The organism is Pseudomonas sp. Eqa60 (genome assembly GCF_018326405.1).
In the GTDB taxonomy this organism is placed as follows: domain Bacteria; phylum Pseudomonadota; class Gammaproteobacteria; order Pseudomonadales; family Pseudomonadaceae; genus Aquipseudomonas; species Aquipseudomonas protegens.
In genome coordinates this window covers 1,142,867-1,257,237 of the sequence record NZ_AP024342.1, presented here as the reverse complement: position 1 = coordinate 1,257,237, position 114,371 = coordinate 1,142,867, and the positions used below count along the sequence as shown (strand labels likewise).

The 114,371-nt window shown below is 63.8% G+C and carries 102 protein-coding genes and 3 pseudogenes (2 of these 105 running past the window's edge); 54 read left to right on the top strand and 51 right to left on the bottom strand.

Annotated elements, in window-relative coordinates:
• The 4 genes from KI242_RS05555 to KI242_RS05540 form a co-directional block, all read right to left on the bottom strand.
• On the bottom strand, positions 1-612 hold the 5' portion of the coding sequence (locus KI242_RS05555; RefSeq protein ID WP_011059402.1) for an amino acid ABC transporter ATP-binding protein. It extends 153 nt beyond the left edge of the window; 612 of the gene's 765 nt are visible here — the first part of the coding sequence; the start codon lies at positions 610-612; the stop codon falls past the left edge of the window.
• 10 nt (positions 613-622) lie between these two features.
• On the bottom strand, positions 623-1,720 hold the full coding sequence (locus KI242_RS05550; protein ID WP_011059401.1) for an amino acid ABC transporter permease: 1,098 nt from the start codon (positions 1,718-1,720) through the stop codon (positions 623-625).
• A gap of 10 nt (positions 1,721-1,730) precedes the next feature.
• Complete coding sequence (locus tag KI242_RS05545) at positions 1,731-2,912, bottom strand: amino acid ABC transporter permease (protein ID WP_011059400.1); 1,182 nt, start codon at positions 2,910-2,912, stop codon at positions 1,731-1,733.
• 65 nt (positions 2,913-2,977) lie between these two features.
• On the bottom strand, positions 2,978-4,006 hold the full coding sequence (locus KI242_RS05540) for an amino acid ABC transporter substrate-binding protein (RefSeq protein ID WP_011059399.1): 1,029 nt from the start codon (positions 4,004-4,006) through the stop codon (positions 2,978-2,980).
• 476 nt (positions 4,007-4,482) lie between these two features.
• On the opposite strand from KI242_RS05540, the gene KI242_RS05535 reads away from it, so the two are divergent.
• The 5 genes from KI242_RS05535 to KI242_RS05515 all read left to right on the top strand — a co-directional run bounded on the left by KI242_RS05535 (position 4,483) and on the right by KI242_RS05515 (position 9,703).
• Positions 4,483-5,139, top strand: a complete 657-nt coding sequence (locus KI242_RS05535; RefSeq protein ID WP_011059398.1) for an alpha/beta hydrolase — start codon at positions 4,483-4,485, stop codon at positions 5,137-5,139.
• Positions 5,140-5,236: 97 nt separating this feature from the next.
• Positions 5,237-6,733, top strand: coding sequence for an ATP-dependent RNA helicase RhlB (gene rhlB, locus KI242_RS05530; RefSeq protein WP_015634252.1), 1,497 nt, complete (start codon positions 5,237-5,239; stop codon positions 6,731-6,733).
• Between the two features lie 140 nt (positions 6,734-6,873).
• Complete coding sequence (locus tag KI242_RS05525) at positions 6,874-7,827, top strand: ornithine cyclodeaminase family protein (protein ID WP_212805979.1); 954 nt, start codon at positions 6,874-6,876, stop codon at positions 7,825-7,827.
• A gap of 33 nt (positions 7,828-7,860) precedes the next feature.
• A complete protein-coding gene (locus KI242_RS05520) occupies positions 7,861-9,000 on the top strand; it encodes an FAD-binding oxidoreductase (RefSeq protein WP_041116085.1) in 1,140 nt (379 codons plus the stop codon).
• Positions 9,001-9,073: 73 nt separating this feature from the next.
• On the top strand, positions 9,074-9,703 hold the full coding sequence (locus tag KI242_RS05515) for a transcriptional regulator (RefSeq protein WP_011059395.1): 630 nt from the start codon (positions 9,074-9,076) through the stop codon (positions 9,701-9,703).
• Positions 9,704-9,797: 94 nt separating this feature from the next.
• On the opposite strand, the gene KI242_RS05510 is transcribed toward KI242_RS05515, so the two are convergent.
• From KI242_RS05510 to moaC, 4 genes are all read right to left on the bottom strand, one after another.
• Positions 9,798-10,574, bottom strand: coding sequence for an ABC transporter substrate-binding protein (locus KI242_RS05510; RefSeq protein ID WP_015634249.1), 777 nt, complete (start codon positions 10,572-10,574; stop codon positions 9,798-9,800).
• Between the two features lie 218 nt (positions 10,575-10,792).
• A complete protein-coding gene (gene moaE / locus KI242_RS05505; protein WP_015634248.1) occupies positions 10,793-11,245 on the bottom strand; it encodes a molybdopterin synthase catalytic subunit MoaE in 453 nt (150 codons plus the stop codon).
• 1 nt (position 11,246) lies between these two features.
• Positions 11,247-11,489, bottom strand: a complete 243-nt coding sequence (locus KI242_RS05500) for a MoaD/ThiS family protein (protein ID WP_011059392.1) — start codon at positions 11,487-11,489, stop codon at positions 11,247-11,249.
• On the bottom strand, positions 11,486-11,959 hold the full coding sequence (gene moaC / locus KI242_RS05495; RefSeq protein WP_011059391.1) for a cyclic pyranopterin monophosphate synthase MoaC: 474 nt from the start codon (positions 11,957-11,959) through the stop codon (positions 11,486-11,488). Before moaC ends, KI242_RS05500 begins: the two co-directional genes overlap by 4 nt.
• A gap of 230 nt (positions 11,960-12,189) precedes the next feature.
• Between moaC and KI242_RS05490 the strand changes: the two genes are divergently transcribed.
• The 6 genes from KI242_RS05490 to ribD all read left to right on the top strand — a co-directional run bounded on the left by KI242_RS05490 (position 12,190) and on the right by ribD (position 18,080).
• Positions 12,190-12,636: a DMT family transporter gene (locus KI242_RS05490; protein ID WP_011059390.1), complete on the top strand. Its 447-nt coding sequence runs from the start codon at positions 12,190-12,192 to the stop codon at positions 12,634-12,636.
• A gap of 101 nt (positions 12,637-12,737) precedes the next feature.
• Positions 12,738-13,478, top strand: coding sequence for a class I SAM-dependent methyltransferase (locus KI242_RS05485; protein ID WP_015634246.1), 741 nt, complete (start codon positions 12,738-12,740; stop codon positions 13,476-13,478).
• 41 nt (positions 13,479-13,519) lie between these two features.
• Positions 13,520-14,527 carry an SUMF1/EgtB/PvdO family nonheme iron enzyme gene (locus tag KI242_RS05480; RefSeq protein ID WP_183001362.1) on the top strand — a complete coding sequence of 336 codons (1,008 nt, stop codon included), beginning with the start codon at positions 13,520-13,522 and terminating at the stop codon, positions 14,525-14,527.
• A gap of 66 nt (positions 14,528-14,593) precedes the next feature.
• On the top strand, positions 14,594-15,193 hold the full coding sequence (ribA, locus tag KI242_RS05475) for a GTP cyclohydrolase II (RefSeq protein ID WP_011059387.1): 600 nt from the start codon (positions 14,594-14,596) through the stop codon (positions 15,191-15,193).
• A gap of 80 nt (positions 15,194-15,273) precedes the next feature.
• Positions 15,274-16,977 carry a WD40 repeat domain-containing protein gene (locus KI242_RS05470; RefSeq protein ID WP_015634244.1) on the top strand — a complete coding sequence of 568 codons (1,704 nt, stop codon included), beginning with the start codon at positions 15,274-15,276 and terminating at the stop codon, positions 16,975-16,977.
• The gene (ribD, locus tag KI242_RS05465) at positions 16,974-18,080 is read left to right on the top strand and encodes a bifunctional diaminohydroxyphosphoribosylaminopyrimidine deaminase/5-amino-6-(5-phosphoribosylamino)uracil reductase RibD (protein ID WP_011059385.1); all 1,107 of its coding nucleotides are present in this window, start codon (positions 16,974-16,976) and stop codon (positions 18,078-18,080) included. Before KI242_RS05470 ends, ribD begins: the two co-directional genes overlap by 4 nt.
• On the opposite strand, the gene KI242_RS05460 is transcribed toward ribD, so the two are convergent.
• Entirely contained in the window at positions 18,059-18,985 is a 927-nt protein-coding gene (locus tag KI242_RS05460) for a LysR family transcriptional regulator (protein WP_011059384.1), read from the bottom strand. The two genes, ribD and KI242_RS05460, sit on opposite strands and share 22 nt — an antisense overlap.
• Before the next feature lie 46 nt (positions 18,986-19,031).
• On the opposite strand from KI242_RS05460, the gene KI242_RS05455 reads away from it, so the two are divergent.
• The 3 genes from KI242_RS05455 to KI242_RS05445 are packed head-to-tail and all read left to right on the top strand — an operon-like array spanning position 19,032 to position 23,686.
• The gene (locus KI242_RS05455; protein ID WP_212805978.1) at positions 19,032-19,445 is read left to right on the top strand and encodes a VOC family protein; all 414 of its coding nucleotides are present in this window, start codon (positions 19,032-19,034) and stop codon (positions 19,443-19,445) included.
• 30 nt (positions 19,446-19,475) lie between these two features.
• A complete protein-coding gene (locus KI242_RS05450) occupies positions 19,476-20,627 on the top strand; it encodes an efflux RND transporter periplasmic adaptor subunit (RefSeq protein ID WP_015634242.1) in 1,152 nt (383 codons plus the stop codon).
• Positions 20,624-23,686 carry a MexW/MexI family multidrug efflux RND transporter permease subunit gene (locus tag KI242_RS05445; RefSeq protein WP_212805977.1) on the top strand — a complete coding sequence of 1,021 codons (3,063 nt, stop codon included), beginning with the start codon at positions 20,624-20,626 and terminating at the stop codon, positions 23,684-23,686. Before KI242_RS05450 ends, KI242_RS05445 begins: the two co-directional genes overlap by 4 nt.
• A gap of 59 nt (positions 23,687-23,745) precedes the next feature.
• Here KI242_RS05445 and KI242_RS05440 read toward each other — a convergent pair whose 3' ends face one another.
• Entirely contained in the window at positions 23,746-25,140 is a 1,395-nt protein-coding gene (locus KI242_RS05440) for a PhoH family protein (protein ID WP_011059380.1), read from the bottom strand.
• A gap of 346 nt (positions 25,141-25,486) precedes the next feature.
• Complete coding sequence (locus KI242_RS05435; RefSeq protein ID WP_015634240.1) at positions 25,487-26,611, bottom strand: polysaccharide deacetylase family protein; 1,125 nt, start codon at positions 26,609-26,611, stop codon at positions 25,487-25,489.
• A 211-nt stretch (positions 26,612-26,822) separates the two neighbouring features.
• Between KI242_RS05435 and yaaA the strand changes: the two genes are divergently transcribed.
• From yaaA to KI242_RS05370, 13 genes are all read left to right on the top strand, one after another.
• Positions 26,823-27,602 (top strand): peroxide stress protein YaaA, encoded by a 780-nt coding sequence (gene yaaA, locus KI242_RS05430; RefSeq protein ID WP_015634239.1) that lies wholly within the window; start codon positions 26,823-26,825, stop codon positions 27,600-27,602.
• Positions 27,603-28,415: 813 nt separating this feature from the next.
• The gene (locus KI242_RS05425) at positions 28,416-29,732 is read left to right on the top strand and encodes a nucleotide sugar dehydrogenase (protein ID WP_011059377.1); all 1,317 of its coding nucleotides are present in this window, start codon (positions 28,416-28,418) and stop codon (positions 29,730-29,732) included.
• Between the two features lie 139 nt (positions 29,733-29,871).
• The gene (alg8, locus tag KI242_RS05420) at positions 29,872-31,356 is read left to right on the top strand and encodes a mannuronan synthase (protein ID WP_162865005.1); all 1,485 of its coding nucleotides are present in this window, start codon (positions 29,872-29,874) and stop codon (positions 31,354-31,356) included.
• A gap of 35 nt (positions 31,357-31,391) precedes the next feature.
• Positions 31,392-32,561, top strand: a complete 1,170-nt coding sequence (locus tag KI242_RS05415) for an alginate biosynthesis protein Alg44 (RefSeq protein WP_011059375.1) — start codon at positions 31,392-31,394, stop codon at positions 32,559-32,561.
• A gap of 9 nt (positions 32,562-32,570) precedes the next feature.
• Complete coding sequence (gene algK / locus KI242_RS05410) at positions 32,571-34,076, top strand: alginate biosynthesis TPR repeat lipoprotein AlgK (RefSeq protein WP_212805976.1); 1,506 nt, start codon at positions 32,571-32,573, stop codon at positions 34,074-34,076.
• A 161-nt stretch (positions 34,077-34,237) separates the two neighbouring features.
• The gene (locus KI242_RS05405; RefSeq protein ID WP_174824015.1) at positions 34,238-35,695 is read left to right on the top strand and encodes an alginate export family protein; all 1,458 of its coding nucleotides are present in this window, start codon (positions 34,238-34,240) and stop codon (positions 35,693-35,695) included.
• A 26-nt stretch (positions 35,696-35,721) separates the two neighbouring features.
• Positions 35,722-37,311, top strand: coding sequence for a mannuronan 5-epimerase AlgG (algG, locus tag KI242_RS05400; protein WP_212805975.1), 1,590 nt, complete (start codon positions 35,722-35,724; stop codon positions 37,309-37,311).
• A gap of 11 nt (positions 37,312-37,322) precedes the next feature.
• Positions 37,323-38,783, top strand: a complete 1,461-nt coding sequence (locus KI242_RS05395) for an alginate O-acetyltransferase (protein ID WP_011059371.1) — start codon at positions 37,323-37,325, stop codon at positions 38,781-38,783.
• Between the two features lie 8 nt (positions 38,784-38,791).
• On the top strand, positions 38,792-39,907 hold the full coding sequence (locus KI242_RS05390) for a mannuronate-specific alginate lyase (RefSeq protein ID WP_011059370.1): 1,116 nt from the start codon (positions 38,792-38,794) through the stop codon (positions 39,905-39,907).
• A gap of 185 nt (positions 39,908-40,092) precedes the next feature.
• Entirely contained in the window at positions 40,093-41,658 is a 1,566-nt protein-coding gene (locus KI242_RS05385) for an MBOAT family protein (protein WP_212805974.1), read from the top strand.
• 11 nt (positions 41,659-41,669) lie between these two features.
• The gene (locus tag KI242_RS05380) at positions 41,670-42,845 is read left to right on the top strand and encodes an alginate O-acetyltransferase (RefSeq protein ID WP_169892759.1); all 1,176 of its coding nucleotides are present in this window, start codon (positions 41,670-41,672) and stop codon (positions 42,843-42,845) included.
• Between the two features lie 15 nt (positions 42,846-42,860).
• Positions 42,861-43,529: an alginate O-acetyltransferase AlgF gene (locus tag KI242_RS05375; protein WP_072451224.1), complete on the top strand. Its 669-nt coding sequence runs from the start codon at positions 42,861-42,863 to the stop codon at positions 43,527-43,529.
• Between the two features lie 192 nt (positions 43,530-43,721).
• Positions 43,722-45,173, top strand: coding sequence for a mannose-1-phosphate guanylyltransferase/mannose-6-phosphate isomerase (locus tag KI242_RS05370; RefSeq protein ID WP_015634232.1), 1,452 nt, complete (start codon positions 43,722-43,724; stop codon positions 45,171-45,173).
• 280 nt (positions 45,174-45,453) lie between these two features.
• Here the strand turns inward: KI242_RS05370 and KI242_RS05365 are convergent, their stop codons facing one another.
• Together KI242_RS05365 and KI242_RS05360 are read right to left on the bottom strand one after the other, a co-directional pair.
• Complete coding sequence (locus KI242_RS05365) at positions 45,454-46,719, bottom strand: type II toxin-antitoxin system HipA family toxin (protein ID WP_212805973.1); 1,266 nt, start codon at positions 46,717-46,719, stop codon at positions 45,454-45,456.
• Positions 46,716-47,012 carry a helix-turn-helix transcriptional regulator gene (locus KI242_RS05360; RefSeq protein WP_123430092.1) on the bottom strand — a complete coding sequence of 99 codons (297 nt, stop codon included), beginning with the start codon at positions 47,010-47,012 and terminating at the stop codon, positions 46,716-46,718. The genes KI242_RS05365 and KI242_RS05360 overlap by 4 nt, the downstream gene beginning before the upstream one ends.
• Before the next feature lie 215 nt (positions 47,013-47,227).
• On the opposite strand from KI242_RS05360, the gene KI242_RS05355 reads away from it, so the two are divergent.
• The 4 genes and pseudogenes from KI242_RS05355 to KI242_RS05340 all read left to right on the top strand — a co-directional run bounded on the left by KI242_RS05355 (position 47,228) and on the right by KI242_RS05340 (position 51,047).
• The gene (locus tag KI242_RS05355; RefSeq protein ID WP_015634229.1) at positions 47,228-47,692 is read left to right on the top strand and encodes a hypothetical protein; all 465 of its coding nucleotides are present in this window, start codon (positions 47,228-47,230) and stop codon (positions 47,690-47,692) included.
• 36 nt (positions 47,693-47,728) lie between these two features.
• On the top strand, positions 47,729-48,553 hold the full coding sequence (locus KI242_RS05350; RefSeq protein WP_015634228.1) for an SDR family oxidoreductase: 825 nt from the start codon (positions 47,729-47,731) through the stop codon (positions 48,551-48,553).
• Positions 48,554-48,729: 176 nt separating this feature from the next.
• Positions 48,730-49,757: pseudogene (locus tag KI242_RS05345) on the top strand (sel1 repeat family protein).
• Between the two features lie 264 nt (positions 49,758-50,021).
• Positions 50,022-51,047 (top strand): sel1 repeat family protein, encoded by a 1,026-nt coding sequence (locus KI242_RS05340; RefSeq protein WP_230493586.1) that lies wholly within the window; start codon positions 50,022-50,024, stop codon positions 51,045-51,047.
• Between the two features lie 185 nt (positions 51,048-51,232).
• On the opposite strand, the gene KI242_RS05335 is transcribed toward KI242_RS05340, so the two are convergent.
• Genes KI242_RS05335 through KI242_RS05320 form a run of 4 tightly spaced genes read right to left on the bottom strand, consistent with a single transcriptional unit; the run spans position 51,233 to position 56,024 of the window.
• Positions 51,233-52,093: an HlyD family secretion protein gene (locus tag KI242_RS05335; protein ID WP_011059359.1), complete on the bottom strand. Its 861-nt coding sequence runs from the start codon at positions 52,091-52,093 to the stop codon at positions 51,233-51,235.
• A 10-nt stretch (positions 52,094-52,103) separates the two neighbouring features.
• Positions 52,104-52,304, bottom strand: a complete 201-nt coding sequence (locus tag KI242_RS05330; RefSeq protein WP_007930063.1) for a DUF1656 domain-containing protein — start codon at positions 52,302-52,304, stop codon at positions 52,104-52,106.
• On the bottom strand, positions 52,294-54,501 hold the full coding sequence (locus tag KI242_RS05325) for an FUSC family protein (RefSeq protein ID WP_210482597.1): 2,208 nt from the start codon (positions 54,499-54,501) through the stop codon (positions 52,294-52,296). Before KI242_RS05325 ends, KI242_RS05330 begins: the two co-directional genes overlap by 11 nt.
• 11 nt (positions 54,502-54,512) lie before the next feature.
• Positions 54,513-56,024, bottom strand: a complete 1,512-nt coding sequence (locus KI242_RS05320) for an efflux transporter outer membrane subunit (RefSeq protein ID WP_123473902.1) — start codon at positions 56,022-56,024, stop codon at positions 54,513-54,515.
• Positions 56,025-56,298: 274 nt separating this feature from the next.
• Here KI242_RS05320 and KI242_RS05315 point away from each other — a divergent pair, with 274 nt between their 5' ends.
• Positions 56,299-57,267, top strand: a complete 969-nt coding sequence (locus KI242_RS05315) for a LysR family transcriptional regulator (RefSeq protein ID WP_011059356.1) — start codon at positions 56,299-56,301, stop codon at positions 57,265-57,267.
• Between the two features lie 206 nt (positions 57,268-57,473).
• Positions 57,474-58,448, top strand: coding sequence for a D-glycerate dehydrogenase (locus tag KI242_RS05310; protein ID WP_015634222.1), 975 nt, complete (start codon positions 57,474-57,476; stop codon positions 58,446-58,448).
• A gap of 89 nt (positions 58,449-58,537) precedes the next feature.
• Here the strand turns inward: KI242_RS05310 and KI242_RS05305 are convergent, their stop codons facing one another.
• Positions 58,538-59,485 (bottom strand): DMT family transporter, encoded by a 948-nt coding sequence (locus KI242_RS05305; RefSeq protein ID WP_077933374.1) that lies wholly within the window; start codon positions 59,483-59,485, stop codon positions 58,538-58,540.
• Between the two features lie 154 nt (positions 59,486-59,639).
• Between KI242_RS05305 and KI242_RS05300 the strand changes: the two genes are divergently transcribed.
• From KI242_RS05300 to KI242_RS05290, 3 genes are all read left to right on the top strand, one after another.
• Positions 59,640-60,515: an AraC family transcriptional regulator gene (locus KI242_RS05300; protein ID WP_011059353.1), complete on the top strand. Its 876-nt coding sequence runs from the start codon at positions 59,640-59,642 to the stop codon at positions 60,513-60,515.
• 497 nt (positions 60,516-61,012) lie between these two features.
• Complete coding sequence (locus KI242_RS05295; protein WP_212805972.1) at positions 61,013-62,287, top strand: OprD family porin; 1,275 nt, start codon at positions 61,013-61,015, stop codon at positions 62,285-62,287.
• A gap of 51 nt (positions 62,288-62,338) precedes the next feature.
• The gene (locus KI242_RS05290; protein ID WP_011059351.1) at positions 62,339-63,166 is read left to right on the top strand and encodes a phosphatase PAP2 family protein; all 828 of its coding nucleotides are present in this window, start codon (positions 62,339-62,341) and stop codon (positions 63,164-63,166) included.
• On the opposite strand, the gene KI242_RS05285 is transcribed toward KI242_RS05290, so the two are convergent.
• From KI242_RS05285 to KI242_RS05230, 12 genes and pseudogenes are all read right to left on the bottom strand, one after another.
• Positions 63,163-64,086 carry a hypothetical protein gene (locus tag KI242_RS05285; RefSeq protein WP_212805971.1) on the bottom strand — a complete coding sequence of 308 codons (924 nt, stop codon included), beginning with the start codon at positions 64,084-64,086 and terminating at the stop codon, positions 63,163-63,165. The two genes, KI242_RS05290 and KI242_RS05285, sit on opposite strands and share 4 nt — an antisense overlap.
• A complete protein-coding gene (locus KI242_RS05280) occupies positions 64,086-66,521 on the bottom strand; it encodes a TonB-dependent receptor (protein ID WP_212805970.1) in 2,436 nt (811 codons plus the stop codon). Before KI242_RS05280 ends, KI242_RS05285 begins: the two co-directional genes overlap by 1 nt.
• A gap of 300 nt (positions 66,522-66,821) precedes the next feature.
• Positions 66,822-68,525 (bottom strand): bifunctional metallophosphatase/5'-nucleotidase, encoded by a 1,704-nt coding sequence (locus KI242_RS05275; protein WP_011059348.1) that lies wholly within the window; start codon positions 68,523-68,525, stop codon positions 66,822-66,824.
• Between the two features lie 136 nt (positions 68,526-68,661).
• A complete protein-coding gene (locus KI242_RS05270) occupies positions 68,662-69,306 on the bottom strand; it encodes a MotA/TolQ/ExbB proton channel family protein (RefSeq protein ID WP_011059347.1) in 645 nt (214 codons plus the stop codon).
• 28 nt (positions 69,307-69,334) lie between these two features.
• Entirely contained in the window at positions 69,335-71,575 is a 2,241-nt protein-coding gene (locus tag KI242_RS05265; protein ID WP_019093373.1) for a TonB-dependent receptor, read from the bottom strand.
• Between the two features lie 43 nt (positions 71,576-71,618).
• The gene (locus KI242_RS05260; protein WP_011059345.1) at positions 71,619-72,386 is read right to left on the bottom strand and encodes an energy transducer TonB; all 768 of its coding nucleotides are present in this window, start codon (positions 72,384-72,386) and stop codon (positions 71,619-71,621) included.
• A 4-nt stretch (positions 72,387-72,390) separates the two neighbouring features.
• Positions 72,391-72,798: a biopolymer transporter ExbD gene (locus KI242_RS05255; protein WP_011059344.1), complete on the bottom strand. Its 408-nt coding sequence runs from the start codon at positions 72,796-72,798 to the stop codon at positions 72,391-72,393.
• 168 nt (positions 72,799-72,966) lie between these two features.
• Positions 72,967-73,956, bottom strand: coding sequence for a FecR family protein (locus KI242_RS05250; protein ID WP_015634214.1), 990 nt, complete (start codon positions 73,954-73,956; stop codon positions 72,967-72,969).
• The gene (locus KI242_RS05245; protein WP_011059342.1) at positions 73,953-74,531 is read right to left on the bottom strand and encodes an RNA polymerase sigma factor; all 579 of its coding nucleotides are present in this window, start codon (positions 74,529-74,531) and stop codon (positions 73,953-73,955) included. The genes KI242_RS05250 and KI242_RS05245 overlap by 4 nt, the downstream gene beginning before the upstream one ends.
• Before the next feature lie 11 nt (positions 74,532-74,542).
• Positions 74,543-74,869, bottom strand: a complete 327-nt coding sequence (locus KI242_RS05240) for a DUF3325 domain-containing protein (RefSeq protein ID WP_047283981.1) — start codon at positions 74,867-74,869, stop codon at positions 74,543-74,545.
• Positions 74,870-76,428, bottom strand: a pseudogene (locus KI242_RS05235) (PepSY-associated TM helix domain-containing protein). It lies immediately after the preceding gene.
• A gap of 20 nt (positions 76,429-76,448) precedes the next feature.
• Positions 76,449-76,754: a DUF3649 domain-containing protein gene (locus tag KI242_RS05230; RefSeq protein WP_210693763.1), complete on the bottom strand. Its 306-nt coding sequence runs from the start codon at positions 76,752-76,754 to the stop codon at positions 76,449-76,451.
• A gap of 219 nt (positions 76,755-76,973) precedes the next feature.
• On the opposite strand from KI242_RS05230, the gene KI242_RS05225 reads away from it, so the two are divergent.
• The 3 genes from KI242_RS05225 (at position 76,974) to fecA (ending at position 80,999) form a co-directional block, all read left to right on the top strand.
• Entirely contained in the window at positions 76,974-77,462 is a 489-nt protein-coding gene (locus tag KI242_RS05225; protein WP_019093370.1) for a sigma-70 family RNA polymerase sigma factor, read from the top strand.
• 8 nt (positions 77,463-77,470) lie between these two features.
• Positions 77,471-78,436, top strand: a complete 966-nt coding sequence (locus KI242_RS05220) for a FecR family protein (RefSeq protein WP_072451248.1) — start codon at positions 77,471-77,473, stop codon at positions 78,434-78,436.
• Positions 78,437-78,638: 202 nt separating this feature from the next.
• Complete coding sequence (gene fecA, locus KI242_RS05215; RefSeq protein ID WP_212805969.1) at positions 78,639-80,999, top strand: TonB-dependent Fe(3+) dicitrate receptor FecA; 2,361 nt, start codon at positions 78,639-78,641, stop codon at positions 80,997-80,999.
• A gap of 67 nt (positions 81,000-81,066) precedes the next feature.
• Here fecA and KI242_RS05210 read toward each other — a convergent pair whose 3' ends face one another.
• Together KI242_RS05210 and KI242_RS05205 are read right to left on the bottom strand one after the other, a co-directional pair.
• On the bottom strand, positions 81,067-81,474 hold the full coding sequence (locus KI242_RS05210; RefSeq protein WP_123727515.1) for an HPF/RaiA family ribosome-associated protein: 408 nt from the start codon (positions 81,472-81,474) through the stop codon (positions 81,067-81,069).
• A 213-nt stretch (positions 81,475-81,687) separates the two neighbouring features.
• A complete protein-coding gene (locus tag KI242_RS05205) occupies positions 81,688-82,635 on the bottom strand; it encodes a LysR substrate-binding domain-containing protein (RefSeq protein WP_212805968.1) in 948 nt (315 codons plus the stop codon).
• Between the two features lie 135 nt (positions 82,636-82,770).
• Between KI242_RS05205 and KI242_RS05200 the strand changes: the two genes are divergently transcribed.
• The 3 genes from KI242_RS05200 (at position 82,771) to KI242_RS05190 (ending at position 86,043) form a co-directional block, all read left to right on the top strand.
• Positions 82,771-84,147 carry an L-serine ammonia-lyase gene (locus KI242_RS05200; RefSeq protein WP_212805967.1) on the top strand — a complete coding sequence of 459 codons (1,377 nt, stop codon included), beginning with the start codon at positions 82,771-82,773 and terminating at the stop codon, positions 84,145-84,147.
• Between the two features lie 63 nt (positions 84,148-84,210).
• Positions 84,211-85,506, top strand: coding sequence for a serine/threonine transporter (locus tag KI242_RS05195; RefSeq protein ID WP_123473909.1), 1,296 nt, complete (start codon positions 84,211-84,213; stop codon positions 85,504-85,506).
• 219 nt (positions 85,507-85,725) lie between these two features.
• Positions 85,726-86,043 (top strand): DUF3509 domain-containing protein, encoded by a 318-nt coding sequence (locus tag KI242_RS05190; protein WP_011059331.1) that lies wholly within the window; start codon positions 85,726-85,728, stop codon positions 86,041-86,043.
• Here the strand turns inward: KI242_RS05190 and KI242_RS05185 are convergent.
• Positions 86,040-86,540 carry a phosphate-starvation-inducible PsiE family protein gene (locus KI242_RS05185; protein ID WP_047283972.1) on the bottom strand — a complete coding sequence of 167 codons (501 nt, stop codon included), beginning with the start codon at positions 86,538-86,540 and terminating at the stop codon, positions 86,040-86,042. The two genes, KI242_RS05190 and KI242_RS05185, sit on opposite strands and share 4 nt — an antisense overlap.
• A gap of 266 nt (positions 86,541-86,806) precedes the next feature.
• On the opposite strand from KI242_RS05185, the pseudogene KI242_RS05180 reads away from it, so the two are divergent.
• Positions 86,807-87,046, top strand: a pseudogene (locus KI242_RS05180) (YebG family protein); the annotation flags it as partial.
• A 150-nt stretch (positions 87,047-87,196) separates the two neighbouring features.
• Here KI242_RS05180 and KI242_RS05175 read toward each other — a convergent pair.
• The 3 genes from KI242_RS05175 to KI242_RS05165 all read right to left on the bottom strand — a co-directional run bounded on the left by KI242_RS05175 (position 87,197) and on the right by KI242_RS05165 (position 89,014).
• On the bottom strand, positions 87,197-87,664 hold the full coding sequence (locus KI242_RS05175; RefSeq protein WP_244868166.1) for a hypothetical protein: 468 nt from the start codon (positions 87,662-87,664) through the stop codon (positions 87,197-87,199).
• Complete coding sequence (locus KI242_RS05170; RefSeq protein ID WP_041774068.1) at positions 87,661-87,915, bottom strand: hypothetical protein; 255 nt, start codon at positions 87,913-87,915, stop codon at positions 87,661-87,663. Before KI242_RS05170 ends, KI242_RS05175 begins: the two co-directional genes overlap by 4 nt.
• Positions 87,916-87,994: 79 nt before the next feature.
• Positions 87,995-89,014, bottom strand: a complete 1,020-nt coding sequence (locus KI242_RS05165) for a Glu/Leu/Phe/Val dehydrogenase dimerization domain-containing protein (RefSeq protein ID WP_011059327.1) — start codon at positions 89,012-89,014, stop codon at positions 87,995-87,997.
• Between the two features lie 182 nt (positions 89,015-89,196).
• Between KI242_RS05165 and KI242_RS05160 the strand changes: the two genes are divergently transcribed.
• From KI242_RS05160 to KI242_RS05150, 3 genes are all read left to right on the top strand, one after another.
• Positions 89,197-90,000: a transglutaminase family protein gene (locus tag KI242_RS05160; protein ID WP_011059326.1), complete on the top strand. Its 804-nt coding sequence runs from the start codon at positions 89,197-89,199 to the stop codon at positions 89,998-90,000.
• Between the two features lie 72 nt (positions 90,001-90,072).
• Positions 90,073-90,885, top strand: a complete 813-nt coding sequence (locus KI242_RS05155) for a class I SAM-dependent methyltransferase (RefSeq protein ID WP_053149049.1) — start codon at positions 90,073-90,075, stop codon at positions 90,883-90,885.
• A 56-nt stretch (positions 90,886-90,941) separates the two neighbouring features.
• Positions 90,942-91,409, top strand: coding sequence for a GNAT family N-acetyltransferase (locus KI242_RS05150; RefSeq protein ID WP_015634198.1), 468 nt, complete (start codon positions 90,942-90,944; stop codon positions 91,407-91,409).
• Between the two features lie 13 nt (positions 91,410-91,422).
• On the opposite strand, the gene KI242_RS05145 is transcribed toward KI242_RS05150, so the two are convergent.
• The 4 genes from KI242_RS05145 to hmgA all read right to left on the bottom strand — a co-directional run bounded on the left by KI242_RS05145 (position 91,423) and on the right by hmgA (position 96,192).
• Positions 91,423-92,790: an aromatic acid/H+ symport family MFS transporter gene (locus KI242_RS05145; RefSeq protein WP_212805966.1), complete on the bottom strand. Its 1,368-nt coding sequence runs from the start codon at positions 92,788-92,790 to the stop codon at positions 91,423-91,425.
• Between the two features lie 138 nt (positions 92,791-92,928).
• The gene (maiA, locus tag KI242_RS05140; protein WP_015634196.1) at positions 92,929-93,567 is read right to left on the bottom strand and encodes a maleylacetoacetate isomerase; all 639 of its coding nucleotides are present in this window, start codon (positions 93,565-93,567) and stop codon (positions 92,929-92,931) included.
• 12 nt (positions 93,568-93,579) lie between these two features.
• Entirely contained in the window at positions 93,580-94,884 is a 1,305-nt protein-coding gene (gene fahA, locus KI242_RS05135) for a fumarylacetoacetase (RefSeq protein ID WP_123473911.1), read from the bottom strand.
• 3 nt (positions 94,885-94,887) lie between these two features.
• Positions 94,888-96,192, bottom strand: coding sequence for a homogentisate 1,2-dioxygenase (hmgA, locus tag KI242_RS05130; RefSeq protein ID WP_011059321.1), 1,305 nt, complete (start codon positions 96,190-96,192; stop codon positions 94,888-94,890).
• A gap of 167 nt (positions 96,193-96,359) precedes the next feature.
• Between hmgA and KI242_RS05125 the strand changes: the two genes are divergently transcribed.
• Positions 96,360-97,154, top strand: coding sequence for an IclR family transcriptional regulator (locus KI242_RS05125; protein WP_011059320.1), 795 nt, complete (start codon positions 96,360-96,362; stop codon positions 97,152-97,154).
• Between the two features lie 10 nt (positions 97,155-97,164).
• Here KI242_RS05125 and KI242_RS05120 read toward each other — a convergent pair whose 3' ends face one another.
• From KI242_RS05120 to KI242_RS05080, 9 genes are all read right to left on the bottom strand, one after another.
• Entirely contained in the window at positions 97,165-99,720 is a 2,556-nt protein-coding gene (locus KI242_RS05120; RefSeq protein WP_053156405.1) for a LuxR C-terminal-related transcriptional regulator, read from the bottom strand.
• A 261-nt stretch (positions 99,721-99,981) separates the two neighbouring features.
• On the bottom strand, positions 99,982-101,349 hold the full coding sequence (locus KI242_RS05115) for a DUF1329 domain-containing protein (RefSeq protein ID WP_015634191.1): 1,368 nt from the start codon (positions 101,347-101,349) through the stop codon (positions 99,982-99,984).
• Positions 101,350-101,373: 24 nt separating this feature from the next.
• Complete coding sequence (locus KI242_RS05110; RefSeq protein WP_015634190.1) at positions 101,374-103,164, bottom strand: DUF1302 domain-containing protein; 1,791 nt, start codon at positions 103,162-103,164, stop codon at positions 101,374-101,376.
• Between the two features lie 497 nt (positions 103,165-103,661).
• The gene (locus tag KI242_RS05105; RefSeq protein ID WP_019093356.1) at positions 103,662-104,021 is read right to left on the bottom strand and encodes a hypothetical protein; all 360 of its coding nucleotides are present in this window, start codon (positions 104,019-104,021) and stop codon (positions 103,662-103,664) included.
• Between the two features lie 183 nt (positions 104,022-104,204).
• Entirely contained in the window at positions 104,205-105,116 is a 912-nt protein-coding gene (locus tag KI242_RS05100) for an SDR family oxidoreductase (RefSeq protein WP_011059315.1), read from the bottom strand.
• Between the two features lie 138 nt (positions 105,117-105,254).
• Positions 105,255-106,157 carry an alpha/beta hydrolase gene (locus KI242_RS05095; RefSeq protein WP_019096053.1) on the bottom strand — a complete coding sequence of 301 codons (903 nt, stop codon included), beginning with the start codon at positions 106,155-106,157 and terminating at the stop codon, positions 105,255-105,257.
• A complete protein-coding gene (locus tag KI242_RS05090) occupies positions 106,157-106,939 on the bottom strand; it encodes a class II aldolase/adducin family protein (protein WP_011059313.1) in 783 nt (260 codons plus the stop codon). Before KI242_RS05090 ends, KI242_RS05095 begins: the two co-directional genes overlap by 1 nt.
• Before the next feature lie 143 nt (positions 106,940-107,082).
• Entirely contained in the window at positions 107,083-107,769 is a 687-nt protein-coding gene (locus tag KI242_RS05085) for an LrgB family protein (RefSeq protein WP_212805965.1), read from the bottom strand.
• Positions 107,759-108,145, bottom strand: coding sequence for a CidA/LrgA family protein (locus tag KI242_RS05080; RefSeq protein WP_011059311.1), 387 nt, complete (start codon positions 108,143-108,145; stop codon positions 107,759-107,761). The genes KI242_RS05085 and KI242_RS05080 overlap by 11 nt, the downstream gene beginning before the upstream one ends.
• A gap of 98 nt (positions 108,146-108,243) precedes the next feature.
• On the opposite strand from KI242_RS05080, the gene KI242_RS05075 reads away from it, so the two are divergent.
• Positions 108,244-109,140 carry a LysR family transcriptional regulator gene (locus KI242_RS05075; protein ID WP_011059310.1) on the top strand — a complete coding sequence of 299 codons (897 nt, stop codon included), beginning with the start codon at positions 108,244-108,246 and terminating at the stop codon, positions 109,138-109,140.
• Here the strand turns inward: KI242_RS05075 and KI242_RS05070 are convergent.
• Positions 109,121-109,576: a flavodoxin gene (locus tag KI242_RS05070; RefSeq protein ID WP_123430079.1), complete on the bottom strand. Its 456-nt coding sequence runs from the start codon at positions 109,574-109,576 to the stop codon at positions 109,121-109,123. The genes KI242_RS05075 and KI242_RS05070 overlap by 20 nt on opposite strands.
• Positions 109,577-109,730: 154 nt before the next feature.
• Here KI242_RS05070 and KI242_RS05065 point away from each other — a divergent pair, with 154 nt between their 5' ends.
• On the top strand, positions 109,731-110,189 hold the full coding sequence (locus KI242_RS05065) for a PAS domain-containing protein (protein ID WP_212805964.1): 459 nt from the start codon (positions 109,731-109,733) through the stop codon (positions 110,187-110,189).
• A gap of 68 nt (positions 110,190-110,257) precedes the next feature.
• On the top strand, positions 110,258-110,863 hold the full coding sequence (locus tag KI242_RS05060) for a hypothetical protein (protein ID WP_011059307.1): 606 nt from the start codon (positions 110,258-110,260) through the stop codon (positions 110,861-110,863).
• Between the two features lie 11 nt (positions 110,864-110,874).
• Here the strand turns inward: KI242_RS05060 and KI242_RS05055 are convergent, their stop codons facing one another.
• Entirely contained in the window at positions 110,875-111,816 is a 942-nt protein-coding gene (locus tag KI242_RS05055) for a MerR family transcriptional regulator (RefSeq protein ID WP_212805963.1), read from the bottom strand.
• Positions 111,817-112,027: 211 nt separating this feature from the next.
• On the opposite strand from KI242_RS05055, the gene KI242_RS05050 reads away from it, so the two are divergent.
• The 4 genes from KI242_RS05050 to folX form a co-directional block, all read left to right on the top strand.
• Entirely contained in the window at positions 112,028-112,597 is a 570-nt protein-coding gene (locus KI242_RS05050; RefSeq protein ID WP_011059305.1) for an antibiotic biosynthesis monooxygenase, read from the top strand.
• Between the two features lie 176 nt (positions 112,598-112,773).
• The gene (folM, locus tag KI242_RS05045) at positions 112,774-113,484 is read left to right on the top strand and encodes a dihydromonapterin reductase (RefSeq protein WP_041115997.1); all 711 of its coding nucleotides are present in this window, start codon (positions 112,774-112,776) and stop codon (positions 113,482-113,484) included.
• Positions 113,485-113,507: 23 nt separating this feature from the next.
• Positions 113,508-114,068, top strand: a complete 561-nt coding sequence (gene folE / locus KI242_RS05040; protein WP_011059303.1) for a GTP cyclohydrolase I FolE — start codon at positions 113,508-113,510, stop codon at positions 114,066-114,068.
• Between the two features lie 2 nt (positions 114,069-114,070).
• Positions 114,071-114,371: the 5' portion of a dihydroneopterin triphosphate 2'-epimerase gene (gene folX, locus KI242_RS05035; protein ID WP_011059302.1), read on the top strand. 80 nt of this gene lie beyond the right edge of the window; the window shows 301 of its 381 coding nt (coding positions 1-301); it begins with the start codon at positions 114,071-114,073; its stop codon lies beyond the right edge, outside the window.

Genomic DNA, 114,371 nt, shown 5'->3' with positions numbered 1-114,371 from the left:
GCAGAGCATGGTCATGCCGTCTTCGGCCAGGCCGATCATGGTGTCCAGCACCTCCTTGACCATCTCCGGGTCGAGGGCCGAGGTGGGCTCGTCAAAGAGCATGATCTTGGGCTTCATGCACAACGCCCGGGCAATCGCCACCCGTTGCTGCTGGCCACCGGAGAGCTGGCCAGGGTACTTGTTGGCCTGCTCCGGAATGCGCACTCGCTCCAGGTAATGCATGGCGATTTCCTCGGCCTTGCGCTTGGGCATCTTGCGTACCCACATCGGCGCCAACGTGCAGTTCTGCAAAATGGTCAGGTGCGGGAACAGGTTGAAGTGCTGGAACACCATGCCCACTTCCCGGCGAATGGCCTCGATCTGCTTGAGGTCGTTGGTCAGCTCCACGCCGTCCACCACGATGCGCCCCTGCTGGTGCTCTTCCAGGCGGTTGAGGCAACGGATGGTGGTGGATTTGCCCGAACCCGAAGGCCCGCACAGGACAATGCGCTCGCCTTGGCGGACGTTGAGGTTGATGTCCTTCAACACGTGGAACTGGCCGTACCACTTGTTCACACCCTGCATCTGAATAATGCCTTCAGGGCCCACAGGCTTTTTGCTCGCTTGACTCATGGAGATACTCCTAACGCTTGTGGCCTGTGTCCAACTTACGCTCCAGGTGCATGGAGTAGCGGGACATACCAAAACAGAAAATCCAGAACACCAGGGCCGCGAAGACATAGCCTTCGGTGGCCATGCCCAGCCATTTGGGGTCGGCGGCGGCTTGCTTGACGCTGTTGAGCAGGTCGAACAGGCCGATGATGATCACCAGGCTGGTGTCCTTGAACAGGGCGATGAAGGTGTTGACGATGCCGGGAATCACCAGCTTCAGGGCCTGCGGCAGAATCACCAGCCCCATGGCACGCCAGTAGCCCAGGCCCATGGCCGCAGCCGCTTCGTACTGGCCCTTGGGAATGGCCTGCAAGCCACCCCGCACCACCTCGGCCACATAGGCCGACTGGAACAGGATCACCCCGATCAGCGCACGCAACAGCTTGTCGAAGTTCATGCCTTCGGGCAGGAACAGCGGCAGCATCACCGAGGACATGAACAGCACGGTGATCAGCGGCACGCCGCGCCAGAACTCGATGAAGGTCACGCAGACCACGCGGATCGCCGGCAGGTTGGAGCGCCTTCCCAATGCCAGCAGGATTCCCAGCGGCAGTGCCCCGGCGATGCCCACGGTGGCAATCACCAGGGTCAGCATCAGGCCACCCCACTGGCTGGTGGCCACCGTGCTCAGGCCCAGGTAACCGCCGTGCAACAGGCTGTAGGCAATGATCGGGTAACCCACCAGGAAGCACAGCCCGTATATCGCCTTGCGCGGGAAGCGCGAGATGAACAACGGTGCGGCACCGATCACCGCCAGCCACACGCTCAGGTCCACTCGCCAGCGCAGTTCCACCGGGTAGTAGCCGTACATGAACTGGCCGAAGCGCTGCTGGATGAACACCCAGCAGGCGCCGCCCCTGGTGCAGTCGGCGCGAGAGGTACCGACCCAGTTGGCGTCGAGAATCGCCCAATGCAGCAGCGGCGGCACCACCAGGTAGATCAGGTAGAAGGCAAACAGGGTCAACAGGGTATTGAGCCAGTTGGAGAACATGTTGGCGCGCATCCACGCCAGCACGCCGATACTGCGGCTGGGCGGCGGCATATCGGGCTTGAAGGTATGAGTCGTCATGGGCGCTTCCTCACCGCTCGATCAGCGCAATGCGCTTGTTGTACCAGTTCATCAGCAGGGAAATGCTGATGCTGATCGCCAGGTACACGCTCATGGTGATGGCAATGACTTCAATGGCCTGGCCGGTCTGGTTGAGCACCGTGCCGGCGAACAGCGAAACCATTTCCGGGTAGCCGATACCCGCGGCCAGGGAAGAGTTCTTCGCCAGGTTCAGGTATTGGCTGGTCAGCGGCGGAATGATCACCCGCAGGGCCTGGGGAATGATCACCTTGCGCAGGGTCGGGCCGTTGCGCAGCCCCAGGGAGCGGGCCGCCTCGGTCTGGCCGTGGCTCACCGACTTGATCCCGGACCGCACGATCTCGGCGATGAACGCCGCGGTGTAGACAGTCAGGGCCAGGGTCAGGGCCAGCAGCTCGGGAATCAGTACCCAGCCGCCGACGAAATTGAACCCCGCCAGCTTCGGCATCTCCCAGTGCACCGGCGAGCCGAAGATCAGCGTGCACAACGCGGGAATCACCAACAGCAGGCCCAGGCCGCTCCAGAACTTGTGAAAAGGCACGCCGGTGGCCTCAAAGCGCCGGTTGGCCCAGCGGCACATCAGCGCGATGGCGCCGATGGCCAGGACCAGGCTTGCGACAAACGCCCAGAAACCGGGGGCCATCTGCGCCGCCGGCATGTTCAGGCCGCGGCTGCTGACAAAGAACATATCGCCAAAGTTGTGGCTGTTGCGCGGCCCCGGCATGGTCAGGAATACCGCGAAGTACCAGAACAGGATCTGCAGCAGCGGCGGAATGTTGCGGAACACTTCCACATACACCGTCGCCAGCTTGCTGATGATCCAGTTCGGCGATAGCCGCGCCACACCGATGATGAACCCCAGCAGGGTCGCGAGGATCACCCCGATAAAGGTCACCAGCAGGGTGTTGAGCAGGCCGATGACGAACACCCGGGCATAACTGTCCGCTTCGGTGTAGGCAATCAGGTGTTGCGCGATGCCGAACCCGGCGCTGCGCTCGAGAAAGTCGAAACCCGAGGTGATCCCTCGGTGCTGGAGGTTGGTTTGCGTGTTGTCGAACAGAAACCAGCCCAGCGAAACCACCGCCACCAGGGTGATGATCTGGAACAGCCAGGCGCGCACACGCGGGTCGCTGAGGCTAAGCCTCTGCTTGGGTGCGCCGATTGTATTTTGCATGAAGTGCCCCAGGAATAATGGAACAGAACATCACCCGGCGGTTGGCCCGCCGGGTGATAGAACCATCAGCGCACAGGTGGTGCGTATTGGATGCCGCCGTTGTTCCACAGCGCGTTCAGGCCGCGGTCGATGGCCAGTGGCGTGCTCTTGCCGAGGTTTTTCTCGAACACTTCACCGTAGTTACCTACTTGCTTGACGATCTGCACCACCCAGTCCTTCGGCAGCTTCAGGTCTTTGCCGTATTCACCGTCCGCGCCCAGCAGACGTGCAACATCAGGGTTCTTGGTGGATTTGGCTTCAGCCTCGACGTTCTTCGAGGTGACGCCCGCCTCTTCGGCGTTGAGCATGGCGAACAGGGTCCACTTGACGATGCTGAACCACTCTTCGTCGCCCTTGCGCACCACCGGGCCCAGGGGCTCCTTGGAGATGGTTTCCGGCAGAACGACATAGTCGGTAGGGGTTGCCAGCTTGCTGCGCTGTGCGTAGAGCTGGGATTTGTCGGAGGTCAGTACGTCGCAACGCCCGGACTCCAGGGACTTGGCGCTTTCGTCAGAGGTATCGAAAGTGATCGGGGTGTATTTCAGACCATTGCCGCGGAAGTAGTCCGACACGTTCAGTTCGGTAGTAGTACCGGCTTGAATACAGATAGTCGCACCGTCCAGCTCTTTGGCGCTTTTTACGCCCAGTTTTTTGTTCACCAGGAAACCGATCCCGTCGTAATAGGTGACGCCGGCGAACACCAGGCCCATGCCCGCATCGCGGGAACTGGTCCAGGTGGTGTTGCGCGACAGCACGTCGATCTCGCCGGACTGCAGCGCAGTGAAGCGCTCCTTGGCGTTCAACTGGCTGAACTTGACCTTGGTCGCATCGCCGAACACCGCAGCCGCCACCGCGCGGCAAACGTCGGCATCGATGCCGAGGATCTTGCCGGTGGCATCCGGTACCGAGAAGCCCGGCAAACCGTCACTGACGCCGCATTGCACGAATCCTTTCTTCTGTACTGCATCGAGGGTCGCACCCGCCTGTGCGAAACCGCTCATACCCAGCACCGTTGCTGCCGTGACGGCAGCCAGGGTGGATTTCAACATCTTCATTCAAACCTCCAATTTTGCTCTTGTTGTGTCGGAGCTTGAGTCCTGCCGCACCCTCATGAGGCGCTGTTGACCCGTGTCGGCTTTTTTATGGGGTCAAGCGGCGTAAGACCTTAGCTATGAGTCTAGTAGGAGAAATCCACGTAATAGGGGGCCTACATCTCACCAATCGGCCGAACGGGCTGTAGCCCTTCGCAGTTCGCAAAGCCCGTAGCGGCCAGTGGCGAACCTTCATCAGAGGAGGCTGGCTATCCCATCGCCTGCGGTAGCCTGTTAGTGTTACCGCCGGCGGACAGGGCTTTCACCTGGACTCCTCTTTCTGAGCCATAGCAAAGCCCGTACCACAGTCCCGGCTAAAGCGTTTCAGCCAGTGGTCAACAGTAAAACGTTCAACCGTGCGACATCTTCTTCACCGATCAACCGGGCGCGCCCTTCACTCACGCACTCAATCAGCGCGCACGCACACAAATGGAGCAGCCATGACCGAGCCCTTGATTCTTCAGCCCAGCAAGCCCGCAGATGCCTGTGTGATCTGGCTTCACGGCCTGGGAGCGGACCGTTACGACTTCCTGCCGGTAGCCGAGATGCTGCAGGAAACCCTGCTGAGCACGCGCTTCGTATTGCCCCAGGCGCCGACCCGGGCAGTGACCATCAATGGCGGATATGCCATGCCCAGCTGGTACGACATTCTGGCCATGAACCCGGCCCGCGCCATCAGCCGTGAACAGCTCGAGGAATCGTCTGATGAGGTCATCAGACTGATCGAAGAACAACGCACCAGCGGAATAGACGCATCGCGAATTTTCCTCGCCGGTTTCTCCCAGGGTGGCGCCGTTGTACTGCACACCGCCTTCCTCAAATGGCAGGGTCCATTGGGTGGCGTACTTGCCCTGTCCACCTATGCCCCGACCTTCAGCGATGAACTGCAACTATCGGCCAGCCAACAGCGGATTCCGGTGCTTTGCCTGCACGGCCAGTACGACGAAGTGGTGCAGAACGCCATGGGCCGTACCGCTTATGAGTACCTGAAGCAGCATGGTGTCACCGTGACATGGCAGGAATACCCAATGGAACACGAGGTGTTACCAGAGGAAATCCGCGACATCGGCACCTGGCTGAGCGAGCGTTTGCGCTAGAAAATCCGCGCGCCGTGCCCCCGGCGAGCAACAGACTACGCCGCGCCCGCTTCTTGCATTACACTGGCCGGCGTACATTCCTTAACCAATTGATGAGATGACCGTGCTCAAAGCACTCAAGAAAATCTTCGGTAAAAGCGAGGCTGAGCCGCTCGCGCCAAGCCCCAGTGCCCCCTCCCCCAGTTCCAGCAGCCGTCATGACGGCCGTCAGCCGGAACGGAGCGCACCCGCTACCGCAGCTAAAAAAGAACCGGTGAACACACCGGCTACCCCTTCCGCTCCCAAAGCCCCACGCCAAGAGAAGCCCAAGGCCGAGCAACCCAAAGCTGAGCAGCCGCGTCGCCCGCGCGCGCCGAAACCGCCGGTCAGCACCTGGAAACTCGAAGACTTCGTGGTCGAACCCCAGGAAGGCAAGACCCGCTTCCACGACTTCAAGCTCGCTCCGGAACTGATGCACGCCATCCAGGACCTGGGCTTTCCCTATTGCACGCCAATCCAGGCCCAGGTGCTGGGCTATACCCTGGCGGGCAAGGACGCCATCGGCCGGGCCCAGACCGGTACCGGCAAGACCGCCGCATTCCTGGTGTCGATCATCACCCAGCTGCTGCAGACCCCGCCGCCCAAGGAGCGCTACATGGGCGAACCACGGGCGCTGATCATCGCTCCGACCCGGGAGCTGGTGGTACAGATCGCCAAGGATGCCGCGGCGCTGACCAAGTACACCGGCCTCAACGTCATGACCTTCGTTGGCGGCATGGATTTCGACAAGCAGCTCAAGCACCTGGAAGCGCGCCACTGCGACATCCTGGTCGCCACCCCGGGCCGCCTGCTGGACTTCAACCAGCGCGGCGACGTGCACCTGGACATGGTCGAAGTCATGGTGCTGGACGAAGCCGACCGCATGCTCGACATGGGCTTCATCCCGCAGGTACGGCAGATCATTCGCCAGACACCTCCCAAGAGCGAGCGCCAGACCCTGCTGTTCTCCGCCACTTTCACCGAAGACGTGATGAACCTGGCCAAGCAATGGACCACCGACCCGGCCATCGTCGAGATCGAAGCCGAGAACGTCGCCAACGCCAACGTCGAACAGCACATCTATGCCGTGGCCGGCGCCGACAAGTACAAGCTGCTGTACAACCTGGTCACCGACAACGGCTGGGAACGGGTGATGGTCTTCGCCAACCGCAAGGATGAAGTGCGACGCATCGAGGAACGCCTGGTACGCGATGGGGTGAACGCCGCCCAGCTGTCCGGCGACGTGCCGCAGCACAAGCGGATCAAGACCCTGGAAGGCTTCCGCGAAGGCAAGATCCGGGTCCTGGTGGCCACCGACGTGGCCGGCCGCGGCATCCACATCGACGGCATCAGCCACGTGATCAACTTCACCCTGCCGGAAGTGCCGGACGACTACGTGCACCGCATCGGCCGGACCGGTCGCGCCGGTGCCGACGGCGTATCCATCAGCTTCGCCGGCGAAGACGACTCCTACCAGCTGCCATCGATCGAAGCCCTGCTGGGCCGCAAGATCAGCTGCGAGATGCCGCCCGCCGAACTGCTGCGCCCGGTGGAGCGCAAGCGCCCGCAAGCCTGACGGCCGGCGCTCCCGCAGCGCCCCGGCAACCTGGAGAAACGCAGCCCGACCACAGGCTGCGTTTTTTTTCGCCTGGATATTGCCCGCCAAAACTAAAAGTCCATAATAGACAAATTAGTTTAAATCCTGGGAACCCTTGCATGTCCAGCACGCCTTACATGATTGCCCGCCCCGAGGCCCGTCAATTGCTCGAACGCATCGACGTACCGCAGATCCTGCGCAAACTGTTCCGCGACCTGGCTGCCGGGCTCGCCGTGCAACCGGCGCAGCAACTGGTGGAGTTTCCCCAGGGGGCCGGCGACTTCATCAATTACCTGGGGGTGCTGGCCGAAGACCGGGTGTACGGGGTCAAGACCTCGCCCTACATCGTCCGTACCCAAGGCGCGCTGGTCACCGCCTGGACGTTACTGATGTCCATGGACAGCGGCCAGCCGTTACTGCTGTGCGACGCCGCCGAACTGACCACCGCCCGTACCGCGGCCACCACAGCGGTCGCGGTCGACGCCCTGGCGCCCCCCACAACCCGGCACCTGGCGATCATCGGTAGCGGCGCAGTGGCCCAGGCGCACTTGCGCTATGTGCAGAACCTGCGCCCCTGGCAGAGCATCCGCCTCTACTCCCCGAGCCTGGCGAACAAGCCCGCCGCGGAGCTTGCCCGCCTGCAAGCCCTCGACCCGCGCTTGCAACTGGTGGCCCGGCTTGAGGACGCCACCGAGGGCGCCGACGTGATCATGCTCTGCACCTCGTCCGCCGGCCCCGTGCTGGATCCGAGCAGCCTCGGCAAGCCGGCGCTGATCACCTCCATCAGCACCAATGCGCCACGGGCCCACGAAGTGCCACCCGCGGCCCTGGCACAGATGCAGGTCTACTGCGACTACCGGCGCACCACACCGGGCTGCGCCGGTGAAATGCTGATCGCCGGCGAACAGCACGGCTGGGACAGTGCGGCGATTCTCGGCGACCTGCCGGAGTTGCTCAGCGAACAGGCCCCGCTCCCGGATGCCGAACGCCCGGTGTTCTTCCGTTCCATCGGCCTGGGCCTGGAAGACATCGCCCTGGCCAATGCCCTGTACCACCTGCGGCGCCCGCAGTAACCACTGCTGCTCGCCCCTATTGCGGAGCTTCGAATGATCCAGGCAGATTTCATCATCATTGGCGGCGGTATCGCCGGAGCGTCCACCGGCTACTGGCTGTCGCTCCATGGCCGGGTGGTTGTGCTGGAGCGTGAATCCCATCCCGCCTATCACTCCACCGGCCGCTCCGCGGCGCTCTATACCGCCGCCTACGGCACCGCCCAGGTGCGCGCCCTGACCCTGGCCAGCCGGGCCTTCTTCGACCACCCGCCGCAGGGTTTCTGCGAGCACCCGCTGCTGACCCCGCGGGGTGAAATGACCGTGGACTTCAACGGTGATCCGGCCGAGCTGAACAACCAGTACCTGAGCGCCAGGGCCACGGTGCCGGAGATGCAACTGCTGAGCGCCGACGAAGCCTGCGCGCGCCTGCCGATCCTGCGCCGGGAAAAGGTCCATGGCGCGCTCTACGACCCCAGCGCCAGCGATATCGACACCGACGCCCTGCACCAGGGCTACCTGCGGGGCATCCGCCGCAACCAGGGCCAGGTCTGCACCGACCATGAAGTGCTGGGGATCGAGCGCGACAGCCAAGGGCAGTGGCAGGTGCGAACGGCCGCTCAGGCGTTCAGTGCGCCGGTGTTGATCAATGCCGCCGGGGCCTGGGCCGACCACATCGGCACAATGGCCGGAGCCCGCGCCCTGGGCCTGCAGCCCAAGCGCCGCGCGGCTTTCATCTTCGCCGCCGCCGAAGGCCTGGACTTTCACCACTGGCCAATGCTGGTGAGCCTGGATGAATCCTTCTACATGAAGCCCGACGCCGGCATGTTCCTCGGCTCACCGGCCAATGCCGATCCGGTTGAACCCCACGATGTGCAACCCGAAGAACTGGACATTGCCCTGGGTATCCACCAGATCGAAGAAGCCACCACCCTGAGCATCCGTCGTCCGACCCGGACCTGGGCCGGGCTGCGCAGCTTTGTCAGCGACGGCGATCTGCTGGCCGGTTTCGACCTGCAGGTTCCGGGGCTGTTCTGGGTTGCAGGCCAGGGCGGCTACGGTATCCAGACCTCGCCGGCCATGGGCCAGGCCAGCGCCGCCCTGGTGCGAGGTGCCCCCTTGCCGGAACACCTGACCCGCTTCGGCCTCACGCCTGCCATGCTCTCCCCGGCCCGCCTCGACCGAACCACCGGTTGAGGCGCCCCCAACGATTGCGGCACACTCCCAGCGCCCGCTGCCGGCGGGCGCTGAAGCTGCCTGGAGTACGACCATGACCTCACCTGCAAAGGACCCTGCCCTGGACAATTTCCGGGCGATTGCCGATGCCATTGCCACCCTGTTCTTCCCCCATGCCGAGGTGGTGCTCCACGACCTGCGTACACAGAAGATCGACTACATCGCCAACAACCTGTCCAAACGCGAAGTGGGCGACGACGCAGCCCTGGAAGACCTGCTCAGCGGCGACCGCGACGAACGCAACATCGGCCCCTATGAAAAACTCAACTGGGACGGACAGAAGATCCGCAGCCTCAGCAGCGTGCTGCGCGACAGCCAAGGCCAGCCCCAGGCGGTGCTGTGCATCAACCTGAACATCTCGCTGTTCGAAAACGCCAAGGCGGCGCTGGACCTGTTTCTGTCGCCGAGCAAACTGATTCCCCAGCCCGACTCGCTGTTTCGCGATGACTGGCAGGAGCGGATCAACACCTTCCTGCACAACTGGCTGCGCGAGCGCCAGCTGGGGCTGAACCTGCTGACCCGCGATCACAAGCGCGAACTGGTGCTGGCGCTGCACGCCGAGGGCGCCTTCAAGGGCAAGAGCGCCTCCAACTACGTGGCCAACGTGCTGAACATGGGCCGGGCGACGGTGTACAAGCACCTGAAGGAATTGAAGGGACAATAAAGGTTCACGAGCAAGCTCGCTCCTACGCGGAATTGCACAACACCTGTAGGAGCGAGCTCGCTCGCGAAGGCGTCCTCAAGAACGCCACAATGTCTCAATCCCCATAGATATCCGACTTGAAGTACTTGGCCTGGATCTTCTGATATTCACCATTGGCCCGAATATCATCGATGGCCCTGTTCAACTCGCCCACCAGTTCACTGTTGCCCTTGCGCACGGCAATCCCGGCGCCCTCGCCGACGTACTTCGGATCTTTGAGCTCAGGCCCGACAAAGGCGTAGTCGGCCCCCCGGGGCATCGACAGAAAGTCGGCCAGCGGAATGCTGTCGGCAAAGATCGCGTCCAGGCGCCCGGCCGCCAGGTCCATGTAGATCTCTTCGTTGTTGCTGTAGCGCACCACCTTGATGCCCTTGGGCTCGAACACCTCCGTGGCATAGCGGTCGGTGGTGGTGGAGCGCTGCACGCCCACGGTCTTGCCCTTGAGGCTGGCGTACTGGTCGTCCACCTCGGCGCCCTTCTTCATCACCAGGCGCGACGACGTGAAGTAGTACTTGTGGGTGAAATCCACGGATTTGCGGCGCTCGGCGGTAATGGTCATGGAGGACAGCGCAGCGTCGATCTTCTTCACCTTCAGCGAAGGAATCAGGCCGTCGAACTCGCCCTCGATCCACTCGCACTTGACCTGCATCTGCGCGCATAGGGCATTGCCGATGTCGTAGTCGAAACCACCGATCTTGCCCTCGGCGGTCTTGAAGGCAAATGGCGGGTACGCCGCCTCGATGCCCAGGCGCAGGGTCTTTTCGGCCGCGAACAGGCTGCTGCACGCCAACAGGCTCAAGGCCAGGCCACTGATCAGGGGGAGTTTTTTCATGTTCGTTCTCTCGCGGGTTGTTGTTGGTTTGGCAAGACAGAAAGAAGAGGAGAAACAGGCGACGCTTTATTTGTACTTGTTAATCCATACTGGACTTTTACGTACATATCGTCAACGACGCGCGCAACGACTTATCCCCAGCGGTCGGCGGGAACAGTCGCAGTCGATTGCAGGTTGGATTGCGGCGGGCTCAGGCGCCGCCGGCAAGTATCAGGGGATCAGTCTTTCCAGCGCGCGGCCGCCGCGTGATCACTGTCGCGGCCTTCCACCCAGCGCGGGCCGTCGGCGGTGTTTTCCTTTTTCCAGAACGGCGCCCGGGTCTTGAGGTAGTCCATGACAAAGGCACAGGCATCGAACGCAGCCTGGCGATGGGCACTGGCCGCGCCGACAAACACAATGGGCTCGCCCGGCTCCAGGGCGCCGATGCGGTGCAGGACTTCCAGTTGCAACAGCGGCCAGCGCTGCTCGGCTTCGGCGGCGATCTTGCCCAGGGCCTTTTCGGTCATGCCCGGGTAGTGCTCAAGAAACATGCCGTGGACATCCTGCCCATCGTTGAAATCGCGCACGTAGCCGACAAAGCTGACCACCGCACCCACCCCGGTATCCGCGGCGTGCATGGCGTTGACTTCAGCCCCGGGATCGAACGCTGCTGACTGCACTCGAATCGCCATCTCAACCTCCGGTCACCGTGGGAAAAAACGCCACTTCGTCGCCGTCTTCCAGGGGTTCGTCCAGCTGGCACAGCTCTTCATTGCGGGCGCACATCAGGTTCTGCTCGGCCAATACCTCGGCCCCGTCCCGGGACAGCAACGCCTGGCGCACATCCTCGACCTGCTGGAACACGCCTTCGATCTCCAGCCCGTCAATGCCCAGGGCCTCGCGGTAGCGAGCGAAAAACTTCACCGAGATCTTCATGCCTGATCCGCCTGGTAATGGCCGCTCTTGCCGCCGAGCTTCTCCAGCACCCGAACGCTGTCGATGGTCATGCCCCGGTCCACCGCCTTGCACATGTCATAGATGGTCAGCGCGGCGACGCTGGCGGCGGTCAGCGCCTCCATTTCCACCCCGGTCTGCCCCGATAGCTTGCAACGCGCAACGATGTGCACGCAGTCCTCGCCTTCGGCACTGAGCTCGACCTTGACACTGGTAAGCATCAACGGATGGCACAGGGGGATCAGGTCACTGGTTTTCTTTGCCGCCTGGATCCCGGCGATGCGCGCCACGGCGAATACATCGCCCTTGGGGTGACCGCCGCTGACGATCATCTGCAGGGTTTGCGGGAGCATGCGCACCCGCGCTTCGGCCACCGCCTCGCGAAAGGTCACGGCCTTGTCGGTGACGTCGACCATATTGGCGCGCCCCTGGGAATCGAGATGAGTCAGCACGGCGTTACTCCTGATCTGGTGGCGGCGATTGTAAACCCGCGGGTCAGTTTTCCGCACCCTGCAGCCCCGCCCCCCGGGGGAAAACAATCCTGCCCGAGATGGTCAGCCGGCCTGTCTGGCCCAGGGTCCCAGAGGACGATCAGCGTGGCGAATACCCAGCATAAGAACAAAGAATTGGCGCCATTATATTAATAAAAGTACAACTTCCCGGAAAAAGGAAACGAAAAAACATGGCATTTCTAATATCAATCCTCCTAAGCCTCCTGGCCGGTTTCGCAGTACCACTACAAGCAGGAACCAATTCAAGACTTGGACACCTATTAGGCCATCCACTATGGGCCACCGGGGTATCACTACTTGTCAGCCTACTGGCACTTATTGCTGTAATAATCTTTATTAAAGTTCCTCGCCCCAACTTCGCAGCCGCTCAGGAAGGCCCCTGGTGGATCTGGATGGGCGGGATTGCCGGTGTGTTCTACATCACCGTCGCCCTACTGATGGCGCCACGCCTAGGGGCCCTCAACTTCATCATGACAGTGATTGTCGGACAACTGATCATTTCCTTGCTCATCGACTATTTCGGTTTGGTCGGTCTTCCACGCCAAACAATAAGCATGCAAAAACTCATTGGCGTATTAGTCGTCATTGGTGGATTCATCATTACCACTCGCGGCTAGCCATAAGAACAACGCAACAACCGATAACAACCAGAAACAACCTGCCCAACTATTTCCTCATCGGAAAGTTAATAACACTCAGCCGACCAGATAGGTGAACAATGACCAGTCAAGCTGCAACTTATGACTCCATCGGTGAACGCTTTGAAGACTTTACCGACACCGCCTCGCAACGCTCGGTAGAAACCGAAACCTTCTTCCATATGGTGGGAGCCATCCAAGGCAAATCCGTCCTGGACCTGGCCTGCGGCTTCGGCTACTTCGGCCGCGAGCTTTACCACCAGGGCGCCAGCAAGGTGGTCGGGGTAGATATTTCCTCATCGATGATCGAACTGGCACGCAAGGAATCGGCGCGCAACCAGGAGGCCATCGAGTATCACGTCGCCAACGTCTGCGACATGGGCGTACTGGGGCACTTCGACCGCGTCACTGCGGCCTGGCTGTTCAATTACGCGCAATCGCCACAAGAGCTGGAAAAGATGTTCAAGGTCGTGGCCAGGAACATGGTCCCCGGCGGCAAACTCATCGCCTACACCGTGGACCCGGGCTTCGAGTTGCAACGCGGCAACTTCACCAAGTACGGCGTCCACGTACTCAGCGAAGAAGCCCATGCCGGTGGCTTCCGCCATCACGCCGAGTTCGTTACCCAACCGCCCAGCGCCTTCACCTTCCACCGCTGGAGCCGCGACACCTACGAGCACGCCATCCTCAAGGCCGGCTTCTCCAAGCTGCAGTGGCAGAAGCCAATCATCTCCGTCGCCAATCGTGCCAAGCATCCCGTCGGCTACTGGGACGATTTCGAGCGCAACTGCCTGCAAACCGGGCTGATCTGCACCCTGTGACCGCCCCTCTCCCCTCAACCAGATGCAGGACAAGAAGTACTATGAATTCCAAGGGTTTTGCTCACTGGCCAGTGTTCGACGGCCCCCTGACAGCCGAAATGACCGACAGGCAATTGATGGGCCTCGCGGAACACTTTCAGCCAGGCATCGAGCTTTCGCTGCCCCTGGCAGTCTGGCGGCAGTTGTCCGACAAATCGGCGGAGCAGTTGGCCCTGGGGGTGGAAAACCCTGACGCTCCCCTGTCATGGCGCCTGGCCTCGGCACGGCTGCTGGCACAGACCATGGACCCACGCCTGGATGTACTCAACCCGCCGATGATCACCATCGAAGGCGGCCAGGTCGAGATCGGCCTGGAGGAGTCGGCCATCGACCAGGTGCTGCAGCGCATGCAGGGCCTGGGGCTGGACCGCAGCTGGATCGAGAAGGAGGCCCCGCGCCACCAGGTGGAGCTCAAGCCCTACGCCATTGGCAAGTACCCGGTAACCAACCTGGAATACCGGGCATTCCTGGAGGATTCGCAGTACCCCGCCATCCCCGGCAACTGGCTTTTCGGCCAGTTCCCCAGCGAACGCGCCAACCATCCGGTCTATGGCCTGAGCGCCGGCGATGCCGACGTCTACTGCCAGTGGCTGGCGGCCCGTACCGGTCGCTCGTTCCGCCTGCCCAGCGAAGCGGAATGGGAGTTTGCCGCCGCCGGCCATGAAAACCTCGAATACCCCTGGGGCGACCAGTTTCTGCCCCTGCACGCCAACACCGCGGAAATGGGCCTGTTCGCCACCACCCCGGTAGGTGCCCTGCCCGAGGGCGCATCGCCCTTCGGCTGCATGGACATGGCCGGAAACGTCGAAGAATACGTGGCCGATGACTACGCCCCCTACCCCGGCGGCAACGCCGTCATCGACGACCTGGTGACCGTGGTCGGCACCCACCGGATTGCCCGCGGCGGCAGCTTCACGCGCTTTCGCGACTTGACCCGCAACTGCCGTCGACACGGCAAATACCCCAGGGAGATCTACGTGATGGGCTTCAGGCTCGCCGAGAGCCTCTGACCCGGCATTTCTACTTTTGCAACCAAACAATTACACGTTCAACGTCAAAGAACGGAAGGGATTTCCATGAACACACTCAGCATCAGAAACCAGGTCGACATCCCCCTGAACGACTCGCCCACCCCCGGCACTTTCTACAGTTTCAGCGGCCTGGAGGCGGCCCATGAACACATCCTGATCAAGCTGGGCCCCGCCAGCGAACACAGCCCCCTGGTGCGCATTCATTCCGAATGCCTGACCGGCGATGTCTTCAACTCCCAGCGCTGCGATTGCGGCCCGCAACTGAGCGAGTCCATCTCGCGCATGCAGGAAGAAGGCGGCTACCTCATCTACCTGCGCCAGGAAGGCCGGGGCATCGGCCTGTACGCCAAGCTGGATGCCTACCGCCTGCAAGACGGCGGCATGGACACCTTCGAAGCCAACAGCCACTTGAACTTCCCCGAGGACGGCCGGGACTTCTCCATGGCCGCCAGGATGCTCAAGGCCCTGGGCGTGCAGCACTGCCGCCTGATCACCAACAACCCGGACAAGGTCCAGGCCCTGAAGGACAACGGCATCATCGTGGACAGCACCATCCCCACCGGGGTCTTCCTCACCCGGCACAACAGCCACTACCTGCAAGCCAAGAAAGACAAGAAGCACCACCTCATCGATCTCATCAAATAGAAGAGCCTGCCTCCCCCGGAGCCCGCGGGCCGGGGGACGGCTGCCCGTCATCCGCCAACGCATTATTAAGGACAATAATCATGAGACATTTCGGGCCCATCAGCGGCATCGCCACGTTCAAGGACACCTACGTCGCCACCGCCGGCTACGACAACCAGGTGATCCTCTGGGATGCCAGGACCCGGACCCCGATCCAGCGGGTCCTTCACGATCACCTGGCCAACCAGTGCGCATTCAACGCCGCCGGCACGCTGCTGGTAAGCGCCAGCAGCGACTACACCGCGCGGGTCTGGGAAGTGCCGTCCCTGCGCCTGAAGACCGTGCTCATCGGCCATGACGACGACATCGAGATGGCCGCCTTCTCCCCGGACGGCCAGACCATCGCCACCTGCTCCCGGGACCACAGCATCCGCCTGTTCAACCTCAGCGGCCAGACCCTGCGGATCCTCCACGGCCACACCGCCGACGTGATCTCGGTGTGCTGGTCGGCCGATGGCCAGACCCTGGTGTCGAGCAGCGATGACGGTTCGATCCGGCGCTGGGATGCCAATACCGGGCAACAGCTGGAAACCATCGACCTGGGCGGCGTGGAAACCGACACCGTGGCCCTGTCCCGCGAGGGCATCATTTTCGCCGGCGACGACGAAGGCAAGATATCCATCATCAGCCCCCGCGGCACCCTGCTGCAGCCCGCCCACAGCGCCGGGATCAAGCGCATCATCTGGGACGACAGCCAGCGCCTGCTGATCAGCCTCAGCTACGACCGCTCGGTCATGCTCTGGCACCTCAAGCAGGACGGCACCCTGGTCAAGACCGCGGAAACCTCCCTGCCGAGCATCATCTGGCCACGCAGTTGCGCGCTGCTGGGCAGCCATCGCATCGCCTTCGTCACCTTCGGCTCACGCTATGCCACCTGGGATTTCGCCACCCAGACCTGGGACCTCAGCGGCATCGAACCGGCGGTCAGCCTCAACGCCGTGGCGGTGGTCGGCGAAGACGTCTACAGCATCGGCGACGCCGGCATCCTGCACATCAACGGCCAACCCAGCATCAAGGCCGGCAGCCTGTGCAACTTCCTCCTGCCCTTTGGCGACAGTGTGTTGACCGGCGGCCAGATGGGCACGGTGTTCGACGCCCGCACCGGCGCCACCCTGTACCAGCACCGCTCGCCCCTGAACTGCGGCACCACCTTCATCAAGGACGGTGCCTTGCACGCAGCTATCGGCACCTACACCGGCGAAGCGCTGATCTTCTGCCTGGACCAGCAGCAGCCGCGCTTCGTCACCCAGGTGCGCATGCATGAGAACGCCATCAAAGGCATCGCCGCCGATGAAACCTACATTTTCAGCGTGTGCGCCACCGCAGCCGCGGCCTTCTTCCGGATTGCCGACTTCGGCCTGGAAACCTACCTGGACAAGGCCCACGAGCGGATCTCCAACGGCTGCACGCAGATCCAGGGCGGCTTCGCCAGCATCGGTCGCGACCTGAAACTGCGCCTGTGGCGCGATGGCGCCAGCGAGGTGTTCGACACGCCCCACAGCCACTCGATCAAGTGCATCGCCATCTCCCGCGACCGCTCGATGATCGCCACCGGCAGCTACGGCGGCACCGTGGCCGTCTTCGATCTGAAAAAGCGCGTCTGGGCCAGCGTGGAGAAACCCACCGCCAGCGGCATTTCCTGCCTGATCCATGACGCCAGCGGCGAAGGTTTCCTGGCCAGCGCCTACGACGGCCGGATCTACCCGATCACGCCCCCGGCCGCTGTCCAGTCGGCGCGCCCATGACCTACTTCAGCGAAGTCGACTTCCAGCACATGCAGCACGCCCTGTCCCTGGCAGAACGGGGCAGCCACTCCACCTGGCCCAATCCGCGGGTGGGTTGCGTGATCGCCCATGGCTCGCAAGTGGTCGGCGAAGGCTGGCATCGGCGGGCCGGCGGGCCCCACGCCGAGGTGTTCGCCCTGCGCCAGGCCGGTGGCCTGGCGCGGGGGGCCACCGCCTACGTGACCATGGAACCCTGCAGCCATGTCGGACGCACCGGTGCCTGCCATCAGGCCCTGATCGACAGCGGCGTGCACAGCGTGGTGGTGGCCCATCAGGACCCGTTCGAACAGGTCAACGGCCAGGGCATCGCCCAACTGCGCAACGCCGGAATCGAGGTGCGGGTCGGCCTGCTGGAATCGGCGGCCCAGGAGTTGAACCGCGGCTTTCTGTCCACGGTGCGGCGCCAGCGGCCCTGGGTGCAACTGAAAATGGGCATGAGCCTGGACGGGCGCACGGCCCTGGACAATGGGCGCTCGAAGTGGATCACCAGCACCCGGGCCCGGGCCGACGTGCAGTATTGGCGGGCCCGCAGCTCGGCGATCCTCACCGGCAGCGGTACCGTCCTGGCGGACGACCCACTGCTCACGGTACGCCAGCTGTCCTCCCCGGAGGCCCTGGCGCCAGTACGTGTGGTGCTCGACAGCCAGGGCCGGGTGCCCGCCACGGCGCGGGTGTTCAACGACCAGGCGCCGAGCCTGCACGTGGTGCACCGGGAGTGCCCGCTGGCCAGCAGCGACAGCGAGCAGGTCATGGCGCTGCCCGGGGACGACCAGGGCCTGCACCTTGAGCAGTTGCTGCACAACCTCAGCCAGCGCGGCCTGCACGACCTGCTGGTGGAAGCCGGCCCGACACTGGCCGGCAACCTGCTCAAGGCGCATCTGGTGGATGAGTTGCTGTTGTACGTGGCTCCGCGCCTGCTGGGGGATCTGGCCCGGCCGCTGGTGCACCTGCCGTGCTTCGACCGCCTGGAGGAGGCCCTGGACTTTGCCCTGTATGACGTCAGCCAGCTGGGGCCGGACCTGCGTCTGCGCCTGCGGCCGGCTCAGCCGCCGAGCGCGCTATGAGCGACCACCTGCTTGACCTGTTCGCGCAACCAGACATGGGCCGGTTCATTGTCGAAACGCTGATGCCAGATCTGCACGAAGGGAAACGGCGGAATCGGCAACGGCGGTCGCAGCTGGATCAGGTCCTGGTTAAGCAGCGCTTCGTCCAGGGTGCGAGTGGCCACCGTGAGAATCAGGTCGGTGTTGTGAATCATGCTGGGGGCAGTGCGCCAATGGGGCACGCTCACGGCTATCCGCCGCTGCAGCCCTTCGTCGCGCAGCAGGCTGTCCACCTCGCCGTTGGCGCTGCCATCCATCGACACCAGGATGTGTGGCCGGGCCAGGTAGCTGTCCAGGTCCAGCGTGCCGTCGGCCGGCAATGTGCGTCGATCGAGGAGGCAGGAGAAGGTTTCCTCGAACAGTACCTCGGTGGAAATGTCGCCGGACAGGTTGGGAAACACCCCCAGGGCCAGGTCGATCTTGCCCTGGGAAACCTGCTCGAACATTCCGTGCCGGGTGTCCTGGGTCACCACCAAGGTGGTGTTCGGCGCATCGCGGCGCAAACGCACCATCAGGTTGGGCAGTACCAACGCGGCGCCGTAGTCGGACATCGCCAGGGTGAAGATGCGCTGGGAACTGGCGGGGTCGAAGTCGATGGACTTGCCGAACAGGGTTTCGATCTGGCCGAGGATTTCCCGCAGCGGCTGCTGGATGTTCTGGGCCAGGGAACTGAGCACCAGTTCGCTGCCCCGGCGAATCAGGATCGGGTCATCCAGCAACCCGCGCAACTTGCTCAACGAGTGGCTGATGGCCGGCTGGCTCAAGTGCAGGCGCAAGGCCGTGCGGGTGACATGTTTTTCTGTCAGCAGGGCATCAAGCACCACCAGCAGGTTCAAATCGATATTGCGCAGTAAGACCGTGACCATCCTGTCATTTCCAACTCAGGGAGCAAGGTCCCAAAAGGAGCAACACATGCTGCAACTCAAACGAATTATTGAAACAGCCCTTTATGTGAACGATCTCGACATCGCGAAAGAATTCTACGCAAAAACCTTCCAGCTGGAAGTCATGGTCGAGAGTGATGTCCTCGTGGCGCTGAACATCGGCGGCCAGAATACCCTGTTGCTGTTCAAGCGGGGCGCCTCGCTGCACACCAAATACCTCAGCGGCGGCGAGATCCCGCCCCACGATGCCAACGGGCGGATCCATGTGTGCTTTGCCATCGACAAGCAGGACCTGCCCGGCTGGAAGGAACGCCTGGCCCGCTCCGGCATTCCCCTGGAAGGTCGTACCGAATGGCCCAAGGGCGGCTCCAGCATCTATTTCCGCGACCCGGATGAAAACCTCGTCGAGCTGCTCACCCCCGGTTGCTGGCCGATCTACTGAAACTGCAACTGACGTCAAGGAGTGAATGTCATGGTGTCCGTCGGTGTAACCAAGCCCCCCTCCCTGCGCGCATGGCTGGCGCTGATCGCGGCGCTGCTGACCGTCGGCCTGCTGGCCGGGTGGCTGTGGCACGGGGCCCGGCCCGGCCCCCAGGCCTATGCACAGGCACCGGTCAAGGTCGCCGTGGCCACGGCCAGTACCCTGCCCTTCCCCAACTACCTGGAAGCCATCGGCGAACTGGAGGCGATCCAGCAAGTCAGCGTGCCGGCGGAAATCGGCGGGCGCATCGTCAACCTGCCGATCCAGTCAGGGCAGCGGGTCGAACGCGGCCAGGTCCTGGTCCAGCTCAACGACGCGCCCCAGCGCGGCAACCTGGTGCGCCTGCAAGGGGAAATGGAAAACGCCCGGATCCGCCTCGAACGCTCGCGGCGCCTGGTGTCGGTCAACGCCACCTCCAGGGAAGCCTTCGACAATGCCCAGACCGAGCTGTCCACCGCCAAGGGCGCCTTGCAGGCGCTGACCGCGGAAATCGAGCAGCGCACCATTCGCGCGCCCTTTGCCGGCACCCTGGGCATTCGCAAGGTGCACCTGGGGCAATACGTGAACCCCGGGGACGTACTGATCAACCTGATTGGCGACAAGGGCCTGTACGTCAACTTCAGCGTGCCCGAGCAGGCGCTGGCCCAGGTCACGCCAGGGGCGACCCTGGAAGTGCTTCTCGACGCCCTGCCCGGGCAGGTGCTCAGCGCCAAAGTGAGCGCTGTCGATCCGTTTCTCGATCGCACCCGCACCCTGAGCATCCAGGCGCGCCTGCAAGACCCGCCAGCCAGCGCCCTGCCCCATATGTTCGCCCGTGTGCGGCTGGCCCAGCCGCTGCCCAGCGGCACCTTGAGCGTGCCGGAAACCGCGGTGACCTATAACGCCTACGGCGAAGAGTTGTTCGTGGTCCAGCCGGCCAAGGATGCCCAGGGCGCGCCGACGGTGCAGCGGGTATCGGTGAAAACCGGCGCGCGGCATGCCGGCCGGGTGGTGATCGACAGCGGCCTGGCGCCGGGCGCGCAAGTGGTGACGTCCGGGCAGATCAAGCTCAGTGACGGCGCCCCGATCGAACCGCAGCAGCACAGCGTGCTCAGCGATGCCGGCGGCAGTGCGACGACCCTGGCCGCGGGAGAAGAGCCGTGAAGTTCACCGATCTGTTTGTCCGCCGCCCGGTGCTGGCGCTGGTGGTCAGCCTGCTGATCCTGCTGGCGGGGCTCAAGGCCTACAGCAACCTGCCGGTGCGCCAGTACCCGTTGCTGGAAAGCTCGGTGATCAGCGTCACCACCGACTACCCCGGGGCGCCGGCTGAGCTGATGCAGGGCTTTGTCACCCAGCCGATCAACCAGTCCCTGGCCTCGGTGGAGGGGGTGGACTACGTCAGCTCGTCCTCGGTCCAGGGGCGCAGCCTGATCACCCTGCGCATGGCCCTCAACCAGGATTCGTCGAAGACCCTGAGCGAGGTGATCGCCAAGGTCAACCAGGTCAAGTACCGCCTGCCCGAGCAGGCCTACGACCCGGTGATCGAGCGTTCCGCCGGGGACGCCACCGCCGTGGCCTATGTCGGTTTCGCCAGCCGCTCGCTGTCCGCCTCGGCGCTGAGCGACTACCTCAGCCGGGTGGTACAGCCGCTGTTTTCCAGCATCGAGGGCGTGGCCAAGGTCGAGACCTTCGGCGGCCAGCGCCTGGCCATGCGCCTGTGGCTGGACCCGCAGCGCATGGCCGGCCACGGCGTCAGCGCGGCCCAGGTGGAACAGGCGATCCGCGCCAACAACTTCCAGGCCGCCCCCGGGCAGATCAAGGGCCAGTACGTGATCTCGTCGATCCAGGTCAACACCGACCTGAGCAACCTCGACGAGTTTCGCGACATGGTCATCAGCAACCGTGGCGACCACCTGCTGCGCCTGCGGGACATCGCCCGGGTCGAGCTGGGCTCGGCGTCCTATGAAACCAGTGCGCTGATGGACGGCAAGCCGGCGGTGCACCTGGGCCTGTATGCCACGCCCAAGGGCAACCCGCTGCTGATCGTCGCCGACATCAAGCGCCTGCTGCCGGAGATCCAGAAGACCCTGCCGCCGGGAGTGGAGGTGGCCCTGGCGTTCGAGACCGCCCACTTCATCCAGGCCTCGATCATCGAGGTCATCGAAACCCTGATCGAAGCCATCCTGATCGTGGTGGCGATCATCTACCTGTGCCTGGGCTCGGCCCGCAGCGTGCTGATCCCGGTGGTCAGCATTCCGCTGTCGATGGTCGGCGCACTGGCGCTGATGCACCTGTTCGGCTTCAGCATCAACCTGCTGACTCTGCTGTCCATGGTCCTGGCCATCGGCCTGGTGGTGGACGATGCCATCGTGGTCATGGAGAACATCCACCGCCACCTCAAGGAGGGTCGCACGCCGTTGCAGGCGGCCTTTGTCGGGGCCCGCGAAATCGCCTCGCCGGTGATCGCCATGACCATCACCCTGGCTGCGGTGTACATGCCCATCGGCCTGATGAGCGGGCTGACCGGCGCGCTGTTCAAGGAGTTCGCCCTGACCCTGGCCGGCGCGGTGCTGATCTCCGGGGTAGTGGCCCTGACCCTGACCCCGGTGATGTGCGCCACGCTGCTGCCGGCGGGGCAGCAGGAAGGCCGCATGAGCCGCTGGGCCGAGCAGTTCTTCCACTGGCTGGCACGTCTCTACCAGCACGGCCTGGTGCGTTCCCTGCGCTGGCGCGGCGCGGTCCTGGCGTTTGCCGCCCTGGTGCTGCTCAGCCTGCCGTGGCTCTACGGCCACGCCAGCAAGGAGCTGGCGCCCAACGAAGACCAGGGCAACCTGCTGCTGGCGATCAAGTCGCCGCAGCACGCCAACCTGGACTATGTCGAGCGCTATGCCTACCAGCTGGACGCGATCCTCCAGGGCCTGCCGGAAACCGTCAGCACCTGGATCATCAATGGCAGCGACGGCGTGGCCGCCAGTTTCGCCGGGGTCAACTTCAGCGAGTGGTCGCAACGCCAGCGCAGCGCGGCCAGCATCCAGCAGCAGTTGCAGCAGGAGGTCGATGCGGTCGAGGGCAACTCGATCTTCGTCTTCCAGTTGCCGCCGCTGCCGGCCTCCACCGGCGGCCTGCCGGTGCAACTGGTGATCCGCAGCACCGAGGACTACCGCTCGCTGTTCCAGGCCATGGAAGAGATCAAGCAGCAGGCCCGGGCCAGCGGCCTGTTCGCGGTGGTGGACAGCGACCTGGAGTTCAACAACCCGGTGACCGAGGTGCGCATCGATCGCAGCAAGGCCAACAGCCTGGGCATCCGCATGCAGGACATCGGCACCACCCTGGCGGTGCTGATCGGCGAGAACTACACCAACCGCTTCGCCCTGCAAGGCCGCTCCTACGACGTGATTCCCCAGAGCGCCGCGGCCCAGCGCCTGACGCCCCAGGCCCTCAACGGCTTCTATGTGGAGACCGACAGCGGCACCCAGGTGCCGTTGTCCACCGTGGTCAGCCTGCATGACAGCATCCAGCCCAACAAGCTCAAGCAGTTCAACCAGCAGAATGCCGCGACCTTCCAGGGCATCCCCGCCCCGGGGGTCAGCCTGGGCCAGGCGGTGGCCTTCCTGCAGCAGCAAAGCCAGGCCCTGCCCGCCAGTTTCAGCCATGACTGGCAGGCCGATTCGCGGCAGTTCATCCACGAAGGCAATGCCCTGCTGCTGACTTTCCTGTTCGCCCTCATCGTGATCTACATGGTGCTGGCCGCGCAGTACGAAAGCCTGAGCGACCCGCTGATCATCCTGATCACCGTGCCGCTGTCGATCTGTGGCGCGCTGATTCCCCTGGCGCTGGGGCTGGCGACCATCAATATCTACACGCAGATCGGCCTGGTGACCCTGATCGGCCTCATCAGCAAGCACGGCATCCTGATGGTGGAGTTCGCCAATGAACTGCGCGCGTCCCTGGGCTGCACTGCGGCCCAGGCGATTATCCGCGCGGCACGGATCCGCCTGCGGCCGATCCTCATGACCACCGCCGCCATGGTGGTGGGGCTGGTGCCGCTGCTGTTTTCTTCCGGCGCCGGCGCCAGCAGCCGTTTCGGCCTGGGGCTGGTGATCGTCATCGGCATGCTGGTGGGCACCCTGTTCACCCTGTTCGTGCTGCCGTCGATCTACAGCCTGATGGCACGCACCCACAGTCGCTCCAGCGAGCTGGAGGAACTGCAGCAACTGGCCTGAGCCTGCGCCAGAAGTGCAACGGGCGGCCCAAGGGCCGCCCGTTGTGTTCCAGGGTGAGGTTACAAATGGCTTTCGGCGTATTCCGCCAGGATCGAGCGCGGTACCCCTTGCAGGGTGATGTGCACGCCGTTGGGGAAGTCCTTGAAACGTTCGGTGAGGTAGGTCAGGCCAGAACTGGTGGCCGACAGGTAGGGGGTATCGATCTGTGCCAGGTTGCCCAGGCACACCACTTTGGAACCGGCGCCGGCACGGGTGATGATGGTCTTCATCTGGTGCGGGGTAAGGTTCTGGCATTCGTCGATCAGGATCAGGCTCTGCTGGAAGCTGCGGCCGCGGATGTAGTTCAGGGATTTGAACTGCAACGGCACCTTGCTGAGGATGTAGTCGACGCTGCCGTGGGTGTTCTCGTCATCCATGTGCAGGGCTTCGAGGTTGTCGGTGATGGCGCCCAGCCAGGGTTCCATCTTCTCCGCCTCGGTGCCGGGCAGGAAGCCGATCTCCTGGTCCAGCCCCTGCACGCTGCGGGTGGCGATGATGCGCCGGTAGCGCTTGCTGACCATGGTCTGCTCGATAGCGGCGGCCAGGGCCAGGATGGTCTTGCCCGAGCCCGCGGCGCCGGACAGGTTGACCAGGTGGATATCCGGATCGAGCAGCGCGTACAGCGCCAGGCCCTGGTAGATGTCCCGCGGTTTCAGGCCCCAGGCCTCCTGGTGCAACAGGGGCTCCTGATGCAGGTCGAGGATCAGCAGCACATCGGCGCGGATTTCCTTGATCCAGCCGACAAAGCCCTGTTCGTCGATGATGAATTCATTGATGTGCACCGCCGGCAGGTTGTCGATCAACTGCACCTGGTGCCAGGTACGGCCATGGTCCTGGCGGGTTTCCACCTTGCTTACGCGGTCCCAGAACGAGCCGCTCATGTTGTGGAAACCATTGGGCAGCAGGGAAACATCGTCCACCAGCTGGTCGGTGCTGTAGTCCTCGGCGGCGATCCCGCAGGCCCGCGCCTTGAGGCGCATGTTGATGTCTTTGGTCACCAGCACCACGGGCAGGTCCTTGTTGCGCGCGTGCAGGTCGATCAGCTGGTTGATGATGATGTTGTCGTTGAGGTTGTCCGGCAACAGGCTGGTGGGCTCGTTGCGCTTGCTCATGAGGATCGACAGCAAGCCCTTGGGCCCGCTCTTGCCACGCTGGATCGGTACGCCCAGCTCGACGTCCTCGGGTGAGGCTTCACCCAGGGTCTTGTCGATCAGGCGGATGGCCTGGCGGCATTCGGCGGCCACGCTGTGATGCCCGCTCTTGAGCTTGTCCAGCTCTTCGAGGACGGTCATGGGGATGGCGACGTGGTGTTCTTCGAAATTCAGTAAGGCGTTTGGATCGTGAATCAATACATTGGTATCGAGTACATAAAGGATTGGCTGGTTGGAAGAAGAGCTACGTCCGTGGTCATCCATACTCGGTCACCTTATGTGGGAGCCAGTCGACGCAATACCATGGGGTATCGCGCCTCGAAGGGCCACCGAATTCACCCGCGGGGGTTCAGGTGACCTGCACACACAAGGAGTCTTGGGAGACGCCACCTGTGTCGCAGGTTTCGGCGGTCTGAGTTCGTAATACTCCAAAAGCCGTGACAGGAAAAAGCACTTTGACGCTTTTTTGATGTTTATTTTGCAGAGTGACGAATAGCCCTTGGCGAGTGGCCCGGGCACCGTTAAAGTCGGAAGTCCGCCTGCCTCGAAATCCCGCTATTTTTCCCCTCTTCAGCCGCCATTTCTCCCTGTTTGCGCAGGCTGTTTCGTTTCAGCGAAATGCATCCTGGCAGTCTTCCCAACCGATGCCGCTCTGCGCGGTCTGGGCCAGCAACCAGGGCAGGCTGCTCTTGACCCCATCCTGCTTGGCATTGAAGGCGATCACCCCGCGTCGCCACAGCAGCATCAAGGTCAACACTCTTTGCCCGCTGTCCTCGGCCTTGAGCTTGCCGGCGCCATCCTGGGCGTCGATGTCCCATAGCGCCACCTGCATGCCCTGGGCATTGAAGAAGCCCTGGGCGTCGGCGCGACGCTGGCCATAGGGCGGGCGGAACAGCGGCACGTAGTTTTCCGGCAGCTTGCTTTTCACCAGGTCGGCGCTGCGCTGGATCGAGTACTGCCAGTCCTGCCAATGGCTGTGGGAACGGAATTCCCACCCCTGGACCCCAACGCACTGCCGGGAATACAGGGATTGCAGGCTGGCCACCGAAGCCTTGTCGAGACGGTTCTGGATATCGTTGCCAAGAACGAAGAAGGTGCCGCTGAGGTTGGCCTTGCGCAGGTAGTTGGTGAGCCAGGGCGTGTTGTCCGGCGCCAGGTTGGCGGCGCTGTCGAAGGTCAGCAGAAACAGCCGGTCATTGAGCTCGTCGCCATTGCGCTCGTAGTCGCCAAAGCGCAGCACTTCGCTGCTGGTCTGCGGTGACAGCGCGGCCTTGCGCAGCAATTCGTCCAGGTACTGCTCGTGGAAGGTCCGGCTCGGCTCGCCCCAGCGCGCGTAGTAGGAGTCCTGCGCCAGATGGAACTTGCCGGCCTGCTTGCGCAACTGCTGCATGTTTTCCACCAGGTAACAGAAGGACGCGTCCTGGTCGCAGCTCTGCTGGGCGAAGTTGTAGTTATCCAGCAGGCGCTGCCACAGATGCTCGCGCAGCTCAAAGATCGCCTCCATATTGATCATCCGCAGGCCCAGGCGCTGCTTCATCGAGGCTTCGTCCCAGGCTTCGCTGATCAGCAAGGCGCGAGCGAAGGAGAGGATCTCGGCCCGCGAGGCGACGTCGAACAGGGTCGGATTGTCGAGCTTTTCCGGCCAGGTGCTGCGGTCCAGGGTCGCCACATCATTGGGCGCTGCCAGCACGCTGAAACTCAGAAGCCAGGCCGAGAAGAGAAACGCGATACGCAAAAGGGATGCCTCCAGAACAAAACCCGCGCCGCACTATAGCCGATCTGTGCCAGGAATCAGGGCCCCTTCGCCGGCAAGCCGGCTCCTACAGGCTCGTGCGGGAGCCGGCTTGCCGGCGAACCGCGATCAGCGGTCATGACTATCGCCATCATAGGTGGAGTCCGGGCGCCCGAGCCCCTAGAATCCCCCGACGCCAAAAGGAGACGACCCCATGCTGATGGTGATTTCACCCGCCAAGACCCTCGATTACGAAACACCGCCGGTTACCCAGCGCTTCACCCAGCCGCAATACCTCGACCACTCCCAGGAACTGATCCAGCAACTGCGGGAACTGACCCCGGCGCAGATCAGCGAGCTGATGCACGTATCCGACAAGATCGGCGGGCTCAACGCCGCGCGCTTCGGTAGCTGGACCCCGGCCTTCACTCCAGACAACGCCAAGCAGGCGCTGCTGGCGTTCAAGGGCGACGTCTATACCGGGCTCAACGCCGAAACCCTCAGCGAGGCGGATTTCGACTACGCCCAGCAACACCTGCGCATGCTTTCCGGCCTGTACGGCCTGCTGCGCCCCCTGGACCTGATGCAGCCCTATCGCCTGGAAATGGGCACCAAGCTGGCCAACGCCCGGGGCAAGGACCTGTACGCCTTCTGGGGCACCCGCATCAGCGAATGGCTCAACGAGGCTCTGGCCGAGCAAGGTGACGACCTGCTGCTGAACCTGGCTTCCAACGAGTACTTCTCGGCGGTCAAGCGCACGGCCCTGAACGCGCGGATCATCAATACCGAGTTCAAGGACCTGAAGAACGGCCAGTACAAGATCATCAGTTTCTATGCCAAGAAAGCCCGTGGCCTGATGAGCCGCTTCGTCATCCAGGAGCGCATCAACGACCCCGCTCAGCTCAAGCAATTCGACGTCCAGGGCTACCGCTTCAGCGCGGAGCAGTCCAAAGCCGACACCCTGGTATTCCTGCGCGACCACGCACCGGAATAAAGCGTTCCCCTGCCGCGCTCCCTTCCAACCGGCGAGCGCGCCAGAATGTGATCATCCGCACATTCCCCGCCTTTAATAAGCCAATTTTCTGGCGCCATAGAACTTTCAGCGTTTTGCCTAACTTTTATTTCACTCGACAGCCCTGATTTTTTTCAGTAGTGGCACCACTTTTTTTATTCGGTAGTGGCACAAAAATATCCCCTCGCTTCAACTCCCCATAACTAAAGGCTCAAACCGTTAGTGCTATCAGTTTGAGAGCAGTGCCATCTTTCTCAATATTTCAAGAAATTTCGAAAAACAGGATGAGCGGGCAGGAACTATGCCTTCAGACACCGCTCATACCACCGGTAACGATTCTCAACGAGGTTGTAGGAGATGACTTACACGGACTCACGAGGAACTAATCAAGTTGCAACATTGATTTGACCAACGAGTCACAAACTTGAACTAAAGGGTAAACAAACGGAGATAAGGCACCTCAACTATCCCCTAACGAGCCAAGGAACAGCTGGCCTTCAAGGCCCCCGAAAACAACTGGAGAGCCCGTACTACGTGGCATCCAGCCATCCACAGGAACGCGGATGGTTTTTCTCGAGGGACCTGCAGCAGGAGCCGCCGGCAACATTCAAGGGCAAGTCAAAACAACATGGATCGGTTGCGCACAACTTGAGTGCATTTATTTAGTCACTCGGAACTTAGTCTGCCTGCACACGGTACTACAGCGTACTTCGCTGGACTTCCGAGTGCGCAACAACAGCTGGCAAACATTAACTCCGGCCATCTAATGGCGTGAATAACACAGAGGTAAATGCGATGCGCATCAGCATATTTGGTTTGGGTTACGTCGGTGCAGTATGTGCCGGTTGCCTGTCCGCACGGGGCCATGAAGTGGTTGGCGTAGATATCTCCAAAGACAAGATCGACCTGATCAACGCCGGCAAGTCGCCGATCGTCGAACCGGGCCTGGGCGAACTTCTGGCGCAAGGAATCCAGACCGCTCGTCTGCGTGGCACCACCAACTTCGCCGAGGCCATTCGCGATACCGACCTGTCGATGATCTGCGTCGGTACCCCGAGCAAGAAGAACGGCGACCTGGAACTGGACTACATCGAATCGGTGTGCCGCGAGATCGGTTTCGTCCTGCGCGACAAGGCCACCCGCCACACCATCGTGGTGCGCAGCACCGTGCTGCCGGGCACCGTGAAGAACGTGGTGATCCCGATCCTCGAAGACTGCTCGGGCAAGAAGGCCGGGGTGGATTTCGGCGTCGCGGTGAACCCCGAGTTCCTGCGTGAAAGCACCGCGATCAAGGACTACGACTTCCCGCCCATGACCGTGATCGGCCAGTTCGACCAGGCCTCCGGTGATGTGCTGCAAGCGCTGTACGAAGAGCTCGATGCACCGATCATCCGCAAGGACATCGAAGTCGCCGAGATGATCAAGTACACCTGCAACGTCTGGCACGCCACCAAGGTCACCTTTGCCAACGAGATCGGCAACATCGCCAAGGCGGTGGGCGTGGACGGCCGTGAAGTGATGGACGTGGTCTGCCAGGACAAGACCCTCAACCTGTCCCAGTACTACATGCGCCCGGGCTTCGCCTTCGGCGGCTCGTGCCTGCCCAAGGACGTGCGCGCCCTGACCTACCGCGCCGGCTCCCTGGACATTGAGGCGCCCCTTCTCAACTCGCTGATGCGCAGCAATGAATCCCAGGTGCAGAACGCCTTCGACATCGTTTCCAGCCATGACAAGCGCAAGGTCGCCCTGCTGGGCCTGAGCTTCAAGGCCGGCACCGACGACCTGCGCGAGAGCCCGCTGGTGGAACTGGCGGAAATGCTCATCGGCAAGGGCTTCGACCTGAGCATCTACGACAGCAACGTCGAGTACGCCCGGGTTCACGGCGCCAACAAGGACTACATCGAGTCGAAGATCCCCCACGTTTCGTCCCTGCTCAACTCGGACTTCGACGCGGTAATCGGCAACTCCGACGTGATCATTCTCGGCAACCGCGACGAGAAGTTCCGCGCCCTGGCCGAAGACGTGCCCCACGGCAAGCAGGTCATCGACCTGGTGGGCTTCATGTCCAAGGCTACCTGCAGCAAAGGCCGTACCGAAGGGATCTGCTGGTAAGGGTTCGCCAGCCAGCCGGCTCCTACCCCATCCCCGTAGGAGCTGGCTGGCCAGCGATCTGGCCCTCCCAGATCTCCATGCCTGCCTTAACCCCCCTCGGGCCACCCCACAGGCTCGCCCGAGACCTTGATGGACGCAGATTATGCACAGGCTAAAGCACGGCCTGCTTCAGGCCGCCGGTTGGCTGTTCTACTCGAGTTTGCTGATGGGCATGGCCTTGTTGCTGCCCGCCTCGACCTTCGACTCACAGTCCAAGGACTTCATTTTCCTGATTGGCGCCGTGGGCATCTGGCGCTACTCGATGGGTGCCACGCACTTCGTGCGCGGCATGCTGTTTCTCTACGTGGTCTACCCGCACCTGCGGCGCAAGGTGCGCAAGCTCGGCAGCGCGGCGGACCCGTCCCATGTGTACCTGATGGTCACCAGCTTCCGGATAGACGCGCTGACCACCGCCCAGGTCTACGGCTCGGTCATCCGTGAAGCCATCGACTGCGGCTTCCCCACCACCGTGGTCTGCTCGATCGTGGAAATGTCCGACGAGCTGCTGGTGAAAAGCCTGTGGGCGCGGATGAACCCGCCGGAGCGGGTCAAGCTGGACTTCGTGCGCATCCCCGGCACCGGCAAGCGTGATGGCCTGGCCTTCGGCTTTCGTGCCATCTCCCGCCACCTGCCGGACAGCCGCGCCGTGGTAGCGGTGATCGACGGTGACACCGTGCTCGGCGAAGGCGTGGTACGCAAGACCGTGCCCTGGTTCCAGCTGTTCGGCAATGTCGGCGGCCTGACCACCAACGAATTCTGCGAAGTGCGCGGCGGCTACATCATGAGCGAATGGCACAAGCTGCGCTTCGCCCAGCGCCACATCAACATGTGCTCCATGGCCCTGTCCAAGCGCGTGCTGACCATGACCGGGCGCATGTCGGTGTTCCGCGCCACCGTGGTCACCGACCCGGACTTCATCGCCGACGTGGAAAGCGACTCCCTGCAGCACTGGCGCCTGGGCCGCTTCAAGTTCCTTACCGGCGACGACAAGTCCAGCTGGTTCAGCCTGATGCGCCTGGGCTACGACACCTTCTACGTGCCTGACGCGGCAATCAACACCGTGGAGCACCCGCCGGAGAAGAGCTTCATCAAGGCCAGCCGCAAGCTGATGTTCCGCTGGTACGGCAACAACCTGCGGCAGAACTCCCGGGCCCTCGGCCTGGGCATGAAACGCCTGGGGCTGTTCACCAGCGTGGTGCTGTTCGACCAGCGCGTGTCGATGTGGACCTCGCTGCTGGGCCTGACCGTGGCGATCATCGCCAGCTTCAAGTACGGCACCGCCTTCATCCTGGCCTACCTGCTGTGGATCGGCATTACCCGCCTGATCCTGACCCTGCTGCTGTCCTGCTCGGGGCACCGCATCGGCCCGGCCTACCCCTTGATTCTCTATTACAACCAGATCGTCGGCGCGCTGGTGAAGATCTACGTGTTCTTCCGCCTCGACCAGCAATCCTGGACCCGCCAGGACACCAAGCTGACCCGCGACCTGGCCAGTTTTCAACGTTGGTTCAACACCTGGTCGTCTCGGACCATGACCTTCTCGGCCGGCAGCGTGTTCGTCGCTGTCCTGCTGCTGATGGTCTGAACCGCCTTGCCTGAATTAACTAGGAAATCGACTCTATGAACACCGCCGTGAACGTCAATGTAGTGCATGAATCCGAAGCCCAACGCCAGCACGCCCGGGTCAAGATCCCGGCCAAGCTGCGCTTCTTCGGAACCGAGGCCAAGCCTCTTGAAGTGCGGGTCCACGACCTCTCCGCCGGCGGCCTGAGCTTCAACGCCGGGCAGCAGATGCTGACCGTGGGCGAAGTGCACAAGGGCCGCCTGCAATTTGTCATCGACAACCTCGGCCTGGCCATGGACGTCGAGCTGCAGGTCCGCTCCTTCGATCGCCAGAGCGGCCGGGTCGGTTGCCAGTTCCAAAACCTCGAACCCCAAGACATCTCCACCCTGCGCCACCTGATCACCTCGCACCTGGCCGGCGACATCGTCAGCATGGGCGACGTGCTCGCCACCCTGCAGCGGGACAACTTCACCAAGGCGCGCAAGAACAAGGACAGCGGCAGCGGCATGACTCCGCTGGGGCGCCTGCGGGCGGTGACCTTCAGCGCCGGGATCTTCATCGTCGGCCTTGCCGCCTTCGGTTTCATCCTCAAGTCGGTGTACGGCATGTACTTCGTCAGCCACGCCGAGGCCGGCCTGGTCAACGTTCCGGGGATGAACGTCACCATGCCGCGCGACGGCACCGTGCAGAGCCTGGTGCAGACCGATGGCAGCGTCGCCAAAGGCGCGCCCCTGGCCAGCTTCAGCACCAGCATGCTGGACGTGCTCAAGGGCCACCTGGACGAAAACCAGCTGCAACCGGCCAAGGTCGAGGAACTGTTCGGCAAGCAGATGACCGGCACCCTGACCTCCCCCTGCGACTGCACCGTGGCCCAGCAACTGGTGGCCGACGGGCAGTACGCCAGCAAGGGCGACGTGATCTTCCAGCTGGTGCCGCGCAATAGCCTGGCCAATGTCGAGGCGCGGTTCTCCTACCGCCAGTTCGGCGACGTGCGCCCGGGCACCAAGGTCAACTTCCAGATCGCCGGCGAGGATGAAGTGCGCACCGGCACCATCGTCAGCAGCGCCAGCCTCAACAGCAACGACCTGTCCTCCGACATCCGCGTACAGATCAAGCCCGACGCGCCCCTGAGCAGCGCCTTCGCCGGCCGCCCGGTGGAAGTCAGCAGCGACCGCGGCCCGTCGATGAACTGGCTGATCGACAAAGCCATGGCCGCCGGTCTCTAAGCGGAGGACATGCCTGTGACTAGCCTTTTCATTGGCGAGTGCTGCGCACTCGATCGCGAGCAAGCTCGCTCCTACCAGAACACCGCCGCCTCCGGTAGGAGCGAGCTTGCTCGCGAAAGCGCTCAAGGCCGCCGCCATCTGGCCCTGTGCGCCCTGGCGCTGGCCGTGAGCCTGGCCGGTTGCGCCGGCCTGCCGGACCAGCGCCTGGCCAACGAGGCCCTGAAGCGCGGCGACACCGCCCTGGCCCAGCAGAACTACCGCCAACTGGCAGACCTGGGCTACAGCGAAGCGCAAGTGGGCCTGGCCGACATTCAGGTGGAAAGCCGCGACCCGGCGCAGATCAAGCAGGCCGAGGCCACCTACCGCGCCGCGGCCGACACCTCGCCCCGTGCCCAGGCGCGCCTGGGGCGCCTGCTGGTGGCCAAGCCCGGCTCCAGCGAGGCCGAGCAGCACGAAGCCGAAGGCCTGCTGAAGAAAGCCTTTGCCAATGGCGAAGGCAACACCCTGATCCCCCTGGCGATGCTGTACCTGCAATACCCCCACAGCTTCCCCAACGTCGACGCCCAGCAGCAGATCAGCCAATGGCGCACCGCCGGCTACCCGGAAGCCGGTCTGGCCCAGGTCCTGCTGTACCGCACCCAGGGCACCTACGACCAGCACCTGGACCAGGTGGAAAGCATCTGCAAGGCCGCCCTCGACAGCACCGACATCTGCTACGTCGAGCTGGCCACCGTCTACCAGAAACGCGGCCAGCCAGAACAGCAGGCCGAGCTGATCAAGCGACTGCAGGCCGGCTACAACCGTGGCAGCGTCAGTGCCCAGCGGGTCGACAGCGTGGCCCGGGTACTGGGCGATGCCAGCCTGGGCAAGCCGGACGAAAAGACCGCCCAGGCCCTGCTGGAACAGGTCGCCCCCGGCTACCCGGCCTCCTGGGTCAGCCTGGCGCAACTGCTCTACGACTTCCCCGAGCTGGGTGACGTCGACAAGATGATGGAATACCTGGAGAACGGCCGCGCCGCCGACCAGCCCCGGGCCGAACTGCTGCTGGGCAAGCTCTACTACGAAGGCAAGTGGGTGCCGGCGGACGCCAAGGTGGCCGAGGCGCACTTCCAGAAAGCCGTGGGCCGCGAAGTCGCCGCCGACTACTACCTGGGGCAGATCTACCGCCGTGGCTATCTGGGCCAGGTGTACCCGCAAAAAGCCCTGGACCACCTGCTGACGGCTGCCCGCAACGGCCAGAACAGCGCCGACTTCGCCATTGCCCAGCTGTTTTCCCAGGGCCGCGGCACCGCGCCCAACCCGGTCAACGCCTACGTCTTCAGCCAGTTGGCCAAGGCCCAGGACACCCCACAGGCCAACGAACTGGCCCAGCAGCTGGATCAACAACTGCCCCCCGGCCAGCGCGCCGAAGCCCAGCGCCTGCTGCAACAGGAGCAGGCGGCGCGCGGTGCCCTGACCCAGAACACGCTGCAACTGCACGCGCTGCAGGAAGAAGACGGCGAGGAATCCCTATGAAGTCCATCCCATTCAACACCGCCCCTGTAGCCGCTGCCGCAGGCTGCGACCAAGCGCGAAGCGCTCGCCACGCCTGCCCTCGCGAATCGCGGCCGCTGCGCGAACGGGCACACCCCGCCTTCACCACCACAGGCAAGCGCTTGTGCCTGTCGAAACTGGGCATGGCCCTGGGTTTTGCCATGATCTGGTCCAACCCGACCCTGGCGGCCATCACCGACACCAAGAACTTCGGCCTGGAAGTGAAGATCACCGGCCAGTCCGAGGACGATCGCGACCTGGGCACCCAGGGCGGTGGCGACGTCAACGGCATCGGCCTCGACCTGCGGCCATGGCTCTATGGCGAAAGCGGCAACTGGAGCGCCTACGCCATGGGCCAGGCAGTGACCGCAAGCGACGTGATCGAAACCGACACCCTGCAACAGTCCGGCGACGACGCCAGCCAGCAGTCCAGCAACGATGACCGCAAGACCAAGAAGAACTACCTGGCCATGCGCGAGTTCTGGGTCGGCTACAGCGGCTTCACCGCCTACCCCGGCGAGCAGCTGAAGTTCGGCCGCCAGCGCCTGCGCAACGATGACGGGCAATGGCGCGACACCAACATCGAGGCGCTGAACTGGACCTTCGACACCACCCTGCTGCGGGCCAACCTGGGGGCCGCCGAGCGCTTCAGTGAATACCGCACCGACCTCAAGGAGCTGGCGCCCAAGGACAAGGACCGCCTGCACCTGTACGCCGACGCCGCCTACCAGTGGACGCCCGGCCAGTGGGTGGGCATCCGCGCCCACCATACCCACGACGACGGCAAGCTCGACTATGCCCAGCCCGGCGTGGCCAGCGACCCGCTGGACAAGAAGGAAAACGGCGACCTGACCTGGCTCGGCCTGGAAGCCAACAGCGACGCCTTTAACTGGCGCAACACCAATACCGTCAACTACTGGGCCAGCCTCACCGGCATGCGCGGCGACCGCGATACGGTCAACCCGCTGAACGCCGATGGCAGCCGCCCGACCCAAGCCAAGCGCGGGGACAACCTCAACGGCTGGGCCACCGACCTGGGCGTGCGCCTGCGCCTTGACCCGAACTGGCAAGTGGGCGCGGCCTATGCCCGGGCCAGCGCCGAGTACGAACAGAACGGCCTGCAAAGCAACCGCTCCAACTACACCGGTACTCGCTCCCGGGTGCACCGCTTCGGCGAAGCCTTCCGGGGCGAAATGAACAACACCCAGAGCGCCACCCTGTTCGGTTCCTGGCAACTGCGCGAGGACTACGACGCCAGCCTGGTCTACCACAAGTTCTGGCGTGTGGACGGCAACAAACCGGTGGGCAGCAACGGCATCAACGCAGTGGACAACAACTACGACGACACCACCGGCGCCTTGCTCAGCAGCACCTCGCTGCCGCTCATGGATGGCAAGAAGGACCTCGGCCAGGAGATGGACCTAGTGGTCACCAAGTACTTCAAGCAAGGCCTGTTGCCCGCGGCCCTGAGCCAGTCGATCGATGAACCTTCGGCCCTGGTGCGTTTGCGCGGTGGCGTGTTCAAGCCCGGCGACGCCTACGGCAAAGAGGTCGACTCCTACATGCACCGCGCCTTTATCGACGTGATCTGGCGCTTCTGATGCAAGCCGCTAAAGGAGTGCCCGACATGCCTAATCAAACTCTCCAGAGCCCGTTGTCCAGAGGCTCCCTGAGCCTCCTGGCCGGCGCCCTGCTGCTGGCCAGCAGCAGCGCCTTCGCCACTGCCGAGACGGCCAAGGCGCCGATCATCGCCAAGGAGCTGCAACAGGCCAAGACCTACACCGTCAGCAGTGCTCCCACCGAGCCCCTGGCCCTGGCCAAGCCGACCCTGCCCGACCTCTCCGGCTACACCGCCGAGGCGGCCGCGGCGAAGATCGTGCGCAGCAAGCCGGGCAAGATCAGCGTGCGCCGGATGATGCAGGAAGACGCCCTGAAGGACTTTATCGGCGGTGACAACAAGATGGCCGAATGGGTGGTGCGCCAGCACGGCATACCCCAGGCGATCTTCATCGACGACGGCTACGTCAACCTCAAGGAACTGGTGGGCAAGCTGCCCAAGCAGTACATCAGCGAAACCGCGCCCGGGGTCTACCTGGCCCGCCTGCCCATCGTAGTCGGCCGCCACGGCATCCTGGAAATCGACAAACAGACCCAGGAGCTGCGCCTGTCCCAGGAAAGCGGCTCGTTCCTGGTCAACGATGGCCAGCTGTTCGTGCGTGACACCAAAGTCACGGGCTGGCGCGAAAAGGACAACGGCCCGGCGACCTTCCGCTCGCCCAAGGAATTCCGCCCGTTCCTGCTGGCCTGGGGCGGCACCGAGACTTACATCGTCAACAGCACGATGGCCAGCTTCGGCTACGCCAACTCCAAGTCCTACGGGGTGAGTATTTCCCAGTACACGCCGAACATGGCCAAGGTGCTCAAGCGCCCCGAGCCCACCGGCTGGATCGTCGGCTCGACGTTCTCGGACATGTGGTACGGCTTCTACTGCTACGAGACCCGGGACTTCGTGCTCAAGGGCAACACCTACAAGGACAACATCGTCTACGGCATCGACCCCCACGACCGCTCCCATGGCCTGATCATTGCCGACAACACCGTCCACGGCACCAAGAAGAAGCACGGCATCATCATTTCCCGGGAAGTGAACGACAGCTTCATCTTCAACAACCGCAGCTACGACAACCACCTCTCCGGGCTGGTGATCGACCGTAACAGCGTCAACAACCTGATCGCCTACAACGAGATCTACCGCAACCACACCGACGGCATCACCCTCTACGAGAGTGCCGACAACCTGATCTACGGCAACAAGGTGATCAGCAACCGCCGCCACGGCATCCGCATTCGCAACAGCGTGAACATCCGTCTGTACGAAAACATCGCCATGGCCAACGGCCTGACCGGGGTCTACGGCCACATCAAGGACCTTTCCGACACCGACCGCGACATCAAGCTCGACCCGTTCGACGCCCAGGTCTCGCTGATCGTGGTCGGCGGCGAGCTGGCCGCCAACGGCAGCGGGCCGATGTCCATCGACTCCCCCTTGAGCGTGGAGCTGTACCGGGTCTCCATGCTGGCGCCGACCAAAAGCAGCGGCATCAGCTTCTCCGGGGTCCTGGGCGACCGCCAGGATGAAATTCTCGACCTGCTGGTGCGCCAGCAGAAAGCCGTGTTGATCGACCCCGTCGAACGCCAGACCGAATTGCGGGATTGAGGATGACTTTCATGCACCCACACTGGATCAAACTCCTGGGCCTGTCGGCCCTGACCGCGGGGATTCTCGCCGCCAGCGCCGGCGCCCGTGCCGACGAAACCAGCGCCACAAGCGCCGCGCCGAACTTCAAGGCCGAGCCGTGCTGCAACCTGTGCCCGGCCGCCCACGACGCAAAGAACTACGTGACCCGCTACCAGCAGAACTTCACCACCCTGGTGCAAGCCCAGGGCGACTGGCTGTTCCGTACCCAGGAAGATTTGCGCACCGAGTTCAACACCACTCCCGAAGGCTACCGCCGCCTCAAGCAGTTGCACGAAGCCTTCAAGAGCAAGGGCGTGGAACTGGTGGTGGTCTATCAGCCGACCCGCGGCCTGGTGAACCGCAACAAGCTCAACCCGGCGGAGAAAGCCCGTTTCGACTATGACAAGGCGCTGAGCAACTACAAGGCCATGCTCGGACGCTTCGCGCAGATGGGCTACGTGGTGCCGGATCTCTCGCCGCTGACCAACGAACAACTGCCCGATACCCTGCCGGCCCACGACTTCTACTTCCGCGGCGACCAGCACTGGACCCCTTATGGCGCCCAGCGCACGGCGAAGATCGTCGCCGACAAGGTCAAGCAGTTGCCGGCCTTTGCCGACATTCCACGGCGTGAATTCGAAACCCACAAGTCCGGGCGCATGGGCAAGACCGGCACCCTGCACAACATGGCCGGCCAGTTGTGCGGCACCAGCTACGCCATCCAGTACATGGACCAGTTCACCACCGAGCCCAAGGGCGAGGCTGGCGACGGCGACCTGTTCGGCGACTCCGGCAACCCGCAGATCACCCTCGTGGGCACCAGCCACAGTGGCAAGAACTACAACTTCGCCGGCTTCCTGGAAGAGGCCATCGGTGCCGACATCCTCAACGTCGCCTTCCCCGGCGGCGGCCTGGAAGGCTCGATGCTGCAGTACCTGGGCAGCGACGAGTTCCAGAAGAGCCCGCCGAAGATCCTCATCTGGGAATTCTCGCCGCTGTACCGCCTGGACCAGGAAACCATCTACCGGCAGATGATGGCCCTGCTGGACAACGGCTGCGAGGGCAAGGACGCGCAGATGACCGGCAGCACCACCCTCAAGCCCGGCAAGAACGAATTGCTGGTCAACAGCAAGAACATGGACCTGCGCAACAGCGGTCATCAGGTCGACATCCGCTTCGCCGACACCTCGGTGAAAACCCTGCAAGCCACCCTCTGGTACATGAACGGGCGCCACGAGGACATCAAGATCGAAAAACCGGAAACGTCCGACACCGACGGGCGCTTCGCCTTCGAACTGCGCACCGACGAAGACTGGGCCTCGCAGAACCTGCTGGCGGTCGAGATCCAGGGCCCGGAAGCGGGCACTGCGGGGCAGAAGGTCGAAGCGAAAATTTGCAAACGCAACGTATTCCCGAGCGCCGAGCAACGCACCGCGCAGATCGGGCAATGAGGTTACCTATGCAAAGCACAGACTTGAAACGCTTGTTGATACCCAGCCTGCTGGGGCTGGCCATCGTCACCGGCAGCGCCCAGGCCGCCGCGCCGCTGCGCCCGCCCCAGGGCTATTACGCCCCGGTGGACAAGTTCAAGAGCGGCGACAACAGCGAGGGCTGCGACGCCATGCCGGCGCCCTACACCGGCGCCCTGCAGTTTCGCAGCAAGTACGAAGGCTCGGACAAGGCCCGGGCGACCCTCAACGTGCAGTCCGAACAGGCCTTTCGTGACACCACCGCGGACATCACCAAGATCGAGCGCGGTACCAGCAAGCGGGTCATGCAGTTCATGCGCGACGGCCGCCCTGAACAGCTGGACTGCACCCTCGCCTGGCTCAGCGCCTGGGCCCAGGCCGATGCGCTGATGTCCAAGGACTTCAACCACACCGGCAAGTCCATGCGCAAATGGGCCCTGGGCAGCATGGCCTCGGCCTACCTGCGGCTGAAGTTCTCCGACTCCCACCCCCTGGCCACCCACCAGGAACAGGCACAGAAGATCGAGGCCTGGTTCAGCAAGATGGCCGACCAGGTGGTCAGTGACTGGGACAACCTGCCCCTGGACAAGACCAACAACCACTCCTACTGGGCCGCCTGGTCGGTGATGGCCACCGCCGTGGCCACCAACCGCCGCGACCTGTTCGACTGGGCGGTCAAGGAATACAAGGTCGGCGCCAACCAGGTCGATGCCGACGGCTTCTTGCCCAACGAACTCAAGCGCCAGCAGCGGGCCCTGGCCTACCACAACTACGCCCTGCCGCCGCTGGCAATGATCGCCAGCTTCGCACAGGTCAACGGCGTCGACCTGCGCCAGGAAAACCACGAAGCACTCAAGCGCCTGGGCGAGCGGGTGCTGGCCGGGGTCAAGGACCCGGACACCTTCGAGAAGAAGAACGGCAAGCAGCAGGACATGACCGACCTCAAGGTCGACTCGAAATTCGCCTGGCTGGAACCCTACTGCAGCCTCTACACCTGCGCTCCGGAAACATTGGAGCGCAAGCACAAGATGCAGCCGTTCAAGACTTTCCGCCTGGGTGGCGACCTGACCAAGGTCTACGACCCGGCCCATGAAAAGGGCTCCTGATTCGAATCGTTGGAACGTCCCCCTGTAGGAGCTGGCTGCCAGCGAAGAGGCCCTCAAGAGCGCCTTCGCCGGCAAGCCGGCTCCTACAGGGGGCGCGCTGCACGCAGTACCGCTTCCCCGGTTTTTCACGGGGGGTTTGGGGGGGCTCCGGCCTCTGACTATTGGTTAAACATGGAGAGATCGGGATGGTTTTCTCATCCAATGTGTTCCTGTTCCTGTTCCTGCCGATCTTTCTCGGCTTGTACTACTTGAGCGGGCAACGCTATCGCAACTTGCTGCTGCTGATCGCCAGCTATGTGTTCTATGCCTGGTGGCGCGTGGACTTCCTGGCGCTGTTCGCCGGGGTCACCCTGTGGAACTACTGGATCGGCCTGAAAGTCGGCGCCGCCGGTGTCAGGACCAAACCCGCCCAGCGCTGGCTGCTGCTGGGGGTGGCGGTGGACCTGTGCATCCTCGGCTACTTCAAGTACGCCAACTTCGGCGTCGACAGCATCAACGCCATCATGACCTCCATGGGGCTTGAGCCGTTCATCCTGACCCACGTGCTGCTGCCGATCGGCATCTCGTTCTACATCTTCGAGTCCATCAGCTACATCATCGACGTCTACCGCGGCGACACCCCGGCCACCCGCAACCTGATCGACTTCGCGGCGTTCGTGGCGATCTTCCCGCACCTGATCGCCGGTCCCGTGCTGCGCTTTCGTGACCTGGCGGACCAGTTCAACAACCGCACCCACACCCTGGACAAGTTCTCCGAAGGCTGCACGCGGTTCATGCAGGGCTTCATCAAGAAAGTGTTCATCGCCGACACCCTGGCGGTGGTCGCCGACCATTGCTTCGCCCTGCACAACCCCACCACGGGCGATGCCTGGCTCGGCGCCCTGGCCTACACCGCGCAGCTGTACTTCGACTTCTCCGGCTACAGCGACATGGCCATCGGCCTGGGCTTGATGATGGGTTTTCGCTTCATGGAAAACTTCAAGCAGCCCTACATCAGCCAGTCGATCACCGAGTTCTGGCGGCGCTGGCACATCAGCCTCTCTACCTGGCTGCGCGACTACCTGTACATCACCCTGGGCGGCAACCGCAAAGGCACCCTGATCACCTACCGCAACCTGTTCCTGACCATGCTCCTGGGCGGCCTGTGGCACGGCGCCAACTTTACCTACATCGTCTGGGGCGCCTGGCACGGCATGTGGCTGGCCATCGAAAAGGCCCTGGGCATCAACACCACGCCGCGCAGCCTGAACCCGGTGCGCTGGGCCCTGACCTTCCTGCTGGTGGTGATGGGCTGGGTGATCTTCCGCGCCGAGAACCTGCACGTAGCAGGCCGCATGTACGGCGCGATGTTCAGCTTTGGCGACTGGTCGCTGTCGGAACTCAACCGCGCCAGCCTCACCGGCCTGCAAGTGGCGACCCTGATCCTGGCCTACGCCACCCTGGCGTTCTTCGGCCTGCGTGACCTGTACCGCAACCCGGCGCCGGTCAAGGCCAAGCCCGAGGTCACTACCGCCGCCGACGGCCCGGCCAGCGCCCAGCCCGGCCTGATCAAGGCGGTGCCCGGGGACAAGCCCGGCAGCATTCACCAGCCGGGCTACATCGTCGGCACCGAGGCCCAGGTACAGCCGGCCTACTGGACTGCCGACTGGTCGCGCTACGCCATGCGCGCCCTGGTGCTGCTGCTGTTCATTGCCTCGATTCTCAAACTCTCGGCGCAAAGCTTCTCGCCGTTCCTTTACTTCCAGTTCTGAGGGATCTGCCCATGACCCGCTCATTACGTGTGTTCTACATCGCCCTGTTCCTGCTGACCCTGCTGGTGCTGGGGTTGTGGTCGGCGCGCAGCTTCTTCGGTTTCAGTACCAACAACGACGCCACCGTGCTCAACGGGCGCTGGGCCAAGGCGGTGGAAACCCACTACGACGACCAGTTCCCGATCAAGCGCCTGGGCACCAACCTCTGGGCCGCCCTGGACTTCAAGCTGTTCAACGAAGGGCGCCCGGGGGTGGTGCTGGGCCGTGACCAGTGGCTGTACAGCGATGAAGAGTTCAACCCCGTGGTCAACGAGGAGCTCAACCTGCAGGGCAACTACGCCCTGGTGGAAGGCGTGCGCCAGACCCTCAAGGAGCACGGGGTGAAACTGGTGATGGCGATCGTTCCGGCCAAGGTGCGCCTGTACCCGGAACACATGGACGAAGTGCGCCCGGCGCGCATCCACGCCAACCTCTACCAGGACTTCCACGCCCGGGTCGCTGCCGACAAGATCCTTGCCCCCGACCTGCTTGGCCCCCTGCAACAGGCCAAGCAACAGGGCCAGCAAGTGTTCCTGCGCACCGACACCCACTGGACCCCCGCCGGCGCCGAGATCGTCGCCCGGCAACTGGCCCTGACCATCGCCGCCAAGACCCCGCTCAGCGGTCAGCCACAGCGCTTCGTCACCGAGACCCAAGAGACCGTGGAACACAAGGGCGACCTGCGCCGCTTCCTGCCCCTGGACCCGCTGTTCGAAAACCTGATGCCGGCCGAAGAGCCCCTGCAAAAGCGCGTGACCCGGGCCAGCGAAGAGCAGCCGGCCGCCGACGACGCGCTGTTTGCCGACCGCGAAGTGCCGGTGACCCTGGTGGGCACCAGCTACAGCGCCAACCCCAGCTGGAACTTCGTCGGCGCCCTGAAACAGGCCCTGCACAGCGACGTGCTGAGCTACGCCGAAGACGGCCACGGCCCGATCCTGCCGATGCTCAGCTACCTGAAAAGCGACGACTTCAAGAACAACCCGCCCCAGGTGCTGATCTGGGAATTCCCTGAACGCTATCTGCCTGTGAACAACGAAATCGGCGACGCCGACCCGCAGTGGGTCGCAGAGCTCAAGCAAGCCGGTGCTCGCCAACAGAACGTAGCTGCACTCAACAAATCCGAGACGCCCGACCGGGCGCAAAACTGAAAAGAGGTAACACTCATGACTTTCACTACTACTCCTCGTCGTCTCGCTGCCAAATCCCTGAAAGCTGCCGTATTGGCTGCGGGCCTGGGCCTGCTATCAGCTCCGGTATTCGCCGGTGGCGATGCCGCCCTGTACGGCCCCACCGCGCCCAAGGGCTCGACCTTCGTACGCCTGTACAACGCCAGCAACAGCGAAGTCAGCGCCACGGTGGGTAGCACCAACGTCAATGACGTCGCGCCCCTGGCCAGCAGCGACTTCAGCTTCATGCCCGGCGGCGACTACACCGCCAAGGTGGGCAGCCAGAGCGTGCCGGTGAAACTGGCCGCCGATCACTATTACACCCTGGTCAACAACGCCAGCGGCCAGCCGCAACTGATCGAAGAACCACCGTTCAAGAACAAGCAGAAATCCCTGGTGCGGGTGCAGAACCTCAGCGACCAGGCCCTGACCCTGAAGACCGCCGACGGCAAGACCGACGTGGTCAAGGCCGTGGCCGCCAAAGGCCGCGGCGAGCGCGAAATCAACCCGGTGAAGGTCAGCTTCGCCCTCTATGACGGCGAGAAAAAAGTCAGCGACCTCAAGCCCGTGGCCTTGGAGCGCGGCGAAGCGGCGGTGCTCTACGTCACCGGCAACGGCAGCAGCCTGTCGCCGGTCTGGGTCAAGCGCCCGGTTTCCACCCGCTAATGAATTTCCGGAAGGCTGCTCCCCGCCTCTCGTAGGAGCTGGCTTGCCAGCGAAAGCGTCCTCACGGGCCCCTTCGCCGGCAAGCCGGCTCCTACAGAAGGTGGGCAGCGCATCCGGGCACGCAACAAAAACAAGAGTGAAACGACAGAACGCAGTAGCTCTAACCCATACGATGTTTGAAGGAGTAACAACATGATTCCGGTGATCTTGTCAGGTGGTAGCGGCTCACGTCTTTGGCCGCTTTCGCGCAAGCAATTCCCCAAGCAGTTCCTCGCCCTGACCGGCGAACACACTTTGTTCCAGCAGACCCTGGAGCGCCTGGTGTTCGAAGGCATGGATACCCCCATCGTGGTCTGCAACAAGGACCACCGCTTTATCGTCAACGAGCAACTGGCGGCCCGTAAGCTCGAATCCCAGCGCATCCTCATGGAGCCCTTCGGCCGCAACACCGCCCCGGCCGTGGCCCTGACCGCGATGATGCTGGTCAACGAAGGCCGCGACGAGCTGATGCTGGTACTGCCCGCCGACCACGTCCTGGACGACCAGAAAGCCCTGCAACGCGCCCTGGCCCTGGCCACCGTGGCCGCCGAGCGTGGCGAAATGGTGCTGTTCGGGGTCCCGGCCACCAAACCGGAAACCGGCTACGGCTACATCAAGTCCACCAACGATGCGCTGCTCCCGGAGGGGGTCAGCCGGGTCTCGCACTTCGTCGAAAAGCCCGACGAAAAACGCGCCACCGAGTTTGTCCAGGCCGGCGGCTATTTCTGGAACAGCGGCATGTTCCTGTTCCGCGCCAGCCGCTTCCTCGAAGAGCTGAAGAAACACGACCCGGACATCTACGACACCTGCCTCTTGACCCTGGAGCGCAGCCAGCAGGACCCGGACACCGTGACCATCGACGAAGCCACCTTCGCCTGCTGCCCGGACAACTCCATCGACTACGCGGTGATGGAGAAGACCCAGCGCGCCTGCGTGGTGCCCCTGACCGCTGGCTGGAGCGATGTCGGCTGCTGGTCGTCGCTGTGGGACGTGCATGAAAAAGACGCCAACGGCAACGTCAGCAAGGGCGATGTGGTGATCCAGGACAGCCGCAACTGCATGATCCACGGCAACGGCAAGCTGGTATCGGTGATCGGCCTTGAAAACATCGTCGTGGTGGAAACCAAGGACGCCATGATGATCGCCCACAAGGACAAGGTCCAAGGGGTGAAACAGATGGTCAACACCCTCAACGAACAGGGCCGCAGCGAGACCCAGAACCACTGCGAGGTCTACCGTCCGTGGGGCTCCTACGACTCGGTGGACATGGGCGGGCGTTTCCAGGTCAAGCACATCTCGGTCAAGCCGGGGGCCTGCCTGTCCCTGCAGATGCACCACCACCGCGCCGAACACTGGATCGTGGTCAGCGGTACCGCCGAAGTCACCTGTGACGAGAACGTGTTCCTGCTCACCGAGAACCAGTCCACCTACATCCCGATTGCCTCGGTGCACCGCCTGCGCAACCCGGGCAAGATCCCGCTGGAGATCATCGAAGTGCAATCGGGCAGTTATTTGGGCGAGGACGATATTGAGCGGTTTGAGGATATCTACGGCCGCTCGACGCCGGTGGAACGTGGCGTCTCGGTGAAGACCATCGCCCAGTAACAGCGACAGGCTTCAAGCGGCAAGCTGCGAGCAAAGGCAGAGCGCCGTTATCAGCGAGTCCTTTCACCCCCCTTCCAGGCGCCTGCGTCCCCTATCCGCAGGCGCTTGGACAGGGGGATTTTTTTGTAGCCGCTGCCGCAGGCTGCGAAAAGGGCCGAAGGACCTTCAGCGGTCTTGAGCCCCCTGCGCCCGCTGCGCGGTCGTTCGCAGCCTGCGGCAGCGGCTACAAGGAGCTGACCTGTGTATCGTTGCTAGATCCATTTCAGCCCTGGTCGCGGCGCTAAAGATTGGCATGAACATCTTCAAGCGTTTCAAAGATCTCCTGCCCATCGGCCTGCAGAATACCCAGTTCGGCAAACAGCGTTTTCCAATTGCCCAGCGCCTCCAGCGTCTGGTCGATGTAGTCATCCGGTTTGAGAAACTTGTAGTCCGCGCACAAGCGCCTGATTGCCTTGCGGGACGGACGCCCCTGGCCGTCGAACGCGGTGGTGTGCTCGCCCATGCCGGTGGAGAAGGTCAGGTCATAGGCGGGTGCGAGAACCCACTGCCCCTCCAGGCCGCCCTGCCCCTCTTCGTAGAGAAAAGCGAAGTTCTTCGCGTGATCGTCGTAGTTGTGCGCCAGGCCGTTGAACACCATGAGCCGGGCCATTTTCTCCACTTCCTTGGCGCTCTTGGTCAGCGCAAAGGTCAGGCGCAGCAAGTCCTTGTAGTCCAGGCCTGGAACTCTGAAGTCCGCATGCAGAATCCCGGCAGCGGTCATCATGTGGACTTTCTCGTTGTGCTGGCGATCAAAGCGCCGGGAGGCAAAGAAGCGCTCGTTCCATCCCTGCTCCGAGGGCACGGTGATCAGCTCGCAATGGGCCATATCGACCCCGGCGGCACGGGCCATGCGGGCGTAGGCATATTCAATCGCGCCCATGGACCAGGGTTCCTGCAGGGCCCTGAATTTCACGATCCAGTGCGCGTAGCCCTCCGGCAAGGGTTCAAAGGCCGAAACCACATGGGACAGGTCCGGCGAAAGGGCAACGGCTGCCTTGGGCCTGGCGCCACCTGGCGAGCCACCGGCAATCCGCAGTGCCTTCAGGACTTCAACCGTTTCCCCCACCTGGACCTGGACCGAAGCCTGGTACAGCAGTGAAAGGCTGATGGGTTCGCGCTCCACTTTTTCCGCCATGGGGTAGTACTCCAAGGCGCCCATCCCACGGTTGCCAATGTAGGCAAGCCGATCGAGTTGAGTCAGGCCATTGGCGACCCGCGCCCCATACTCCGCCGTGAAAAAACGCTTCATCAGCAGCAAGCCCCAACCATCGGGAAGGGAATCGGCGAAGGCTCCATGAATGCCCAGGAACACTTGGCTATCGGGTTGCTGCGGCTTCTCGTCGAAGGTCAGTTGCGGCGACAGATTGAAGCCCCGTCTCAACCAGTCCCTGGCGTAGGTGAAGTAGCAGCCCTGGCGATTCCAGCTCAGCACCCCCACCTGCCGCCCATGCATGAAGACGCCCAACTCCTCGATCGGCTGGTATTTCCTCGTGCCTCGTCCAGTCATCGGGTGCCCCTCTGGCGTTTTGAGTTTTGCAGCTCAAACAGCGTGTTTGGCGCAGGTGGCTTGAACAACCTGAGCAGCGGATCGAGTTCATCCAAAGCCGCCGCAATCAGCACCATCGACTCAAGGGAGATGGCCCCCTGCAGCTCGAAACGCTTGATGGTCGAGGCAGGCACCCCGGATTTTTCGGCCAGGGTTTTGCGCGACAGGTTTTTTGACAACCTGAGGGCCTGTGCGTTTTTTCCGATCTCGGCCGTGATCTCGGACGGGGTGTACATGAAACGAGTAAGGGACATGACGCTGCGTCTGCCTCCGGCCTGTTGATTACTTCGTCAAACTATGGACAACATAGGGTCCATTATAGTTAAAAAATGCCAATAACAGACCTTATATTGCCCACAATAATTTTGCGTCCAGAACATTGGGCCAAAACACGCCCTGGACACCCTCCATCGCCAACCCCACCTACGCTTAGGTAGGATGTCCCCTCCTTTTCCCCGAGGCTCGCGTCATGTTCATCGGCGTTCTGCTGGTCATCACCTGGCTGATCCTGCTTCTGCGCTACCCCGCCAAAGCCCTTCCCGTGTCCCTGGCTGCCGCGTTCGGCCTGGCCCTGGTGGCCTGCTGGGTGGTCTGGCTGGACAACCGCGAAGCCCAGCAACTGGCGCGCCTGGAGCTGCGCCTGAGCTACGCGCCGGAGCACTGCCCCGCCGACCGTCCATTGCAGGTCAAGCTGAACAACGGCAACAAGGTGCCCCTGGTGGAGTTGCGCTGGCGGGTCGCCGCCTATGCGCCGGGGGATACGGTCAACCTCGCCGACAACCAGTACAGCGCCCCGCGCTACCGTGGCCCCGGCGAGTTGCAGGCCGGCGCCAACTGGCAGGACTGCCTGCCCCTGCCGCCGCTGCGCCCCGGCTATCGCCCGCAAACCCTGGAGTTTCGCGCCGAGCGTTTACAGGGTAGTTTCTCCGACTGATTCACCCCCTCCCTCACCCAGCACAAGGACCGCGCCATGCCCGTAGCGTTGATCACCGGTTGTTCCAGCGGCATCGGCCGCGCCCTGGCGGACACCTTCAAGGGCGCCGGTTTCACCGTGCTCGCCACCGCCCGCAAGGCCGAGGACGTCTCTGCCCTGCAAGCGGCCGGTTTCAAGGCCGTGCAACTGGACGTCAATGACGGCCCGGCCCTGGGCGCCCTGGGCGAGGAGATCAACCAGCAGTACGGCGGCCTGGATGTGCTGATCAACAACGCCGGCTACGGCGCCATGGGCCCGCTGCTCGATGGCGGCGTGGAAGCGATGCAACGCCAGTTCGAAACCAATGTGTTCTCGGTGGTCGGGGTGACTCGGGCGATGTTCCCGGTGCTGCGCCGCAGCCGCGGCCTGGTGGTGAACATCGGCAGTGTGTCCGGGGTGCTGGTGACGCCTTTTGCCGGTGCCTACTGCGCCTCAAAAGCCGCAGTGCACGCCTTGAGCGATGCCCTGCGCATGGAACTGTCGCCGTTCGGCATCCGCGTCATGGAAGTGCAGCCCGGGGCCATTGCTTCGAGCTTCGCCAAGAATGCCGGGCATGAAGCCGAACAGCTGCTCAACGAACAATCGCCCTGGTGGCCGCTGCGCGAGGGCATCCGCTCCCGGGCCAAGGCCTCCCAGGACAAGCCGACCCCGGCCAGCGAATTCGCCGCCGGCTTGCTCAAGGCGGTGCAGCAGGACAATCCGCCACGCCTGGTACGGCTGGGCAATGGCAGCCGCGCCCTGCCGCTGCTGGCCAACCTGCTGCCCAAGGGTCTGCTGGAGAAGGGACTGATGAAGCGCTTCGGCCTGAGCGCCAGGCTCTGACCCCTACGCACGCAAGCCATCTAGGGTGTACCGCGTGCCTCCCGTAGGAGCCGGCTTGCCGGCGAAGAGGCCCGCGAGCCGAGTGCAAATCTTGCGACCACCTTCGCTGGCAAGCCAGCTCCTACCGCGGTGGCGCAGTGCGCCTTTGTTCATTCGCCAATCAAGGATCTGCCCCATTGAAATATCGTAGTGCGCTGACGTTGACCCTGTTCGCCTTGCTGCTGGGCTGCCATGCCTCGTCACCGGACGAAAAACTCAATGCCACCCTGCCGGAGCTGAGCCTGGAACAGATCCTGCCCAAGGTCGAGGCCAACCCGTACTGCTCGCCGGAGATGGACAGCGAACGGCTGGTCGGCCTCGGCATCCGCCTGATGAATGAGGACGAGGTGCTGCATGGCGCAAGCCGTACCTTGCTGGCGAGCAAGGCCATACAAATGGCCCGCGGCTGCCTGATCATGGCCGCCCCCGCGATACCATGAGCCTTTGCATCCTGGGCGGGATTGTCGGCTCCAGGCAGAAGGACTATGACAAAAGCGAAGCCTTCAACTACATCGCCTACGCCGCCCAGCACAATGAATCCTGCGCGGAAGCGGGCCTGTACGACATCTACAACCTTGGCAAGCTGGACCAGCCGGCGAACAAGGCATTGGCCATGGCCTGGCTGGAACGCGCCGCTCGGCACGGCGACGAGGACTCGCAACAGGAGATGCTGCGCAGCAGCGAACAGGACAATTTCCCGCTGGCCTACGCCTGGGCCCGAACCCTCGATGACGCCCAAAGGCTCGAAGCGCTGAAACGCAAGATGAGCCCTCAGCAGATGGCCGAAGGCGAGCAGCACTACACCCGGCTGCTCAGCCAGCTCCCCTCCAAACAGGATCTTGAGCAGGCGCTGCGCCAGAACGTCATCCTCCTGGGCACAGGGGATATCTACTACGACTACCCGGAGGTGTTCGCGGGCATGTCGCCTGAGCAACAGCATGCTTTCGTCGCCCAATTGGTGGACATGCAGGACCGCTACCCGAAGTTCCACACCCGCGGCCAGCTGGTGGCCTACGCCTTGATTTCCCGCCTGGTGCAAAGCACCGGGCCGGCCGTGGACCTGTGGCAAGACCCGGCGCTGCAGGCCGTGCTGGAGGACGATGACCTGAGCGTGGAAGACAGCGTGGCCAAGGCCAAAATCCTCCTGGCCAAGCGCACGCCATAGCAGCGGCTGGCGCTACTGCTGTCCGAGGTGTCACCGGTGCAGGGCCCCGGGGCCCTTTGCCGCAGCCCAACAGGTGCGGCGGTTTCGGTTGTATGCCCTCTCAATCCCAGTAAAATGCGCGACCTTGAGCCCCTGCGCTCATGCAGCATGGAATCGCTGGCGTCGACACCCAAGCACGGATTTGCTCAAGCTCCACCCTCTCCCGTCCTGTCCTTGCCTGATTTCATGCGCGTCTTTTTTCATTCGCCGATCAGGGAATATCCATTGAAATTGTTCAACGCGCTGCCACTGGCATTGGCTGTCTTGCTGGCGGCTTGCGCCTCCACGCCTGCGCAAAACACCGAACCGAAACGCCCCGAACTCAATGACACCCTGCCCAAGCTGACGCTGGACAGCGTCTTGCCCAAGGTCAGCGCCAACGAGTACTGCAACCCGGCCATGGACGCGGATGTGCTGTACGGCGCCGGTTACAAGCTGAACGAGATCGAGGACTACGCGAACGCCAAGAGCTGCTTCGCCATGGCCGCGCCGCACTACACCCGGGCCTTCTGCTATCTGTCCACCACCACCGATCAGGAAACGGACAAGCCCAAGGCTGAGCGCGACCGCGAGTCCTTCAACTACATCGCCTACTCGGCGTCACAGAACGATTGGTGCGCCGAGTACGGCATGTACGCCACCTACTGGTTCGGCGACAAGGACATTCCCAAGGACCGGGACCTGGCCCTGCGCTGGCTGGAACGCTCGGCACTGCACGGCAACCCGGAACCGCAGCAGAGCCTGGCCGACGCCGCCGAAGAGTCCGGCGACCTGGTGAAGGCCTACGCCTGGCTGAAGGTTATCGACAACACCGAGGACACCAGCCAGCTGGATGCCCTTAAAGGCAAGATGAGCCCAGAGCAACTGGCCGCAGGCGAACAGCACTTTGGCGAGCTGAAGGCGCGGGTGACCAGCAAGCAGGTGATGTACGACGAGGCGCGGGATGAAGAAGTGGCGATTTTCTCGGCCGAGATCCATTTCGATCTCCCCGACCTGTTCAAGGGCATGACCACGGCCGAGCGCCAGGCCTTCGTCAAGGCGGCCATCGCCAAGGCCCGGGACAGCGGCCAGTTCAAGCTGCATTACGCAGTGACCCAGTACATCATCGTCTCGCGCCTGGCCCAGCAGCGTTACCCCGGTGTCGACGTGCTGCAGAACCCGAAGCTGGTGGCCACCATCAACAACGTCAACGACGGCCTGGAAGCTGCGGCGAAGAAGTCCCAGGCGATCATGGACAAAAGCTACAAATAACCGCCCCCTGTAGGAGCCGGCTTGCCGGCGAAGAGGCCCGCGAGCCTTGCATCGCCCATGCCGGCGCTTTCGCTGGCAAGCCAGCTCCTACAACCAATGCCTCCCTCGTAGGAGCCGGCTTGCCGGCGAAGAGGCCCGCGAGCCTTGCATCGCCCCTGCCGACGCCTTCGCTGGCAAGCCAGCTCCTACAAAGGCTCGGGGTTGACGATGACGGTGCAGGTGATGCCGGCCGCCAGCAGGACGCCTTCGGGCACTTCATCGATGTGGATGCGCACCGGTACGCGCTGGGCCAGGCGCACCCAGTTGAAGGTCGGGTTGACGTCGGCGATCAGTTCGCGGCTTTCCGGGTTGTCGCGGTCGTAGATGCCCCGGGAAATGCTTTCCACATGGCCCTTGAGCACTTCGCCGCTCATCAGTTGCATGTCGGCCTTATCCCCGACGCGCACGTGGGGCAGCTTGGTTTCCTCGAAGAAGCCGTAGACCCAGAACGAGTTCATGTCGACCACCGCCATCTTCGCCTCGCCGATGCGTGCGTAGTCGCCACGGTGCACGTTGAGGTTGGTGACATAGCCATCCACAGCCGCCCGCACCTGGGTGCGTGCAAGGTTGAGTTGCGCCGCTTCCAGCTGGGCCTGGGCGTGCTGGTAGTCGGCCAGGGCCGAGTCGGCGATGTTGCCGGCGTCGTCGCGGTTTTCCTTGGAGATCACCAGGTTGTCCATGTCGGCGCGGCGCCGGGCGTTGACCTTGCGCATCTCCCAGGTGGCCTTCTTCGACGCCACCAGCGCTTGCGCCTGCTTGACCGCGATCTGGTAGTGCTCGGGGTCGATCTGCATCAGCAGATCGCCCTTGCGCACCAGCTGGTTGTCCTTGACCGGCACGTCCACCACTTCGCCGGTGACATCGGCGGCGACGTTGATGATGTCCGCGCGCACCCGGCCGTCACGGGTCCAGGGGGTGTACATGTAGTGCTCCCACAGGGTACGGCCGATCCACAGGGCCAGGGCCAGCACGAGCAGGGTGGCGAGCAGGCTGAAAAACTTTTTCATTGCGGGGGTCTCAACGGTAGACAGTGAGCGCCATGGCGCCGAACAGACAGCAGAACAGGCTCAGGCGCAGCAGCGCCGGGTGCCAGAAGAAGCGATACAGGTCATAGCCGGAAATGAACCGGTCCAGGGCCCAGGCCAGGGCCGCGGCGATGAAGAACATCAGGGTCATGGTGGGCATGTAAACGCCGTGGAAGGCGATTTCACGAGGCATGGTCAAGTCCTTGGGGTGCAGGCGCCGTTGGCTTGGCCACGGCATAGGCCGCCAGCGGCGATTGCGGGTCGAGCAGTGAAGTACGGATGAAGTGCAGGTAGCTCTTGACCCGGCGCAGGGCCGAGGTGTCGAAGTGCGGGGCAAAGGGCTCGTCGGTGGCCTGGACCCGGCTGATGGCGTGGTCCACGGCGATCAGGCCGCGCTCCAGGTTGCTCTGGCTGGGCTGCAGGAACAGCCGCACCAGGGAGCGGCCCATGACCCGGATCGCCTGGCGCCAGGGCTGGGATTCGGCATAGGCCGGGTGCACCGGGAGGATCGCCTGCTCCTTGCGCAGCTCGATGATGGCGTGGCCGACTTCCAGCACCACGAACATCCAGCGCAGCAGCTCGCTCTGCACCTTGGGCTGGCCCACCGCCAGGCCATAGGCCTGGTGCAGCAGGTCGCGGGTACGGCTCTCGAAGCTCGACGCCAGGCCCTTGAGCTTGCCGCTGATGGCGTACACCACCTGGCCGCGCAGGTCCTGCTCCAGGCGCCGCCACAGCCAGCGGCTGTTGGGCGGCAGGATGATCGCCCCGGCCGCGGCGCAGACCAGCATGCCCATGACCATGGCGATGTAGTCATTGATGAAGGTGTAGGGGTTGTAGATGGTCAGGTTGTCCGGCACCGAACCGGTGCTGAAGAAGATCAGCAAGCCCAGGCCGACCCCGGCGTACTTGGGCCTGGACGCGAGGAACGAACCGAGCACGATCACCGGCGCCAGCATCAGGCACAGCAGCGGGAAGCCGTCGATCCTGGGGAACACGAAGAACATTTCGACGAAGCCCACCAGGGCACCGATGAAAGTCCCGCAGGCCATCTGGAACGCCATGCGCTTGGGGTTCGGCGTAGCCGCCGAGAGGCCGATGGTGGCGGCGGCGATCAGGGTCATGGTGGCGCCGCTGGGCCAGGCCGTGGCCACCCAGTAGCTGCCCAGCACCACCAGCACGAAGGCCGCGCGGATGCCCGAGGCGGCGCAGGCCAGCCAGTTGGTCTGCGGGGTGTAGGGCTCGTCCCAGCGCTCGCGCTCGTGGCTGTGGTCGGCCAGGGACGCGTGGGTCTGGGCGTAGCTGTGCATCTCGTCGACAAAGCGGTAGAGCAGCTCGTAGGCGGTGTGGAAATCCAGCTGCTCGGCGTCGCTCGGGCCGCTCTCCTGGAAGGCCGTGCGCAGGCTGCGCACCCGCGCCGGCAGTTCGGCCTTGTAGGCCGCCAGGGCCGTGGCCAGGCGCGCCGCATCGGGGCTGGTCAGGGCACGGCCGGAGAAGCCGTCCAGCAGTTCCGCCAGGTCCTGCAGGCCGGGCTTGATCGCCGCCACCACGTGATCGGCGCCGCTGCTGCGCAGGCGTTCGAGCAACTGGTGCAGGGCGTTGAAGCGCGTGGTGATGCCCATGAACTCGCTGTTCAGGCGGCTCAGGCGGCCGTTGCGCCGACGCATGTGCGGGTCTTCGAACACGGTGACGCTGCGCAGCCCTTCCAGGCCCACGGCCTCGGCGATGAAGCGCACGTTGCTGCTTTCGAAGCTGTCGCGCTGGCTGCGCCCGCGCAGGCCGTCGGTAACGAACAGGGCGAACACCCCGAAGCGCTGGTACAGGGCGTTGCGCATGGCGGCGCTGGCGGTCTGTGGCAGGATCGCGGCGCTCACCAGGGTGGAGCAGAGAATCCCCAGGGAGATCTCCAGTACCCGCCACACCGCGGCCATGAAGGCCCCTTCCGGATGGGCCAGGGCCGGCAGGCCGACCATGGCCGCGGTGTAGCCGGCGAGGACGAAACCGTAGGCGCGAAAGTTGCGGTAGCGCGCCGCGCCGGCCGAGCAGATGCCGACCCAGATCGCCAGCGAGCCGAGGAACAGCTCGGTGTTCTGGGCGAACAGGGCGATCAGCGCCACCATCACCGCCGAGCCGGCCAGGGTGCCGAGAAAGCGGTAGAAGCTCTTGGCGAACACCTGGCCGCTCTGCGGCTGCATGACGATGAACACGGTGATCATCGCCGTGCGCGGTTGCGGCAACTCCAGGCGCATGGCCAGCCACAGGGTGAGGAACGCGGCGGCCAGGACCTTGAAGATATAGACCCAGGTCACGCCGTCGCTGCGCGCCCAGTCGAAGAAACCCCGGCGCCATTCAAGGGAGTACAGCCAGCGCAAAGGTGCGGGCAAGGAAGTCATGGGTGCCTGCTTCAATGATCGAACACGGCCAGGGCCGCGGGGGTCTTGGGTGCCTCAAGGCGGTCTTGCGCGGGAACGTCGCGGCCGGCTTCAAGCCCGCCGCCCAGGGCCGTGACCAGGTCCGCCTGGACCGTCAGGCGTGCGGCCTGCACCTGCTGCTGCACCTGTTGCTGATGGAACAGCAGGCTCTGGGCGTTGAGCACATTCAGGTAGTCGGTCAGGCCGCGCTGGAAGGCCACGGTGGCGATGTCGTAGGTCTTCTGCGCAGCGGCCACCGACTCGGCGGCGAAGGCTTGCTGCTTGTCCATGGACTCGCGGCGGATCAACTGGTCGGAGATGCTTTTCAGTGCATCCACCAGGGTCTGGTTGTACCTGGCCACGGCCATGTCGTAGCCGGCCGAGGCTTCACCCAGTTCCGAGCGCAGGCGCCCGCCGTCGAAGATCGGCAGGCTGATGGCCGGGCCGACGTTGTAGTTGAGCTTCTTGCCGGTGAGGAACTCCAGGGCCCCACCGCCGGTGGCCATGAAGCCGATGCTGCCCACCAGGTCGACGTTGGGGTAGAAGCCGGCGTGAGCCACATCGATACCGCGAGCCTGGGCCGCCACTTGCCAGCGGCTGGCGACCACGTCCGGGCGCTGCCCCAGCAGTTCGGCGGGCAGGGCCGAGGGCAGTTTCAGCGCGGCGCCCAGGGACAGGCTTGGCCGCTGCAGTTGCGCCCCCTCCCCCGGGCCCTTGCCGGCCAGGGCCGCCAATTGGTTGCGGGTCAGGGCGATTTCTTCGTCCAGGGCGTCCAGCTGGCGATGGGTTTCCGGCAGCGGCGCCTCGGCCTGGCTGACTTCGAAATGGGTGCCGATGCCGCCGTCCAGGCGCCGTTGCGCCAGTTCGAGGATCTGTTGCTGCTGCTTGAGGGTGGCCGCGACGATATCGCGCTGGGCGAAGTGCAGGGACAGCTGGATATAGCTGCGCACCACATTGTTCACCAGTTCCAGCTGGGCCTGACGGGCTTCGGCCACGCTCATGTGGGCCAGGTCCACGGCACGCTCGGTGCTGTTGCTTTCCCGGCCCCAGAGGTCCAGGGCATAACTCAAGCCCAGGGCGGCGTTGTTGTCCCAGGTGGTGCTGTTGGACAGGGCGCCGGGGCCGTAGAACTGATCGGTGGGCCAGTTGTGGCGCTTGAGGGTGGCGTCACCCTTGATCTGCAGCGACTCGGCCGACTCGGCGATGCCGGCCAGGGCCTTGGCCTGGCGGACCCGGGCGGCGGCCATGGCCAGGCTCGGGCTGCCTTGCAGCGCAAGGCTGATCCAGCGGTCCAGTTGCGGGTCGCCATAGGCCTGCCACCACTGGGCGCTGGGCCAGTGGGCGTCCTGCGCGGCGCTCTTTATCGCCTCATCCGTGGCCAATGTATTAGCGGGAAGTGTCTTGCCCTGTGGGGCAATGCCTCCGGTTCCGATGCAGCCGCTGATTGCTAACGATAAAGCCCAAACACTGAGGGTCTTGAACCCTCTGCTGATGCGACGCGGCACTGCTGCGAATTCCTGAGATCGGGGGGGAGTATTTCTCTCGTAGGAGCTGGCTTGCCGGCGCAGCGATACGCCTGCTACACCGCGTTGCGCGGATCGCCGGCCTGCCGGCTCCTAGGGATCGGCGCAATTCTAGGGGGCGGTCGTTGCGGCGATAAGCTGGGATTCCTGTGAATCTTTGTTACCGTAAACGCGATAATCCCTTGGTCGTATCCCTGTACGCCTGTAAAAACAGAAACTTCGTGTCACAATTTGCAATCTCCCTTGAGAGCACCCCATGGACACCTTGCAAAACATGCGCGCCTTCAGTTGTGTTGCCGAAGCCGGTAGTTTCACGGCCGCCGCGGTGCAGCTGGACACCACCACCGCCAACGTCTCGCGCGCCGTCTCCAATCTAGAGGCGCACCTGCAAACCCGCCTGCTCAACCGCACGACTCGCCGCATCGCCCTGACCGAGGCCGGCAAGCGCTACCTGCTGCGCTGCGAGCAGATCCTGGCCTATGTCGAAGAAGCCGAGGCCGAGGCCAGCGACGCCCACGCCCGCCCCGCCGGGCAGTTGAAAGTGCACACCATGACCGGCATCGGCCAGCACTTCGTGATCGACGCCATCGCCCGCTACCGCAAGACCCACCCGGACGTGACCTTCGACCTGACCATGGCCAACCGTGTCCCGGACCTCCTGGACGAGGGCTACGACGTGTCCATCGTCCTGGCCCGAGAGCTGCCGGATTCGGGGTTCGTCTCCCAGCGCCTGGGGATGACCTACAGCATCGTCTGCGCCTCGCCGGCCTATGTGAAAGCCAACGGCTGCCCGCAAAAGCCCAGCGATCTGCTGAACCATGCCTGCCTGCGCCTGGTGAGCCCGGTGATTCCCCTGGAGAAGTGGACCTTCGACGGCCCGGAAGGCCAGGAAATGGTCACCATCAACAGCTCGCCGTTCCTGGTGAACTCCGCCGATGCCATGAAGACTGCGATCATCAGCGGCATGGGGGTCGGGGTGTTGCCGGTATACGCGGCTATAGAGGGTTTGCGCACCGGCACCCTGGTACGGGTGATGCCCAAGTACCGCTCCCAGGAGCTGAACCTGTACGCCATCTACCCGTCGCGCCAGTACCTGGACGCCAAGATCAAGACCTGGGTCGAATACCTGCGCGGCTCTCTGCCGGAGATCCTCACCGCGCACCAGACGGAACTGGCGGCCTATGAACTGAGCGGCAGCCTGACCGGCGCACGCCTGGCCACCTGACCGCGGGGCGCCCCGCCCAGACCACCGTCCCACCTGTAGGAGCCGGCTTGCCGGCGAAGAAGCCCGCACGTCCTGTGCAAACCTGGATGCCGCCTTCGCTGGCAAGCCAGCTCCTACACATGCAGGCTCGTGGCGGGGTGCTTTGGTGGCGGCGGCAAAAATGTTAGCTTGCTTGGCATTCTCCCCGCCTGACGAGCCTTCGCGCGATGAAAAAGACTGTACTTGCCTTCAGCCGCATCACCCCCGAGATGACCGAACGCCTGCAACAGGATTTCGAGGTCATAGTGCCCAACCCCAAGCACGGGGACGTCGCCGCGCAATTCAATGAAGCCCTGCCCCAGGCCCACGGCCTGATCGGTGTCGGCCGCAAGCTGGGCCGTGCGCAGTTGGAAAACGCCGCGCGCCTGGAAGTGGTATCGAGCATCTCGGTGGGCTACGACAACTATGACCTGGCCTACTTCAACGAACGCGGGCTGATGCTCACCAACACCCCGGACGTGCTCACCGAAAGCACCGCCGACCTGGCCTTCGCCCTGCTCATGAGCAGCGCCCGCCGAGTGGCCGAGCTGGACGCCTGGACCAAGGCCGGGCAATGGCAGGCCAGCGTCGGCCCGGCGCTGTTCGGCTGCGACGTGCACGGCAAGACCCTGGGCATCGTCGGCATGGGCAACATTGGCGCGGCCATCGCCCGCCGTGGGCGCCTGGGCTTCGGCATGCCGATCCTCTACAGCGGCAACAGCCGCAAGGCGGCCCTGGAGCAGGAGCTGGGGGCGCAGTTTCGCAGCCTGGAGCAACTGCTGGCGGAGGCGGATTTCGTCTGCCTGGTGGTGCCGTTGAGCGAAAAGACCAAGCACCTGATCAGCCACCGCGAACTGGCGCTGATGAAGCCCAGTGCAATCCTGGTGAACATTTCCCGCGGGCCGGTGGTGGATGAACCGGCGCTGATCGAAGCCTTGCAGAAGGGCCAGATCCGTGGCGCCGGCCTGGATGTGTACGAGAAGGAACCGCTGGCGGAGTCGCCGCTGTTCCAGCTGAAGAACGCAGTGACCTTGCCGCACATTGGCTCGGCCACCCATGAAACCCGCGACGCCATGGCCGCGCGCGCCATGAGCAACCTGCGCAGTGCCCTGCTGGGTGAGCGGCCGCAGGACCTGGTCAACCCGCAGGTGTGGAAGGGCTGACCACCCACGGCCTATCCCCCCTGTAGCCGCTGCCAAGCCTGCGAGGCTGCGAAAAGGTCCGCAGGACCTTCAGCGATAGCCCGGCAGAATCAGGTCGCCCGGTTTTGCGACGGCTGCGCCGCCGTTCGCAGCCTCGCAAGCTCGGCAGCGGCTACAGAGGCAGGCACAGCCTTGGGTTTACGGAACACCAGGACGTTGCCCAGCATCACCAGCACCAGCCCGGCCAGCGCCGGGGCGGTCCATTGGTAGCCTTCGACAAAGGCCGAGACGTTCAACGCCACTACCGGGAACAGCACGGTGCAGTAAGCCGCGCGCTCCGGGCCCATGCGCCCCACCAGGGTCAGGTAGGCGGTAAAGCCGATGACCGAGCCCGGAATCACCAGGTACAGCAGTGAGCCGATGTAGCGGGTGCTCCATTCCACATTGAAGGCGATGCCCTGGAACAGGCAATACACCGCCAGCATCGTCGCGCCGTAGGCCATGCCCCAGGCATTGGTGGTCAACGGCTTGAGCCCGGCTTTTTGCTGCAGGCTGGACAGCATGTTGCCCGCCGAGAAGCACAAGGTGCCCAGCAGGGCCAAGCCCAGGCCCAGCAGGGTTTGCGGGCTGGCACTGTGGCCCACCAGCTCCGGCCAGAACAGCAGCCCCAGCCCCAGCAGCCCCAGGCCGCCGCCCAGCAGCACGTTGCGAGCGATCTTCTGGCCGAAGAACACTCGCGCATTGAGGGCGTTCCACAGGGTCGCGGTGGAAAACACCACCGCTACCAGGCCACTGGGAATCCACTGGCTGGCGTGCAAAAAGCACATGAAGTTGATGCAGAACAGGCACAGGCCCTGGGCCAGGCAGATCAGGTGACCACGACGGTTCATCGGCTGCAGCTTGCGGCTGAGCAGCAACAGGACGAACAGCACCAGGGCCGCCAGGGCGAAGCGATAGACGATGGACACCGGAATCGCCACCACCCCCAGTTGCAGTTTCAGGGCGATCCAGGTGGTGCCCCAGATCAGCACGGTCAACAGGTACAGCGATAGGTTCATGGCGCGACTCCTTTGTCAGGAGTGCAGTGTCACGCCCCGCCGGCCTTGCGCGCTTGCACAAACTTGCGCTTTTTATCCGCCCGGGGCTGGCAGCACACGGGCTACGGAGTAGCATGCAGAACACCGGCAGCCGCACCCATGTTGACGCCCCACCATGCACGCACTGGATACCCTGCAAGTCTTCCAAGCCCTGAACCGCTCGCCCAATGCTCGCCTGGAGCACAGCGCCGAGCTCGGTGACGGCTTGTCCGCAGCCTTGTGGAGCAACCATCACGACGCCCAGGAGTACGAGGCCCCCAGCCATCACACCCTGTCCTGCTACCTGGCCGGCGGCACCGGGACCTTCCGCCGCGACCAGCCGGGCAGCAAGGGCGGCCCGGGCAAGTTGTGCATCCTGCCCGCCGAGCACCAGTCGGCCTGGGTGATCAACGGTGATATTCGCCTGGCCCATCTGTACTTCAGCCCGGAGCAGTTCGCCCTGGGCTGCGTCACCCTGCTGGATCGCGAGCCCCGGGAACTGCAACTGCGCGAAAGCACCTTTCTCGACGACCCCGAGCAGACCCAGCGCTTTGCGCAGTTGGTCCGCCTGAACTGGGACGAACCCGGCGAGCGCCTGCTGACCAGCAGCCTGGCCCACGAGATGCTCAGCCATGCCCTGCTCAATCAAGTGGGCCAGCGCCAGGGGGCCCGGCTCAAGGGCGGGCTGGCCGCACACCAGCGACGGCTGCTGGTGGACTACATCGACAGCCAGTTGGACGCGCCCCTGAGCCTGGGCCAGCTGGCGGGGTTGTGCGCCCTCTCCGAATACCACTTCGCCCGCATGTTCCGTGCAAGCTTCGGCCTGCCGCCCCACCAATACCTGCTAGCCCGACGCCTGAGCCGGGCCCGGCACCTGCTGCGCACCACCGCCCAGCCCCTGGGCGAGATTGCACTGGCCTGTGGTTTTGCCAGTGCCAGCCACTTCAGCAATCGCTTCCGGCACGCCCTGGGGGGCACGCCGGGAGACTACCGCCTGGCGTTCCTGCGCTGAGGCCAGGGTTACCCAAAACCCGCCTCTGCATGCTCCTTCTTATGCCAAAGCCCAGGCTGACACGCCTGAGTCAGTGAACGGTTAAAGTTCCTTACTTAAATAAGACAATTCTTACAAGCCAATTAAAAACCCCCCTACATATCTCTCTCAGAAAGATCACGCCCGGCAAGTTCTTATATGACACTCAAGAACATAATCAGGTAATTATTTTAATATTTTATTTACCACTTCATTCATGGAGCTGATGGTTATTGTTTAAGCCCAGTTTCAACTTAGTCTTCGAACCCTGAGTGCCAGGCATTCCATAAATATCCACCCCCCTCACAGGAGCCAATTACCTGAAATACCCGGCAGACTCTTGCCCACAACAATTGACACACAACTTTCACCACACCCCTGAGGCAATCCAACCTTCGACCATTGGTCGTTGAACAAACCAGCAACAACTAAGCCGTTAATCGCCTTACTCCAAAACAACAAAAACAGAGGACGATGAAATGCTTTCACAAAGTTTGCCACGGCAATGGGTCAGACACTCGCCCCTGCTGTGTGCCTCGATACTGGCCATTCCGGTAAAAGCCGAACTGCTCGAGGACAGCAGCGCACGCCTGGAACTGCGCAACTACTACTTCAATCGGGACTACCGCGAAGGCACTGCCCCTACCCGTGAAGAATGGGCGCAAGGTTTCCTCTTGCGCCTGGATTCGGGGTTCACCGAAGGCCGCCTCGGCGTCGGTGCCGACGCCATCGGCATGCTCGGGATCAAGCTGGATTCCGCTCCTGGCCGGACCGGCACCGGGCTGTTGAAGGTGGCACGCAATGGCCGGGCAGAGGATGACTATTCGAAACTGGCCCTGGCCGGCAAGCTCAAGACCAGCAAGACCCTGTTCAAGTTCGGAACCCTGGTACCGCCGGTACTGCCGACACTGAGACCCAATGACGGCCGCCTGTTTGCGCAGATGTTCGAAGGCGGGCTGCTGACCTCCAATGAAATCGAAGACCTGGAGTTTACCGCCGGGCGTCTGAGCCGGGTCCTGCAGCGCAACGCCACGCAGTACACACCGCTGACCCTGAGCCCCTTGAACCGGCGCTTCGAGAAGCTGGGGGCCACCGCGGAACACTTCGACATGGCGGGCCTCGACTATCGGTTCCACAAGCAATGGCTGGCTCGCGTGCATGTCGCCCAGCTGCAGGATATCTACCGCCAGCAGGTCTTCACCCTGGTCAACAAGAGCCCCTGGGGAGCGGGGACGTTCAGCAGCGATCTGCGCTTGAGCCTGATGAACGACTATGGCAATGCCAAAGGCGGCAAGATCGACAACCGCGCCCTGCAGGGGTTGCTCGGCTATGCCTATAAAGGCCACAGCCTTGGCCTGACTTATCAGCGAATGTTGGGGGATACCGGTTATGCCAACATCCTGGGTACCGATGCCAACTTGATCAACTTGTCCGTACTGGGTGACTTCGCCAATGCCAAGGAGCGCTCCTGGGCACTTCGTTATGGCTATGACTTTGCCAACCTGGGCTGGCCGGGCCTGACTATCAATAGCCGCTATATATCCGGCAGCCATGCCGAGATAACCGGCAGCCAAAGAATTGGCAAGTCATGGGAGCTGGATAATGAATTGCGTTATGTCGTGCAACAAGGCCCGCTGAAGAACTTAAGTGTACGCCTGCGCAGTGCGCTCTATCGCTCCAACTACGCCAAGAACTTCATTCGCGACACTGATGATACGCGACTGATGTTCAACTACACCTGGAATATCAAGTAAGCAGACCACCAGAACCGATGTAACGGATCAAATGCCTAGAGGACTATCTCCATGCAACGTCTATTATCGAAAAGTTTGGCCAGCCTGTTGTTTTTAAGCCTGTTCAACCCGGTCGCGGCGAAACAGCCCCTGCAAGCGCAAAGTGTCCCGGAGTTCCGACCGGGTTACTTGATCGGTTATCTGAAACAGCAGGATCTGCCCGACAGTCTGTCGCTGTTGCCGCCCCCTCCTGCGGTGGGGACCCCAGCCTTCGCTCTGGACCAGAGCATGGCCGAGAAAAACCAGGCCTTGCGGGGCAGCAAACGCTGGGAGTTGGCCGTCAGCGATGCCAACCTGAAGTTCCCTGCCGCCGCGCAGACATTCTCCTGTGCCCTGAATGCCCCGATCAGCGAACAGCTGACACCTACGCTGTACAGAGTCCTGCGGCGGACCCTGGCCGACGCCGGGCTGGCCACCTACAGCGCAAAGAAGCGCTACCAGCGCACCCGGCCCTTCGTCTACAACCAGCAACCCAGCTGCACCCCGGAAGACGAGGCGAAACTGGCCGCAGATGGTTCCTACCCATCGGGCCACAGCGCAATCGGCTGGGCCTGGGCGCTGTTGCTGAGCGAACTGTCCCCCGAGCACGGCAATGCGCTCTGGGCCCGCGGCCGGGCCTATTCGCAAAGCCGCATGGTGTGCAACGTGCACTGGTACAGCGATATCCGTGAAGGCCGTGAAATAGGCGCGACCACCGTGGCACGCTTGCACGCCGACCCGACCTTCCAGGCCGATTTCGCCGTCGCCCGGCAAGAGTTGCTGGCCGTTCGGGCCCAGGGCCTGACCGCCGGCCCTGACTGTGCAGCGCAAGCGCAGGCCCTGGCACTTGACGCCGACTAGGGTGCCAGGGTGAGGACCTTGAAGGTATTGGCATGAAACAGCGGGTCCGGCTTGGGTTCGGCCGGGCTCGCGGCCGGTTGGGTGAAGTCCATTGCCGCCAGGTAGACCCGCCGGGTACGCGGGTCGAACGCCATGTTGTAGGCCATGGGCTGGGTGCTGACGCTACCCAGGAGCTGGTAGCGGTCGGCATCGAGCTGGGCGACGACGCTGAGGTTGGCGTCCACCCCGCTGGCGATCAGCAAGCGCTGGGCCTGCGGGTCGTAGGCCAGGGCGTTGACGTCCCGGGTGATCGGCAGGCTGGCCTTCAGCGCGCCGTTGTCGCGGTCGAGCACCAGCAGCACTGGTCGCTCACCACGGCAAGCGACGAACAACCGCCCCCGTTGTTCATCCTGGGCCAGGGCACTGGGCCGCGGGCAGTCGGGATACTGCCAGCGGTCCAGGACCTTGAAACTGCTGGAGGACAACCGCGCGACGATGCCCTCATCGCGCATCGGCAGAAAGAAACTGCCATCGCCCTTGAGCAGCAACGGGTCGATCTTCTTCACCGCCAGCTCATGGGCGGCGGTGATGCGCTTGAGCGGCTTGAATGTGGATAACTCCACAACCCCCAGGCTGCCGTCGGTGTTGAGCACCAGCAGGCGGTCCAGCTCCGGTACCAACACCACACCATTGGCGCCCCGGGACTGTTCGAGGGTGCGCACCGGGCGCTGCTTGTCCACATCGAACACGCTCAGGCCGTTTTCCCGACGGGCCAGGAACAGGTAGGGCCGGGTCGGGTCCAGGGCGATGAAGCCCCAACTGCTGCCGGAGCCCGGCAGCTGCACTTGCTGTTCACGGTGGTACAGGCGCTCATCCGCCGGCGCAGCCGCCTGGGCCACGCCACAGAACGCCAGGAGCACACTCAGGGCCAGGGCTTTCATCAGAACTCCAGGGTGCTGGAGAGCGACACTTGGCGAGCATCCCCCAGGGACACGAAGTACTTGCTCACCGAGGAGGTGTAGTAGGTCTTGTCGAACAGGTTCTTCACGTTGAGCTGAAACTTGACCTTCTGCCCTTCGACCTTGGTGTCGTAGGTGGCGAAGGCATCGGCCACGGTGTAGCCCGGCAGGTCGAAGCTGTTGGGCGCATCCCCGGCGCGCTCACCGACATAACGGGCACCGGCGCCGACCCGCAGGCGGTCGCCGCCGATCAGGCTGCCGAAGTCGTAGACCGCCGACAGCGAGCCGGTGTTCTTGGCCACGTTCTGCAGTTGCTTGCCCTTGTACTGGGTGTCCTTGGTCACTTCGGCGTCGGTGTAGGCGTAGCTGCCGATCAGGCTCCACTGGTCGGTGAGCTGCCCGGTCAGGTCCAGCTCCAGGCCCTGGGAATGCACTTCACCGGCCACGCTGGTGACAGTCTCGGAGGCCGTGGCGGTGGTCACCAGCACGTTGCGCTTGGTGATGTCGAACAACGCCGCACTGGCGGTGATGCGCCCTGGAATGTCGAGCTTGGCCCCCAGTTCCCAGGACTTGGCTTCTTCCGGTGCGATGGAGCCGTCCAGCACCACGCTGCCGCCGGCCAGCTGGGCAATGCTGGAGTTGGGTTTGAACGACTCGGTGTAGCTGCCGTAGAACGACAGCTGGTCGGTGTAGCGGTACACCAGGCCGGCGCGGGGCACGAACTTCTGCCCGTTGCTGTCGGTATTGGCGTGGAACGGCCGGCCCTTGCCCGCGTACTGGTCGTACTCCTGGAAACGCCCGCCGCCCACCAGGATCCACTGGTCGGTGAGGTGGATGGCATCCTGGAAGAACAGCGAGTCACTGCGCAGCAGGTCGGTCTGGTCGCTGTCCGGGGCGCTGACGTTGGTTCCCGCCACTTGCTGGCCATACACCGGGTTGAGGTAGTTGAAACTGGTGTTCTTGCCGCGGATCAGGTCGGCACGGTAGATCTTGCGGTACTCGTCGTCCAGGCCGAACACCAGGTCGTGCTGCATGCCGCCCAGTTGCACCTTGCCTTCCAGGCTGACGGTGGCATAGCGGTCGGTGGTCAGGGCATTCTTGGTGCCGTCCATGGTCCGGGTCAGGGTGCCGTTGGCGTTCACCGCGGTCAGGCGCACCTGGCTGGCGTCGTAGGTTTCACGGTTCCAGCTGTAGCCGAAGTGGGCCTTCCAGTCGTCGCTGAGCTCGTGATCGACCTCGAAACGATACAGGTCCGAACGCCCTTCCATGTTGTTGAACGGCTCGTCCAGGCGCCGGGTGGCCGGGATGTCCAGCGGGTGGTTGGTCTTGGGGTCGATGGCCGTGCCGCGGTCGAACGGGGTCAGGAATTCGCGATGCTCATAGGCCAGCAGCACCTTGGTGCGCTCGCCGTACCAGGCCAGGGACGGCGCCACCAGGGATTCGCGGTGGGTGCCGAAGTTGCGCCAGTAGTCTTCGTCTTCGTGGTCCACGACCAGCCGGTAGGCCAGCCCGGAATCCCCCAGCGGCCCGGTGGTGTCCAGGCTGCCACCACTGCCGTTCTTGCCCGAGCCGTAGGTCGAGCCGCGCACGGCCAGGGCCGTGGACTGCTGCAACTCGGGTTTCTTGCTGACGATGTTGATCACCCCGCCCGGGTCCTGGATGCCATAGAGCAGGGACGACGGGCCCTTGATCACTTCCACGCGCTCGGCCGTGGCGTTCAGGGCACGGCCCTGCACCACCGGCATGCTGTCGCGCATGATCGAGCCGTTGCGGTTGTCGCCGAAGCCGCGCAGCAGCACCGCGTCCTGAGTGCCGCCCAGGGTGTTGGTCTGGGTGATGCCACTGACGTTCTTCAGGGCGTCATCCAGGTTGCGCGGGGTCTGGTCGCGCAGTACCTGGGCCGGGATCACGTTGATGATCTGCGGGATTTCCTGGTTCAGCGCCTGGGAGCGGGCCACCGAGGTGGTGGCCGGCGGCTGGTAGCTGGTGCTTTCGTCGACGCCCTGGGTGGTGATGCTGGAAGTCCCCAGGTTCAGCCCGGCACCTTGAGGCAGGGGTTCGAGAACCAGGGTATGGGCGTCGCTGCGGCGATAGGTGAAACCGGAATTGCCCAAGAGACGCTGCAAGGCCTGCTCGGCACTGAGCTGGCCGGTGACGGCCGGGGCCTTGAGGTTGTAGGGCGCCTCGTCGGTGTAGACCACGCTGATCCCGGTGACCCGGGTGAAATCGCTCAGGGCCTGGGGTAGCGGCTTGGCCGCGATGGCGAAATTGAACAGCGCACTGTGCTGCTCGCTGCCGGCCTGGGCCGCCAATGCCACGCTCAGGGGCAGCAGGGCCAACCCCGAAACCACCAGCGCCGAAGCGCCGAACCACCGTTTGACCGAACCGTTTACCGCCGAATTTGCCCTGGACTTCATGCTGGAGACTCGTGTGTAAAAGCACCGTGAATGCGAATTAGTCGCACTTTCAAGCACTACACGTATGTCGCAGGCAAAGACCTCAGCATTTTTTTGAAAATATTTTCAGGGCGGCGAAAACGCCCCCCGCCCGATGCATCCCCTGTAGCCGCTGCCGCAGGCTGCAATCGAGCTGGGCCGCACTCTGACGAAGCGATCGAGGCGCTCGTGAGGCCGCAGGAGGTTTGACGGGAGACCGTCAAGCAAGGTCCTGCGGACCTTTTCGCAGCCTCGCAGGCTCGGCAGCGGCTACAGCGCTCGTTACAGGGATCGCTGGATGCGCCCGGCACTGGTGCTGGAGCCCACGGGCTTGCCCTGCTGGTCCATGTCCTTGAGGTAGTGCAGCATCGCCTCCAGGTCGCTGACCCCCAGGTCGCTGCGGTTCAGGCCGCTCTTGAACAGGCTGAAGCGGTCGCCGCCATCGGCCAGGAAGCCGTTCATCACCAGCCGGTAGTTCGCGCCGGCCTGCAGCGGCTTGCCGTTGAGGCGCACGCTGCCGGGGACGACACGGCTGTCCGGCGGGCGCTTGGGGTCCCAGCGATAGGTGAAGCCCTGGGACACTTGCAGGATGTTGGCATCGTCCGCGCCCTTCCATTGCTGGTTGAGCACCTGTTCGATCTGCCGGCCCGTGAGGTCGAAAGCGATCAGGTTGTTGTTGAACGGCTGCAAGGTCGCCAGTTGCCCGTAGTTGACCCGGGTCTGCCCGGGCTCCAGGGCCAGGTCGCTGCGAATGCCGCCGGTGTTCATGAAGGCGATCTGTGCGCCATTGGCCCGGCCGCCGGCCAGATGCGCGTCGGCAATCAGGTCACCGATGGGCATTTCCCCGGCCGCGTCGGCCCGCCGGGCAATCGGCGAGGCGGCAATCGCCCCCACCGGCTTGAGCAGCACCTGGTTGCTACGGGCCTCGACCTCCTGTTGCAACTGCGCCAGGGCCGGGTCCTGTGGATAACGGGCCGGATCAGCCAGCAGGTTGAGGGCCTGGATGCTCGCCACCCGGTGCTGGCCCGGGGTCACTTGCAGGGTCAGGTGGGTCAGCAGGTGGCCGTAGGAATTGCCCTGGGTCACCAGCAGCGGCCCGACCTTGCACAGGTAGCCCTGGTGCGAGTGGGCGCTGATCAGCACGTCCACCGCCGGGTCCAGGCGCTTGGCCACGTCGACGATATCGCCGCCGAGCTGCGAGCAGTCCTGCTTGTCGAACGGCTCCGGGGTCGAGCCGCCCTGGTGCACCACGGCGACGATGGCGTTGACACCCTGGGCATTGAGTTCAGGGATCAGCTTGTTGATGGATTCGGCTTCGTCGGCCACCTGCAAACCGCGCATGCCCTTGGCGCTGACCACCGAGGCCACGTCCCGCAGCACCGCACCGACAAAGGCCACCTTGACCCCGCGCACCTCTTCGATGCGGTAGGCCGGCAGCAACGGCTTGCCGGTGTCGCTGTCCAGCAGGTTGGCCGCCAGGTAGGGGAAGCCGCTGCCGGGGTAGTTCGGGCGGAACTGGCAGGCCTTGTCCGGCCGCGACGACTGGCAGCCGCCATTGAGCTGGCGCAGGAACTCGGCCTTGCCGTTGTCCAGTTCGTGATTGCCGATGGCGCTGAGTTTCATGCCCATCTGGCGCAGGGCGTCCAGGGTCGGCTCGTCGGCCCACATGGCCGACAGCGGCGGGCTGCCGCCCACCAGGTCGCCGGCGCCGATGAACAGCAGTTGCGGGTCCTGCTGGCGCAGTTGGGCAAGCATGCCGCCCAGGGTGGCGATGCCGCCGGCCGCAAGCTTGCGCACGCCGCCCGGGGCCTGGGGGTCCTTGTAGCTGAAGGGGTTGGCTTGCAGGTAGCCGTGCAGATCGTTGATGGCGACGATGTTCACCGCCACCGGTTGCGGCGGTTCAGACAGCGAGCTGCAACCGGCCAGGGTGACCAGGGCCAGGGTCAGTGCCCCCAGCATCCGGGGCATGGGACGAAGACGGGACATGAAAGAAATCCTTGGTAGATCAGCGAAAAAAAAGCCGCTGGCGCAGGCCGATCAGGCAGAGAACAGCGCTGGGAACAGCGCCGGCTTCGCCGTCGATCGCAACCCGTGCCCGCGGCAGCGGCTACAGGTCAGGTCATCAGGCAGGTTGCAGGCTGCCGTGGACCACCTGGGGTGCTGGCGGGGCCTTCAGCGCGGTGCCCATGCCGGCGCGCAGCAGCAGGATCTTCAGGTGGTCGGTGATGCGCTCGACCCGGTCCTGGAAGTGGTTGTGGAAGATCATGCTGCCCAGGGCAATGGCGATCCCCAGGGCCGTGGCATACAGCGCGGTGCCGATACCCTTGGACACTTCGCCCGGGTCGCTGACGCCGGTCTCGGCCAGGGCCTTGAAGGTGTCGATGATCCCCAGGATGGTGCCCAAGAGGCCCAGCAAGGGCGCAGCGGTAACCACGGTTTCCAGCAGCCACAGGCCATGCATCAGCTTGCTGCGGGTGGCGATGTAGATCGACTCGCTGAGGTCTTCCAGGTCCTTGTGGCTGGCCAGCCCCTGCTTGTGGGCAAACAGCTCGGCGACCATTTCCAGGGGAAGGCTGTTGCGCTCGCGCAGCGGGGCGGGCAGATCGTCGACGCTGTGCATCTTCGGGTTGAGCACGGTCTCCAGTTTCTTCGCCTGGCGCAGGCTGAAGCTGAAGTAGATGCCCCGCTCCACCGCGATGAAGGCGGCAATCGCGGCAGCGCCGTACATGGTGTAGAAGGTGATGTCGTGCAGCAGATTCATGTCCATCGTCATTTCCTCTTGTGCCTGAATCGAATCAGAACGCAGCTTCCAGGGAGACCATCGCGGTGCGTTCTTCACCCACGTTGTAATAGGCGGTGCTTGGCGCCAGGCCATTGGTCCTTACCGAGTTGAAAGACACGGTGCGTACCGACGCCAGGTATTCCTTGTCGAACACGTTGAGCATCGAGAAGCGCAGGGTCGCGGACTTCAGCACCTTCTTGTCCACCGGCAGGTGGATACCGGCATTGAGGTCGAACACGGTGCGTCCGGAGATCTTCTCGTCGTTGGTCAGGTCGCCGTAGAAGGCGCCGACGTACTTGCCCACCACGTTGCCGTAGTAGAGCGAATCGTCGTAGCCCAGGCTCAGGTTGAACATGTTTTCCGGAACGTTGGTCAGCTGTTTGCCGGACGTCGGCAGCAGCACGTTCTTGTTGGTCAGGTCATCCATCTGCTCGGACTTGGTGTAGGTGTACGAGGCGTAGTAGTTGAAGTTGTGTGGCAAGCGGCCGCTCCACTCCAGCTCCAGGCCACGGTTCTTCACTTCGCCGACGTTGGCCACGACGTAGTCGCCATTGAGATCGGTGGTGGAGATCTGCCGGTCCTTGAAGGTGATGTAGAACAGGGTCGCGCTCAGGGCCATGTTCTCCTCGCTGTAGCGCCAGCCCAGTTCCTGGTTCCAGCTCAGCTCGGGTTTCAGGCTGATGGAATCACCCTTGTTGTACAGCACGTAGTTGGGCGGCGTGCGCATGTTGCGGGTGACGTTGTAGAACGCCTGGTTGTTCGGGTCCACCTGGTACTTGGCGTTGAAGCTGGGCAGGAACTCGTGGTACTTGGCGTCGCGTTTTTCCGGCTTGTCGGTGAGGCTGCCCAGGTTGTTGCCATCGCGCTCCACGTACTGGTAGGCCAGGGCTCCGGTGAGGGTCAGGTCCGGGGTCGCCTGCCAGGTGTCCTGCACCCAGAGTTTCTGCGCCGGGGTCACGGTGTACTGGTGGCGGCCCTGGACCGTCGCGCCATTGCGGTCCACCAGTTGGTCGGAGCCGTTGTAGTCGCCCCAGACGTTTTCCGGAGCGCCGTTGCCCTTGATGCCGATGAAGGGCTGGGTCTGGCGCTGGCGGGCGCGCTCGTACCAGTAGCCGACGTCCAGGCTGTGCTCTTCGTTGAGGTCCCACTTGAGCTTGGTGGTCATGCCGGGGCGCCAGGTCTCGGTCCACGAAGGCCGGTAGTAGGTGCCGCTGGGCAGCCCGCTCAGGTCATAGTTGCCGGCCCGGCTGGAGGTGCTGGACAAGGTGGTGGCGGTCTGGCCGCTGAAGCTGCCGCCGTTGGACCAGACGTAGTACGGGTTGAAGGTCAGGCTCAGGTCGTCGCGCAGCTGGAAGCGCTGGGTCACCGAGGCGGTCACGCTTTCGAAGGGGTTGCGGTTGAGCTTGTAGGACTGTGACACGCTGCCGTTCTTGAACACGGTGCTTTCCGAGTAGTCCAGGCGCCGGCCCTGGGTCTGGAACTGGGACTTGCTGACGCTGTTGTAGTTGTAGTTTTCCTGCAGGTTGTATTTGACGATGGCGTTGGTGGAGTTGCCGTTGCCGTCTTCGAACAGGGTGTTCCACTCGATCTTGTCGGCCCGCAAGGTGCCCTTGCCCTTCCACTTGTCACCTTCGGTATGGGACGCCGAGACCCAGGTCTTGAAGCCCCCCAGCTCGCCGGTGTTGAGGCGGGCAAAGGATTTGCGCAGGTTGTTGGAACCCACAGACTGCTTGACGAACACCCCGAAATCCTTGGTCGGGCGCACGGTCACCAGGCCGATGTTGCCACCGCTGGAACCGATGTGCGGGCCGTCGGCTTCGGACGAACCCTGGGTGACGAAGACTTCACTGAAGTTCTCCGGGTCGCCCATCAGGTTCGGGTAGATGCTGTAGTCCCCCGAGTCGTTGATCGGGAAACCGTCGGCGGAGAGCCCGACCTGGTCGGAGTTCATCCCGCGCATGGTGAAGTTGGTGCCGCTCAGGCCCGAGGCGTCGGTGCTGGAAACGTTGATCCCCGGGGTGTACTTGAGCTTGTCCACGGCGTTGGCGGTGGGGGCCATCTGATCCATGGCCTCCTTGGTCACGGTGGAGCGGCCCTTGGCGCTTTCTTCCTTGATCATGTGGCCGTTGCCCAGGGTCTGTTTACCGGCAACGTTCACCGAACCTACGTCCACGGTATCGTCGGCCAAAACCAGTGGCGCAAAACTGCCCAGGCCCGATGCCAGAAGCAGGGCATAAAGTTTATTGATCTTCACGGGTCAATCCCTTGCTTACAACTTTCGTTAATAGGTGATGGGTTTATTCCACGTTGTAACTAAAGGTCGCGGTAAAACGTTGCTTGTTCTTGCCGGAGAACGCGTCCGAGGGAAACGGCGAAACTTTCTCCACGCGGCGCAAACTGGTTTGCGCCGCGCGATTGAGCAACATGTTCGGCGCCTTGTTTTCGATGCCACTGTCGAGCACGTTGCCGGCCCGATCGACTTCCAGCCAGATCACCACATCGCCCTGGGGACGTTGCAGCGAGGCCTCGCGGCCGCTGGGGTATTGCTTGTGCTTTTCCAGTTCCTTGCGCAAAGCGGCGGTGTACAGACTTTCCTTGATTGCACTGCTGGGCGCCGCGGGCGCGGTGGCCGGAGCAGGTACGGGAGCCGGTGCGGCCACCGGTTTCGGCGCAGCGGCCACTGCGGGCTGCGGCGCGGTGGGGGCGTTCTGGGCCACGGCCGGGGCCGGCTTGGGTGGCGCAGGCTTGGCCACCATGGGCTTGGGCACCGGCGGCTTGGGCTTGACCACCGGCTTGGGTTTCGGCGGCTCGATCACCAGCGGTTCTTCCTCCGGCACCACCTGCGGCGGCTCGGGCTCGATGGGCAACGGCTCAGGCGGTGGCGGTGGTGGCTCGGCCGCCGCCAGCAGTTCGGCGGCATCGACCAGGGCGATTTCCACGGTGCTTTCGTCATACACCGGCTTGATCTGCAACTGCTGCAACTGGCTGGTATAGATCACCAGCAACAACAGGCCAGCCGGCAGCAGGCACGCAAGCAACTTGCGAGTTCTATAGAGGCTGAACATGGCGTCAGGACTTGCGTGTAGCGATGGAGACGGAAGAGAAGCCATTGCCCTTGAGCAAGTCCATCACCGAAACCAGGCGTTTAACTTCCACGCCCTGATCGCTGTTGATAATGATCACCAACTTTTCACTGCTGTCGTTCAACACTTTGAGTTGCGCCAGCAATGCACTTTCATCCAGGTCCTGGCCATCGAGTTGCAGGCGCTCTTGCAGACCCAGGGTAATCACTGCCTTGTTTTGCGGCTTCAACTGTTGCGCGGTACTGGCGACCGGCAACTGCGTCTTGATCCCTACGGCCGGGATCACGTTGAGGCTGATGAGTACGAAGAACACCAGCAGAAACATCATCACATCGATCATCGGAATGATCTCGATATGAGCTTTTTTCTTTTTAGCTACATCCCAGCTGCGCATCGTCTTGCTCCCGCTTCAGCCATCCCTCCCTTGTGAGAGCTGAATCACAACCCTCGCCGATCCTGACCATGTGCTCAGGAATGCGCAGATCATCCCCGTCTGATGTAACGGTTTGGTGACAGAACGGAGTGATAACGATGAATGTTCGGGAGCTCTGGGACGCGGTTCTCAGCGCAGGACGATGAATCTCCCGAGAACCCGATGCTGCTGGAAGCCGAGCACCGCCTGCAGTGAATCGAGGACCGCCTGCGGGTCCTTGCTGGAGAAACTGCCACTGATGCGCCGCGCCGCCAGTTCATCGTTGAGCAGCAGGATACGCCCGGGGAAATAGCGCCGCAGGTCGTCCACCACCTCGGCCAGAGGCGCGTGGTAATAGTTCAGCCAGCCCTGGCGCCAGGCCAGTTGCGCCTCACTGTCGACAGCGTGCAGCGGGGCCGCAACGCCATGTCCGTAGGCCACTTGCTGCCCGGCGCCGAGCACCTGCTGCGCCGCGCCCTTGGCCGGCGTGACCCCCACCCGGCCGGACAGCACCGTGACCTGGGCCCCGCCCGGCTGCAGGCGCACTTCGAACTGGGTGCCCAGCACCCGCGCCTCCCCCTCTTGCGCGTCCACCACAAAGGGCTCGCCGGTGTGGCTGACGCTGAAGAAACCGGCGCCGCGACGCAGCTGCACATGCCGCTCGCCGCGGCTGAAATCCACGGCAATGGCGCTGTCGGCATCCAGGGTCACCTGGCTCTGGTCGGCCAGGATCAGGGTGCGCACCTGGCCCGGCGCGGAAACGTAGTCGGCCCCCAGGTCATCGACCCAGCGCCCGGGCTGCCAGCCGGCGCCCAGGGCCACCGCCAGCAATACACTGGCGGCCAGCGCCAGCCCCGCCGACCAGCGCCGCCGGGCCCGGCCCCTGGCAGCATCCATGGAACGCAGCAGGCCGTGCAGGGCAAAGGCGTCTTCATCGGCCAGGGTGCGCGCCGGCTGCTCGCTCAGCTCCCACACCACCTGGGCCTGGGCATAGGCCTCGATATGCGCGGGGTCGGCCTGCAACCACTGGCTGAAGGTGGCCTGGTCGCCACTGCTGGGCTGATCGTGGAGCAGGCTCAGCCAGGCCAGCGCGGCCTGCTCCTGAGCGGGCGTCGGGCAGATACTCGTGCGGTGGTTCACGGTGCATTCCTTGGCGTGCGCGTGCCCGGGGCTTCCCGCAGGCTGGCCTTGCAGGCTTCGAGGGCGCGCATCATATGTTTTTCCACGGCGCTTTGGGACAAGCCCATGGCCTTGGCGATCTCGGCGTACTTGCGCCCGTGGATGCGGTTGAGCAGGAAGATCTGCCGGGTGCGCTGCGGCAGGCTGCGCAGGGCCGCTTCGACATGCCGCAGGTCGTTGCCGGCTTCCAGCGCCGCCTGGGGCTCGCTGCCCTGGTTGTCCTGCTGCTCTGGCAGCCAGCCTTCATTGACCCGCACTCGCGCGCCCTCGCTGCGCAGGTGGTCGATGGCGATATTGCCGGCGCAACGCAGCAGGTAGGTGCTGAGTTCCTCGACCTGCACCAGGGGCCGGCGCCAGAAGCGCAGGAACAGGTCCTGCACCAGGTCGGCGGCGGTGGCCCGGCAACCGACCCGGCGGCTGACCAGGGCCTCCATCTGCGAACGCTGGGAGAGGAACACCTGGAGAAAATGCGCACGGCTGCCCTGCGGATCAGGGTGATCCCCCTCGGCAGGCTCCGGTGGCAGGGTGCTCATCATCGTCGGTCCGCTCAGAAGTGGGCCAGGGCCGCGACCGGGCTGGCCAGCAGGCTGGCCCCCGCCATCGTCAGCACCAGGCGCGGCCGATAGGGCAACAGCAGCACCAGCAGCAAGGCGCTGAACATCAGCACCGCGCACCACTGCACCAGCCCCAGGCTCCAGCCGGTGCCCTGCACTGCTGCTGCCAGCGACAGGCCCAGCAGCATCCAGCCGCCCAGACGCAGGCCGTGGCGGCGCAGGGCCGAAGGCTTGTGCCCGAGCAGCTCGCCGTGATGCCGGTCCAGGGACAGGCACAGGCCGGTAAAGCCGGCATAACAGAGCAACAGCACCAGGAGCATTCAATTCACCTCGGTTTCAGGAGCCGGCGGGCGTTGCCGGGGCACCCGGGGCGTGGCTGTGGCGGCGGCCCCCGCGCGCTGCAGCTTGCGCGCCGCCCAGGCCAGGAACAGGCCACTGCCCAGGCACGCCAGGTCGAAGCTCGCCATGGCCCAGTCGCCCCGGACCATGAAACCATCCATCAGGCTCGGGCTGGTGAGCACGCTGAGCACCGGCACCCCGGCGAACAGCAAGGCGCCCAGGCCCAGTTGTTCAACCCAGGCGCGACGGCCAGGGCGGACGCAGGCGTGCAACAGGCTCAGGCCCCAGGCCCAGAAGAAGCTGCTGACCTCCCAGTCGGCGCGTTCGGCGAAGCCTGCGGGCAACAGGCGGTTGGCCCAGAAGAACGCCGCCACCGCCAGCAGCAGCCCGGCCATGCTGGCGATGTTCAACACTTCCACCAGGCGCAGTTCGAAAGGCTGGGCGGCACTCTTGGCATGCTTGAGCTGGCGCTTGCCCAGCCAGATCACCAGCCCGGTGCCGATCATCGCGGTGCTGGCCAGCCCACAGAGGAAGTACAGCCAGCGCAACACCGGCCCGGCGAAGCGACCCATGTGCAAGCCATAGAAGCTGCCGCCGATGGCCAGCGGCAGGGATTGCTCGGCAGAGGCCTGCAACGGCTGGCCGGTCACGCCGTTGAACGCCACTTGGCTGCCGAAATCCCGGGCCACCCGGTCGGCTTCATGGCGAAACACCTGCACCGAGGCATTCAGGTCCCCCGGGTAACTGACTACCAGGCGCTGCGCATGGCCGCCCGACCAACGTTCCCGGGCCTGCTTCAGCATGGGTTCGAGGGGGCCAGCGGGGCACTTTGCCCGGCGGCCGAGGCAGCGGCAGCAGCGGGCCGCAAGTCCTCGAAGAAGGCATCGGAATCCCCTTTGTAGGCCACCAGGATGCTCGCCGGCATGACCATGTACATGAAGATCACCAGGCTGCTGTAGGTGATCATCAGGTGAAACGGCAGCACCAGCACGCCCACCGCGTTGTGCCCGTCGAGCCAGGTGCGCTGGCCCTTGCGCGGGCGGAAGGTGAAGAAGTCCTTGAAGATTTTCTTGTGGGTGATGATGCCGCTGATCAGCGCCACGAACATCACCATGGCCGCCATCGTCGACAGCCAGCGGCCCCAGGGATAGGGCATCTGCAGCTGGAAGTGGAAGCGGTAGAAGAACTCGCCGCCGCGGGTGTCGCGCACATGCACTTCGCTGCCGGTGGCCGGGTCCAGCAGTTTCTCGGTGAAGGCACCGCGCTCGCCGGGTTTGCCGGGCGCCTGCCAGCCCACCGACAGGCTCGGCTGGCGGGCATCGGGCAGGCCGATGAACCAGCGTTGCGCGCCCTGGGCATGGCGTTCCAGGTAGCGTTGGGCCAGCCCCAGGCTGGCATCGGCATTCAGGACCCGGGCCGGCGCCTCCGGCTGCATCCAGTGGGTGATCTCATCCTTGAAGTAGGACAGGGTCCCGGTGAGGAAGATCGCAAACAGCAACCAGCCGAACAGCAGCCCGCTCCAGGTGTGCAGCCAGGCCATGGACTGGCGAAATCCTTCCTTCATAGCAGGGCCACCCAGTAGGCGCTGCCGGCGACCAGCGCCAGCACCAGGCTCGGCAGCAACAAGCCCAGCCAGGCCTGCCAGGCACTGCGACAGGCAAAGCACCAGAGCACTGCCACCAGATAGGACAGGAAGGACGTCATCATTGCGCTGACCACGGCATCGGCCCTGGGCAGGGGCAGCAGCAAGGTCAGGCAGACACTGCCCAGCGCCGCCAGCAGATAGCCCCCCAGCACCGCGGCGAATACCCGCGAAGCCACCGCCAGACGATAGGAAGCGGAAAGACCGCCAGCCTTGCTTTTCATGTTTCGACCTTGACGCGAGGGGAGGTCCGGCACAGCACACAGGCGGCCGGGGGAAGTAGGCGGGCCAGTTTAATGATAAATATTCTCATATGCAAAAAGCAGCGACGAACCCGATGCAAACCCGTCGGTCCGGCCTGATTGCCGAATGCCATGTCGCCCCACTACAATGCGAACAATTCTTGTTCTCTTATGCGCCATCTCGGTGCAGGAGCGTCCGGCTTGTCCCACACCGCTACCGTCGAAGGCCTCTACCAGGCCCATCACAGCTGGTTGAACACCTGGTTGCGGCGCCGGCTCGGCTGCCCCCACAGCGCCGCAGACCTGGCCCAGGACACCTTCATCCGGGTACTCAGCGCCCGGGAAACACCGGCCCTGATCGAGCCCCGGGCGTTTCTCACCACCATCGCCAAGCGCGTGCTGTTCAACCACTACCGGCGCCAGGACCTGGAGCGGGCCTATCAGGAAACCCTGGCGCAGATGCCTGAACAGGTGGCGCCCTCCGAGGAAGAGCGGGCCATCATCCTGCAAACCCTGATGGATCTGGACAGCCTGCTCGACGGCCTGCCGCGGCCGGTCAAGCGAGCCTTTCTGCTGTGCCAGCTGGACGGCCTGACCTACGGCGAAATCGCCCGGGAGCTGAATATCTCCATCGCCACGGTCAAACGCCACCTGAACAAAGCGGCGATGCGCTGCTACTTCGCCCTGTGAGTGCCTCGATGAACCCACACCTCAACGGCCAGCCCGATTTCAGCAACCAGGTGGCCGAACAGGCCGTGCACTGGCTGATCGAAATGCAGGGCGGGCCCTTGAGCCCGCGCCAGCAACAGGCCTGGCAGCAATGGCACGATGCCCACAGCGAACATCAACGGGCCTGGGAGCATATCCAGCGCGTCAACCAGCGCCTGCGTGGCCTGTCTTCGCCCCTGGCCCACGCCGCCCTGAACGCGCCGAAATCCGCCAGCCGGCGCCAGGCACTGAAGCTGCTGCTGATTCTCGGCGCCGGCTCGGCCGCCGCCTGGGGCCTGCGCGAGCACAACCCGCTGCCGCCACTGCTGGCGGATTACCGCAGCCCCCTGGGGCAGCGGCGCAAACTGCAACTGAGCGACGGCAGCCAGTTGCAGCTCAATACCAGCAGCGCGGTGGATGTGCGCTTTGATGGCCAGCAACGGCTGATCCGCCTGCTGGAGGGCGAGATCATGCTCACCAGTGCCCAGGATGCCCGGCCGCTGCGGGTGCAGACCGCACAAGGGCAGGTAAGCCCGCAAGGCGCGCGGCTGAACCTGCGCCAATTCAAGGACTACACCCAACTGGCGGTGTTCTCCGGAACCGTCGGCGTGACGCCCCTGGACTACGCCACAACCCCGCCCCAGGTGGCGGCCGGGCAGCAACTGAATTTCACCGGCAACAGCTGGCAAGCTCCCCGGGCCCTGGATGCCGGCAGCGGCGCCTGGAGCGAAGGCATGCTGGTGGCAGCGCACATGCGCCTGGCGGACTTTCTCGACGAACTGGGGCGCTACCGCCGCGGCCAGCTCAACTGTGATGCGCAGGTGGCGGACCTGCTGATTTCCGGCAGCTACCCCCTGGATGACAGCGAGCGGATTCTCGACCTGCTGGAGATCAGCCTGCCGGTCAAGGTACGTCGCTTCACCCGCTATTGGGTCACCGTCCAGGCCCGCGCCTGACGGCACTCTGTCGCCGCTGCCGCGGGCTGCAACCGGCTCCGCAGGGGACGCGCCCTTGACCCGGGCCGCACCCAAGCCCCCGCAAACCAATCGCCGCCCGCCCCGGCACCAAAAAAAAACCACCGCCCATGAGCCGTTTCCCCAGGTTCAAGTGACAGAGAAGGAAAGCCACCTTGATTCCCCCTTCTCAGGACCCACCTTCATGACCGAGCAACCCACCTGCCTCACGCCTCTGGCCCGTACCCTGCGCCACTGGCTGCTGGGGGCCAGTCTGAGCCTGGCCAGCCTGCCCCTGGTCCAGGCCGCCGAGGCCCAGGCCCAGAGTTATCACATCGCCCCGACCTCGCTGGAAAACGCCCTGAACCAGTTTGGCCGGCAAGCCGGAGTGCTGATCTCTTTCGGCTCACAGGTCACCAGCGGCGTGGCAAGCCGTGGCCTGCAAGGCCAGTACAGCCCGCAGGAAGGCCTGAACGTTCTGCTGCAAGGCACCGGCCTGCAAGCCCGGGCCGAAGGCAAAAATGCCTTCAGCCTGCAACCGGCCAGCCCCGAGGCCGCTGCGCAGCCGCTGCACCTGGGCGCCTCCAGCGTGGTCGGCGACTGGCTCGGCGATGCCCAGCAAAGCGATGTGTTCGAGCACCCAGGGGCCCGGGACGTGATCCGTCGCGAGGAGTTCGAACGCCAGGGCGCCACCCAGGCGCGGGACGTGCTCAATCGGATTCCCGGGGTCAACGCACCGGACAACAACGGCACCGGCAGCCACGACATGGCGCTGAACTTCGGCATTCGCGGCCTCAATCCGCGTCTGGCCTCGCGCTCCACGGTGCTGATGGACGGCATCCCGGTACCCTTCGCCCCCTACGGTCAGCCGCAACTGTCGTTTGCCCCCATCAGCATGGGCAACATGGATGCCGTGGACGTGGTGCGTGGCGGCGGCGCCGTGCGCTACGGCCCGCAGAACGTCGGCGGCATCGTCAACTTCGTGACCCGGGCGATTCCCGACGCACCGACGGTCAAGGGTGGTTTTCAGACCGAGACCAGCCCCTCCTCCAGCCATGACGGTTTCAAGACCAGCGCCAACCTGCTGGCCGGCGGCACGGCCGACAACGGCCTGGGTGGCGCCCTGCTGTACTCCGGCACCCGCGGCGGCGACTGGCGCGAACACAGCGACACGCAGATCGACGACCTGATCCTCAAGGGCAAGTACCAGCTCGACGAGGCCAACAGCTTCAATGCCATGGCCCAGTACTACGAGGGTGAAGCGGACATGCCCGGTGGCCTGAACGTGGCGAACTACAAGGCCGACCCGTATCAGTCCACCCGTCCCTATGACAAATTCTGGGGTCGACGCACGATGTTCAACGTCGGCTATCGCTATCAGGAAGATCGCCGGGAGTTCACCGTCAACAGCTTCTTCACCAAGACCCTGCGCAGCGGCTATCTGGACCAGGGCAGTTTCCTCTCCCTGTCACCCCGCGAGTACTGGGTACGTGGCCTGGAAACCCGCTTCGCCCAGGGCTTCGACTTGGGGGACAGCAGCCATGAAGTGGGCGTCGGCTACCGCTACATCAACGAAGCCGGGCATGAACTGCGCTATCGCACACCGCTGACCGCCAACCAGCAACTGCCCACCACCAACAGCCGCAACGACCGGGATACCCGCGGTGGCACCGAGGCCCACGCGTTCTTCGTCGACGACCGGATCGATATCGGCAAGTGGACCCTGACCCCGGGCATCCGCTACGAGATGATCGAGTCGCAGCAGAGCAACAACCTCACCAATGTTAAATACAAAGGCGACTACAACACCGCGCTGCCGGCGCTGAATGTGATGTATCACCTCAACGAGAGCTGGAACCTCTACGCCAACACCGAAGGCTCCTTCGGCAGCGTGCAGTACAGCCAGATGCCCAACCGCGTGGCCAGCGGCGAGGTCAAACCGGAAAAGGCCCGTACCTGGGAACTGGGCACCCGCTATGACGACGGCACCCTGCGGGCAGAGATCGGCGCCTTCCTGATCAACTTCGACAACCAGTACGACAGCAACCAGACCAACGACACGGTGATCGCCCGGGGTGAAACCCGCCACCAGGGCATCGAGAGCAGCATCAACTACGCCCTGGACGGCCTCGATCCGGCGCTGGCCGGTTTCAACGTCTACGCCACCTATGCCTACGTCGATGCCACGATTCGTGAGGACGGCCCGAACAAGGGCAACCGCGTGCCCTTCTCCTCCAAGCACAAGGGCACCCTGGGGGTGAGCTACACCGAAGGTCCGTGGAAGCTCAACCTCGACAGTAGCTACCAGAGCGGCCAGTTCGCCGACAACGCCAACACGTCACGCGAAAGCGTTGACGGCAGCAACGGCCGCATCCCCGGCTACATGCTGTTCAGCACTCGCGCCGGCTACGACTTCGGTCCGCAGCTGTCGGACCTGAATGTCGCGGTGGGCGTGAAGAACATCTTCAACCACCAGTACTTCACCCGCTCCTTCGACGACAACAACAAGGGCAAGTACGTGGGTGAGCCGCGCACCCTTTACGTACAGACTTCAGTGGCGTTCTGACTTTTTCTCGCCCACAACAAAACGGGCCTGCAATGCAGGCCCGTTGGTTGGGGGAGAAACTCAGCCGTCAGCTATTGAGCGCGGCCTGTTGGTTTTCCAGGAATTCTTCTTCGAGCAGAGCATCCGCCTCGGTGCCATCGCTGCTGGGCACCGCCGCCGCACGTTTGCCGCGCAGTTTACCGAACATGTGCTCCAGGGCACTTTCCAGCTTGATGGTGGCGCCATCGAGGGCCTGTTCCAGGGTGTCGGCCTTGTGGGTCACGGAAATCGGTTGGTGACCTTTCGGACGGGCTTCCAGCTGGCAGCGCATGTCGTCCGGACCTGACTTGCCGCCGTTCTCGTCCCGCAGGTGGACCACTACCCGGGTCAGGTCTTCTTCGTAGCGTTCGAGCGTGCTTTCAACGGTGCTGCGCACCCACTCCTCCATCCGAAGGCTGCTTTGAATATGGTTATCGCTATGGACTTGGATTTGCATAGTTCTTCCCTTATTTCAGCTTGCTCGTAAGAGGGTCAAGGCAGTGTGTTGGAACCTGCATTTCGTGACCTCTTGATTACACAATTAGGCACGGCGGCGAACATTTCAACCCCTTAAAAAAGATAAATATTCATACGCAAATAAAGCCGGACAAACTGCAAAGGCGCTGTTAAGGTCGGGAGTTGACTCGATTCAGCTTCCTCGCTCAAACCCTCACAATTGCCCCTCACCCAGAGGGTGCAAACCGCGAAAGATCTCCGCTTCCTCCACCAGCCAGTCATGCACCGCGCGTACACTCGGATGGCTCAGGGCGCCCGGCGCATAGAGCAACACGTAGCGTTTGTGGTTGGGCACTGCCAGGCCGAAAGGCACGATCAGGGTGCCGCGCTCCAGTTCGTCATTGAGCAGGGTACGCCGGGCAATCGCCACGCCCATGCCGGCGATCGCCGCCTCGATGGTCAGGTGGTTGCGGTTGAAGGTGTGGCCACGACGCACATCCGCGCCTTCGAAGCCGATGGCATTCAGGTAGAACTCCCATTCGGCGTATTCATAGCTGCCGCGCCAGGCGGTGATGTCGTGCAGCAATGGAAAATGCGCCAGGTCCGCCGGTCCGTGCAACGGCGGACGGCCCCTTAGCAGAGTCGGCGCGCAGACCGGGAAGATCTGCTCGTCCAGCAACGCGGTGGATTGCAAGCCGGGGTAGCTGCCGTCGTTCAGGTCGATGGCCAGATCGAAGTCGCCTTCATGCAGGGCCACGCTGCTGTCCTCCGCCACCAGCCGCAGCTGGATCTCCGGATAACGCTGTTGCAGCCGCGGCAAACGGGGCGTCAGCCACTTGCCAAGAAACGAGGGGATCGAACGCAGGCGCAGGGTGCCGCTGATCATTCCCGCGTCCAGGCGCCGCAGTTCCGCATCGATGCTGCCGTAGGCCTCGCTCACCGTCAGCGCCAACCGCTGGCCTTCGGCACTCAGTTCCACACCCCGGGGCCGACGGTGAAACAGGCGCAAACCCAGGCGCTCTTCCAACTGGCGGATCTGCTGGCTGACCGCCCCGGGAGTGATGTGCAGTTCTTCGGCACAACGGGTAAAGGACAGGTGCCGCGCGGCACAGGAAAACACATGCAGCCAGACATAGGTCTGGGCATGAAACTGACGGCTCATCGTTTAGTCCTGCTAAAGGATCTCTTAGGAAGTTTCGTTGGTCAGTACCAACCGACCCGGGCAGTATCGCCGACATTGCGCTTGGCCTACAAAAAATGGCAGCGATCCACCTTCCATTGCTTGTAAGGCTTTAGCATGGCTATCAGTGTTTTTGATCTTTTCAAAGTCGGTATCGGTCCTTCCAGTTCCCACACCGTGGGCCCGATGCGCGCCGCCGCCACCTTCGCCCAGGCGCTGTTCGACCTGGGCCTGGAGGATCAGGTACAGCGGGTGCAGATCCGCCTTTACGGCTCCCTCTCCGCCACCGGTGTCGGCCATGCCACCGACCGCGCCAGCGTCATGGGGCTGATGGGCGAATGGCCCGACAGCATCGATCCGGGCAGCATCGGCCCACGCATCCAGCAACTGCGCGACAGCGGCCAATTGCTGCTGGGGGGGCGCAGGAACATCGCCTTCGACTGGCAACAGGACCTGCTCCTGCTGGACCAAAGCCTGCCCTACCACCCCAATGCCATGTCCCTGACCGCCCTCGGCGAGCAGGGCATCGTGCTGGAGCAGACCTACTACTCGGTAGGCGGCGGGTTCATCATCGAAGCGGCCCAGGTCGAGGCCGGAACCGAAGCCGGCGCCAGCGTCGAATTGCCTTACGACTTCAACAGCGCGGCTGAACTGCTGGCGCTGTGCAAGACCCACCAGTTGCGCGTCGGCGAGCTGATGATGGCCAACGAAAGAGCCTGGCGCAGCGACGCCGAAATCCGCAGCGGCCTGCTGCATATCTGGTCGGTGATGCGCGAATGCGTGGAACAGGGCCTGCGCCACGAAGGCATCCTGCCTGGTGGCCTCGATGTACCGCGGCGCGCCGCCAAGCTGCACCGCAGCCTGCTGGAAATCGGCAAGCCGAATGTCATCACCTCGACCCTCTCGGCCATGGAGTGGGTCAACCTCTATGCCCTGGCGGTCAACGAGGAAAACGCCGCCGGCGGACGCATGGTCACCGCCCCTACCAACGGTGCGGCGGGGATCATCCCGGCGGTGCTGCACTACTACATGAAGTTCAATCCCCAGGCCTCTGACGACGACGTCGTGAGCTTTTTCCTGGGAGCCGCGGCAGTGGGCATCCTCTGCAAGAAGAACGCCTCCATCTCCGGCGCCGAAGTCGGCTGCCAGGGTGAAGTGGGTTCAGCCTGCGCCATGGCCGCCGCGGGCCTGGCGGAAGTCCTCGGTGCCACGCCCGAGCAACTGGAAAACGCCGCCGAGATCGGCCTGGAACATAACCTTGGCCTGACCTGCGACCCAGTGGGCGGCCTGGTGCAGGTGCCCTGCATCGAACGCAACGCGATTGCCGCGGTGAAGGCGATCAACGCCACCCAGATGGCCCTGCGCGGCGACGGCAAGCACTTCATCTCCCTGGACCGGGTGATCCGCACCATGCGCGATACCGGCGCCGACATGCATGACAAATACAAAGAGACTTCACGGGGCGGCCTGGCGGTGAGCTGGGTGGAATGCTGAGGAGCCTTCCCTGACCGTCCGCACTACGTGAGCCCGAGCAAAAATAATAACGAGGCGATAACGATGACCGATGTACCGACACCTGCTGCCCAAACCCCTGCTGTAGCCACACCCCGCGACACCACCAGCGCCCGCCAGGGCTGGAGCAAGCACGACACCACCTGGATGCTCGGCCTGTATGGCACCGCCATCGGCGCCGGCACCCTGTTCCTGCCGATCAACGCCGGGGTTGGGGGCTTCTGGCCGCTGATCGTGCTGGCGCTGCTGGCCTTCCCCATGACCTTCTTCGCCCACCGCGGCCTGACCCGCTTCGTTCTTTCCGGGCGCTCCGGAGACATCACCGAAGTGGTCGAGGAGCATTTCGGGGTCGGCGCCGGCAAGCTCATCACCCTGCTCTACTTCTTTGCCATCTTCCCGATCCTGCTGGTGTACAGCGTGGCGCTGACCAACACCCTGAGCAGTTTCATGGAACACCAGTTGCACATGACTCCACCGCCGCGGGCGCTGCTGTCGCTGCTGCTGATCCTCGGCCTGATGGCCATCGTGCGCTGCGGCCAGGGCGTGATCGTGCGGGCCATGAGCCTGCTGGTCTACCCGTTCGTCGCCGCGTTGCTGTTACTGGCCCTGAGCCTGATCCCCAACTGGAACGGCGCGTTCTTCGCCTCGGCCGGCGAAGGCATGCCCCTGCCGCTGTTCTTCAAGACCCTGTGGCTGGCGATCCCGGTGATGGTGTTTTCCTTCAACCATTCGCCGATCATCTCGGCCTTCGCCCTGGATCAGAAGCGCCATTACGGCCCGCAGGCCGAAGCCAAGAGCAGCGGTATCCTGGCCACGGCCCACGGCATGATGGTGCTGACAGTGATGTTCTTCTGCTTCAGTTGCGTGCTGGCCCTGTCGCCGGCGGACCTGGTAGCGGCCAAGGAGCAGAACATCTCGATCCTGTCCTACCTGGCCAACCACTTCCAGACCCCGGTGATTGCCTATGCCGCCCCGCTGATCGCCCTGGTGGCCATTACCAAGTCGTTCCTGGGCCACTACATCGGCGCCAGCGAAGGCTTCCAGGGCCTGATCGTGAAAAACCTGCGGGGGCGCTCGCTGTCCTCCAGCAGCCTGGAAAAGATCACCGCGCTGTTCATGATCCTCACGTGCTGGGCCGTGGCCACCTTCAACCCGAGCATCCTGCACATCATCGAGACCATGGGCGGACCGGTAATAGCCTGCCTGCTGTTCCTGATGCCGATGTATGCGATCCGGCGGGTGCCTTCACTGCGCCAGTATTCGGGCCAGTTGTCGAACCTGTTCGTGGTGCTGATCGGGCTGGTCGCACTGTCTGCGATCATTTATTCGGTCGTGCCCTGAATCGGGCCGGGATAAAAAAAGCGGACCTTGTGGTCCGCTTTTTTTGTCCCCGTATTCATTGCCCGGCGCATTTCCCGGCATGTCCCTTGCTTTGTCCCGGGGGAGGAATACGGACGTTGGCCACCCTCGGCGAACGACTGGCCAGTGGTCCGGAATCGCGAACTAATTCCGCGCCCTGCCGGTCAATGACTGCACGATCCAATCAGGCGGTGACGCATCATGGACAACCCTTTTCAACTGATTACCGACACCTTCACCCCGCAATACCAGGTCAACCTGAGCATCCAGGGCCTGGACGGCAGCATCATGCTGACCTTGTCCGAAGGTGGCCGGGTGGTGGCCAAGCGCATGATCAGCGCGGCCCAGCGCAATGACCCGCAGCGCATCAAGCGCCTGGTGCAAAGCATTCAGTTTGGTATCGCCATCGAGCAGGGCCACAGTGCCGTGGCCATTCTCGAGGCCATGACCAACGGCGACAGCCTGGGCCTGCCGCCGCCCACCGGCCAGAAGCTCGCGCCGCCGGCCCTGAGGTTCTAGAGCTCGCCCTTCTCCACTTCCGGGTGTTCGCCGGAGCCCGCGCCGATCTTGCGCTGCGGATGCTCGATCTTCACCGAAGGGAACTGCGACGAGGCGTAGCGCACCACCAGGATGGCGAAGGCCAGCAACAGGATGCCGCCGCACAGGTAGATGATGCCCAGGTCCGGCGGGTTGTGGTGAGAGACGTTGGAGATCAGCAACCGGGTCAACGCGGTGATCGCCACGTAGATCAGGAAACGCACCGGCATGTGATTGGTCTTGAAGTAGATACCGACCATCGCCCCCAACTCCAGGTAGATGAACAGCAGCAGGATGTCATCGATCTTGATGTGGCCCGCCTCGATCATCTGCAAGAATTCCATCACCGCCGCCCAGGCAGTCACCGCACCTATGGCAAACAGCGCCAGGTAGTGGAACGACTCGACGAACAGGTTGCCCAGGGACTCGGCCAACTGGTGGACGTTCTGCCGCAGGTTCTCGGCCCAATTGATTTTCACGATGGTTCTTCCTTAGGTCGGTTCGACCGGATGATGCGGATTGGACGTGACGGTTGTTCTGCATGCAGAAAAAAGGCCAGGAGCCTTCAATGAGATGGTGGCCGCCGGCAACGAGGCACGGCCTGGTAACAATCGGCCCGGGAAAAAAATTGCGTCTACATTAAAAAGCCACTATCCAAGGGAAAAGGTTTCGCCTATTCTCTCGACCTGTATATAGATACAGTGTTTATACAGACCCATTATCGTGAAGGCATGTGAGGTGGTGAATGGCCGTCGAAGTGGTATACCGCAGCAGCCGAGATCTGGAGCGCTTGTTCATGGATAAAGCCGAAGCTGACCGTCATGACAAAATGCTCGAACTGGCTGAATTGCTCGCTGAAGTGTTGCACAAAGCCGTGCCGTCGCTGAGCGAACAGCAGGTGGAAGAAGCCGGGATCTACATGGCGAAGAACCGCGATGTGTTCGCCAAGGCGTTCAAGAGCCAGCCGGACGCGTTGTCCGAGTTGCTCAGTGCCCCCGCTCCCGTAGTGGAGGCTGTGGCAGAGCCGCAACCTGTTGAAGCCGAAGCGCCAGCCAAACCGGCGAAAGCGGCCAAGGCCGCAAAATAGGCTTTACGCGAATTGAATAAGCCCTGTGCCCCTGGCACAGGGCTTTTTTCATGCCTGCGAAGGCAAGAGTGGCACTTGTGCGGTGGCCGGTTCAAGCGCTGTCGCCCCTGGCGGATCAGGCAATTCGATAGCGTTGCGATGCAGCAGGGAAGTGATCTTGCCCAGGAAGGCCAGGGGCATCTCAGTCGAGTCGCCATACAGGTCAACCATTCCCACCTCAACTGCGCTGTCAACGATGCAGGAGAACGCCTCGACCTCTTCAGGCGCTATCAAGGCGACAAGCTCCTGGGGCCAATCATCTCCGCGACCATTGAGTGCCAGCAGCGCCCCGGCTCTCTCCCACGCCAGTAGATCGCCCTTTGGCGGGTAGCCCTCAAGGTGCTTTATCAACTCATCGATGGACGGGTGAGCAATGCCTTTTCGTTCGCAGTAAACCGCCAGGCATGCCGCTGCGTACAACTGCAGTTGCCTGATGGAGCAGCCAGTCAATGGTGGGGCCATATCTGGCGCTGTCATTGCGCGACGTCCCAGACCCTGGAGCCTGCGGAACAAAAACCTGATGCGATATCCATGGCTTCCAGAATTCGGTCCTCCAGCTCTTCTGATGCGCCAGGGCGGAGTGATGCCAGATGCTTGTATACGGCCTCTGCGCAAAAGCCCTTGTCCCGGTATGCCACAAGAACATCACGAACCGCCTGAAAGTCCGCCCCCGCCCGCAACAGGCAGGACAACTGCTCATCCAGCCCGGTCTCCAGCGCTTCACGCATCGTCGATACATTCCTTGTCAGTGGGCACTTCGCAGCCGGATGGTACACAGAGCCTGGCCAAGGGTTAAGGCAAGAATGCCTAGCGGTACAGCACCCGTTCCGCCAGTTCATCGGCCACTCGCGCCGGGGAGCGCTTTTCGGCCTGGGCGTGGGCGAAGATTTCCGTCAGCCGCTGGCTGATCTTCGACAGGTGGGCGGTGATGACCGGCAGTTCCGTGTTGCGGTGCTTGAGGGACACATAGATCAGCCCCCCGGAATTGATCACGTAGTCCGGCGCATAGAGAATCCCGCGGCGCTCCAGTTGATCGGCCACCTGCAGGTTGGTCAGTTGATTGTTGGCCGAACCCGCCACCGCCGAGCAGCGCAGTTGCGCCACGCTGAGGCTGTTGAGCACCGCCCCCAGGCCGCAGGGTGCGAGGATGTCGCAAGGGGTGCTGAGCAGAGAATCGTTGGCGATGGGATGGGCGCCCAGTTGCTCCATGGCCAGTTGCACCTTGCCGGCATCGATATCACTGACCAGCAACTCTGCCCCGGCAGCGTGCAACTGCTCGGCCAGGGCATAGCCGACGTTGCCCAGCCCCTGGATCGCCACCCGCAGGCCTTCCAGGTTGTCGCTGCCCAGGCGCGCCATGGCGGTGCTGCGAATGCCGGCGAACACTCCCATGGCGGCATGGGGGGCCGGGTCGCCCGCGGCACTGGTGCTGGTGACGTAACGGGTCTGCTGGGCGATGCAGTCCATGTCGGCCACCGAGGTGCCGCTGTCGATGGCGGTGATGTAGCGCCCGTCCAGTTGCTCGACGCATCGGCCGAAGGCTTCGAACAGGGCGGCGCGGCTTTCCACATGGGCGGGGCGGATGATCACGGCGGTACCGCCCCCCTGGGGCAGGCCGGCCAGGGCGGCCTTGTAGCTCATGCCCTGGGCCAGGCGCGCGGCATCCGTCACGGCACTGCTGTCGTCGGGGTAGGCGAGGTAACGACAGCCGCCCAGGGCGGGCCCCAGGCGGCTGTCGTGGATGGCGATCACTGCCTTCAACCCGGTACAGGGGTCGACGCTGAGGTGCAGCGATTCAAGGCGGGTACTGTGCATGAGAGCGAACATCGACGGGCTCCCGAATCACTTCTTGTAGACGCCAGTATAGGCTTGCGCCTGGAATTTGCTGCGCCGCGCAGGAATAAGCCCCGGGGTTTTGCAGGCTTTGGGAAATAACCTGCTACCACGCATTTCAACACTGGACGAAGCTTCGTCACGAGGCTAAAACGAGGCATCCGTCGGAGATCGAGATGAACCCGCGCCAAGCTTTTTTCGCCTGTCTGCACCGCTCGCCACCCGCCCTGCTGGAAGCTGCCCTGTGGATTGCCGCCGAGCATGATCCCCAGGTGGTGCCCGGCCTGTTGCTGGAGGAGTTCAAGCAACTGCAGCAGCAAGTGGGCAGCAGCCTGCCGACGCTGCCGGCGAACGAGCTTGGCCAACCGCTGTTGCGCCGGCTCAACGACCTGGGTTTCCAGCAGGACGAACACCTGCCCCTGCGGCCCCAGGCGGCGCTGATGGACAAGGTCCTGGAGCGTCGGCGCGGCCAGCCCCTGGCCCTGGCCCTGATCGCTCTGGAACTGGCGCAGCGGCTGCAGGTGCCGCTGGCGGGGGTGAACTTTCCCGGGCACTTCCTGCTGCGGGTACCCGGTGCCGACCACCTGCTGGACCCGTGCGGCGGGCGCCGGCTGTACCCCAACGATTGCCGGGAACTGCTGCAACGCCAGTACGGCGCCCATATCAAGCTCAGCGCCGAGCACCTGGCCAGCGCCGAACCGCTGCAGATGTTCCAGCGCCTGTCACGCAACCTGCGCCAGTTGCACCTGTCCTACGACGACCACCTGGGGGCCCTGATCAATGCCGAACGGGTCCTGGAAATCGGCAACGGCAGCGCCGCCGACTACCTGGCCCGGGCCAGCCTCTACCAGCGCCTGGAATGCCCGAATGCCGAACGCTTCGACCTGGAGCACGCCCTGCTGCTCAGCGACGATCCGATCCAGCGCCTGCGCCTGACCGAACGCCTGGGGCACCTGCCGCCCAACACCATCGTGCACTGAATCCCCCGCGGTTCCGCGCCTGCCGTGCAACAATGCCCGCCGCCCACCCGCCTGCTGCAAGGATGAAAAAGCATGAACAGCGCCGAACGCTTCCTCCAGGATTTCCACCAGCGCCACCCCGGCACCACGCCACCGGCCTTCGCCGGGCTGAGCCTGGCAGGGCGTGGTTCCTCCTACGACATACTGGCAACCACCCTCAAGGCCCTGCCACCCGAGGCGCGGGTGCTGGACCTGGGTTGCGGCGACGGTTTCCTGCTCGACCTGCTGGCCAGGCACCACCCCACGGCACGGTTGCTCGGGGTCGACATGAGCGCCACCGAATTACAGGCGGCCCATGTGCGCCTGGCGGGCCGGGGCCTGCTGCTGGAGGAGCGGGCGCAAGCCCTTTCCCTCGCCAGCGCCAGCGTCGACGCGGTGCTTTCCCACCTGGCGCTGATGCTCATGAGCGATATCGAGCAGGTGCTGCAGGAGGTTCATCGAGTACTGGTCCCGGGCGGCCAACTGTCAGCGGTGGTCGGCCGGGAATTTCTCCTCGGGGAACTGGGCCAGCACTACCTGCAGGTGTTCCGCGCCGCCGCCCGACGCGACCACCTGGCGCACCTGCCCTTGGTGGACCCACGGGCGCAGTCGGAGGATGGCTGGCGGCAACTGCTGGACCGGCACTTCACCGCGCTGCACTTCGAAGACCTGGACCTGCCCTGGACGCCAACCTTCGAGGAACTCTGGGTTGCCCTTGGCGACACCTACGACCTGGATCGCCTGAGCCCTGCCAACCGCGCCAGGATGAAGCAGGAACTGCACGACGCCACCCGGCACTTGCAATGCGCCGACGGCACCCTGCCCACCGGCTGGGGGCTGTTGCTGATACAGGCCAGGGCCGCATGACAGCAGCGCTCGGGCTCTGGCAGGATGGGCGGCTAACCCCAGGGAACGGACACAGCATGCTCATCAGAAAAGCCCACGGCGCCGACGCACAACGAGTCTTCGACATTCGCAACCAGGCCATCAACCAGCAGTGCGCCGGCCACTACCCCGAAGCGGACCTCCAGGTCTGGACGGCTGGCGAACTGAGCGACTACTTCATCGAAGTGGTGGAAAACACCGGCCATGTCGCGGTCATCGACAATCAGGTGACCGCCAGCGGCATGCTCGACCTGGAGACCGGGCAGGTCGACGCGGTGTTCGTCGACCCGGCCTACATGGGACGCGGCATCGGCCGCAAGATGATGGAGTACCTCGAAGAACGGGCGCTGGAAGCCGAGTTGCCCCACCTGATCCTGGATTCGACCCTCAACGCCGCCGACTTTTATCGCCGCTGCGGCTTCGTCGGTGAGCGCATCGCCCAGTACCAGTCGCCCCGGGGCCTGACCCTGGCCTGCGTGCCGATGATCAAGCACCTGGCACGCTGAACCCCCCTGCCCCTCAGGACTTGAGCGGCGCCTGCCGTTGCGCGGCCGGCCCCGCCTCACCCGAGGCCGACGCCAGGGGCGAACGCACCTGGATGATCAACAACGCCGCAAGCAGGGCCGGAATCGCGCAGAAGAAGAAAATCTGCTGCACCGGAATATGCATCGCCAGCAGCATGCTGCCGAACAGCGGACCGAGGATCGAACCGAAACGCCCCACGCCCAAAGCCCAGCCGGTGCCGGTGGCGCGTACCTGGGCCGGGTAGAAGTTGCTGGCGAAGGCATTCAGGGTCAACTGGCCACCGATGATGCAGAAGCCCGCGGCAAACACGAACACCACCAGGTAGCGCGGGTTGTCGTGGTTCAACCCCAGTAGCACGGTGCACAGTGCGGCGGCGCTGAGCACCGCGGCCAGCAGGCGCACCTTGCGTTTCAGGCGGTCGGCGAACCAGGCCATGCAGATCGCGCCGAGGGTGCCGGCGAAGAGGAACATCGAAGTCACCAGGTTGGCCTGCCTCAGGGCCAGGCCACTCTCCAGCAGCAGCGTCGGCAACCAGCTGATCATGAAATACAGCAGGATCAGGCTGACGAAAAAGGTCGCCCAGATCAGCAAGGTCGGCCGTGCATAGCCATGGCGGAACAGCTCCAGCACCGTGAGCTTGCTGTCCACCTGCTCACCGCTGTTGAGCACTGCGGCCGGCGGTTGCCAGTCCGGGAGCATCTGTGCGGTGACCTTGCGCAGCCGCGCATAGGGCGGCGCGTCCCGCAGCAGGCGCGGCAGCGATTCGGGCAGGCGCCAGAGCAGGAAAGGAAACAGCAGCAGTGGCGTGATGCCACCGGCGAGGAACACCGCTTCCCAGCCAAAGCGATCGATGAACCCGGCGGCAACGAAACCACCCGCCGCGCCGCCAAAGGAGAAACCGCAGGCGGCCAGGGTCACCATCAGGGTGCGCAGGCGCGGCGGCGAATATTCGGACATCAGCGCCATCGCGCTGGGCATCGCCCCGCCCATGCCGATGCCACAGATAAAACGGGCGGCCATCAGGCTTTCAAGGGAATTGGCGAACACCATCAGCACCGTCAGGCTGGCGTAGATCAGCACGCAAACGAGCAGGATCCGGCGCACGCCAAAACGGTCCGCCAGGGGCGTCACCGCCAGGGACCCCAGGGTCAGGCCCAGCAGGTTGGCGCTGAACACCGGGCCGAAGGCGGCCTTCTCCAGCCCCCAGTCCTGGGCCAGGGCCGGCACCACATAGCCCAAGACCTGGGCGTCGTAGCCATCGGTGACCAGCAGCAAGGCGAGAAGCAACAAGAGCAACCACTGGTAGCGGGACACCGGGCGGGCGTCGAGCGCAGCACGAAAGCTGGCAATCTGATTTTGCATCGCAAGGTACCTGTTCGGTTTTTTATGGTTATGGGCAGCAGTGTTGCGCAGGTCACAGGCGGTGACCGCTCAGGCCCCGTTGCGGGGCCTGGATGATGCGGATGCCACGCTGCCCCGGATACCGGGCAGCGTGCAGGTTCAGGCTGGCGTATCCGGCTGGTTGGCCGGGTGCGCGGCCTGGAACGCCGGGTGCTCGGCGGCCAGGGCCGCGACCCGGAGGATCCGCGGATAAGCGTCCAGGGACACCTTGAAACGCTCGGCCGCATACAGCTGGGGAATCAGGAACACATCGGCCAGCCCCGGCTCATCGCCAAAACAGAAGCCCTGGTCGCCGATCAGTTGCTCCAGGGCCGCCAGCCCCTGGCTGATCCAGTGGTCGATCCACACCAGCAGTTGCGCTTCCTCATGACCCCATTCCCGTAGCAGGTTCTGGGTGCTGGAGTTGTGCAGCGGATGAATGTCGCAGCCGATGATCGCGGCAACCGCCCGTTCCCGGGCGCGGCTGACCAGGTCCGTGGACAGCAGCGGCACCTGTGGATAACGCTCCTCCAGGTACTCGATGATTGCCAGCGACTGGATCAGCAGGTCGCCTTCATCGGTCCGCAGGGCCGGCACCCGGCCCTGCGGGTTGATCTCCAGGTACTCCGGCTGGCGATTCGCACCGCCCTTGGGCACCAGCAGATTGACCGGTATGGCCTGGAACTCCAGGCCCTTGAGGGCCAGAGCGATGCGCACCCGGTAGGACGCAGTGGAGCGGTAGTAGGTATAGAGCTGCATGGGGGCTCTCCCTTAACGTGCTGGCTGGACCGTGCCACGGCATTCGCCGAAGCCGATGGAGGCGAAACCCTCACGGCTGCAACGCCCGCGCAGGATGATTTCATCGCCGTCCTCGAGGAACTTGCGCACCTCACCGGACGCCAGTTCGATGGGTTTCTTGCCGCCTTCGGTGATCTCCAGCAGGCTGCCGAACTGGCCGTTCTGCGGGCCGGACAAGGTGCCCGAACCGAACAGGTCGCCGGCCTGCAACTGGCAGCCGTTGACGCTGTGGTGCGCAACCATCTGCGCCACGGTCCAGTACATGTACCGGGTGTTGCTCAGGGTCAGGCGGTGTGCCGGCAGGCCCTGCTCGCGCATGGTGCGGGTGGTCAGCAGCACTTCCAGTTCGATGTCGAAGCCACCGGCGGCCTGGTCGCGCTTGTCCAGCAGGTACGGCAGCGGTTGCGGGTCGCCTTCAGGGCGCGGGGCCTGGGCCTGGCGGAACGGCTCCAGGGCCTCGGCGGTCACCACCCAGGGCGAAATACTGGTGATGAAGCTTTTCGACAGGAACGGGCCCAGCGGCTGGTATTCCCAGGCCTGGATATCCCGCGCCGACCAGTCATTGAGCAGGCAGAACCCGGCGATGTGTTCGGCGGCGTCGCCAATGGCGATGGGCTCGCCCATCTCGTTGCCCTGGCCGATCCAGATGCCCAGCTCCAGTTCGTAGTCCAGGCGCGCGCAGGGGCCGAAGGTCGGTTCGGACTGCCCGGCCGGCAGGGTCTGGCCCTTGGGCCGGCGCACGTCGGCACCGGAAGTACGGATAGTGGATGCGCGACCGTGGTAGCCGATCGGCACGTACTTGTAGTTGGGCAGCAGCGGGTTGTCGGGGCGGAACAGCTTGCCGACGTTCTGCGCGTGTTCGATGCCCACATAGAAGTCGGTGTAATCGTTGATCTTGGCCGGCAGGTGCATCTGGCAGTCCGCGGCCAGGGGCAGCAGTTTCGCCCCCTGGGCCTCGATCTTGCCGCGCAGGCTGCTGCCTTCGCCGAGCAGTTCCAGCAGGCGTTCGCGCAAGGCGACCCGGGCCGGGCGGCCGAGTTCGAAGAACGCATTCAGCTGGCCGCCACGGGCCGCCTGCACCGCAGCCTGGGCCTGGCCTTCGAACAGCCCGGCATCCAGCGCCGCTTCCAGGTCGAAAATCTGTTCGCCAATGGCGACCCCGCTGCGGGGCGCCGAACCCTGGGTGCTGAAGACGCCCAGGGGCAGGTTCTGCAACGGGAAGTCGGGGTGACCGTTGGCGGACTCGACCCAGCTACGGGTGATGGTGGGCAAGGTCATGGGTTATCTCCGATTCGGGTTGAAGGTGACGGGCAGCGAGGCCCAGCAAGCATCGTAGTCGTTCTGCAGCTCTGGGCACTCCAGGGCGAACTGGCTCGGGCGCAGCACCTGGCTGGTCTCGAACATGAAGGCCATGGTGTTGTCGATCTTGGCCGGCTGCAACTGGGCGTTGATCGCCTTGGTGCAGGTCTCGCCGTCCGGGCCGTGGGCGCTCATGCAACTGTGCAGCGACGCGCCGCCGGGCAGGAAGCCTTCGGCCTTCGCATCGTAGGCACCCTGGATCAGGCCCATGAACTCGTTCATCAGGTTGCGGTGGAACCACGGTGGACGGAAGGTGTTCTCGGCCACCATCCAGCGTGGCGGGAAGATCACGAAGTCCAGGTTGGCCAGGCCCGGCACGCTGGTGGGCGAGGTCAATACGGTGAAGATCGACGGGTCCGGGTGGTCGAAGCTGACGGTGCCAATGGTGTTGAAACGACGCAGGTCGTATTTGTACGGCACGTTGTTGCCGTGCCAGGCCACCACGTTCAGTGGCGAATGGTCGAGCTCGCAGCCCCAGAGCTCGCCGAGGTACTTCTGGACGAGCGTGGTGGGCTGGCGCAGGTCTTCGTAATGAGCCACCGGGGCCAGGAAATCCCGGGGGTTGGCCAGGCCGTTGCTGCCAATCGGCCCAAGGTCCGGCAGGCGCAGCGGCGCACCGTGGTTCTCGGCGACGTAGCCACGGGCTTGCGGGTCCAGCAGTTCGATGCGGAATTTCAGCCCGCGAGGCAGCACGGCGATTTCCAATGGCTCCAGGTCCAGCATGCCCAGTTCGGTGACGATGCGCAGGCGACCCAGCTCCGGCACCAGCAGCAGCTCGCCATCGGCATTGAAGAACACCCGCTCCATCGAGCGGTTGGCACGGTAGTGATAGACGCTGATACCCGCCGGCTTCTGCGCCGCCGAGTTGGCCACCATCGCCACCAGGCCGTCGATGAAATCGGTGGGCTCGCTTGGAATCTGCAGGGGGCTCCAGCGCAGGCGGTTGGGGGTGACCTCACCCAGGGGGCCGCCTGCCAGCTGGCGCGCAAGCTTGGCGAAAGCCGGGTGCTTGGCCGAGGGCTGGATGCGGTACATCCAGGTACGCCGGGCTTCGCTGCGGGTCATGGTGAAGGCGGTGCCGGAAAACAGTTCGGCGTACAGGCCATAAGGGGCTTTTTGCGGGGAGTTCTGGCCGACGGGCAGCGCCCCTGGCAGGGCTTCGCTGGCAAATTCGTTGCCGAAGCCCGATTGGTAGCTGAGGGCCGACGCCGAAGAATCGAGGTTCATGGAGCCTCCTGGAAGTTGGAATAGGCAGGGGCCCACCACTCCCTCACAAGAGCTATCGGCACGCCTGGGTTATTTTTATCGTAATCCAATTACGCATAACGTAATTTGATTGCCCAGGAGCGTCAAGCTATAAAGACCGCCACTTGTCACGGGACCCCAATGCCTCCATGGAAAAGCCGCGCAGCATCAGCGACAGCACCGGTAAACAGAAAGTCCGCTCGGCCGAGGTCGGTACCGACATCCTCAAGGCCCTGGCCGAACTGTCGCCGGCCACTTCCCTTTCGCGCCTGGCCGAACATGTGCAGATGCCGGCAAGCAAGGTGCATCGCTACCTGCAGGCCTTGATTGCCAGCGGCTTTGCCGAACAGAACAGCGCCACCAATCACTACGGCCTGGGCCGCGAAGCCCTGCGGGTAGGCCTGGCTGCCCTGGGCAGCATGGACGTACTGAAAGTCGCGACCCTGCCCCTGGCAGAACTGCGGGACGAATTGAACGAAACCTGCTTCCTTGCGGTATGGGGCAACCAGGGCGCGACGGTGGTGCATATCGAACCGGCGGTGCGGGCGGTGACCGTGGTCACTCAACTGGGCTCGGTGCTGCCACTGCTCAGTTCATCCACCGGGCTGGTGTTCAACGCCTACCTGCCACAGCGCGAAACCCTCGACCTGCGCCAGCAGGAACTGGCAACCGGCAGCCCCCACGCCCTGGCCGACAAGCAGGTGCACGATGCCCTGGCCGAGCAGATTCGCCAGCGCGGGCTGCACCATGTCCACGGTTTGCTGATGCCCGGTGTCGATGCCCTGTCGGCGCCGGTGTTCGATGCCACCGGCAAGATCGCCGCGGTGCTGACCGTGGTAGGGCCAACGTCGCTGTTCCACGCCGATGAACATGGGCCCGCAGCCCAACGTCTGCTGGCGGCCAGCTCTGCAGTGAGCTGGCGCATGGGTTATCAGCCGCAATAACCGCTAGCACTCAACTCATCAGCCCCAGGGCCTGGGCCTTGGCTACCGCCTGGGTACGCCGCTCCACCCCCAGTTTGCTGTGAATCCGGCGCCCGTGGGTCTTCACGGTATGCAGGGAAATGAACAATTGCTCGGCGATCTGCTGGTTTGAACAGCCCTGGGCGATCAGTTGCAGCACTTGCAGTTCCCGCAGGCTGAGCAGGCTTTCGCGGTTTTCCAGGGGGCCTGCCGATGACGGCGTCTGCAGCGTTTCCCCCGCAGCCAGCAAGAGTGGTTGCCGCAGGCGCAGTTCGTGCAGTGCCTGCGGCAGGTTGCATCGCTGCACCAGTGCCTGCCCCGCCTGCAATGCTTCCTGCGCCAGCGCCGGGTTGCCTTGCAGGTGGGCGACCTCGGCCAGGGCCAGTTGCACCTCGGCCTCCAACCCCTGCATGCCGTGGCGTTGGGCCCGGGCCAGCAGCCCCTGCAAGGTAGCGATCGGCGCCTGGGCCCGCCCCAGGTGCACCTCGGCCAGCACCAGCAGGTATTCGATCCCCGGAATCAACTCCAGGGTGGCCGGTGGCGCCTGTAGCGCCTGCGGGCCGCGAAAGTGCCGGAGCAAGCGGCTCAAGGCCTCCTGAGCCAGCTCCGGTCGCCCCTGTTGCAGCCAGAGCTGGCTGCTGACCTGCAACAGCACGCCCCGGTACACCGTGTCGGGAATCTGCCGCTGCTGCATCAGCCGCTCCGCATCCCGCAAGCGCACGAAGGCCTGGGCATAATCACCCTGGTTGGCCGCCAGTTGGGCCTGGCCGAGGAAACCATACAAGGCACGCTTGTCGTGGCTCAGCAGGCAATCCTCGAGGCCGCTGCGAAAGTAGCCGGCCGCCTGCTCTGCATGCCCCTGGCGCAAGGCCAGGCGACCGAGACGCAGGGCGATGCGACCGAGCAGCGGGGTCGCCCGCAGCGCCTGCATCGACAAGCGCTCACAGACCTGCTCCAGCAGGCTCTGGGCCCGATGCGGCGCGCCCCTTTGCTCCAGCAACTGGGCATGGTCCAGTTCCAGCAGGCCTTCGAACAGCTGGGCATCCTGGGCCCGGGCCAGGCACAGGGCTTCACGATTGAGGGCCTGGGCCACATCCAGCTCCGCACCCAGCAGGGCCTGCTGGGTCAGCCCCGACAGGCACAGCAGGCGGGTGGTCCAGGCGCTGTCCGCCAGCTCATCCAGGGCCTCGATAAAATGCTGCCGCGCCGCCGTCATCCGCCCGCTCAGGTGCAGCAGCCAGCCCTGCTGTGCCTGCCAGCGGGCCAGCAACTGACGCTGCTGCGCTGCCGAGGGCTGGGGGGCGAACCGGGCCATCTGCGCCATGCACTGCCCCGCCTGCTCGAAGCGCCCGGCAAACAGCATGGCCGCAACCAGCAGCCCCACCAGGTGCGGCGACACCAGCAAGAGTTCGCCACCGTGGCGCTCATGCAGTTGCAGCAACAGCAGCGCATTGTCCTGCTGGAACAGGAACTCGAAACTGAAATGCTCCAGCAGGCTGACCGCGACTTCATACTCTTCGGCCCGCAGCGCCTGCTCAAAGGCCGACTGCCAATCCTCCTGGGCAATGAACCACTGGCAGGCCCGGCGATGCCAGGAGCGCCCGCCCGGCCAGGCCTCGTCGCGCATCAGCCGGGCCAGCGGCGGAAACACCTGGAGCCAGTCGCCGCCACCGTCCCAGGGTTCGATGAAGCAGGCCATGTCCTGCAAGGTCCGCAGGTACTGGGCCCCCTCCCCGACGCCGAACAGATGCTCGCACAGCTCGGCGTTGAAACGTGGCAGGTGCGCCAGTACTTGCCAGACTTGCGCCAGCTCCGCCGGCAGCACGCTGAACAGCTCGTGCTCCAGGTACTCCAGCAAGGTATTGGGGCGCCCCGGCTTGCAGGGCTGAATCGTCAGCTCGCTGCCTTCCAGCAAGGCAATGCGCACCCCGGCGCACCAGCCGCCACTGCGTTGCAGAATGCGACTGGCGGTCTGCGCACACAGGGGTTGCGGCAGCCGTTGCAGCAGTTGCTCGATCTCGATCTGGCTGAATGCCAGTGCCGGGCCGTCCAGCTCGAACAACTGATCGTCCAGCAGCAGGCGTGGCCAGTTGCACAGGGGCCGGCGACGGCAACCCAGCCACCAGGTCAACTGCGGGTTGTCCAGGCTCAGCAGGCGATCGAGCAGCAGGTCCAGGTCCGCAGCCGCGACCCGGCAATAGTCATCGATGAAGATCCAGGCCGGCGCCTGCAGGTGCGCCAGGTGCTGCAGCACCGTGGCTTCGTCATCGCGTTCCAGCCCCAGGGCCTGGGCCAGGGCAGCGCACAGCCCCTGCGGGCTATGCCGCCCGCCGGACAACGGCAACCAGCTCACCCGGCAGGTCTGCGGTGCCTGTTGCAGGCACTCAGCCAGCAGCGCCGTCTTGCCGCTGCCGGCAGGCGCGCAAAGCAGCTTGACCCGCGCACCGGAGGCCAGCAACGGCGCGCTCAGGCGGCTGCGGGAAAAATGATGGGAGGACAAACGGGGCATGAACCCGGGACGCTCTGGACAACGAGTCATGGCGGTCATTGCGGCGTGCCTTTTTATAGTTTTAGCCAGCGTAGCCCCACCCTAGCCCCGACCTCCCGGCCAGTTGAAGAAGTATTCAGCAGGCTGATCAGCCCCCATAAAAAAACCGACCAGGCAGTCGGATAACTGCCAGTCAAGAGGAACGCAGTATTGCCGCGACTGTGGCGAGCAAGCTCGCTTGCCAGGACTGGCCGCCCTAAAAAACCGCACGCCCCAAGAGCGTGCGGCTCGACCATTACTCCACTGCAACCCAAGAGGCGCCTAGCGCACTCCGCTGGCGCGCAGGGCCGCCGGGGTGTAGTCGGCCGCCTTGGCGGCAAAGCCGAACTCCAGGCTGTGCTTCTCTTCGTTCTTCATGCCCAGGGCCAGGTAACGGCCGGCGTTCAGGTCATACAGGGCCTCCAGGGTGTAGGCCGGTACCTGGTGGTCGTAGTAGTACTGCGCATGACCTTCGGCTACCCGCCACAGTTGGCCGCGTCCGTCATAGTGGTCCACCAGGGCCACCTGCCAGCTGTCCTCGTCGATGTACATGTGCCGAGTGGCGTAGATGTGCCGCTGGTTGGGCTTGACCGTGCCCACCACTTCCCACACCCGGTGCAGTTCATAGCGGGTCAGATCCTGGTTGATGTGCCCGGCCTTGACGATGTCGTCGTACTTGAGGCTCGGGGAATCCAGCTTGTAGCTGTTGTAGGGGATGTACATCTCCTTCTTGCCCACCAGCTTCCAGTCGTAACGGTCGGGAGCACCGGAGAACATGTCGAAGTTGTCCGAGGTGCGCAGGCCGTCGGCGGCGGTGCCCGGGCCGTCGTAGGCCACTTGCGGGGCGCGGCGCACGCGACGCTGGCCCGCGTTGTAGATCCATGCCGAACGCGGTTCCTTGACCTGGTCCAGGGTCTCGTGGACCAGCAGCACGTTGCCCGCCAGCCGCGCCGGGGCGGTCACCGACTGCTTGAAGAAGTTCTGCACGTTGGCCGCCTTGGCCGGGTCCAGGTCCGGGATCAGTTGCGGCGCCGCCACCTCTTCCTCGAAACGGATCGAGGTGTAGCTGCCGTTGGTCTGCGGGGTGACCTGGGTGACGATGCGCTTCTGGTTGCCGCCGTGATAACGGGTCAGGTGGTTCCACAGCACCTCGATGCCGTTCTTCGGAATCGGGAAGGCGTAGTAACGGTTGCCGGTAAAGTTGGCCAGGCCGTTGCCGTCGTTGGTAGTGGTCACGCTCAAGGCGCTGCGCTTGGCCGACTCGTAGATCTCGGGTGGCAGGCCGACGCTGCGGTGAGTGGGGTAGACCGGGATCCGGTAGCTGTCCGGGTAGCGCTTGAACATCGCCACCTGGCCGTCCGAAAGCTTGTCCTTGTATTTGTCCACCGTCGCCGCGGTGATGATGAACAGCGGTTTTTCATTGGCGAACGGGTCGGCGAGAAAGCCCTTGCTGTCCACCGCCCCGGCATTCTTGGGAATGCCTCCGGTCCAGGCCGGGATCGAGCCGTCGGCATTACCGGCTTTTTCCGCACCCACCGGGGTCAGGCTGGTTCCCAGCTTGGCGGCTTCTTCCGGGCTCACGGCGGCCATCAGGTTGGCCGCCCACAACCCCAGTGCCAGGGCGCTGCATTGCAGAATCATCTTGCGCATTCAAATGCTCCTTCTTGTGCCGGTTCAGAAGTTCACGCCAAAGCTCAACGCGAGGAAGTCCCGGTCGGTCAGGGTGTTGTAGCGCCCGCCAAAAAAGTCGGTGTAGCTGAGGCTGGCGGTGTAGGTGTTGCGGTAGTCGGCATCCACGCCAACGCTCAGGGCCTTGGCGCCCTGGTTGAACAGGCCGTTGGGCCCGTAGCCGTTGACGTCATGGGACCAGGAAAGGTTGGGCTTGAAGTTGATGCCGGCGATCACGTTGCTGTAGTCGAGGATGGCCCGGGCGCGATAGCCCCAGGAGGTGGCCGTGACGAAACCGTCGGTGTCGCCCCCATAGCCGTATTGGCCGTACACCGAGTCCCGGCCGTAGCGCAGCTTGCTCTTGTCTTCCAGGCCTCCGACGTGGACCACTGCCGCCTCGCCCACCAGGGTCAGGCGGTCGGCCCCCAGCACCTGATCGAAGAACTGGGTCATGGAACTCTGGATCTGAGTGATTTCCTTGCGCCGGTAGCCGGTGTTGTCAGCCCCCATGGCGGTCTTGATCGGCGACGCCGCGCCCCCGGAAATAGGGTTGAGCAGGGCCAGGGTCAGGTCGTTGGTGTTGACCTGCACCGGCGCGTTGGGCCGATAGCTGATCTCGCCGGTCCAGGCGGTGCCGGTGGGCAGGGTGGTGGAGAAACTGGCGCCATACAGGCGGATGTCTTCCGGGTATTCGAGGTAGTACTGGCCACGGCCAAGCATCACGCTTTGCACCAGGCCACTGCCAGAACCCGGAACGATGCCGTTGGCGACGCCGGCAATGGCGCCCAGGGTCGCCGCGCTGACATTGGCCGTGGTGGTACTCACCACCGGGCTGCGGGAGTGGTAGTTCATGAAGTACAGGCCGTACTCGGTGTCATCGCCGAGCCAGCGCAGGGCGGCGCCCCACTGCCCGGAGTCGCGGGCATCACGATCACCGCCGCGGGGCAGGATCACCCCTTCGCGGGTCACCTGGAAGCCCTGGCCGAAGGCCGCCGCCACCGGCTGCAACGGCGCGATGGCCGGGCTGCCGACGGTGTAGCCGGTGGTGCAGCCATCGGCCACCACGTCGTTGCCGAAGAAGGTGCCGCAGTTGTCCACCACGGTCTGGTCCCACTCCAGCTGATAGAAGCCTTCCACGGTCAGCTGGTTGGTCAGGCCCTGGGACGCGAACAGCATGTTCACCGGTACCAGGCCTTCCTTGATTTCGGCGCCGGGGCGGCGAAAGGCCGAGACATCCACAGGGTTGATGCTGTTGATGGAGTTGCCGATGAAGGTGCTCTCGCCCCAGCTGACCACCTGCTTGCCGGCACGCACGGTACCCGGCAGGTCGGCAATGGAATAGTTGTGGTAGACGAAGGCATCGAGGATCTGCGCCCCCGAGGACTTGGCGCCCTCCTTGCGGTTGTGGTCGCTGATGGGCTTGAACTCGCGGTCTTCGTCCTTGAGCTCGAAGTCGTACCAGTACTTGCCGCGAACGAAGACCCCGGTGTCGCCGTACTTGAGTTCCAGGTCATGCAGGCCCTTGAAGATCTTCGAGAAGGTTTCGCCCTTCTTGAAGTTCAGGCGGCCATCGTCGCCAGTGGACGACTGGGCGGTACCGCCATTGACCGTTCCGACGAAGGCGCGGTCGGCATTGCGCATGCCCCAGCTGGCACCAACCGATAGCGACGAGTCGAACTGCCCTTCGATTTCCCCGATGTTGAACGACACCGCCTGCGCCTGGGCGCAGCAGCCCAGCGCCACCGCGACGGCCAGCGCCTGCGGTTTGAAGATGGCGCGCATTGTTATTCTTGTCATGCGTCTTCCCCGGTGAGTGACAGGAGGCCTCACCCTACTGCCGGGGTAGCACGGTCGATAAGCGCACCAAGGAGGTATTCGCGCTGTCACTCGAAGGAATTAGTGCCCTTGCCATCACGGCCGTTCAAGGGGTTATCCAGCGGCTGGATGCAGGCTTATCAGGGGCGTCGATGCAGGGGGATGACCGGGGCGAAAAAACGCTCAGACTGTTGCTCAGGCTGTAACAGTCCTTGTCCTGAATCGCTATTTTTCCGTACCCGGCCAGGGCTTATTCTTCACTCGCAGTCACGGCAAACAACCGCTTGCCACTGACCTTGCAAGTACCGGGCACGAACTGTTCCCGGGAATGATTTCCAGCCGCTTGAAGGCGTGTGATTCAAGCTGCTGCCCCTGGTTCACCGACGTTGATTTTGTAGCTCCTTGATCTAACGTCTTGCTTCGGCCGCTGCTCTTGCAGCGGCCTTTTTTATGCCTGGAACACCAGAGGAAAGTGGCAACTACGCCGCGTCATCCTCGCTCTCGTCGTAATGAAACTTGTGCAGCAGACGGTGCGCCACTGGGGACAGGATCAAGCCCAGGGTGGCAGCGAAGACCAGGTTGGTATAAAGCCCGTAGCTGGCAAAAAACAGTTTGCCACCAGGGGTTTGCGGCATGTTGATGGGGCCGATGCCGCCGAGGATCATGGCCGCGTCATACAAGGCGTCATGGAAGGAAATGTCTTGTTCGAAGTACAGCAGGCCGCTGATACCCAGCAGCACCGAGAAGATGATCAGCGCCAGCACCACCAGCCCATGCATGCATAAACGGCGGATGAACAGCAGCCGCGACAATACCGGCTGATCCTTTGACTCATACATATGCAGCACTCCCTGTTCGTTCGCGGACCGTCGAGCATAGTGACGAACGTTGCAGGAGTAAAACCGCCGGGGCCAGGGCCCGGCGGGGTGATGCATCCAGTGCTGAAAACCCGGCGCACTTAGGGCCAGAAGCCGGCCCCTATCATCCTGGCGCAGGCGATAGGGGATGGACAAAGGGGCGCTTCAGAGGGCGTACTTTTGCAGATTCTGCATCATCTCCTTCAATGCCTCGATATTGTCCTTGGGGTGCGCCGCGCCCTCGAAGTCGCAGATCTGCTGCCAGTGGGCCGCCACGTCTTCCGGGGAAAAGCCCTGGCGAGGATCGAAGCCGGCGCCCAGGCTGCGCTCCCAGCGCACCTTGCCGATCCAGCCGCCGCCCACTTCGAACAGGCCGGAGGTTTCCTGGCACTGCTCGCTGCCCAGGTACACCACCAGCGGGCTGACCAGTTCGGGCTTGAGCTGCTCGAACACCTGGGGCGGAATCAGCCCCTCGGTCATCCGCGTACCGCCGGTGGGCGCGATGGCGTTGACCAGGATGTTGTTCTTGCGCCCTTCGATGGCCAGGGTCCGGGTCAGGCCGTACAGGCCGAGCTTGGCCATGCCGTAGTTGGACTGGCCGAAGTTGCCATAGATGCCCGAGGTGGAAGCGGTGAAGATCACCCGCCCATACCCCTGGTCGCGCAGGTGTGGCCAGGCGGCGCGGGTGACCTTGTAGGCCCCCTCGACATGCACCCGATACACCAGGTCCCAATCGGCGTCCTCCATCTTGTGGAAGGTCTTGTCCCGCAGGATCCCCGCGTTGTTGACCACCACATCGACCCGACCAAACACATCCAGGGCGTTCTGCACGATCTTTTCACCGTCGGTGACCGAGTCATGGCTGGCTTCGGCGATACCGCCGGCCTCGCGGATCTGCGCCACCACGCGGTCGGCGGCCGAAGCGCTGGCGCCTTCGCCCTGGGCCGAGCCGCCGAGGTCGTTGACCAGCACCTTGGCGCCGTGCCGGGCGAACAGCAGTGCATGGGCCCGGCCCAGGCCACCGCCGGCCCCGGTGACGATCACCACTTTATCTTCCAAGCGCACAGACTCACTCATACCGAACTCCAGCAGGGCCAATGGACAATGCTTCGAGTGTCAGGCAGCCAGCCTTTGGTCACAATAAAAACGTTTTGACCTGAATGGTGCGCAATAAGGCAGCGGGATAATCGCCTTGCCCGCTCAAGGCCGCGGGGTTCAGGAACACGCCAACCGTGATGATGGCGACAGCAGATTGTCGCGAAACTCCAGGTAATGCTTGAGCACCGCCAGGGGCGCTTCGATCTGCGGGTAATGCCCGATGCTCGGCAGCAGCACCGTGTCGGCCCGTGGGATCAATTGCCGATAGCGCTCCACCATGTGTGCCCCGGAAATCGGGTCCAGGGCACCATCGATCACCCGCAGGGGCACCTCGCCGCGCTGCATGGCACTGACCCAACGTTCACGCCGGGCCCGGCGTTCAGGGATATAGCCGATCAGCTTGTGCAGGATTCGCGGGCCATCGTTGCTCTGCACCAGGCTCCAGAAATCATCCAGCACCGACTCGCTGGGGCGGTTCTGGGGGCCGAATATCTGCCGAAAACTCTTGGCCAGGCCCTGGCGGCTGAACGTTCTCCCGAGCATCCAGCCCAGCGGGCTGAGCAGCAGCTTCTGGGTCAGCACCGGGCGATGGGTTTCCGGGAACAGGCCGCCGTTGAGAAACACGCAACTGGCGATATCGATCCGCTCTTCGTAGTGCCGGGCCAGCAACTCCTGGGCAACGCTGTCGCCGTAGTCGTGGGCCAGCAGATGCACCGGCTCGGCGATACCCAGATGGGCCAGCAGCGCCTGCTGCAGGTCAGCCTGCTCCAGCAGGCTGTAGTCATGCTCCAGGGGCTTGGCCGAATCACCGAAGCCCAGCATGTCGCAGGCGATCACCTGATGATGCCGGGCCAGGGGCTGCCACAGGTAGTGCCAGTCCCAGCTGGCGGTGGGAAAGCCATGGATCAGCAGCAGCGGCTCGCCCTGCCCGGCTACCCAGTAACGGATGCGCTGGCCGCGAAAGAGCAGGTCATGTCCGCGTGTACGCCACACGCACAGCGGGATCTCGGCAATAGGCATCAGAGTGTGTAACCCGGGTCGAGTTGATCGAGTTTGCGCAGCAGGGCCGGCCAGGCCAGAGCGCCGCCCATGCCCTGAGCGCTGCGGGTGACACCAGCGATCATCGCCCTGGCCCCGGCCAGGATCGGCGCAGGGATGGCAATCAGCTCGGCGCCGCCGTTCTGCGCCAGCACCTGGATCTCGCAGGCGCGCTGGAAGGTGAACATCATCAGGAAGGTGTCGGCGATGGTCGCGCCGCAGGTGAGCAGGCCATGGTTGTGCAGCATCAGGAAACTGTTGTCCCCCAGGTCGGCCTGCAGCCGGACCTTCTCCTCGGGGTTCAGGGCCACACCTTCATAGGGGTGGTAACCCAGGCTCGACAACACGAACAGCGACTGCTGGCTGATGGGCAACACGCCCTGCTTCTGCGCCGAAACCGCAACCCCGGCCGCGGTATGGGTGTGCAGCACGCAAACCACATCGTGACGCACCGCATGCACCGCGCTGTGAATGGTGTAGCCCGCCGGGTTGATCTCGTAGGGGCTGTCCATCAGCTTGTTGCCGGCCTGGTCGACCTTCACCAGGCTCGACGCGGTGATCTCGTGGAACATCAGGCCAAACGGGTTGATCAGGAAATCTTCGGTGCCCGGCACCTTGGCGGAGATGTGGGTGAAAATCAGGTCGTCCCAGCCATGCATCGCCACCAGGCGATAGCAGGCGGCCAGGTCCACGCGGGTTTGCCACTCGATGGCGCTGACCTGGTTTTTTACACTCGGTGTCGATTGAACGGGGGCTAGGCTCACGGCAAGGACCTCGGTGATGGTTCTTATAGGAAGAGGACCTCCAGAGTCTAGACAGCTCACGCCGCTGGCGGAGTTGCATTGGCAGCCAGCTTGATGGCCGTGCGGGTCAGCCGGGAATCAGGCCCTGGCCCGGGGCTTGCGCGTCAAAGCAACGACGCCAGCAAAGGGGCGGCGAACAGGTTCAGAAGCCCGGTCAGGACCATCACCAGCCCTGCCACCGAACCTTCTTCGCCCCCCACTTCATGGGCCCGGCTGACCCCTGCACCATGGGCCCCGACGCCAAACAGGGCGCCGCGGGCCAGGGCGCTGCGCAGCGGCAGCCAGCGCAGCAGCACACCGCCGAGCATGGCCCCGAACACCCCTGTGAACATCACGAATACCGCGGTCAGCTCGGGTACGCCGCCCAGGTCATGGGCCAGGGGCATGGCGAACGGCGTGGTGATGGAGCGCGGCACCAGGGACAGGGTCACCGAGCTGTCCAGGGCCAGGGCCTTGGCCAGGCCGAACGAGCTGCCAATGGAAGCCGCGCTGCCCGCCAGCATGCCCAGCAGCAATGCCGACCAGTGGCGCATCAGCAGTTGCCGCTGCTGCCAGATGGGAATGGCGAAGGCCACGGTCACCGGCCCCAGTACCAGCATCAGCCAGTGGGTATTGGCGGCGTATTCGGCGTAGGCGGTGTGCAGCGGCACGGCGACCGCCAGCAGCAGGGCCGGCACCAGAATCAGCGGCGACAGCAGGTAGCGCCCGGTGCGCCGGTAGATCCAGCGGCTGAACAGGTAGGCGCCCAGGGTCAGGGCCAGCCAGAACACCGGCATGGCGTCAAGCTTCATGGCGCATCCTCCAGCGGCACACCAATTCCACGGTCAAGGCTGTCACCAGCATCACCAGCAGGGTGCTGACGCCTATTACCAGCAGAATCCGCCAGCCGTCCTGGCGCAGCAGGCCGCCGTAGTCCAGCAGGCTCATCAGTGCGGGAATGAAGAACAGCAGCATCTCGGCCATCAACAGGCCAGCCCCCAGCTGCAGGGCCGCCGGCTTGACCCAGCCCAAGGCGAAGGCCAGCAGCAACAGCGCAAGGCCCATGACCCCACCGGGAATCGGCCAGGGCAGCCAGCTGGCCAGTTGGCAGCCGAGAAAATAGATGGCCAGCAGCACCGCCAGTTCAAGAATCAGGCGGCCCAGGCGTTTGCAGGTGGAAATGTTCATGGTGGTTCGGTCCTCTCAGGGGCTTATTTTATGAAAAGCCCCATCATTACCGAAGCGAATTGTTAGACTGGAAGCCATTCCAATCTGGAATCACCGCCATGGATTTCAAACAACTGCGCAGCTTTGTCGAGGTGATCCGCCAGGGCGGCTTCACCCAGGCGGCCAGGACCCTGCACATCAGCCAGTCGGCGGTCAGCAAGCAGATCGCCCAGCTGGAACAGAGCCTCGGCACGCCCTTGCTGGAGCGCCAGGGTTCGCATATCCACCTCACCGCCGCCGGCAACGTGGTGCTGCAACGGGCCGAAGGCATGTTGCGCCTGCGCCACGAACTGCTCAGCGAACTGGACGACCTGAGCCAGCTGGCACGGGGGGAACTGCGCCTGGGGCTGCCGCTGCTAGGCAGTGACGCGCTGTTCGCCAGCCGTTTTGCCGAATACCGCCGGCGCTATCCGAATATCCAGGTGCAGTTGCTCGAAGGCGGCAGCCTGAATGTCGAACAGGCGGTGCGCAACGGCGAACTGGAACTGGGGGGCAGCCTGACCCCCAAGGACCCGGCGTTCGCCTACCAGCCCTTCTGCGATGAACCGCTGGATGCCTTGCTGCCCGCCGATCACCCCTTGGCGATGAACGCCCAGGTACGCCTGGAAGAACTGGCAGACACGCCGTTCCTCCTGTACCAGCGCAGTTTCGTGCTCAACGACCGGCTGTTGCAGGCCTGCCAGCAGGTGGGTTTCACCCCCAGGGAAGGCGGGCGCAGCGGCCAGGCGGATTTCCTGGCGGCGCTGGTGGCCGCCGGCCAGGGCGTGGTGCTGTTGCCCAGTGTGGTGGCCCGTGGCCTGGTGCGGCCTGGGGTGGTGCGCCTGACCTTGAAGGCGCCGGACTACCTGCGATGGGATATCGCCTTCATCTGGCGCCAGGGCGCTTATCTGTCCAAGGCAGCGCAAGCCTGGCTGGCGCTGCTGCGGGAACAGCCGGTCAGCCCCGCAGGGCGCTGATCAGTTCGGCCAGCCAGGGCTCGGCGTCGGTTTCCGGGGTCACGCTCTCGCTGGCGTCCAGGCGCAGCATGGGCAGCACTTCCTGCACGCCCAGCTCGGCGAACAGCTCGCGCATCTGCTCGCCACCGCCACAGAAGGTATCGCCGTAGCTGGAATCCCCCAGGCCGATGACCGCTCCGGGCAACCCGCGCCAGGCGGCGGGCAACTGATCGCGAATACTCGAATACAGCGGCAGCAGGTTGTCCGGCAACTCGCCCATGCCGGTGGTGGAGGTCACGGCCAGAAACGCCTGCGGGGCGAAGGCCTGAAGCTCGGCCAGAGTGGCGCGCGGGTTGTGCCAGGCCTCGAAACCTGCGGTGTTGAGGAGTTTGGCTGCATGCCGGGCGACTTCTTCAGCCGTGCCGTACACCGAGCCGGAAAGGATGGCGACTTTCATCAATCTGATCCTGAAGCTGACTAAAAGGCTGGGATATTAACAGCTACGGAGTAAAATCCCGCCTGTGCCGCCACCTCTGCTGCAAAGCGCTGGTGGACAGCGGGCCAGCCTCTCTTACACTCCAGCACTTGCTGATCGAAAGCGGAACTTCAGGATGATCAACGCTCATCTGCTGCAACGGATGATCAACGCCTCCAACGACGGGATTGTGGTCGCCGAGCAGGAAGGCGAAGACAACATCGTGATCTATGTGAACCCGGCCTTCGAGCGGCTGACCGGCTACAGCGCCGACGAAGTGCTGTACCAGGATTGCCGCTTCCTGCAATCCGGGGACCGTGACCAGCCAGGCCTGGAAGTGATCCGCCAGGCCCTGCGACAAGGCCGCCCGTGCCGCGAGGTGCTGCGCAACTACCGCAAGGACGGCAGTCACTTCTGGAATGAGCTGTCGATCACCCCGGTATTCAATGACAGTGATCAGCTGACCTATTTCATCGGCGTGCAGAAAGACGTCAGCGTCCAGGTCAAGGCCCAGCAACGCGTGCTCCAGCTGGAGCAGCAACTGGCCGAAGTGCAAGCTGAACTGGCCGCCCTCAAGGCGACCAGCGGCCACTAATAAATCGCGGAATTCGTGGTCGTAGGGATATTCCCCGCCGATCTGTCCTCCACCCTCCGAGCAACATCATGCAGCGTGACGCCCTCCTCACCCAGGATGAACTGGACTTCATCCAGACCATGCAGCACAACCCGCAGCTCAATGTGCGTGATACCACCTCGAGCCTGATGGTCAATGGCGGCGCGCAGATCCGTGACCTGCTGACGCGCCTGGCGGCCAATGAAAAGGTCACCATCCAGGCCCGTTTCGACAATCAGCAGATGACCTTCCCGCTGCAGCTGGTGGAAGACGAATTCCATGCCCTGCACCTGCGGCTGGGGGTGCCGAGCATCTTCGAGGATGGGCCCATGGTGCGCCCCTGGCGCCTGGCCCTGGAGCAGCCGGTGGCCCTGGAAAATGCCAGGGGCCAGCCTGGCCGCCTGTGGGTTCGGGAGGTCTCGTTCAAGGGGATATTGGTGGAGATCCGCAACGGTACCCGGCCGCCGCGGCAGTTCGCCCAGTGGTTCAGCCCCTCGGGCTATGAACGGATTGCCCTGCACGGGCGCTTCGAGCGCCAGACCGAAGCCGGTTTCTACGCCTACCGCCTGGATCAGAGCGACCTGGAAGAAACCGAGCGCCTGCGCCAGTTCATCCTCCAGCAGCACCGCCACAGCCATCCGGCATTGCACGCCTGAAGGCTAGCGCCTCAAAGGAACCCGCGCAGGCGCTGCTGCATCAAGCGCCCCTCGTTACCCAGGCAAGCCACCGGCGAACCGACCAGGCTGTCCTGGGCCAGGTCCGCCGCGTCCCCGGCCAGCAGCAATGGGCAATCCAGGGTCAGTGCCAGGCGCTTGAGGCGCTTGGGCAACTCGGCCGAGGGTGCGTGATTGGAAAACACCACCAGGGCTACCGGCGCGACCTTTTCGCAGACCAGGGTCAGTTCCTCCAGCGGCACACCCGGGCCCAGCAGGCGCACACCGATCGGGTCTTGCCCGAGCATCAGCGCCGCCACCAGTAGCTCCAGTTCGCGGCATTGCTCATTGAGCGCCGTCAGCAGCAGATAGCGGCTCTGGGTGGCGCGTTGCAACAGCAGGCGCTGGGTAATCCGCGCCCGCAGGAAGCCATCCAGGAACAGCCATTCGCTGGTCTGGCCAAAAGCCTCGCGCGCCAGCAGTAACTGCTTCCAGAACGGCAGGAAGATGTCCTGGAACACCACCGGCAAGGCATAGCTGGAGAAGATCTGCCCGTAGAGGCGCTCAAGCTGCTCCTCATCGAACGCGCTGACCGCCAGCTTCAATTGATCGCGCCACTGGCCGTATTCGCCCTGCAAGCCGCCATCCACCGGAGCCTTGAGCTGGGCCTGGGCAGCCCGGCCCTTGGCCAGGATCTTGCCCACTTTGCTCACCGCCACGCCGCGTTCGATCCAGCCGAGAATCTCACGCACCGCCTCAACATCGTGCATGGAGTACAGGCGATGCCCACTTTCGGTGCGTGTCGGCTGAATCAGACCGTAGCGTCGTTCCCAGGCCCGCAGGGTCACCGGGTTGATTCCGGTCAGGCGCGCCACCTCACGGATCGGAAACAACTCGTCCTGACGAACGGCTTCGGGGGCGTGAGGGACGGAGGCAAGTTCAGTCATGACGGGCATCTGGGAAGAAAACACCGGAAAACAAAGTGGCGACCATTCTACTCCCCTCAGGTGGCGATGCTTCAAGCACGAGAAAAACCGACCGCCGTCATTGGTGCCTGGGCAGTAATCAGGAATAATCCTTGCTTGCTTCAGGCGCGGCCCGCCACCCCGGTGCCTCGTCAAGCGACTGCCTTACCCAGGCAGCGCATTGGTTTTACGGAGATACATAATGTCTACCTCACCCGTCACCCTGATGGTTGCCCGGCGCGTTGCCGACGGCCGTTACCAGGACCTGATCGCCTGGCTGCGCGAAGGCGAACAACTGGCCACCGACTTTCCCGGCTACCTGGGTTCCGGCGTTCTTGCGCCGCCCCCCAACGATGACGAATTCCAGATCATCTTCCGCTTCGCCGACGAATCCACCCTGCATACCTGGGAACACTCCGCCTCGCGTACGGCCTGGCTGGCCCGGGGCAGCGACCTGTTCGCCCACCCTTCGGAGCACCGGGTCAGCGGTATCGACGGCTGGTTCGGCGCCGCCGGCCATCGCCCGCCGCGCTGGAAGCAGGCCGTGGCCATCTGGCTGGCATTCTTCCCGGTGTCGCTGCTGTTCAACTTTGTCCTGGGCCCGTTGCTCGGCGACCTGAGCCTGCTGCCTCGGGTATTTGTCAGCACCCTGGCCCTGACCCCGCTGATGGTCTATTTCTTCATTCCGCTGTCCACCCGGCTGCTGGCCAACTGGCTCAACAGCACACCGGCCCGACCGCTGCCGGCCACCCCCTCGACGCAGAATCCGTGATTCGCCGGCAAGCCGGCTCATACCACACCTCGCGCAATATTTGCGCCTACCGTAGAAGCTGGCTTGCCAACGAAAAAACCCCGCAAGATCGCATTCGCCGGCAAGCCCGTTGCCTGCAGGCACAGGGCCTTCCCTCGCTGGTATAGTTTTCCCACTACCCGCGACGCGAGCCCTTCATGAACACCTCTCCTGCCCCGATCCTGATCACCGGCGCCAGCCAGCGAGTCGGCCTGCATTGCGCCCTGCGCCTGCTCCAAGACGGGCAGCCGGTGATCGTCACCTACCGCAGCCAGCGCCCGGGCCTTGAGGCCCTGCGGGAAAAGGGCGCGACCCTGCTGTTCGCCGATCTCTCCAGCGAAGCCGGGATCCTGGCTCTGATCACCGAGCTGAAAAACCGTACCCAGAGCCTGCGGGCCATCGTCCACAACGCCTCGGAATGGCTGGAGGAGAGCCCTGGCGACGAAGCAGCGGCCTTTGCCCGGATGTTCGGCGTGCACATGCTGGCGCCCTACCTGATCAACCTGCATTGCGCCGAGTTGCTGCAGCGCTCGAGCCCGGCAGACATCATCCACATCAGCGACGACGTGACCCGCAAGGGCAGCAGCAAGCACATCGCCTACTGCGCCAGCAAAGCCGGCCTGGACAGCCTGACCCTGTCCTTCGCAGCGAAATACGCCCCGACAATCAAGGTCAACGGCATTGCCCCGGCCCTGCTATTGTTCAACCCCGACGACGACGCGGCGTACCGCGCCAAGACCCTGGCCAAATCCGCGCTGGGCATCGAACCCGGCAGCGAAGTGATTTACCAGAGCCTGCGCTATCTGCTGGACAACCCCTATGTCACCGGCACCACCCTGACCGTCAACGGCGGGCGGCACCTCAAGTAAGCCGGCCCCTGTGAGGACCTTGCATGACCCTTTCCCTGCCCCAGCACTATCGCGAGATCCTCAAGGACCTGGGCGAAGACCCCGAGCGCGAAGGCCTGCTCGATACCCCCAAGCGCGCGGCCAAGGCCATGCAGTACCTGTGTCACGGCTACGGCCAGTCGCTGGAGGACATCGTCAACGGCGCGCTGTTTGCTTCCGACAGCGATGAAATGGTGATAGTCGCCGACATCGAGCTGTATTCCCTGTGCGAACATCACCTGCTGCCCTTCATCGGCAAGGCCCATGTGGCTTATATTCCTACCGGCAAGGTCCTGGGGCTGTCGAAGATCGCGCGGATCGTCGACATGTTCGCCAGGCGCCTGCAGATCCAGGAAAATCTCACTCGGGAAATCGCCGACGCGGTACAGAGCGTGACTCAGGCCGCCGGCGTCGCGGTGGTGATCGAGGCCAAGCACATGTGCATGATGATGCGCGGCGTCGAGAAACAGAATTCCACCATGCACACCTCGGTGATGCTCGGCGCCTTCCGCGATTCGAGCACCACTCGCCAGGAATTCCTGCAATTGATTGGACGGAGCAAGTAGCAATGCCACAACTTCAGCCAGGAATGGCTCGTATCCGAGTCAAGGACCTGCTCCTGCGGACCTACATCGGAATCAACGAGGAAGAGATCCTCAACAAGCAGGATGTGCTGATCAACCTGACCATCCTCTACGCGGCCCAGGACGCGGTGCGGGACAACGACATCGACCACGCACTGAACTACCGCACCATCACCAAGGCGATCATTGCCCATGTCGAGGGCAACCGCTTTGCCCTGCTGGAGCGCCTGACCCAGGAGCTGCTGGACCTGGTGATGAGCAACGCCTCGGTGCAGTACGCCGAAG

Excerpts from the sequence above, each read along its gene's own strand:
- folM (WP_041115997.1), top strand. The coding sequence starts at position 112,774 with ATGAACACCTCTCCTGCCCCGATCCTGATCACCGGCGCCAGCCAGCGA.
- folE (WP_011059303.1), top strand. The coding sequence starts at position 113,508 with ATGACCCTTTCCCTGCCCCAGCACTATCGCGAGATCCTCAAGGACCTG.
- KI242_RS05425 (WP_011059377.1), top strand. The coding sequence starts at position 28,416 with ATGCGCATCAGCATATTTGGTTTGGGTTACGTCGGTGCAGTATGTGCC.
- KI242_RS05535 (WP_011059398.1), top strand. The coding sequence starts at position 4,483 with ATGACCGAGCCCTTGATTCTTCAGCCCAGCAAGCCCGCAGATGCCTGT.
- KI242_RS05490 (WP_011059390.1), top strand. The coding sequence starts at position 12,190 with ATGGCATTTCTAATATCAATCCTCCTAAGCCTCCTGGCCGGTTTCGCA.
- KI242_RS05450 (WP_015634242.1), top strand. The coding sequence starts at position 19,476 with ATGGTGTCCGTCGGTGTAACCAAGCCCCCCTCCCTGCGCGCATGGCTG.
- maiA (WP_015634196.1), bottom strand. The coding sequence starts at position 93,567 with ATGCAGCTCTATACCTACTACCGCTCCACTGCGTCCTACCGGGTGCGC.
- KI242_RS05540 (WP_011059399.1), bottom strand. The coding sequence starts at position 4,006 with ATGAAGATGTTGAAATCCACCCTGGCTGCCGTCACGGCAGCAACGGTG.
- KI242_RS05070 (WP_123430079.1), bottom strand. The coding sequence starts at position 109,576 with ATGAAAGTCGCCATCCTTTCCGGCTCGGTGTACGGCACGGCTGAAGAA.
- KI242_RS05285 (WP_212805971.1), bottom strand. The coding sequence starts at position 64,086 with ATGAAAGCCCTGGCCCTGAGTGTGCTCCTGGCGTTCTGTGGCGTGGCC.
- KI242_RS05150 (WP_015634198.1), top strand. The coding sequence starts at position 90,942 with ATGCTCATCAGAAAAGCCCACGGCGCCGACGCACAACGAGTCTTCGAC.
- KI242_RS05525 (WP_212805979.1), top strand. The coding sequence starts at position 6,874 with ATGTCCAGCACGCCTTACATGATTGCCCGCCCCGAGGCCCGTCAATTG.
- KI242_RS05415 (WP_011059375.1), top strand. The coding sequence starts at position 31,392 with ATGAACACCGCCGTGAACGTCAATGTAGTGCATGAATCCGAAGCCCAA.
- KI242_RS05280 (WP_212805970.1), bottom strand. The coding sequence starts at position 66,521 with ATGAAGTCCAGGGCAAATTCGGCGGTAAACGGTTCGGTCAAACGGTGG.
- KI242_RS05305 (WP_077933374.1), bottom strand. The coding sequence starts at position 59,485 with ATGAACCTATCGCTGTACCTGTTGACCGTGCTGATCTGGGGCACCACC.
- KI242_RS05240 (WP_047283981.1), bottom strand. The coding sequence starts at position 74,869 with ATGCTCCTGGTGCTGTTGCTCTGTTATGCCGGCTTTACCGGCCTGTGC.
- KI242_RS05110 (WP_015634190.1), bottom strand. The coding sequence starts at position 103,164 with ATGACAAGAATAACAATGCGCGCCATCTTCAAACCGCAGGCGCTGGCC.
- KI242_RS05065 (WP_212805964.1), top strand. The coding sequence starts at position 109,731 with ATGATCAACGCTCATCTGCTGCAACGGATGATCAACGCCTCCAACGAC.
- fecA (WP_212805969.1), top strand. The coding sequence starts at position 78,639 with ATGACCGAGCAACCCACCTGCCTCACGCCTCTGGCCCGTACCCTGCGC.
- KI242_RS05050 (WP_011059305.1), top strand. The coding sequence starts at position 112,028 with ATGTCTACCTCACCCGTCACCCTGATGGTTGCCCGGCGCGTTGCCGAC.
- KI242_RS05120 (WP_053156405.1), bottom strand. The coding sequence starts at position 99,720 with ATGACCGCCATGACTCGTTGTCCAGAGCGTCCCGGGTTCATGCCCCGT.
- KI242_RS05335 (WP_011059359.1), bottom strand. The coding sequence starts at position 52,093 with ATGAAAAAGTTTTTCAGCCTGCTCGCCACCCTGCTCGTGCTGGCCCTG.
- KI242_RS05515 (WP_011059395.1), top strand. The coding sequence starts at position 9,074 with ATGACCTCACCTGCAAAGGACCCTGCCCTGGACAATTTCCGGGCGATT.
- KI242_RS05310 (WP_015634222.1), top strand. The coding sequence starts at position 57,474 with ATGAAAAAGACTGTACTTGCCTTCAGCCGCATCACCCCCGAGATGACC.
- KI242_RS05455 (WP_212805978.1), top strand. The coding sequence starts at position 19,032 with ATGCTGCAACTCAAACGAATTATTGAAACAGCCCTTTATGTGAACGAT.
- KI242_RS05375 (WP_072451224.1), top strand. The coding sequence starts at position 42,861 with ATGACTTTCACTACTACTCCTCGTCGTCTCGCTGCCAAATCCCTGAAA.
- algK (WP_212805976.1), top strand. The coding sequence starts at position 32,571 with ATGCCTGTGACTAGCCTTTTCATTGGCGAGTGCTGCGCACTCGATCGC.
- KI242_RS05060 (WP_011059307.1), top strand. The coding sequence starts at position 110,258 with ATGCAGCGTGACGCCCTCCTCACCCAGGATGAACTGGACTTCATCCAG.
- KI242_RS05395 (WP_011059371.1), top strand. The coding sequence starts at position 37,323 with ATGCACCCACACTGGATCAAACTCCTGGGCCTGTCGGCCCTGACCGCG.
- KI242_RS05290 (WP_011059351.1), top strand. The coding sequence starts at position 62,339 with ATGCAACGTCTATTATCGAAAAGTTTGGCCAGCCTGTTGTTTTTAAGC.
- KI242_RS05500 (WP_011059392.1), bottom strand. The coding sequence starts at position 11,489 with ATGAAGATCTCGGTGAAGTTTTTCGCTCGCTACCGCGAGGCCCTGGGC.
- KI242_RS05385 (WP_212805974.1), top strand. The coding sequence starts at position 40,093 with ATGGTTTTCTCATCCAATGTGTTCCTGTTCCTGTTCCTGCCGATCTTT.
- yaaA (WP_015634239.1), top strand. The coding sequence starts at position 26,823 with ATGCTGATGGTGATTTCACCCGCCAAGACCCTCGATTACGAAACACCG.
- KI242_RS05365 (WP_212805973.1), bottom strand. The coding sequence starts at position 46,719 with ATGACTGGACGAGGCACGAGGAAATACCAGCCGATCGAGGAGTTGGGC.
- KI242_RS05520 (WP_041116085.1), top strand. The coding sequence starts at position 7,861 with ATGATCCAGGCAGATTTCATCATCATTGGCGGCGGTATCGCCGGAGCG.
- KI242_RS05315 (WP_011059356.1), top strand. The coding sequence starts at position 56,299 with ATGGACACCTTGCAAAACATGCGCGCCTTCAGTTGTGTTGCCGAAGCC.
- KI242_RS05080 (WP_011059311.1), bottom strand. The coding sequence starts at position 108,145 with ATGAACATTTCCACCTGCAAACGCCTGGGCCGCCTGATTCTTGAACTG.
- KI242_RS05330 (WP_007930063.1), bottom strand. The coding sequence starts at position 52,304 with ATGCCTCGTGAAATCGCCTTCCACGGCGTTTACATGCCCACCATGACC.
- rhlB (WP_015634252.1), top strand. The coding sequence starts at position 5,237 with ATGACCGTGCTCAAAGCACTCAAGAAAATCTTCGGTAAAAGCGAGGCT.
- KI242_RS05325 (WP_210482597.1), bottom strand. The coding sequence starts at position 54,501 with ATGACTTCCTTGCCCGCACCTTTGCGCTGGCTGTACTCCCTTGAATGG.
- KI242_RS05115 (WP_015634191.1), bottom strand. The coding sequence starts at position 101,349 with ATGCGCAAGATGATTCTGCAATGCAGCGCCCTGGCACTGGGGTTGTGG.
- KI242_RS05075 (WP_011059310.1), top strand. The coding sequence starts at position 108,244 with ATGGATTTCAAACAACTGCGCAGCTTTGTCGAGGTGATCCGCCAGGGC.
- KI242_RS05220 (WP_072451248.1), top strand. The coding sequence starts at position 77,471 with ATGAACCCACACCTCAACGGCCAGCCCGATTTCAGCAACCAGGTGGCC.
- KI242_RS05550 (WP_011059401.1), bottom strand. The coding sequence starts at position 1,720 with ATGACGACTCATACCTTCAAGCCCGATATGCCGCCGCCCAGCCGCAGT.
- ribA (WP_011059387.1), top strand. The coding sequence starts at position 14,594 with ATGAACACACTCAGCATCAGAAACCAGGTCGACATCCCCCTGAACGAC.
- KI242_RS05370 (WP_015634232.1), top strand. The coding sequence starts at position 43,722 with ATGATTCCGGTGATCTTGTCAGGTGGTAGCGGCTCACGTCTTTGGCCG.
- KI242_RS05245 (WP_011059342.1), bottom strand. The coding sequence starts at position 74,531 with ATGATGAGCACCCTGCCACCGGAGCCTGCCGAGGGGGATCACCCTGAT.
- hmgA (WP_011059321.1), bottom strand. The coding sequence starts at position 96,192 with ATGAACCTCGATTCTTCGGCGTCGGCCCTCAGCTACCAATCGGGCTTC.
- KI242_RS05260 (WP_011059345.1), bottom strand. The coding sequence starts at position 72,386 with ATGTTCAGCCTCTATAGAACTCGCAAGTTGCTTGCGTGCCTGCTGCCG.
- KI242_RS05100 (WP_011059315.1), bottom strand. The coding sequence starts at position 105,116 with ATGAGTGAGTCTGTGCGCTTGGAAGATAAAGTGGTGATCGTCACCGGG.
- KI242_RS05300 (WP_011059353.1), top strand. The coding sequence starts at position 59,640 with ATGCACGCACTGGATACCCTGCAAGTCTTCCAAGCCCTGAACCGCTCG.
- KI242_RS05105 (WP_019093356.1), bottom strand. The coding sequence starts at position 104,021 with ATGTATGAGTCAAAGGATCAGCCGGTATTGTCGCGGCTGCTGTTCATC.
- KI242_RS05145 (WP_212805966.1), bottom strand. The coding sequence starts at position 92,790 with ATGCAAAATCAGATTGCCAGCTTTCGTGCTGCGCTCGACGCCCGCCCG.
- KI242_RS05165 (WP_011059327.1), bottom strand. The coding sequence starts at position 89,014 with ATGTTCGCTCTCATGCACAGTACCCGCCTTGAATCGCTGCACCTCAGC.
- KI242_RS05390 (WP_011059370.1), top strand. The coding sequence starts at position 38,792 with ATGCAAAGCACAGACTTGAAACGCTTGTTGATACCCAGCCTGCTGGGG.
- KI242_RS05255 (WP_011059344.1), bottom strand. The coding sequence starts at position 72,798 with ATGCGCAGCTGGGATGTAGCTAAAAAGAAAAAAGCTCATATCGAGATC.
- KI242_RS05095 (WP_019096053.1), bottom strand. The coding sequence starts at position 106,157 with ATGCCTATTGCCGAGATCCCGCTGTGCGTGTGGCGTACACGCGGACAT.
- ribD (WP_011059385.1), top strand. The coding sequence starts at position 16,974 with ATGACCTACTTCAGCGAAGTCGACTTCCAGCACATGCAGCACGCCCTG.
- KI242_RS05275 (WP_011059348.1), bottom strand. The coding sequence starts at position 68,525 with ATGTCCCGTCTTCGTCCCATGCCCCGGATGCTGGGGGCACTGACCCTG.
- KI242_RS05170 (WP_041774068.1), bottom strand. The coding sequence starts at position 87,915 with ATGCGTGAAGCGCTGGAGACCGGGCTGGATGAGCAGTTGTCCTGCCTG.
- KI242_RS05440 (WP_011059380.1), bottom strand. The coding sequence starts at position 25,140 with ATGGATGACCACGGACGTAGCTCTTCTTCCAACCAGCCAATCCTTTAT.
- KI242_RS05460 (WP_011059384.1), bottom strand. The coding sequence starts at position 18,985 with ATGGTCACGGTCTTACTGCGCAATATCGATTTGAACCTGCTGGTGGTG.
- KI242_RS05155 (WP_053149049.1), top strand. The coding sequence starts at position 90,073 with ATGAACAGCGCCGAACGCTTCCTCCAGGATTTCCACCAGCGCCACCCC.
- KI242_RS05270 (WP_011059347.1), bottom strand. The coding sequence starts at position 69,306 with ATGGACATGAATCTGCTGCACGACATCACCTTCTACACCATGTACGGC.
- KI242_RS05055 (WP_212805963.1), bottom strand. The coding sequence starts at position 111,816 with ATGCCCGTCATGACTGAACTTGCCTCCGTCCCTCACGCCCCCGAAGCC.
- KI242_RS05545 (WP_011059400.1), bottom strand. The coding sequence starts at position 2,912 with ATGCAAAATACAATCGGCGCACCCAAGCAGAGGCTTAGCCTCAGCGAC.
- KI242_RS05295 (WP_212805972.1), top strand. The coding sequence starts at position 61,013 with ATGCTTTCACAAAGTTTGCCACGGCAATGGGTCAGACACTCGCCCCTG.
- KI242_RS05200 (WP_212805967.1), top strand. The coding sequence starts at position 82,771 with ATGGCTATCAGTGTTTTTGATCTTTTCAAAGTCGGTATCGGTCCTTCC.
- KI242_RS05160 (WP_011059326.1), top strand. The coding sequence starts at position 89,197 with ATGAACCCGCGCCAAGCTTTTTTCGCCTGTCTGCACCGCTCGCCACCC.
- algG (WP_212805975.1), top strand. The coding sequence starts at position 35,722 with ATGCCTAATCAAACTCTCCAGAGCCCGTTGTCCAGAGGCTCCCTGAGC.
- KI242_RS05470 (WP_015634244.1), top strand. The coding sequence starts at position 15,274 with ATGAGACATTTCGGGCCCATCAGCGGCATCGCCACGTTCAAGGACACC.
- KI242_RS05205 (WP_212805968.1), bottom strand. The coding sequence starts at position 82,635 with ATGAGCCGTCAGTTTCATGCCCAGACCTATGTCTGGCTGCATGTGTTT.
- KI242_RS05125 (WP_011059320.1), top strand. The coding sequence starts at position 96,360 with ATGGAAAAGCCGCGCAGCATCAGCGACAGCACCGGTAAACAGAAAGTC.
- KI242_RS05230 (WP_210693763.1), bottom strand. The coding sequence starts at position 76,754 with ATGAAAAGCAAGGCTGGCGGTCTTTCCGCTTCCTATCGTCTGGCGGTG.
- KI242_RS05510 (WP_015634249.1), bottom strand. The coding sequence starts at position 10,574 with ATGAAAAAACTCCCCCTGATCAGTGGCCTGGCCTTGAGCCTGTTGGCG.
- KI242_RS05195 (WP_123473909.1), top strand. The coding sequence starts at position 84,211 with ATGACCGATGTACCGACACCTGCTGCCCAAACCCCTGCTGTAGCCACA.
- KI242_RS05485 (WP_015634246.1), top strand. The coding sequence starts at position 12,738 with ATGACCAGTCAAGCTGCAACTTATGACTCCATCGGTGAACGCTTTGAA.
- KI242_RS05480 (WP_183001362.1), top strand. The coding sequence starts at position 13,520 with ATGAATTCCAAGGGTTTTGCTCACTGGCCAGTGTTCGACGGCCCCCTG.
- KI242_RS05405 (WP_174824015.1), top strand. The coding sequence starts at position 34,238 with ATGGCCCTGGGTTTTGCCATGATCTGGTCCAACCCGACCCTGGCGGCC.
- KI242_RS05210 (WP_123727515.1), bottom strand. The coding sequence starts at position 81,474 with ATGCAAATCCAAGTCCATAGCGATAACCATATTCAAAGCAGCCTTCGG.
- KI242_RS05380 (WP_169892759.1), top strand. The coding sequence starts at position 41,670 with ATGACCCGCTCATTACGTGTGTTCTACATCGCCCTGTTCCTGCTGACC.
- KI242_RS05355 (WP_015634229.1), top strand. The coding sequence starts at position 47,228 with ATGTTCATCGGCGTTCTGCTGGTCATCACCTGGCTGATCCTGCTTCTG.
- KI242_RS05350 (WP_015634228.1), top strand. The coding sequence starts at position 47,729 with ATGCCCGTAGCGTTGATCACCGGTTGTTCCAGCGGCATCGGCCGCGCC.
- KI242_RS05175 (WP_244868166.1), bottom strand. The coding sequence starts at position 87,664 with ATGACAGCGCCAGATATGGCCCCACCATTGACTGGCTGCTCCATCAGG.
- KI242_RS05085 (WP_212805965.1), bottom strand. The coding sequence starts at position 107,769 with ATGAAGCTTGACGCCATGCCGGTGTTCTGGCTGGCCCTGACCCTGGGC.
- KI242_RS05360 (WP_123430092.1), bottom strand. The coding sequence starts at position 47,012 with ATGTCCCTTACTCGTTTCATGTACACCCCGTCCGAGATCACGGCCGAG.
- moaE (WP_015634248.1), bottom strand. The coding sequence starts at position 11,245 with ATGGCGATTCGAGTGCAGTCAGCAGCGTTCGATCCCGGGGCTGAAGTC.
- KI242_RS05190 (WP_011059331.1), top strand. The coding sequence starts at position 85,726 with ATGGACAACCCTTTTCAACTGATTACCGACACCTTCACCCCGCAATAC.
- fahA (WP_123473911.1), bottom strand. The coding sequence starts at position 94,884 with ATGACCTTGCCCACCATCACCCGTAGCTGGGTCGAGTCCGCCAACGGT.